Source organism: Albimonas donghaensis (assembly GCF_900106695.1).
Taxonomy (GTDB): Bacteria; Pseudomonadota; Alphaproteobacteria; order Rhodobacterales; family Rhodobacteraceae; genus Albimonas; species Albimonas donghaensis.
Genome location: NZ_FNMZ01000011.1, coordinates 1 through 114,683 on the forward strand (window position 1 = coordinate 1; position 114,683 = coordinate 114,683).

Here is a 114,683-nt window from a genome sequence, read left to right on the forward strand (position 1 = left end):
CCGCCGTCCTTGTGGTACAAGACGGACCTCAGCGGCGATGTGTCCATCCCGATTTTCTATTAACTATCAATAGCATAAGGGTGTTGGCGGAGAGACGGGGACACTCTGCCGACAGATTTTTGTTTATATTTTTCAATAGTTTAAGCGCAACGCGCAACTTGGACCGTATCAGTGAGTCGTAACAGAATCCTTCCCTGGCGTCATATATGGACTGGGCGGCACTTGCCTCGTGATGTCCTATGCCTATCGTTTCCAGTCGTGTTTACTGCTGCCAGCCCGAGCAGAGAAAACGAATCTAGGAACTCAAGAATGCTTGATGCAAGAAGCCTGCCAACAGCCATTGGGCAGCTACTTAAGAATAATAACTATGATGTGCAGTTCGGCGTAGAAATACACGGGGCCGAAGTCGACATAGTTGCAGTGCCAATTGGTGACCCATATGGTCGACGGCTATTTATTGAGGCAACGATTGAGTATGTAGATAATACGAAGTATGGAAAAGACGCGAGTAAATTTCTTCTGCTTGCAAAAAGGGAGCCTTCCGCTGCGCTAATAATCGTGTCCTCTACTGGATTTACACCCAGCGTTCGCGAGCGAGCGGAAGAAGCGGGTGTAAATATCGAAACTTACGATCAATTCTTCCGAAAATTTGAGCGATACGAAAAATATACGTCTAGCGTTGTCTCGAATGGCGAACTAGTTAATCTGTCTGGTGTATATGAAGAAGCAAATTTTGAGGACAGTCATGGTGTCGACTATGCAACCGATTGGCTAACCGTTTGGGCAAAAGACGACGATCCAGAGGCGCGGTGGCTTATAGTTCTTGGTGAGTATGGGACGGGAAAAACTTGTCTAACGCAAGTGCTTCAGTATCGGTGGACAAAAGAATACATTGAAAATCCTATTTTTCGACTGCCCTTGAGGATCACACTTCGTGACTTCTCGCGGCAATTTGATGCTCGCGCACTAATACATCATGCTCTAGATAATAATAATCTTGGTCACATCAATATCGACTTCATTTTTCAGCTAATCAGGCAGCAAAGATTGATACTGCTGCTTGATGGGTATGACGAGATGGCGCAATTTATGACGCCAAGAATGCGAAGAGACTGCCTTGCGGCACTCGCGGAGCTATCAAGAGATGGCGCAAGGGGGATTCTTACTAGTCGGCCAAATTATTTCACGGAAGACGAGGAGATACGAGTTTTTGAAGCTCTATATAATGAGCTTTCAGGTTCATCAATTTCCGTCTTGCGTCTACAGCAGGATATCGTTGATCGTGAGAAATCTGTTGATTCTCTTATTGAGTCACACCTGCTAAATCGTTTTGAGAGAACGCTGCGCGATTTGAATCCCGGCCAAACAGAGGCTTTGGTGCGGCGGAAGTTGGGAGACGATACGGGTGGCTGTGACATTGTTTTAAGCGTTCTACATCGAGTGTTTAGGGCGTCTGAGGCCGGAGAGAGGACATCGCTTTCTGGAAAGCCAGTCATTGTTTCATATCTTCTTGATGTTCTTGACCAACTTCGAGCGGATGAGGACTCATCAGGATCGGAGGGTCTAACCGAGTGGTCAATCTATGGCGTGATCGTAGATAGGCTCATGCTTAGAGACCTCATAAGATCACCCGATCTGTCGGCACAAAAGCGTCGAACCTTCCTTGAGTCACTGGCACTCGAAGTTTCCACGATCAACGGCGCTGTTATAAAGGAAGATAGGTTTCGAACATTAGTTGATGCTGAATTTCACTCAGAACTTAGGATGCTAGATTCTGATGATCGACGCCGCGCGATAGATCAATTGTTTGAAGACCTTCGTAGCTCTGCTACTCTTACTCGCACCGCGAGTGGGGACGGCTGGATATTTTCTCATAGTTCGCTCCGTGAATTTATGGCTGCACGGTCCATGTTGCGGTCCCTTGACGAAGCTCGGTCTGCGAATTCCTCAACAAAAGTAACTGCGTTGATGCAGCACCTCGTGGCTACCATGGATAGCGCTGATATCGAAACAGCACTACAAAAGCTCGTGATACTCTGGCAGTCTCGTAGTCAGTATCACGGTATCGGCCGGTTACTCTGTTTGCTTTGGGAGGCTCTCGAAATACGAGGGACTCGCTTTAATGAAAAGCACTCGTTGTCATTTTTCAATTCAACTTCAGGCGGCAGTGCGTTCGTTCCGCTAGATGACGTTAGGCTGTCGCGCTTAAATTTTAGGCTCGAGTGCTTCCCAGATATTTGCCTTTTTGACTTCACCGGAAGCGAACTGGAAGAATTGACGTTCGATAGATGTGATCTTTCAGAAAGTAAATTCAATACATCTATTATTGGTAGCACCGTATTTAATCACTGCAATCTGCGAAATGCAGATTTTGAAGGTGCGGCTTTGATTGAATGTATTTTTGATAATTGTGATCTGACCGGCGCAGACTTTAAGGGACTTGACGCAGACTCTATAATCTTCGCTCGAATTGGAATAGATCGGGAACTGCTGCGGGTGGAGGGTGATGATTTGAAGGGATTTCTCCGTTATTTTGGCGCATTCACTGATGACGTGACCAAATTTAAGACCCTTCAGTTCCATCCCAAATTCTCTGTAATTTCAAAAATTTTGGGTAGGCTTTCGCAGCAAAAGAATCACCAAGTAGTGGGCTTGACCCAAAGGGGCGAGGCTCAGCGTGACCCCCAGTTGGCTAGGCAATTCTTAAACCATTTGATCAAGAGTGGATTGGCTACGCAGCGGCAAACCATGGTGAGCTTAACTGCGGAGGGGCGGAATGTCGTCGGAACCTTTGAACGCGAAGAACTAGACATTCGGATCGCAGCGTTCCTTGAGCAACGCTAGTTCGCAATGTTCTCGCATTTCCCGACTGCGTTAATCGGTCGTTTTCGATAATCAAATCGGGTCCTGACCGACACACCAAATCACTGAGCCGAAGCAGTCTCAATATACTCTCTTAAAACCCAGCACTGATCCCCGTATATTCAGATGAGTTTCAAGAATCGAGAGGACCGGAATGCTGGTTGGGTATGCTCGTGTGTCGACCAAGGACCAGTCTCTCGATGGCCAACTTGACGCCCTCCACAGGGCGGGATGCGAGAGGGTCTTCTCGGAGGTCGCATCGGGTGCCCGCGATGATCGTCCGGTTCTCCAGGAGGCACTGGCCTATGCCCGCCCCGGGGACGTGCTGGTCTCGCTCAAGCTGGACCGGGTGGCGCGATCCCTGCAGCACCTGACCGGGCTGGTCGCCGATCTTAACCAGAGACGGGTTGGATTGAAGAGCCTGACCGAAGAGATCGACACCGGCACCCCTGGCGGGAGACTCGTGTTCCACATCTTCGGGGCCATCGCGGAGTTCGAACGGGACCTGATCCGTGAGCGAACCCGGGTCGGTCTCGACGCTGCGAGGAAGCGAGGACGGGTTGGAGGTCGTCCCGTGAAGATGACCGGAGAGAAGATCGCCGCGGCACGGAACCTGCTGGAGGATGGGCGTCCGGCCACCGAGGTCGCCACCGTCTTGGGGGTTTCCGTGGCCACCCTCTACCGTCACTGTCCCGCCCGCCGGGATGTGGCCCCGGCGGGGTGATGCTAATGTGTTGTGTGTCAGATGGCCAAGCTGATACCCACGGAGGTCCCTACATAGACGCGGGTCGGTTCGGGCACGTCCGCAGACTTGTAGGTAAGCTCCCGAGTGACGCGCCGTGGCTTCGGTCCGTGCGTGTCGTCGCTGCGGTGAACTTCGACCTTGCAGTAGCCGTGCAAGTTCTCAAGCCATCCCTCATTCAGGAACATTAACGTTTCCTTGTGAGTATACCATTCCTGAGCATACCCGGACTCGTAGGAAAACGTCAGTTTATCAAACCCGGTATCGTGGAGAAATATCGCCAACTGACGGATTGCATGATCGCGGTCTATTTCATCGGGGATGGACGACACCGGCACCTGAGGACCGAGAACGGTTGTTCTGAGATTCCGATCAAGGTTGCTTGGGTCCATTTTCACATTTCCAGAATTGAGAGCACCTATCGATGGGCTGGCCTTGGACACATATTTCACCAGCTTCAAAAGGTTTCCCAGAACAGTCTTGTTTCTATCGAATGGCCTCAAATGAACTCGCCGCCAGCCATTTGCTGGAAAGGTTTTCTTTAGAGCCGCCTTCAGTGGGGCCACATCCACGGCCCGAACAATGAGGTGGCTGCTGAGCACCCATCCACCTGCATCGTCCACCACCCAGCCGAGGTCTCCGGCAGCCTTGCTGAGTGCTTTTCGTTTTATAAAGTCCTCCCCGGAACGAAGGTCGGGCTCGAACGTGCCGAACATGACGATGCCACGTCGGCTATTGGTCATGGCCTCGCCGATCTTCTGCATCGACAGACGGGCGTCACCGATTTGCTTGGCCAGCGTTTCCAGGTCGGGGGCGAAGTCCATTACCACCGTGAGGAAATAGAGTTGGTTCCGAACCTCCGGAAAGAAATACCGGGTGGCCCCGGTCATGAGATTCAGCCCATGGACCTGCCGGGCGAGGGGGCAGAGGATACTATCGTATCCGGAGCGCCCCGGATCGCCGCTGAACATCTCGCTCAGGTCGCGGGCTCGGTTATGATGCGGGTCGCGGTTCAGTGCATTGAGGGTGTGCTTGAACATCTTCAGGTCTTTGACAAGGAACTCGCTCTGAAGAATCCCCTCGCAATCGCTTCTGATCAGGTTCTTGAACGACTCCGAGAAGGGTCCGCGGACACCCAAGGCCCTTTCGACCTTTCCGTCCGTCGCTGAAAGCCTCTGCTCGTAGATCGCCTGAAGGTTCAGGGTAACGCATAGATCACCCTTCTTCTTTTTTTCCATGATTAATCTCCTGTCTGCGGAAATGAGCGTGTCTCCCCCCGCAGATAGGTAGCTCCGGCATCGGGGGCGACGGCGGCACCCTGAATCTTTTTCTTTGGCTAGGGGTCGGATTGCCGCGCCACCTTGATGTCCAGCGAATTCGTGCTTTCCTGAAGGCTGATCAGAGGTGATGGAACTCGTCGGTCACGCCCCCGGTTACCACTGCACATAGACCCGCATGGTCTCGCCGGTATCATCGATCTCACAGGTCATGGTCCGGGTATTCCGACCTCCGAACCCGTTTCGGGCGCTGACCTCGAACATGTAGGCCCACCGGTTCGGATCGGATCGGTGCTCACGGGTCGTAGGGGGCCACGAGAATTCTCCCGAACTGGGTTCTCTCAACCCGGCACGGACCTGCGTCTGGCAGGATTCATATCCCGGATATGCCACGACGTTGATCAATCCGGTGACGATGCCCCCGAACAGCAGCCAGACCAGGACCAGCAAAGACCCTCCGGTCACCAACAGCACGATGATCGCGAAACATCCCTGCACGCAGCCCGCGGGCTGATCGTCTTCCGAAGCGTTCGTCACGCCTTCCCCCCTCGATCACGCTCACCTGACGTTAGTCCGATCCCGACAAGGTCTCCCGCGGTGACCTGCCTGTCGGTGGCCTCGATGATCGCCGCCATCAACGCCCGTCGCGGCACCACCTGACCGTTCACCACGCGGGAGATGGTGGCAGGCGTCGTGCCGACGCTTTCGGCGAAGCGCACCGCAGGGACCCCATTCATCCGCAACCAATCGCCTAGCTTCATGATTTGCGAATTGCGGTTTTCGTAAGGATTCGTCAACCCCTTCGGGTTCTTCTCGAAGCCCCGACGGGGCTGGCGGAGAATTACATTTTATGCAATCCGACTCTCATGGCTGACGCACCCTCCAGAGCCCGGATCGCCTCCACCCTTCGCAAGGCGAGGGAAGCTCGCGGCATGTCGCTGGACGAGGCGGCGCGGCATCTCGGGATTTCGACCGCATCGCTCTCCCGGATGGAAACCGCGGTCTCCGGCGTCGCCGCGGATAGGATCGAGGTGCTGGCCAGACTCTATCAGGTCAAGATTCAGGATATCTTCGAAGGACAACTCACCGGGATGCCCGGGATGGTCGATCAGGACCGGATGCATGCGGCGGTCCTGCTGGTGCTGGAGACCGCACGAACGATGCGGGTCAAACCATCTCCGGCGAAGGTCGCGGACCTGGTCGTGCAGGTATACCGACGGGAGGTCGAACGTCTCCTGGCCGATCCCGGTGCCGCGGTCAGCTTCTCCCAGGCCCAGCATGTCGACTACGTCTCTGCGGCCTTGATGCGGTAGATGGGATGCAAATTCTGCCAACGGGGCTATGAGGGCGTCCGGCCCAGAGCCCAGGAGAACGGCTTGCAATCACTCCTGCTCCGGCGGCGTATCAAATACACTTAAGCGATCCGCAGCCCTGCGTCCGAGGCGAGAGAAACCCAACCCGGCGCTCTCCCTGTGGAGAGCGCGGAGGGAGGTCATGCGGCGCGAGACCCACGCTCGCTTTTGCTGCTGCGTCCACCTGGACCAGCGGGTCTCCAGCCAATCGTGTCCGGCCAGTCCGGGGTGATTGGCCAACCTGTCGATCTCCTCTACGAACCCTCGCGGGTCCATCGTGGTGATCCGGTGCAGGCGAAGCTGGGATCGTCGGTCCCTTATCCATCCTCCCGCCCAGAGGGCCGCCAGCGGGGCGGAGGACAGGACAAGCACCGTGATGTCGGGACGATGCGGGAAGGCCTTCGGCAGCAGCGGTGCCGCGGCGGTGATCAGGCCCCCCGCGAGCATCAGGATCGACCAGGCAGCAAACGGGACGAGACATGCGATCATCCCGGAGGTGACCATCACCGACCATCGGCGTCGACCAGAAAGGCCAGTGAGGAACCCACTGACCGCAAGCAAAAAAGAAATCAGAATCATTAGCCACCTCCACCTTCGATAGACCTAAGAAAATTTTTTTATTCAAGTATTGACCCGTAGAATCGGGAAAAGTTGTATTGGAGAAGGTTACCGAAATATTCTGATAATCTAGAATTCCGATCAAAAATCGATTCATTGCTCAGATTCATGGCCTTCAGGCTGCCATGCAGCTTAACTCCGCAACGGCATTTCCGAAACGTTTTTGGAGTTGTTGGTAACAATAGGAGAAAATGAATGAAAGGGGAAAAACTTATGCTCTTCTAGGCCCGATGTCAGGATCATTAATATTCAGGTTTTTAATATGAGAAAAATCAATTTCTGGATACGCCACTTTTTTAATGGCATAATTCAAATGATCAAGGCTATATCATTTGCCATATATTTCAAACGCGTCCGTATTTCGATTTGTCCATCCGCCCAAGGCCTTCGCAATACCCGCTTCCATTTCTACTCGTCTCGTTTCATCTCGAAAGTTATGACGAAAGCTGTGGAACTTGTGTTTTTCATCGTTGACGCCAAGCTCTCTAAATTTTCGATTTATACGTTTTGAAAAATTCGTAGAGTAATAGCCATCAGACCCGCGCGTAATATCATCAAACATTTTCCCACTAGAGGCCTTTGATGCGTGAAACCGGAGAAACCCGCACTTAATCAGGAAAGGATGGATCGGTATCGCTCTTATTGAGCTTTGTGTTTTGACGAATTTGTCGCTATTTTTGGAGGTGCTGCTTGCGGAAATGTCAAAGACCCACACGTCTCCGATCAGTCTAACATCAGATACGTCGAGTTGGCAGATTTCATTTGATCGCATGCCATTCCATAAAGCGATCAACGGAACCCAGTAGGTCGATCCATCGGCATGACCCGCAGTGTATACGTCAGAATTGAATATTATCTTGAGGTGATCAGCAGTGAAAGGGAGTCGTTTTTCATGTTTCGGTATAGGGTCTACCACCCTGAAATACTCCGCATGAATAGGAATCTTTTCAATAATACCTGAACGCTCACACCAACGGAGAAATGCCAAAAAAGAATTTAGATAATTATTCATACCTTGCGGCGAGAGAGTCTTCAAATTATTTGCCTTCGCCTTATGCGTTATATCTTCATGCGAAAGTTCGTGTAGGTTGCGAAGTTTAGTGGCGTCCCTCGGCAGTGCGGTAATGATCCTACGAGCGTCAAGGCAGTCCCGACGGGTAATCGACGCAACATCTCGATCTGGCCCGACGATTGCCGCCATGGTGGAAAGGTAGCTGTGCAGAGATTTCCGCGTCTTCTCGGTTCGATGCCGGTGGTCGATGTTGACATATTCCTCGATCAACGTGCGCAAATTGTCTTTTGATCGAAGAGAGACGTTGCCTTGCCGAAGTGACACAAACGGCTTTGTCTGGCCATCGCCATCCACAAAGCGAGGATCGATCCGACTGGGGAACTCGCGACCCTCCAATCGAGAAACGATACGTCGCTGAACTTCCAAAGCAGCATCCATCACGGTTCGGCAAAGCCGCTGGTAGCTCTCGCTTTCTGTTTTTAGGCGAATGAGGTTACGTTCTAGGATTTGATCCGCGAAATTGGTTGCAAAGATATCGCGCACACCATGTCGAGAGAACGACCTTTCGATCTCAGCAAGCATTTCCTTGTGCGATTGAACATGGCGATCCCAGTCCGCATCAGAAATTGAGCCTCCGGTGCTCTCTGAAAGTAGCTCCTTTTTTTCAAAATAATTATAAACCTCTCGTCCAAGTTGGATAATTTCATCGGACGTGAGAGCATCCACATGGCGGTAATCACCACGTATTTTCTTGCGGGCTACCTCGAAATTATTGAGGTGTTTCGCGCGAACTTCGAGCCAGCGAAGCTCGGCTTCGCCGTGGTTCTCGGTCTTGAGGCTCTCGACGAACTCAATCCGACCGAAGTGATCTTGGAGATCGGAGGGAACCTGAACGCGGGCATACCACATGCGCCCACGTCGCCACAGACCTACGTTTTTTCGTCGTATTGCCATGCCGAACTGTAACAGGTTTTCGGAGCACCCAGCAACGCCAACCGCATGAGATGGCGTTGCTTTTTGGAATCTGGAACTTTTCTGGAGTATTGGCGGAGAGACAGGGATTCGAACCCTGGGTGGGGTCACCCCCACAACGGTTTTCGAGACCGCCCCGTTCGACCACTCCGGCACCTCTCCATTGATCCCGTGGTCGGGACGGGCGCACTCCTAGCGGGGGGCGCGGGCGGATGCAAGAGGCGACGCGACAGGTTCCGCAAGGTATCCGCCGGGCCCCGGCGCCCCGGCATGTTCAGGGCGCCCGGAGAGCCCGGAGAGCAGGTTCGCGCGCGGGAACCCGGCCGGCGAAGGCGGGCCGCGCGGCGAGGGGAGCGCCTGACACCGACGCCATCCTCGCCGGCTTGACATCCCAATGCGCCGACGGCATAAGCCCGGCTCCGGTCGCGTTGGGGTCTCTCTCGGCGCGATCTTGTCTGGCGCGACAGGCGCCGCACGTCCCCGACCGGGGGCGCGCCGTCCGGGGCGGAGCGGGCAGGGGGCCGAAGAGGTCCGACGTCCTCTCCATGAAGTTCGCGAAAGCGGCGCCGCAGGACGCGGAAGTTTGAAGGAAGACGCGATGTTCGCTGTCATCAAGACGGGCGGCAAGCAGTACAAGGTCGCCGCCGGCGACGAACTGGAAGTCGAGCTCCTGGCCGCCGAGGCCGGCGAGACCGTGCAGTTCAACGAGGTGCTGATGCTGGTCGGCGAGGGCGAGCCCTCGATCGGCGCGCCCTTCATCGAAGGCGCCGCCGTGCAGGCCGAGCTGCTCGAGTTCACCAAGGGTCCCAAGGTGATCTCGTTCAAGCGCCGCCGCCGGAAGCACTCCTCGGCCCGCCGCAAGGGCCATCGTCAGAATTACGCGCGGGTGAAGATCACCGAGATCCTCGCCACCGGCGGCGACGCCACCGGCGTCAAGGCCGCCGTCGGCGCCGCTTCGGCCCCCAAGGCCGTCGCGGCCGAGTAACCGTCAGCAAGGAGACATCGAGATGGCTCATAAAAAGGCAGGCGGCTCCTCCCGCAACGGCCGCGACTCCGCAGGCCGTCGCCTTGGCGTCAAGAAGTATGGCGGCGAAGCCGTCATCCCCGGCAACATCCTGATCCGTCAGCGCGGCACCACCTGGTATCCGGGTGAGAACGTCGGCATGGGCAAGGACCACACCCTGTTCGCGACCGTCGAGGGCGCCGTGAAGTTCTCCAAGGGCTTCAAGGGCCGCACCTTCGTTTCGGTGATTCCGCCGGTGGCCGAGGCCGCCGAGTAAACACCCCGACAGGGCCGAATTCACCAGAGGGCCGGCGGGGCGCAACCCCGCCGGCCCTCGACTCTTTCCGGCGTCCGGGCCCGTGCCCGCGCGCCGCGCCGGCCGAAGCCGTCCGCAAGAGACGCGCGGTCCCCGTGGGGAGACGCCTCGCCCGCCGGGCGAGCCCTGATGCAGGGAAGGAAAGCGCCATGTTCGCGGCGATGACGGACGGACTGAAACTGCCCGCCACGATCGAGTCCGATCGGCTCGTGCTGCGCGCGCCGCGACCGCGGGACGCGGGGATGATGTCGCTCTATCTCGGCGACGCGCGGGTGGCGAAATCGCTGGCCCTGATCCCGCACCCGTTCCCGCCCGGCGCCGCCGAGCAGATGATCGAACGGGCGCTGGCCGGACGCCGCTCCGGGCCGCTCTACGTCATGGACGCGAGCCGTTCGGACGGCGCGGAGATGGTGGGGCTGGTGTTCCTCAACCGCGCGGCGGAGGAGGGGACGGTTGTCTGGCGGCTGTCCTACGTGGTGGGGCCGCCATTCTGGAACACGGGCTACGCGACGGAGGCGGCCACGGCGGTCTGCGCCGCGCTGTTCGACGCTGGGGCCGAGGCGGTCACCGCCCAGGTCTACCAGGACAACGCCGCCGCTTCGGCCCATGTGCTGACCCGGGCGGGCTTCGATTATGTCGGCGACGGGGAGGCATGGAGCGCCGCCCGGGGCGCCGTCGCGCCCCTGTGGCGCTACCGGCTGGATCGGGAGAGATGGCGACGCCAGACCTCATGACGCCGCGGCTGCGCCTTCGGGCGCCGCGGCCTTCGGATATCGCCACCCTGGCGGAGCTCAGCTCCGACCCGGACGTGGCGCGCATGACCACGCGCATTCCCAACCCCAACCCGCCCGATGCGCTGCGCGACGCGCTGGTCAGCATGGCCATGGCCGACGAACTGGTCCGGGTCATCGACGACGGCGCGCCGCAGGGGATCTGCGGGATCGGGCCGCGGGGGATTGGCTACTGGCTGGGCGCCCGCGCCCGGGGCCGGGGCTATGCGCGCGAGGCCGCCGGCGCGCTCTGCGTCCACGCCTTCGGCGCGCTGCGCTGCGGCCGGATCGAGGGTTCGGTCTTCGCCGACAACCCAGCCTCGCTGCGGGTGCTGACCTCGCTGGGCTTCCGGCGCATCGGGGCCTCGCGCGCGCATTCGGTGGGCCGGGGCGGGGAGGTCGACCAGATCGACCTGGAGCTGGACCTGGAAAGCTGGGTCGCGACGCGGCGGCTGACCCTGCGCACGCCCCGTCTGATCCTCAGCCCGATGACCGCGGCCGAGGCCCCGGCGCTGGCGGCGCTGAGCGATCCGGTCTCGGCCCGCATGACCATGACCGCGGCGCATCCCATGTCCCCGGAGGCCGCCGCCGCGCGCATCGCGCGGGCCGCCTTCCGCGACCGGCCCGGCTTCGGGCTGGGCGTGCGGTTGGGCGGGCGGCTGATCGGGGAGGTCGGGCTTTCGCCCGCGCCCGAGACCGGGGCGCCGGACGTCTCGGTCCGGCTCGGCCCGCTCTGGCGCGGGCGGGGCTATGCGCGGGAGGCGATGGCCGCCTTCCTGCCCTTCGCCATGGACCGTTTCGCGCTGCCCGAACTGGCGGCCGGGGCGTTCGAGGACGACGCCGCCTCGCGCGGGTTGCTGACCTCGCTGGGATTTCGCGATATCGGGGGGACGGAGGGCGCGGCCCCCGCCCGTCCGGTCGCCGCTCCCATCCGCCGCTTCGCGCTGACCCGCGGGGCGCTCGCCGCGGCGCTGGCCGCCGAACTTGAACCGGGCAGCAGGAGCGCGGCATGAAATTTCTCGATCTCACCAAGGTTTACATCCGGTCCGGCGCCGGCGGGAACGGCTGCGTGTCGTTCCGCCGCGAGAAGTTCATCGAGATGGGCGGCCCGGACGGCGGCGACGGCGGCAGCGGCGGCGACGTGTGGGCGGAGGCGGTGGACGGGCTCAACACCCTGATCGACTTCCGCTACCAGCAGCATTTTTTCGCCGGCAACGGCCGCCCCGGCGCGGGCCGTCAGCGCACCGGCGCCGATGGCGACGACATCATCCTCAAGGTGCCCGTGGGCACCGAGATCCTCGACGAGGACGAGGAGACGGTGATCGCCGACCTCACCCAGCTCGGCGACCGCGCCCTGCTGGCCAAGGGCGGCAATGGCGGCTTCGGCAACCTGCACTTCAAGACCTCCGTGCAGCGCGCCCCGCGCCGCGCCAATCCGGGGCAGGAGGCGGTGGAGCGCACGCTCTGGCTGCGCCTGAAGCTGATCGCGGATGCGGGGCTCGCCGGGCTGCCCAACGCCGGCAAGTCCACCTTCCTCGCCGCGGTCTCCAACGCCCGGCCCAAGATCGCGGACTACCCGTTCACCACGCTTCACCCGAATCTCGGCGTGGCGGGTGTCGATGACACCGAGCTGGTGATCGCCGACATCCCCGGCCTGATCGAAGGCGCGAGCGAGGGCAGGGGGCTGGGCGACCAGTTCCTCGGCCATATCGAGCGCTGCGCGGTGCTGCTGCACCTGATCGACGCCACCGGCGAGGACGTGGTGGCCGACTGGAAAGTGATCCGGGCCGAGCTGGAGGCCTATGGCGCCGGCATCGCCGACAAGCCCTGCGTGACGGCGCTCAACAAGATCGACGCGCTGACCGAGGAGGAGCTGGAGGAGAAGCTCGCCGCCCTGGCCGAGGCCGGCGCCGAGCGGGTTCTGCCCATGTCCGGCGTGGCCGGGACCAATGTGCTGGAAGCCCTGCGCCGGTTGCGGCGCGAGGTCATGGCCAAGCGCCGCGCCGATGCCGGCGTGGATGAGGACGGCCGCATGGCGGAGGACGAGCCTTGGCGGCCCTGACCTCCGACGGTGCGGCGGGCGTTTCGGGCGCGACGGGCGGGGACGGGACCGCCGCCGCCGCCGCGGTGGCGGGCGCCTCGCGGCTGGTGATCAAGATCGGCTCGGCCCTGCTGGTGGACGCGGAAACCGGCAAGCTGCGCCGGTCGTGGCTGGAAGGCGTCGCCGCCGACATCGCCGCGCTGCGCGCGGGGGGGGCGGAGGCGTTGGTGGTGTCCTCCGGCTCCATCGCGCTGGGGCGCCGGGCGCTGGGGCTCCCCCGCGGGGCGCTGGCGCTGGAGCATGCGCAGGCGGCCGCCGCGGTGGGGCAGATCCTGCTGGCCCAGGCCTATTCGGAAGTGCTCGCGCCCCATGGCATCCCCGCGGCCCAGGTGCTGCTGACGCTGGACGACACCCGCGACCGGCGCCGTTACCTCAATGGCCGGGCGACCCTGCGCACGCTTCTGGGCTTCGGCGTCATGCCGGTGATCAACGAAAACGACACGGTCGCCACGGACGAGATCAAGTTCGGCGACAACGACCGGCTGGCCGCGCGCGTGGCGCTGATGGCCGGCGCGGACATGCTGGTGCTGCTCTCGGATGTCGACGGGCTTTATACCGGCGACCCGCGGCGCGATCCCGGCGCCCGGCGCTTCGACGCCGTCGACCGCATCTCGCCGGAGATCGAGGCGATGGGCGCGGGCGTCGGCTCGGACGCGGGCTCGGGGGGGATGCGCACCAAGCTGCTCGCCGCCAAGACCGCGATGCGCGGCGGTTGCGCCATGGTGATCTGCAAGGGCGAGACCGACCGCCCGGTCGCGGCCCTGCTGGCCGGCGCCCCCGCGACGCTGTTCCGGGCCGAGGCCAGCCCGCTGACCGCGCGCAAGCAATGGATCGCCGGCATGAAGCCGGTGGGGCGGCTGGTGGTGGACGCGGGCGCGGCCCGGGCGTTGCGCCGCGGCGCCTCGTTGCTGCCCGCAGGATTGCGCGGGGTGGAGGGCGACTTCACCCGCGGCGATCCGGTGGCCATCGTGACCGAGACCGGCGACAGCGTCGGCGCGGCGCTGGTCGGCTATCCGGCCGAGGAGGCGCTGGCCATCATCGGGCGCCAGTCGCGCGAGCTTGAGGAAGCGCTGGGCCACCCGGCCCGCGCCGAGGTCGCGCATAGCGACAACATGGTTATATGGGATGCGCAGGGGGCCGAGGCCTCCGCGGAGATCGAGGAAGGGAGCGCGCGATGACTGTGGCGACGGAGATCGACCGGGACGAGGCGCTCGACATTCCGACCCTGATGCGCGGCATCGGCGAAGCGGCGAAGGCGGCCGCGGCCGAGCTCTCCTACGCTTCGGGCGCGACCCGCGACGCGGCGCTGCTGGCGGCGGCCGAGGCGCTGGAGGACACGGTTCCCGCGATCCTCGACGCCAACGCGGCGGACATGGAATTCGGCCGCGCCAAGGGGCTGAGCGCGGCGATGATGGACCGGCTGATGCTGGACGCGGGGCGGGTCGGCGCGATTGCCGGCGGGCTGCGCGAGGTCGCGGCCCAGCCCGATCCGCTGGGGCGGGTGCTGGCGGAATGGGACCAGCCCAACGGCCTGCATTTCCGCAAGGTCGCGACGCCGCTGGGCGTGATCGGCGTGATCTACGAAAGCCGGCCCAACGTCACCGCCGACGCGGGCGGGCTGTGCCTGAAATCCGGCAACGCCGCGATCCTGCGCGGCGGCTCCGAGAGCTTTCATTCCTCGGGCGCCATCCACGCGGCCCTGGTCGCGGGACTGCGCGCCGCGGGCCTGCCCGAGACCGCGATCCAGCGCGTGCCGACCCGCGACCGCGCCGCGGTGGGCGAGATGCTGGCCATGCCGGGCCTGATCGACGTGATCGTGCCCCGCGGCGGCAAGGGACTGGTGGGGCGGGTGCAGTCGGATGCGCGGGTGCCGGTCTTCGCGCATCTGGAGGGCATCTGCCACATCTACGCCGACGCCGCCGCGGACCCCGAGAAGGCCCGCGCGGTGATCGTCAACGCCAAGACCCGGCGCACCGGCATCTGCGGCGCGGCGGAGTGCCTGCTGTTCCATCGGGACTTCCTCGCCGCTCACGGCGCCGGGGTGATCGGCGACCTTCTGGACGCGGGCGTCGAGGTGCGCGGCGACGCGGGCGTGCAGGCGCTGGACGCGCGTGTGGTCGCGGCGGGGCCGGAGGACTGGGGCCGGGAGTATCTCGACATGATCGTGGCGGCGAAGGTCGTGGCGGATGTGGACGAGGCGATCGCCCATATCCGGACCTATGGCTCGTCGCATACCGAGGCGGTGCTGACCGAGGACGACGCGGTGGCCGAGCGCTTTTTCGGGCGGCTCGACAGCGCCATCCTGCTGCGCAACGCCTCGACCCAGTTCGCCGATGGCGGCGAGTTCGGCTTCGGCGCGGAGATCGGGATCGCGACCGGCAAGATGCATGCCCGCGGTCCGGTGGGGGCGGAGCAGCTGACCTCGTTCAAGTACCTCGTCGAGGGGAACGGCACGCTGCGCCCCTGAGACGGCGCCGGATGGCGGAGGGGGGAGCCGCGCGTCGGCCGTCCCGAGGGCGGCGGCGTCGCGCCCGCGCGGCGCTTGGACGTCCGTGCCGGCGGCGCCGTTTCGGGCGGCCAGCGGCGGGACGGGAATGCCGGGCGGCGGGCGCGTTTCACGGGGCGCGGTCGCGGGTGAGACCTGTGCTCCGCCCCCGGGCGGGTCCGCCGCAGGTCTGCGGGGCATCGCCAGTTTGTGGGAATGCGGCCCGGGTTTTCGCGTCGTGAGCGTTCGGGCTCGGCAGGGCGGCGGCCTTCGCCCGGCTTGCCGGCGTTCGGATTGTCGGGACTTCGTGGGGGGGCGACGGCGGCGCAACGCGCGCTCGCCTTCCGTCGGGCGGCTGCGGTCGCGCCCCTTGGCGGTGACGCCTGGCGCCTGCCTCGCCCCGCCGCGCGGGCGAGCGGACGACATCCGCGGACGGGTCGTCGCGCGGCGTCCCGAACCTCGCCGGGCCGACCGGCATGGGAAGGCCTGGCGCGGCCTCCCCGTTGGCATGGTCGCCCCGCTCGGGACGCGGCGGGCCGCTCAGGCGCCCCAGCTGCGGACCGGGCCGCAATCCAGATGCACGAAGCCCGAGCGCGAGTAGGTACCGACCCCGCCGCCGCAAAGCGCCTTGCCCGCGCCGGCGATCTGACGGATCGAGCGGCCCTTGAGCTTCAGGTCCACCGCCATCGCGCGGGTGTGGTAGCTGTTGCGCGCCACCCCCGACCGGTTCCGACGCATCGCCGCATTGGTCTGCGGGCTGCGATAGCCCGAGACCACCTCGAACGGCTCGGCCGTGTCGAGCTTGCGATGCACCGCCGCCAGCACGTCGATGACGTTCTCGTGGTAGGGTTTGACCAGTTCGGCGCGCCAGTCACGCAGGATGGCGCTCACTTCATCGAGCGCCTCCGGGACATATTGCCCGTCGACCCAGTACACCACGTCGAGCTTCTCCTGAAGCCGCGGGTTGGTGAACCGGATTCTCCGGAACTGTCCCTTGCCGATATTGATCGCCGGGGCCGCAAGTCCGGGGCTCGCCCAAACCGCCGCCGTCACGCCGACCAACGCCGCAATCGCGCCGCGCCGGCTGAGTCGCCCGCTGCAGATTTCTGTCACTATGTCCGCCTCGTTCGTCCTTCGGCCGTTGTCCCTCGGCCATTTCAATGGACCCTTCGAGGTTAACATGATGATAGCGCGCTGCAAAGTTGCAGATAGGAGGCGCCGGACGCCGAAGCGGACCCGCGGGCGCCGGCTTGACGCCGGGTGCGAGGCGCCGCTGGGCGGATCGCCCCGCCGCGATCCGGAAGGCGCCGCCGAGAATGCGGCCATATTCCCACGGCGTTAAGCAATTCTCCGCTAGGGGAAGGTGCCGGACCTCGCCGGCGGCGCCTGTTTGCCCTACCCTTGCAGGCAATCCCCGCTCTCTGTGACCGAGGCGCCACAATGACGTTCGCTCCCCGCAAATTCGCCGCACTCGCCGCTTTTTCGGCTTTCGCCGCCATTCCGGCGACCGCGGTTTTCGCACAGACTTCCGGCGTCGCCGCGACCCAGGTCGGCGCCTATTCCTCCTTCGCATCCGCGACGCAGGCGACGGGGCGGGTCACGGGCCTTCCCGGCGCCGTGCTCGCCGCCGCCGCCGGGATGCCGGAACTCGCCGAATGGTATCGGGCGCGCGACGGCGCGCCGGTCTGGGCGCCCGCCGGCGGCGCCCAGTCTCCCGACCGGATGATCGAGCGGATGATCGATGCGGGCGACGAGGCGCTGCCGGCCGCGGTCTATGGCGGGCGCGCGCTGCGCGACCGCGTGGCCCGCGCCGGAACCCTGGACGAGGCCGGGCGCGCGGCGCTGGAGGTCGATCTCTCCCGCGCCATGCTGCGTTTCGCCGGAGACCTCGCCGCCGGGACCCTGAAGCCGAACCGCGTGGACAAGGAGATCCACATCTTCCCGCAGCGGCCTTCGACCGCCGCGCTGATGACCGCCGCCGCCGCCGCCCCGGACCTCGCGGTCTGGCTCGACGCCGTGGCCCCCCGCGATCCGGACTACGACGCGCTCAAGGCCGTCTACGCCCGGCTCAAACGCGAGGCCGCCGGCGGCGGCTGGCGGGCCGACCTGGCCGAGGGCGGGACCCTGCGCAAGGGCGATGTCGGCCCGCGCGTGGCCCAGGTCCGCGCCCGGCTGAGCGAACTGGGCGAGCACGCCCCCGCCACCGCCCGCCCCGAGCTGTTCGACGACGGGCTGGAGGCCGCGCTGAAATCCTTCCAGCGCCGCCACGGGCTCAACCCCGACGGGCTGGCCGGCCGGCGGACCTTCTCGGCGCTGGGCGCCGACGTGGGGCAGCGCCTGCATCAGGTCGCGGTGAACCTCGAGCGGCTGCGCTGGGGTCCGCGGGTCTACGCGCCGCGCCACATCATCGTGAACCAGGCCGACTACCGCGTGCGGCTCTACGACAACGGCCAGGTCCTGCGCGACGCGCGGGTGGTCATCGGCCAGCGCCGTCATCGCACGCCGGAATTCATCGACCAGATGACGCATCTGGTGGTGAACCCGACCTGGCACGTGCCGCGCTCCATCACCATGAACGAGATCCTGCCGGCGCTGAAGGAGGATCCGACCTACCTGGCGCGCAACAACATGCGCGTGGTGTCCACGGATGGCGGCCCCACGCCGGTGGACACGGCCTCGCATGACTGGACCCAGTATGCGGGCGGCTTCTTCCCCTACCGGGTCAAGCAGGGGCCGGGGAACAGCAACTCGCTGGGCCGGGTGAAGTTCATGTTCCCCAACCAGTTCAACATCTACCTGCATGACACGCCGTCCAAGCGGCTGTTCTCCCGCGATGGCCGGGCCTTCAGCCATGGTTGCGTGCGGGTGCAGGATCCGTTCGAGCTTGCCTATCTGCTGCTGGCGCCGCAGCTCGACGACCCCAAGGGGACCTTCGACGCCTGGCTGGCCCGCGGGTCGGAGCGCTATGTGAACCTGGACGAGCCGGTGCAGGTCCACCTGACCTACCGCACCGCCTGGGTGGACGAGAACGGCGTCGAGCAGTTCCGTGAGGATGTCTATGGCCGGGACGAGGCGGTCTGGGCCGCGCTGAAGGCCGAGGGGCTGGAAACCGGGCTCTGAGCCCGGCCTGACCGGCCTCCTGCCCATGAACCGAGGCGAGCGCCCGGCCTGAACCGGCCGGGCGTTTCCGCGTTTCGGCTGCGGGCGCGAGCCAGGGTTTCGTCGCGCGGGGCGGCTGGCGCGGTCCTGGCCGGGGCGGCTCCGGCGGCCCGCGCCCGAAGCGGCGTCGCCGCGTTCCCGCCCGTCGGTCCCATGCGCCGCGCCGCCTCTTTTGCGCGAGGGCCGGCGACGAAGCTCGCGGGGCATCTCGCTGCCGCGCCGCATCCGCCCGGCGGGATGTATAGTCCCACGGCCCTGGCCGCCGCGCTCACCGCAACCGGCGCCTCCCCTCTCCGCCCCGGTCCCTCGCCGCCCGCGACCGGCCTCCGCGCCGCGCGGGCGCGCCGTCGCCGCGGTCGGGCGCTCGACGCGCGGCTCGCTCCCGCGCCGCCGCCGAGACGCTGGCCCTCGGGCGCGGGAGCGGCTAGCAAGAGCCTCGTCCTACCCCTCCGCCATCGGGAGCCCGCCATGATCCGCATCGACGCCCTCGCCGCCGCGCTCGGCCTGGACCACGCCGGCGACGGCGCCCTGGCGATCGACCGCCCCCGCCACCCGGCCGAGGCCGCGGCCGGCGACCTCGCCATCGCCATGGATCCGGCCATGGTTCCGCTGCTGGAACAGGCCCCGGTCCGCGCCGCGATCCTGCCCGAGGGCGCCGACTGGCAGGGGCTCGGCCTCGCCGCCGCGATCTTCGCGCCGCGCCCGCGCTACGCCATGGCCGGCCTGACCGCGACCTTCCAGCACCCGCTGCACGCGCCCGAGGGCGTCCACCCCTCCGCCGTCGTGGACCCGAGCGCCGAGATCGGCGAGGGGGTCTCCATCGGGCCCTTCGTGGTGATCGGCCCCGGCGCGCGCATCGGGGCGCGCGCGCGCATCCTCTCCCATGCCGCGATCGGCGCGGAGGCCGTCCTGGGCGACGACGCGCTGATCCATGCCGGCGTGCGCATCGGCGCCCGCGCGACCATCGGCCATCGTTTCATCTGCCAGCCCGGCGCGGTGATCGGCGGCGACGGCTTCTCCTTCGTCACGCTCGAACCCGGCGCGGTCGAGGCCGCCAAGGCCCGCGGCGCCTCCGACGTGACCGGCGCCGCGGCCACCATTCACGTGCGCATCCACAGCCTCGGCGCGGTCCGTATCGGCGACGACGTGGAGGTCGGCGCCAACACCACCATCGACAACGGCACGCTCCGCGACACCTCCATCGGCGACGGCTCCAAGATCGACAACCAGGTCCAGCTCGGCCACAACGTCGTGGTCGGACGGCACTGCCTGATCTGCGCCCAGACCGGCGTCGCCGGCTCCACCGAGATCGGCGACCGGGTGGTGCTGGGCGGGCAGGTCGGCGTCGCGGATCACCTGTCCATCGGCCATGACAGCCTGATCGCCGCGGGCTCTGGCGTGGGGTCGCGGGTGCCGCCGCGCTCGGTGATGATGGGCGTGCCGGCGATCAAGCGCGACGAATTCTACCGCATGACCATGGCCATCCGCCGCCTGCCGCGCTTCATGGAGAAGATGCGCCGCGGCGAGGGCTGAGACGCCGCGGCGAACCGGGCGCGCGCGGCGAAATCCTCCCCCCGATCCTCCCCCCGCGGAGGCGCGCGGCCGACCCTCCGCCGGCCCCCGCGCGAGGGCCTCACGCGAAATTGTCGCTTTCGCGCGCCTCCCCGACGGGCTACCAAGCGGGACGCAGGTTCCGGGCGCGCGGTCCGCGCCGCCCCGAAAGACGCGCCAGGGCGCAAGCCGAGGAGCAGGGCATGACCGACGCCGCCACCGACGCCGCCACCAACGACGACATCGCCCGCAAGGTCATTGCGATCATCGCGGAACAGGCGATGATCGATCCCGCCGAGGTGCGACCCGAGGCGACCCCCGAACAGCTCGGCGTCGACAGCCTGGGCCTGGTCGAGGCGGTCTTCGCCATCGAGGAGGCCTTCGACATCGCCGTCCCCTTCAACGCCAACGATCCGGGCGACAGCGAGTTCGACATCACCGACGTCGCCCATATCGTGGCCGCGGTTCAGGCGCTCGTCGCCGAACAGAAGGGGTGAGCGTGGACCCCGACCCCACCGCGCCGCGCGGCCGTCGCGTCGCGATCACCGGCATGGGCGTGGTCTCGGCGCTGGGGCTCGACGCGGGCTCGCACATGGCGGCGCTGCGGGCCGGGACCTGCGGGATCGGGCCGCTCGATATCCAGGACCTCGACCGGCTGACCGTGCGCATCGGCGCCCAGGTCCGCGGTTTCGACGCCGAGGCGCGCTACGCCCGTTCCGAGCTTTCGCTCTATGACCGCACCACGCAGCTGGCGCTCGCCGCCGCGCAGGAGGCCATGGACCAGGCCGCGCCGCCGCCCGACCCGGAGCGCGACCTGCGCGCCGCCGTGGTGATCGGCGAGGCGCTGCCGGGCATGGGCAGCATCGACGACAGCTACCGCGCCGTGTTCCAGGAGGGGAAGAACCGCGTCCACCCCTTCCTCGTGCCGCGGCTGATGGCCTCCGCGCCGGCCTCCTTCATCTCCATGCGCCATGGGCTCAAGGGGCCGGGCTGGTCGGTGTCGACCGCCTGCTCCTCGGCCAATCACGCGATGGGGCAGGCGTTCCAGATGGTGCGCTCGGGCGTGTCGGATTTCGCCGTGACGGGCGGGGTCGAGGCGCCGCTGACCTTCGGCGTGATGAAGGCGTGGGAGGGGCTGCGGGTGATGACCCGCGACGTCTGCCGGCCGTTCTCCAGGGGGCGGGCCGGCATGGCGCTGGCCGAGGGCGCGGCGATCTACGTGCTGGAGCCGCTCGACGCCGCCCGCGCCCGCGGCGCCACGGTGTTGGCGGAGATCGTGGGGGCGGGCATGTCGATGGACGCCGGCGACATCGTGCAGCCCTCGGCCGACGGGGCGGCGCGGGCGATGCGCGCGGCGCTGGCCGATGCGGGGCTTGCGCCCGGGGACGTCGGCTACGTCAACGCCCATGGCACCGGCACCGCGGCCAATGACCGGACCGAGGTCGAGGCCCTGCGCGCGGTCTTCGGCGACCATGCGGAGCGGCTGCGGATCAGCTCCACCAAGTCGATGCACGGTCATGCGCTGGGCGGGGCCGGGGCGCTGGAACTGGCGGCGGTGATCATGGCGCTGCGCGACGGGGTGATCGCGCCGACCATCAACTACGCCGAGCCGGATCCCGAATGCGACCTGGACGTGACCCCGAACCTCGCGGCGCAGGCCGAGATCCGGGCGGCGATCTCCAATTCCTTCGCCTTCGGCGGGCTCAACGCGGTGATCGCGGCGCGGCGCGCCGACTGAGCCGCGCGGCCGTCCCGCCCGGACCGGAGAACACGAACCGGAGAACACCCCCGAACGAAAAAGGCGGGGCGGAGGGAAATTCCCTCCGCCCCGCCTTCTCGTTTCGTCGCCTTCTCGTCTCGTCACGCCGTCCGCCTGGCGGCGGCGACGCCGATCAGGGCTCCAGCGAGTTGAACGCGGCGGTGAAGCCGGTCAGCGAGATGGTCGCGTCGAACTTGGTGGGCTGGTTGTTCTGCGGCGCCACGAAGCCGAACTTGGCCACCGCGCCCTTCTTGAGGTTGGCGACGACGGCGTTGGGCAGGGGCTCGCGCATCAGGCAGCCGTCGCCGAGGCAGATGGAGTAGGCGGCCCGCTGGGCCTCGCCGCTGTCGATCTGCATGGACAGGCCCTCGCGCAGCAGGATGCCGAGCGGGACGCGCACGTCGAGCACCGCCTCCACCGTGCCGGCCTGGGTCTGCTGGGCGGCGATGCGGCGGATGGAGACGTCCATCACCTCGCGGCCGTCGGCGGACTTGCCGATCTGGCGCATGATGCAGGGCTTGTCGCCGTTCAGGCAGACGATGTTCCAGTCGCCATGCGTGGCGACGACGACCTGGCGCGGGGCCTCGGGCTGGGCCGGAGCGGCCTGCGCCTGGGGCTGGGCCGGGGCGGGCTCGGCCTGAGCCGGCGCGGGGGCCGGCGCCGGCGCGGGCGTCTCGGCGGGCGCCTCGGTGGCCGGCGCGTCAGTGGTCTGGGCCATGGCCGGCCCGGTCAGCGCCGCGGCGGCCGCGAGGCTCATCACGACGTTGCGGATCAGGCTGGAACGGTGGGGAATTCGATGCATGTATGCGCTTCCTGCTCGCGTTCTGGTCGGGCCCGCGAAGGGCGAGAGCCCGTGTTCGGGTCGGCGGCCCCGTCGATCAAGGCGCCTCAGGCTGAGGCCCCGTGGCTCGGGGCGTGTCGCAGAGGCCCCGCGGATCGAGGCTGGCGGGCCGAGGCCGCTCGCGTCCGTATCCTGCCGTATCCTGCGGGGGCCCGGGCGGTCGCCTAGGGTTCTCGCCGTCCCAGACGACGAAATCAAGGCGGGCGGGCCGGATTTCAAGAAGCGGTGACCGCGGCCCGACGCCTCGGCGCGTCGCCAGCCGCGTCCGGGGCGCAGGTTGGGACGCGGGTCGGGGCGGGTCACGGGGCGAGTTGCGGGGCCGGTCAGGGGCGCTGCGAAGGGGCGCGCGGACAAAAGAGAAAGGGCGCCCTCCCAAGCGCCCTTTCCTCCGCCGGTGCGGAAATTTTGTTCGCCTGGTCTCCGCTTCGCCCGGTTTCCGGGTCGTTCGCGGGCCCGGCTTTCGGTCCCTGTCGGACTGGCCTTGCCAATCGCAGAACGGACGCTAAGGCGAGTCGCACAGGGGGTCAAGCCCGCTGCGACGCTGCTGCAGGCGCGAAGAAACCGGCGCCGCGCCGCGCCATGGCGGAAGGAGGCCCCGGCCTCCGCATGAAGGGATCGCGATGGCTGAATGAACCTTGCGCGACGGACCTGCGACAAGGGGCGCGGAGGCGTGTCCGGGGCCGCCGCGTCACCGCAGCCGGTCCCCTTGCGGCCCGCCCCCTTGCGGCCCGTCGCCGCCCGCGGCGGGGACATCCGCGCCGAGGCCTCCCCGCCGCGCGGGCGGGCCGGTCCCATCCTCGCAACGGGCGTCGCGCGGCTCCCTCGCGCGGGGCCGGGCGAGAGGGGGGGAGGGGCGGCGCCGGCCGGGCCGTCAGGCGGCTTGGCGCTGGCGCCCGCGCGCGGAGTGGTGTTCCATCGCGCGAACCTCGGCCGCCTTCGCGACCCGTCCCCAACCCCGCTCCCATCCCCGCCCCCGGAGGTCCGTCATCGCCCCGTCCCGTCCTTCCTCCGCTCCTCCGCCCTGGCCGCCCCGGCACGCGGCGATCACCGGCGGGTCTTCCGGCATCGGCCTGGCGCTGGCGCGGGCGCTGGTCGCGCGCGGCGCGGCGGTGACGCTGCTGGCCCGCGACGCGTCCCGGCTCGCCGACGCGTCCGAGGTCCTGCGCGCCGAACATCCCGAGGCGCGCGTTGGCCTCGTCGCCCTCGACGTCGCCGATCCGGTCGCCGTGGCCGCGGGCTTCGCGCGGGCCGAACGCCTCGCCGGGCCCGTCGATTTCGCCGTCGCCTGCGCCGGCGCCGCGCGGGCGGGGCGGGTCGAGGACCTGTCGCCCGCGGTGTTCGAGACGCTGATGACCGTGAACTATTTCGGCGCCCTCAACCTCGCCCGCCCGGCGCTGGCCGCGATGCGCGGGCGCTCGGAGGCGGATGGCGAGGGGCCGCGGGGCGGGCGCATCCTGTTCGTGGGGTCGGCCGCGGGGTTGATGGGGTTGCCGGGCTACGCCGCCTACGCCCCGACCAAGTTCGCCCTGCGCGGGCTGGCCGAGGCGCTGCGGATCGAGGCCGCGCCGGAGGGCGTCGGCATCCATATCGCGCATCCCCCGGACACCGAGACCCCCCAGCTCGTCGCCGAGCGGCATGAGCGTCCGCCCGAGCTCGCCGCCATCGCCGGGACCGCGGGGGCCTGGCGGGCCGACAAGGTGGCCGAGGCGATGCTGCGCGGGGTGGCGCGGGGGCGGTTCGACATCCCCGTGGGGGCCACGGCCTGGGCCATGCTGCGGCTGGCTCCCGCGGTGCGGCCGCTGGTGGATGTCTGGCTGGCGCGGGTGGCGGCGAAGGCGCGGGGGTAGGGCGCGGAGCGGAGCGGGTTTGGGGCGTGGCGTGGAGCGGGGGCGCGGCGGGTTCGCACCCGCCCTACGCGCCTTGCGCCCCCGGTCCCCGCCGCCCTGAGCTCGCCGTCCGGTTCCGTGGCCCGGTCAGAGCGACCGGCCGCGGGCCGCCACGCGGATCAGCCGCTCCACCCGGCCGCGGCGCAGGCCTACGATCCAGGCGTGCAGGTTCACCGTCGGGTCGCAATGGCCCGGGATCAGCCGCACCCGGTCGCCCACATCCAGCCGGTCCTCCGGGTCCTCGATCCGCCCATGCTCGTCCGAGCAGCCGATGACCCGCGCGCCCGGCACGCCCTCGATCCGGGGCGGGCCGCTCTCCAGGCTGGTGACCTTGAGGCCGGCGTCGCAGACCGCCCGGCCGGGGCGTTTGGAGATCACCGTGGCCATCAGGAACAGGGAATTGGCGAAGGCGCCGAGCCCCTGGCCCTCCGCCGCCGCCACCCGCTGATAATCGGCGTCCATGAACAGGTAGGAGCCGCACTGCATCTCGGTCCATACGCCGGAGGCGGCCTCGAACTCCCAGCTGCCGGTGCCGGCGCCGCCGACCATCGGGCAGGGCAGGCCGCGGGCCTCCAGCGCCGTGAGGGTGAGGCGCACGGCGTCGGCGGCGGCCTCGATCGCGGCGCGTCGCTCATCCGCGTCGCGAATATGCTGGGCGGCGCCGTGATAGGCCTGCAACCCGGCGAAGCGGAGCCCCGGCGTGGCGGCGACCCTGGCCGCGAGGTCCGCCGCGGGCTCTCCCGGATCGACGCCGCAGAGATGCGTGCCGCAATCGATCTCCACCGCCATTTCCAGCGTCACGTCATGGCTGATCGCGGCCGCCGACCAGTCGGCCAGCACCCGCGCGTCGTCGCACATCACGATCACCCGCGCCTGGCGGGCCAGCCGGGCGGCGCGGGCCATCTTGCGCGGGTCCACGATCTCGTTGGTCACGAACACGTCGCGCACGCCGCCGCGGACCATGGCCTCGGCCTCGGCGATCTTCTGGCAGCACACGCCGATGGCGCCGCCGATGCGGATCTGCTCCAGCGCCAGTTCCGGCGAGCGGTGGCTCTTGGCATGGGCGCGCAGCTTGACCCCGGCGGCGGCGTTGCGCTCGGCCATGGCGCGCAGATTGGCCTCCATCGCATCGAGATCCACGACCAGGGCCGGGGTCTCGATCTCATCCTCCGAGGCGCCGGGCAGGGCGGGCACGTCGAAGCCGGGCTCGAGACCGGGTTCAAGGCCCATCTCGTAGGGCAGGAGGTCGGGATCGGCGGCGGTCATGGCGATGGTCCTCGGGGGGAGCGGGGTCGGGGCGGAAGCGCGCCGGGGCGGAGGCGCCGGGGCGGACCGCGCCAGCCTGACCCCGGCGCGGGGACCGGCGCAAGGGGTCAGCTCCGGCGTTTGGCCGCCTGCGTCGCCGTTTCCAGCCGGTTGAGGAAGTTCGAGCGGTCGGCCTTCGAGAACGGCCGCGGCCCGCCGGTGACGGCGCCGGTCTCGCGCAGGGTCTGCATCAGCTCGCGCTGGGCGAGCGCCATGCCGATGCCATGTTCGGTGAACGCCTCGCCATTGGGCTTCAGCGCCTGGGCGCCGCGTTCCAGGCAGCGGGAGGCGAGCGGGATGTCGTTGGTCACGCAGATATCCGACGGGCCGATGCGCTCGGCGATCCAGTCGTCGGCGGCGTCGGCGCCGCCGGTCACGAAAACCGTCGAGACCATCGGGTCGGTCGAGGGCCGGATGCCCCCGTCCGAGACCATGTGCGTGCGCAGACGGTGACGGGCGGCGACGCGCAGCACCTCGTCGCGCACCGGGCAGGCGTCGGCGTCCACATAGATCTCGACCATCGGCGGCTTCTCCTCCTGTGGGCGCGGATCGGCCGTCCGGGCGGGCGACTCGCATCCTGCGCCGCGGGCGCGGGGGCGGCGGGGGCGCCGGAGGGGGGGAATCGCCCCCGTCATCCGGGCTCGGGACGGCGCGCGTGAAAAAAACATGCGGCGCGGAGCCGGATTTTACGCCACCGCGCCGGCCTCCGCCAGCGGCCGCGGCTTGCGGGCGCGCCGCGATCGCGCGCGCGCCGGGGTGACGCGATGGCGCGCAGGAACATGAACAATTTCATCACTTTGCATATGTGGAGATGCGGGGCCGCGTCCTGGTAAAAATTTTTTAACGGCTTCAGGGATATCCGAGCCGCGCGATCTTGCACGCGCTCGACGGTTCCGAACCGTAAGGGCCCCATTGTTTCGCTATGGTTGTCCAATGTTCATCCCGCGCCTAACGTTACGACAGCCGCCGGAAGTCAGGGCGAACACGCTCCGATGCCGCGGGTACCAGGGGGAAAAACAGTGCCTGTTTTCAAAGGGGCGCGTGGCGCCGACGACCTGAACGGAACCCGCGGAAACGACGTGATGCGGGGGCGTGGCGGCGCCGACGAACTGGATGGCCGGGGCGGGCGCGACCGGCTGCTGGGCGGCCGCGGCGACGATGACCTGAACGGCGGGCGCGGCGCCGACCGGCTCAATGGCGGGGGCGGCGACGACGTGCTGGCCGGCGGCGGCGGACGCGACCAGCTGACCGGCGGCAGGGGCGGCGACAGCTTCGTCTTCGGCGGGCGCTGGGGCGCCGACACCATCACCGATTTCGACGCCTCGCAGGGCGACCGGATCGACCTGACCGCCACCAGCATCGACTTCACCGACCTGGTGATCACCCAGACCGATGACGGCGCGCGCATCCAGGTCGGGCGCAATTCCATCCTGCTGCGCGGTGTCGACGCGACCGAGGTCGACGCCTCGATGTTCCGTTTCGAGGGCGGCAAGAGCGGCACCGACACCACGGATTCGGGCTCCGACGACAAGGTCTCCACCAATACCGGACCGACGCAGATCGGCGTGCAGTCCAACGCCGCCGCGGATCTCGCGGGGGTCGCGGCGATGCGCGCCGACGCGCGCTTCTCGGGCATCGACGGGTCGGGCTACACGGTCGCCGTGCTCGACACCGGCATCGACCTCAACCATGCGGCCTTCGGCGCGGACGCGAATGGCGACGGGGTCTCGGACCGCATCGTCTTCGCGCAGGATTTCTCCTCGGACCGCGACGGGTCGGCGGACGACGTGCAGGGACATGGCAGCCATGTCGCCTCCATCGTCGGGTCGGAGACCGCGGCCTACAGGGGCGTCGCGCCGGGGGCGGACATCGCCGCGCTGCAGGTGCTGGACAATTCCGGCAGCGGCGGCATGGCCGGGATCGAGAGCGCCCTGCGCTGGGTCATCGACAACGCCGCCGCCTACAACATCGTGGCGGTGAACATGTCGCTGGGCGGGGGCGACAACGTCTCCGCCACGCGCACCAACGGCGCGCTCGGGGATGAATTCGCGGCGCTGAACGCGCTGGGCGTGATCACCACGGTCGCGGCGGGCAACGACTTCTTCACCCACCAGACGGCGGGCGTGTCGTCCATCGCCGCCGATCCCAACGCGCTCGCCGTGGGCGCGGTCTGGTCGGGCGATTTCGGGCGGGTGGATTTCGGCTCCGGCGCCAAGGACTTCACCACCGGCGCGGACCGGGTCACCTCCTTCTCGCAGCGCAGCGCCTCGATGGGGGAGATCTTCGCGCCCGGGGCCATGATCACCGGCGCGGCGCCTGGCGGGGGCTTCGCCAGTCAGGGCGGCACCTCGCAGGCCGCCCCGGTGATCGCCGGCATGGCGGCCCTGGCGCAGGAGATCGCGCAGAACACGCTGGGCCGCCGGCTGACCCCGGCGGAGTTCCATTCGCTGCTGCTGTCCACGGCCGACACCATCACCGATGGCGATGACGAGAACGACAACGTCGCCAACATCAACGCCCAGGTGCCGCGCGCCAACATGCTGGCCCTGGCCGAGGCGATCTCGGCGCTGGCCGTCGATACGCCGGCGCCGCCGCAGCCCGCCGACGACGATCACGGCGACGACATCGCCAATGCGTCGGGCCTGCGCAACCGCCGCCCCGCGACCGGCGAGATCGAGACCGGCTCCGACCTCGACGTCTTCGGCATGCGCCTGCGCGAAGGGCAGCAGGTGCGCGTCGACCTGCGGGGGGCGGAAACCGGGCACGGCACGCTGACCGACCCGCTGCTGACGCTCTACGGCCCCGACGGCGCGGCGATCACCACCGACGACGACGGCGGCGACGGGCTGAACGCGCGCATCGAGTTCACCGCCTCCCAGGCCGGCCGCTATTACTTCGCGGCGCAGAGCTACGGGGACAACACCGGAACCTACACGATCCAGGCGCGCAGGAGCACGCTCGCGCGCTCTCCCGACGACGACCATGCGGCCGGCGTGGACACGCGGTCCAGGGTGGCGCCGGGCGACGACGCGACCGGCCGGCTGGAAGCGGCGGGCGATCGCGACTGGCACGCGCTGCAGGTGGTCGCGGGCGGCGAATACCTGATCGACATCGTCGGCGCGGGCGGGGAAAGCGCGCTCGCCGACCCGCTGCTGCGTCTCTATTCCGCCGACCGCACGCTGCTGGCCACGGACGACGACGGCGGCGAAGGGCTGAACTCCCAGCTCATCCACACCGCCACCGCGGACGGGACCATCTATGTGGAGGCGGGCGCCTACGCCGACCGGTTCGAAGGCGACTACCGGGTTTCGGCGACGCTGCTGTCGGCGCCGGGCGACGGCGGCGGCGACGTGCCCGACGACGGCTCGACCGAGGCGACCGTCGCCCCCGGCGCGGCTTACGAGGGCGAACTCGACCCGGTCGGCGACCGCGACTGGGTGGCGGTGCGGCTCACCGGCGGGTCGGTCTACACGTTCGACATGGTCGGCGCCGGCGACGCCCCGGTTTCCGACACCTACCTGCGCCTGCTCGACTCCTCGGGCGCCGAGCTCGCCTCGGACGATGACGGGGGGGAGGGGCTGTTCTCGCGGATCGAGACCTTCGCGCCGCGCTCTTCGGGAACCTATTATCTCTCGGCCGGCTCCTACGCCGACAGCGGCTCCGGCGGCTACGTCCTGTCGATGAGCGAGCAGGGCGGCGAGAACGGCGACCTGCCCGCGGGCCGCGGCACCACGTCGGAGATCTTCGCGGGCGGCTCCGTCAGCTCCAGCCTGGACTTCGCGGGCGACCGCGACTGGCACGGGATCGAGCTGACCGCGGGCCAGGTCTACCGGATCGACCTGGAGGGGTCGGGGCCGAACGCGGTCTCCGACACCTATCTGCGGGTCTATGACGGCAACGCGAACCTGGTGGACGAGGACGATGACGGCGGCGAGGGGCTGGCCTCCTCGCTGATCTTCACCGCGTCCTCCACCGGGCTGCACTTCATCTCCGCCGCCGCCTACGCCGACCAGTACGAGGGCGGCTACACCGTGTCGGTGGAGGATCTCGGCCTGGACGACGACTTCTCCGGCGACACGTCCACCGCGGGGACGCTGGACGCCGACGGCGCGGCCATGGGCGACCTCGAGATCGCCGGAGACCGCGACTGGTTCGAGGTGTCGCTGGTCCGCGGCGGGACCTACCAGTTCGATGCGCTGGGGGCGGATACGTCGGACGGCACGCTCTCCGATCCGATCATGAACCTCTACGGTCCGAACGGCGAGCTGATCGCCACCGACGACGATGGCGGGCAGGGGCTGAACTCGCAGATCACCTGGTTCGCCACCCAGACCGGCGCCCATTACGTGGGCGTCGGCGGCTACGGGGATGGGCGTGTGGGGACTTACGAGGTGGTCTCGCAGACGCTGTCGGGGGCCGGCGACGATTTCGGCGATGACGCGAGCACCGGGGGCGTGCTGGCCATCGGCGAGGAGATCGCCGGCGAGCTGGAGAGCGCGGGCGATGCGGACTGGTTCGCGGTCGACCTCACGCGGGGCGCGGAATACCGCTTCGATCTGGTCGGAGGCACGCTGTCCGACACCACGCTGACGCTCTACGACCAGGACGGCGGCCTGCTCGCGTTCGACGATGACGGGGGCGACGGGCTGAATTCCCTGATCGAGCACGCGGCCGGCTATTCGGGCGTCCACTACCTGTCGGCGCGCAGCTATGGCGATAATGGCGAGGGGACCTATGCGCTGGCCGCCCGGCAGACCCGCGCGGGGGTCGAGGACGATTTCGGCGACACCGTGGGCGGGGCCGGCGCGGTGGCCATCGGCGGCGCGATCTCGGGCGAGCTGGAGGCGGAAGGCGATCGCGACTGGGTCGAGGTGGAATTGTTCGCCGGCGACACCTACCGCTTCGACCTGCGCGGGGCGGACTCGGGCGGGGGCGACCTTCTGGACCCCTATCTGCGGCTGCGGGACGCCATGGGCCACGAGATCGGCTACAACGACGACGGCGGGGTCGGCTACGACTCCCAGCTCCTGTTCACGGCGGAGGAGAGCGGCGCCCACTATCTCGACGTCCAGGGCTATTCGTCGAGCTACACCGGCTCGTGGCTGCTGGAAGCCGAGCTGGCATGAGCCGTTCGAGCATGACGAGCGCGCGCCGGTTCAGGGCCGGCGCGCGGGCGGTTCTCACAGGCGGGGTCATGGCGATGGCGGGATGCATGCCGGGGCAGGGCGAGGGCGCGTCGCCCTCCGCGACGGGCGAGGGCTGCGCAACGGAGGTCGCAGGGCCGCGCGGCGCGTCGGCGCGGTTTTCGCCGGGGGCGATCCGCTATGCGGTCCCGGTCATGGCGCCCGACGCCTGTCACAAGGCGGGGCCGGACAGCGCCCAGCGGCGCGAGGGGGACCGCCTGATCGTCACCCATGCCCTGGAGCGGACGCCCGGCATCTGCGCGCAGGTGATGACCCGTGTGGTGTTCGAGGGCGCGCTGCGCGGGGTCGATCCGCCGCCCCGTGCGCTGGTGGTGGAGATCCTCTCGACCTCGGGCGATGTGGTGGAGCGGGTCGACTTCGACCGTCCCGCCGACTGCCGCTGAGCCTGCCGAAGGGCGCGGGGCGCCGAGGGCGCCCTGCGCCGGGACGCGCCCGAACCGGGATCGCGGGGCCTGCGGGCGCTCCGTCTAGGGCGCGGACTCATATCTTCGCGATCCAGAAGCGGATTGCGGCGAGCTTGAGGGCGGCGAGGTAATTATCGGCGCGCCGGTCGTATCGGGTGGCAAGACCGCGGAACTGTTTGATGCGGTTGAAGAACCGCTCGACGAGATTCCGCTGACGATAGACCCACGGACTGAAGCTGAAAGCGTCCTTGCGGATCACGCGGGGCGGGATGTTGGCCCAGACGCCGCGGGAGGCGGCGCCGTCGCGGATCGGGTTGGTGTCGTAGGCTCGGTCCGCGATCAGGGTCGCGCCAGGATCGAGATCGGCGACGAACTCCGTCCCGACCGGCGCGTCGCCCGCCTGGCCGGGCGTCAGCTTGAGGCGGACGGGGCGGCCCTCGGCATCGACCAGGGCGTGGATCTTGGTGGTCAGCCCCCCGCGGGAATGTCCCATGCAGCCATGCCCGCCGTCGTCCTCGGCGGGACCCCCCTTTTTACCGCGGCCCCGTGCTGGTGGACGCGGACGCAGGAGCTGTCGATCATCACGATGTCGCCGTCATAGGCCTCTGAGATCGCCTCCAGAGTGCGATCCCAGACCCCGGCCGCACGCCATCGAGTGAAACGGTTGTAGAGCGTGGTCCGCGGGCCGTAGCGCTCGGGCACGTCCCGCCAGGGCGTTCCCGCCCGGCACCTCCAGAGGATGCCGTTGATCACACGGCGGTCGTCCACCCGCGGCACGCCGCGCGACTTCTGCGGCAGCAGCGGCTGGATGATCGCCCATTCCCGGTCGGTCAGTTCGTGACGGCGCATCGATACCTCCTCCTATAGGGAGGTTGAATCAAAGATGCGAGGTCATGGGAATCCCGTTTATGGGGACGCGTCCTAGTGCGAACCCGGTCCCGTCGCGTCATGTCCGGGCGCGGTCTTCGGCGCTTCGCAGGACGATCCCCGGCGTCGCGGGGCGAGGCTTGGCGCGCCCCTTCGCGAGCGGCGCGCCGGGCGGAGGGCGCGGTCTCGTTCGGACTATCCCCGCCACGTCCGCGCGCGGCTGATCCCGGCGTCGGGGCGCTGGACCGGATCGGCGCCGGGCGGACCGCCTGGGGCGGGTTGGAAATGGTTGCGCCGGCCAGCATGTGCGCCTCGGCGCATCGCGCCGCCGGGCGCCCGCGGCGGGATGAACGGGCCGCGCCGGAGCGGCGGCGGTCGTCATCGGCCTGTTCCGGCAGGGGCCCGCGCCTCTTGCCGCGAAAGCGCCCGGCGGCGCTGTCGGGAGAGGGAATGCGCCCGCGCCGCGCCCAGTCGCGCGGCAACCCGGTCCGCAATGGGGCCGGCTCCGGTGGTCATGCCCTGCGCGGGGCGGCGGCGCCGACGCGCCCTCCCTTCGCATCGAAAGGAAGGCGCGCAACCGGCGCCGGCGTGTCAGGAACGGTAGTCGGCGTTGATCTCGATATAGCGCTTGGTCAGGTCGCAGGTCCAAACCGTCGCCGAGCCCGTGCCGACCCCGAGATCCACCCCGATCTCCAGCTCGTCGCGCTTCATGTAGGCGGCGCCGTCGGCCTCCTGATAGCCGGGCGAGACCCAGCCCGCCTCCGCCACCGTGATGTCGCCGAAGCGGATCGAGAGCAGGTCGCGGTCGGCGACCTCGCCCGACTTGCCCACCGCCATCACGATGCGCCCCCAGTTGGGGTCCTCGCCGGCGATGGCGGTCTTGACCAGCGGCGAGTTGGCGATGGCCAGCCCGACCTTCTTCGCCGCCCGCGCCGACTTGGCGCCGGTCACGGTCACCGCCACCAGCTTGGTCGCCCCCTCGCCGTCGCGCACGATCTGCTGGGCGAGGTCGCGCAGCACCCGCTCCAGCGCCTCGGCGAAGGCCGCCGCCCGCGGGTCGCGCCTGGACGCGATCGGGTCCATCGCCGCCTTGCCGGTCGCCGCCACCAGCACGGTGTCGGAGGTCGAGGTGTCGCTGTCCACGGTGATCGCGTTGAAGCTGCGGTCCGAGGCCTCGGCCAGCATCCGGCGCAGCAGGTCGCGGTCGATGGCGGCGTCGGTGAACACGAAGCCCAGCATCGTCGCCATGTCCGGCGCGATCATGCCCGAGCCCTTGGCGAAGCCGGCGATGGTCACCTTGGCGCCGTCCAGGGCCAGCACCTCGGAGGCGCCTTTGGGGAAGGTGTCGGTGGTCATGATCGCGCGCGCCGCGGATTCGCCCGCGTCCTCGGAGAGCGCGCCGTTCAGCTCGTCCAGCCTGGCGGCGATGCGCTCATGGGGCAAGGCCTCGCCGATCACGCCGGTGGAGGCCATCCACACCCCGGATTTCGGAGCGCCCGTGGCCGCGGAGACGGCGGCGGCCAGCGCCTCCACCGCCTCGGCGCCGCTGCGGCCGGTGAAGGCGTTGGCGTTGCCGGAATTGACCAGGATCGCCTGGGCGCCCTTGACCCCGGGCGCGTCGCGCAGGGTCTCGCACCACCGCACCGGCGCGGCGCGGGTGGAGGAGCGGGTGAACACCCCCGTGACCACCGAGCCCGCCGCCAGCATCGCCAGCATCACGTCCTTGCGGCCCTTGTAGCGCACCCCGGCCTCGCCGGCGGCGAAGCGCACGCCGGCGACCGGGGGCAGGGCGGGAAAGGCGGCGGGGGCCAGCGGAGACACCTGCGGCGCCGCCTTGGCGGGTTTCGCGGTGGGAGCGGGCGGCGCGACGGGAGCCGAGGCGGCGGGTTCGGGGGCCAGCTCGCGCAGGGCGGCGTCGAGGGTCGCGACCTCGGCCTGCAGGGCGTCCAGCCGGGCGGCGAGCTCGGCGCGCTTCTTCTTGCCGCCCCCGGATTTCTTCTTCTTGCCGTCGCTGGCCATGGGGTCCCCCGGAGCTCGATCCTGGATGCGCCGGACTCGGGCGCCGGCGTTCTGGGCAACGGGATAGCGCGTGCGCGCACGCAGGTCACGCGGGGAGTTGCGATGCGCCCCCCTTGAAGCCAACGACGCAGGGCGCGGCGACGCGGTTCGCAAACCAAAAGGGCCGGGCGAGCGTCCATCGCGCTCGCCCGGCCCCGGCGGTCGGAGAGGATCGGAGATCAGTTACCGGTCAGAAGGTCGTCGCGGCGGATCGCGCCGGGGGCCGGGGCGTCCTCGGACAGCACGACCTCGGCGCCGTCGCGGATCTCGGCCACGGCGGCCTGGGCGGCCTCGGCGGCGAGACCCTGAGCCAGCTCTTCGCGGCTCTCCTCGAAGGTCGGGACCGGCTGGTCGCGATGGCCGGTGACCAGGATCAGGTGCCAGCCGAACTGGGTCTCGACCGGGCCGGTCACCACGTTCTCCTCGGCCGCGAAGGCGGCGTCGGCGAATTCGGGGACCATCTGGCCCTTCTCGAACCAGCCCAGATCGCCGCCCCGGTCCTTGGTGCCGTCGGTGCCGAATTCCTTGGCCTTCTCGGCGAAGTCGGCGCCGGCGGCGATGTCGGCCTTGATCTGCTCGGCGGTCTCCTTCTCGGGGACCAGGATATGGGAGGCGCGGATCTCCTGCGCGGGCTCGATGGAGGCGATTTGCGCCTCATAGGCGGCCTGCAGCTTCTCGTCCGTGGTGGCCTCGGCGACCATGTCGCGCATCTTCGCCTCGGCGAGGTAGGACTGCTTGTCCAGCTCGGCCCGCAGCTTGGCCAGCGGGCTGTCGCCATAGCCTTCCTCGGCGGCTTCCAGCGACAGCAGGTACTGGGTCACCGCCTGGTCGACCAGCGCCGGCAGCAGCTGCGCGTCCGGGATCTGCTGGTACTGCTGGGGCAGGTTGGCCCGCATCAGGATGATCTGGCCGAGCGTGATCTCGTGGCCGTTCACCGTGGCCAGCACGTCGGAGATCGAGGGCTCCGGCGCGGGTTCCGCGGTCGCGGCGGCGTCCGCGGGGGCCTCGGCGGGCGCCGTCGTCTGGCCCGAAGTCTGGCCCGAGGTCTGGGCGGACAGGGCGAAGGGCGCGAGCGCGAGGGCGGCGGCGATGGCGGCCGGAGCCGCGGCGCGGCGCAGGACGGGAAGGGGCATGAAGCTCTCCTGTTTGGTGATCCGGGGCGGGCTTTTTCGCGGACCCGCGGCCCGGCGGAGGATCGGGCGCCCCGAAGGGCGGGACAGGCGGGCGCGTTGACACGCGGGCGGGCGCTGCCTAACTGTCTCGCGGCCCCTGAACGGGCCGTCTCGGCGCGATCCGGCCTCCATCTAGCGCGTGCGCGCGGGTCGGGCAAGCGCCCCCCGGGCAGCGCCGCGTTCCGCGGCCTCCGGGTCGCGCGGAGTTGATCGCCGCCGTCCGGCCAGCGTCGGGCGGCGTCGCGGCGTTGATCCTTCGGGGCTGTCTCTTCGGGGCTGTCCCGGCGGGCCGCGCGGCGCGCGCACCACGCCATGAAGGCGGCGCGAGGCGGGAGACGCGGATTTCACGCGGCCGGCGGGGCGGAAACGCGCCGGGCTGGCCGCCACAGCAGGGATGCCGGCAGACATGCTTGGATTGGGCGCCGTCGCCAAGAAGGTCTTCGGGACCGCCAACGACCGCAAGGTCAAGTCGCTGATGCGCCAGGTCGGCGCCATCAACGCGCGGGAGGATGAGGTCTCGGCCCTCTCCGACGAGGCGCTGCGCGGCAAGACCGCCGAATTCCGGGACAGGCACGCGAAGGGCGAAAGCCTGGACGACATGCTCCCCGAAGCCTTCGCCGTGGCGCGGGAGGGCGCCAGGCGCGCGCTCGGCATGCGGCCCTTCGACGTGCAGCTGGTCGGCGGCATGGTGCTCCACCAGGGGCGGATCTCCGAGATGAAGACGGGCGAGGGCAAGACCCTCGTGGCCACGCTGCCCGCCTATCTCAACGCCATCGCGGGCAAGGGCGTGCATGTCGTCACCGTCAACGACTACCTCGCCCGCCGCGACGCGGAGTGGATGAGCCAGGTCTACGGCTTTCTCGGGCTGACCACCGGCGTCATCACGCCCGGCATGGACGACGCCGCCCGGCGCGAGGCCTATGCCTGCGACATCACCTACGCGACCAACAACGAGCTGGGCTTCGACTACCTGCGCGACAACATGAAGTTCCGGCTGGAGGACATGACCCAGCGCGGCCATGCCTTCGCCATCGTGGACGAGGTCGACTCGATCCTGATCGACGAGGCCCGGACCCCGCTGATCATCTCCGGTCCCGCCGAGGATTCCGCCGACACCTATCGCGCCGTCGACGCCCTGATCCCCGAACTGTCGGAGGAGCACTATGAGGTCGACGAAAAGCAGCGCTCCGCCTCGCTGACCGAAGAGGGCAACGAGTTCATCGAGCAGCGCCTGCGCGCCGCCGGCCTGCTGGACGGGGAGGGCGGGCTCTACGACGCCGAGAACGTCTCCGTCGTTCACCACGTCAACCAGGCGGTGCGGGCGCACAAGCTGTTCAGCCGCGACACGCATTACATCACCCGCGGCGGCAAGGTGATCATCATCGACGAGTTCACCGGGCGCATGATGGAGGGCCGCCGCTTCGGCGACGGGCTCCACCAGGCGCTGGAGGCCAAGGAAGGCGTGGCGATCCAGCCCGAGAACGTGACGCTGGCCTCGATCACCTTCCAGAACCTGTTCCGGCTCTATGACAAGCTGTCGGGCATGACCGGCACCGCGATGACCGAGGCCGACGAGTTCGAATCCATCTACGGGCTCGAAGTGGTGGAGATCCCCACCAACGTCCCCGTGGCCCGCGTGGACGAGGACGACCAGGTGTTCCGCTCCGGGGCCGAGAAGGGGCTGGCGCTGATCGAGGCGATCGCCGACGCCCATCGCCGCGGGCAGCCGGCGCTGGTCGGCACCACGTCCATCGAAAAATCCGAGCAGCTCTCCGCCATGCTGGGCACGCCGGCCTCGCTGTCGAAGACCGCCGAGGTGCTTCGGACCTTCGCCGCCGCCTGCAAGAAGAAGGAGCAGGAGCGGAAGGAGTATCTGGAGGCCACCGCCGCTCATCTGGAGGACCTGGCCAAGGCCGGCAAGGGCATCCCCCACGCCGTGCTCAACGCCCGCCACCATGAGCAGGAGGCCTATATCGTCGCCAAGGCCGGCAAGCCCGGCGCGGTGACCATCGCCACCAACATGGCCGGCCGCGGCACCGACATCCAGCTCGGCGGCAATGTCGACATGATGGCGCGCGAACTGGCGACCGAACGCGGCGTGACCGACGAGGCGGGCTTCCAGGCCATCGTCGCCGAGCTGACGCCGCTGGCCGAGGCCGACAAGGCCGTGGCGCGGGAGGCCGGCGGGCTCTGGGTCATCAGCACCGAGCGGCATGAGAGCCGGCGCATCGACAACCAGCTTCGCGGCCGTTCGGGCCGTCAGGGCGATCCGGGCCGCTCGTCCTTCTACCTCGCGCTCGACGACGACCTGATGCGCATCTTCGGGTCCGAGCGCATGGACAAGATGCTCAAGACCCTCGGCCTGCAGGAGGGCGAGGCCATCGTCCACCCCTGGGTCAACAAGGCGATCGAGAAGGCGCAGGGCAAGGTCGAGGCGCGCAACTTCGACATCCGCAAGAACCTGCTGAAGTTCGACGACGTGATGAACGACCAGCGCAAGGCCATCTTCGGCCAGCGCCGGGAGATCATGGAGGCCAGGGACGTCGCCGAAACCGTGCGCGACATGCGCCACGAGCTGGTCGACGACCTGGTGCAGGAGCATATCCCGCCCAAGGCCTATGCCGACCAGTGGGACGCCGAGGGGCTCTACGCCAAGGTGCTGGAGAACTTCGGCAAGGAGGCCCCGGTCATCGCCTGGGCCGCCGAGGAAGGCGTGGATGACGAGCAGATCCGCGAGCGTCTGCACAAGATGGCCGATGAGCAGATGGCCCAGAAGGCCGCCGCCTTCGGCCCCGACGTGCTGCGCCAGATCGAGAAATCGGTGCTGCTTCAGACCATCGACCACCATTGGCGCGAGCATCTGGTGACGCTGGAGCATCTGCGCTCGGTCATCGGGTTCCGCGGCTACGCGCAGCGCGATCCGCTCAACGAATACAAGTCCGAGGCCTTCGAGCTGTTCCAGGCCCTGCTGGGCCGCCTGCGCCGCGACGTGACCCGCCAGCTGTCCTATGTGCAGGTGGTCTCGCCCGAGGAGCAGGAGGCCCGCCGCGAGGCCGAGCGCCGGATGATGGAGCAGGCCGCCGCTTCCGCCGCCGCCCAGGCGCGTCCGGTGCAGCCCGCCGCCGCCCAGCCGGCGATGGCGGGTGCGGGTGTGGGGGCGGCGGCGCCGGCCGGGGCGCCGGCGCGTCCGGGGCTCGACCCCGCGGACCCGTCGACCTGGGGCCAGGTCGGGCGCAACGAGCCGTGCCCCTGCGGTTCGGGCCAGCGCTACAAGAACTGCCACGGCAAACTGACCTGATCGCGCGCCGCGCCCGGCGGGTCCGGGCGCTTCGAGCTGCATGAATTTCCCGGCCCGCGCCTTCCCGGCGCGGGCCGGTTGCGTTTCGCCCCCCTCCGCCGATGCGGGCGGGAGGCGGATTTTCACCCGCGAAGCGGGGGAGGACCGGCCCACGTCCGCGGCGCGGCTGATCGGGAGGCGCCGCGCGACGCCATTGTCGCGGCGGGTGGCCGGGGCTAGGGTCCGGACCATCTTTCGGGGCGTCGCCCTGTTCAACGGACCCCCTGCCATGTCTGACCTCTCCACCGGCGCCGAGCCGACCGCGCCGCCCCGTCCGGCGCTGGCCACGCTGGTGCTGCTGACCGCCGCCTCGGCGCTGACGCTGAACATGTTCCTGCCCTCGCTCGGCTCCATGGCCGCGGCGTTCGGGGTTGGGAACGGGCTCGCGAGCCTCGCCATCGGCGGCTATCTCGGCGTCACCGCGGCGCTTCAGCTCATCATCGGGCCGCTTTCGGATCGGCTGGGGCGGCGGCCGGTGCTGCTGGCCTGCCTCGCCATCTACGCCTGCGCCTCGGTCGGCTGCCTGCTGGCCCCGGATTTCCCGACCTTCCTCGCCTTCCGCCTGGCCCAGGGCACGATGATCGCCGGCGCCGCCCTGTCGCCGGCCATGATCCGCGACACCCACCCCGCGCGCGAGGCGGCGAGCAGGATCGGCTATGTGCTCATGGCCATGGCCATCGGCCCCATGGTCGGGCCGATGGTGGGCGGGCTGCTGGACGAGTTCTTCGGCTGGCGGGCCAGCTTCGCGGCCTACACCGCCTTCGGCGCGGGCCTGTTCGCCTGGTGCTTCGTGTCGCTGCACGAGACATTCCCCGGCCGCGCCTCCACCTTCTCCCAGCAGTTCCGCGATTATGGCGAGCTGCTGCGCAACCGCGACTTCTGGGGCTGCGCGCTGTGCCTGAGCTTTTCGGTGGGCGGCTTCTACGCGTTCCTCGCGGGGGCGCCTTTGGTGGCGGGCTCGGTGCTGGCGCTGAGCCCGGCGCAGCTGGGGTTCTGTCTGGGCACCATCACCGGCGGCTTCGCCTTCGGCAGCTTCCTGTCCGGGCGCTTCGCGAAGCGCGTCCCGCTGGGGGTGATGATGGTGATCGGGCGGACGGTGGCCTGCACGGGGCTGACGCTGGGGCTGGCGCTGGTCATCGCCACGCCGCCGAGCCTGGTGACGGTGTTCGGCGCGACGCTGTGCCTGGGGATCGGCAACGGGCTCAGCTCGCCCTCGGCCAGCGCGGGGGCGGTGTCGGCGCATCCGCGGCTGGCGGGGTCCGCCGCGGGGCTGTCGGGGGCGCTCAACGTGGGCATGGGGGCGGTGCTGAGCACGGCGTCGGGCGCGCTGATGACGCTGCACCCGCGGGCCGAGGCGCTGATCGGGCTGATGCTGGCCTGCGCGCTGGTCTCGCTCGCCGCCGCGCTATGGGTGCGCCGGCGGGAACGGGCGGTCGGCGACGACGACGCCGAGACCCGCGCCGCCGCCTGATCCCGAACGCATACCCCCGCGCGCCCTCCGAAACGCGATACGGGCCGGCCCCGCCAGGGACCGGCCCGTATCGCGTCCGCGGATCCGGCTCAGCCGTTGGCTTCGCGGATCTTGTCGGCGGCTTCCTTGTCATAGGCGACGCCCGAGGTCTCGAACAGCTGGTCGAGCTCGCCCGAAAGGGTCATCTCGGTGATGATATCGCAACCGCCCACGAATTCGCCCTTCACATAGAGCTGCGGGATCGTCGGCCAGTCGGAGAAATCCTTGATCCCCTGGCGCACGGCTTCGTCGGCGAGGACGTTCACGTCCTTGAACTCGACGCCCATGTAGTTGAGCACGCCGGCGACGCGGGAGGAGAACCCGCACTGGGGCATGGACTTGGTGCCCTTCATGAACAGCACGACGTCATTCGAGGTGATGTCGGCCTGGATCTGGGCGTGGGCGGGGTTGGTTTCGTTCGCGACCTGGGACATGGGCGTCCTCCTGGGGCTCGGGGAAACGGGGCGCGGGGCGGAAAGCGTCAGTCAGGGGCCCGGGTGGTGAGCGCCAGCGCGTGCAGCTCCCCCCCCATGCGGCCCTTGAGAGCGGCGTAGACGGCGCGCTGCTGCTGCACGCGGTTCATGCCGCGGAACGCCTCGGCGACCACGGTCGCCGCGAAATGATCGCCGTCGCCCGCGAGGTCGGTGATCTCCACCGAGGCGCCGGGGAAGGCGTCCAGGATCAGACGTTCGATTTCGGTCGATTCCATCGGCATCTGCGTCGGCTCTCCTTGGTCTCGCGCATCAGGGTATCACGTAAAACGCCCGCCCGTCCCCCGCAAGGGATGGGCGGGCGTTCCCATGCTCCGGCAGGCGGCTTTCGCTCGCCTCAGGCCTCGCCCATCATCCGGGCGAGCCCGCCGGCATGCGCCTCGCGCAGCGCGTCCAGCGTGACCGAGGAGGCGCCCAGCGTCAGGTGCTCGCCTTCCAGCGTGCCGAGCTGGCGGGCGGGCACGCCGGCTTCGGTGGCGGCCTCCAGCACGTCGAGCGCGGCGGAGGGCGGGCAGGCGATCAGGTAGCGGCCCTGATCCTCGCCGAAGAACCAGGCGGCGCGGCTGAGCCCGTCGCGCGGCGCGGCCAGCGTGGCGCCGCAGCGGGAGGCCAGCGCCATCTCCGCCGCCGCCACCGCCATGCCGCCATCCGACAGGTCATGCGCGGCGTTGAGCAACCCGCGGTTCTTGAGGCTGATGACCAGCTCGCCCGCGCGCCGTTCCGCGGCCAGGTCCACGGGCGGCGGCGGGCCTTCCTCGCGCCCGTGCAGCTCCGCCAGCCAGGCGGAGCGGTCGAGCCAGCCGACGGTCGCGCCCAGCATCACCAGCACGTCGCCCTTGCGCCCGCCCACGGGGATGCGGTCGTCGAGGCTTTCCAGCAGGCCCACGGCGGCGATGGTGGGGGTGGGCGGGATCGCGGCGCCGTCGGTTTCGTTGTAGAGGCTGACATTGCCCGACACGATCGGCATGTCGAGCGCCTCGCAGGCCTCGCCGATGCCCTGCAGGCAGCCGACGAGCTGGCCCATGATCCGGGGCTTCTCGGGGTTGCCGAAATTCAGGTTGTCGGTGGTCGCCAGCGGCTTGGCGCCGGTGGCGCAGAGGTTGCGGAAGCACTCGGCCACCGCCTGGCGGCCGCCCTCCACCGGGTCCGCGAAGCAGTAGCGCGGCGTGACGTCGGAGGCGAAGGCCAGCGCGCGATGCGTGCCATGCACCCGCACCACCGCGGCGTCGGAGCCCGGGCCCACGGCGGTGTCGGCGCCGACGGTGTGGTCGTATTGCTCCCACACCCAGGCGCGGGAGCAGAAGTTGGGATTGCCGATCAGCGCCATCAGGTCGGTGGCGGCGTCCTCGCAGGCGGGCATGTCCTCGACCTTCGGGGAGGCGGGCGTGGGCTCCCACGGGCGGTCGTATTCGGGGGCGGAGCCCGACAGCGCGGCCAGCGGCAGGTCCGCCTTCACCTCGCCCTTGTGGCGCACCAGGAAGCGGTCCTCGGCGATGGTCTCGCCGACGATGGCGAAGTCGAGATCCCACTTGTCGAAGATCGCCCGCGCCTCGGCCTCCTTCTCCGGCTTCAGCACCATGAGCATCCGCTCCTGGCTTTCGGAGAGCATCATCTCGTAGGCGATCATGCCGGTTTCGCGCTGGGGCACGGCGTCAAGCTCGAGCGCGATGCCGAGCCCCCCCTTGTCCCCCATCTCCACCGCCGAGCAGGTGAGCCCCGCGGCCCCCATGTCCTGGATGGAGATCACCGCGCCCGAGCCCATCAGCTCCAGCGTCGCTTCCATCAGGCGCTTTTCGGTGAAGGGGTCGCCGACCTGCACGGTGGGGCGTTTCTCCTCCGTGCCCTCGCCGAATTCGGCGGAGGCCATGGTGGCGCCGCCGACCCCGTCGCGGCCGGTCTTGGCGCCGAGATAGACCACCGGCATGCCGACGCCCGAGGCGGCGGAATAGAAGATGGAATCCGCTTTCGCGATGCCCGCGGCGAAGGCGTTGACCAGGCAGTTGCCGTCATAGCCCGCGTGGAAGCGCAGTTCTCCGCCCACGGTGGGCACGCCGAAGCAGTTGCCGTAGCCGCCGATCCCCTCCACCGCGCCGGCCAGCAGGCGGCGGGTGTTGGCGTTCTCGGGCCGCCCGAAGCTCAGCGCGTTCATCGCGGCCATCGGACGGGCGCCCATGGTGAAGACGTCGCGCAGGATGCCGCCCACGCCGGTCGCGGCGCCCTGGAACGGCTCGATGAAGGAGGGGTGGTTGTGGCTCTCCATCTTGAAGACCACGGCGAGCCCGTCGCCGATATCGACCACGCCCGCGTTCTCCCCCGGACCGCAGATCACCTGCGGACCCGTGGTCGGCAGGGTGCGCAGCCATTTCTTGGAGGACTTGTAGGAGCAATGCTCGTTCCACATCGCCGAGACGATGCCGAGCTCGGTATAGGTGGGCGTGCGGCCGATCAGGTCCAGCAGGCGGGAGAATTCGTCAGCGGTAAGCCCATGTTCGGCGGCGAGGGCTTGCGTGACGGCGGGTTCTGCGGACATGGTGACCCCCGAACGAGATGCGCGGACCGGCTTTCGCAGGCGCGCGGACCGTCGTCCCACGCCGCTCCCGGCACGCCCGGCGTTCTAGCCGAGGCGCGAAGCAAGGGAAAGATCGCATGACCGTCAACCTGCCGGGCCGCGCGCCCGGAGCCCGCCCGGCCGCGCCGGCCACGCCCGTATGCGCCGCGCCCGATGGCGGACGCGGCGGGGGCGGGGACGCCGCGCCGGGCGTGGGAGCGGGCGGCGCGGCGCAAGGCGGCGCGGCGGCGGGGCCCGGCGCGGCCGTATCCTCCCAAATGTCTGGAACAGAACTGAAAACCACCCCTGTCGCGGCCTGGAAGGGCTATGCGGCGGTGGTGTTCTCGGTGGTGGTCTGGGCGGGCTGGATCGTGGTCACGCGGGCCCAGGGATCGACGCTGGCGCCGGTCGATACGTCGATTTTGCGGATTATCGTCCCGGCGCTTCTGCTGTCCCCGGTCTGGCTGCGCCGCGGCATCGTGCCCAAGGGCCAGCCGCAGCTGGCGATGTGGATCATGGCCGCGGGCTGGGGCGCGCCCTTCATCCTGCTGATCTCCAAGGGGCTGGAAACCGTGCCCGCGGCGCTGTTCGGCCCGATGGTGCCCGCCACCCTGCCGCTGCTGGTGGGGCTGTGGGATTACTTCGTCGCCGGGCGGAAGGTGCGGGGCGTGCGGCTGGCCGGGCTGGGCCTCATCGCCGTTTCCATCGCGCTGGTGGTCGGGCCGGCGGCGCTGCGCGGGGACGGGGGCTTTTTCATCGGCGCGCCCTATCTGGTGGCCGCGGCCTGCGGCTGGACCGCCTTCACCATCGCCTATCGCGCCACCACCCTCACCGGGCTGGAGGCGGCGGCCTACATGTCGCTCTATTCCGCGCCCTTCCTGCTAGTGCTGGCCGCGGTCGAGGGGCTGCACCTTCAGGATCTGAGCCTCGGCGAATTCGCCTGGTACTTCGTCGCCCATGGCGTGCTGGCCGGCGTCGGCTCGATCGTCGCTTATGGCTATGCGATGCGGGTGCTGGGCGTGGCGCGCACCTCGGCCTTCGCCTCGCTGGTGCCGATGGGGGCCGCGCTGGGCGGCCTCGCCGTGCTGGGAGAGGCGCCGGCGATCTCAGGCTGGTTCTCGGTCGGCTGCGCCTGTCTCGGCGTGGCCGCGGTCAACGGCGTCTTCGGCGGGATGGAGCCCGCCCGAAACGACTGAGCCGGAGACGGCTGAGGGGGCCGACGCCGCCGGGCGGCCGGCATGGCCGTGAAATTGACCCTGGGGAAGGGGGTGTCCGCGGCCCTGAGTGTGGGGAAACGCTTGCAGCCGGTGACGACAACGCCGGGTTCCTTGGGGGGGTGAAGCGAAGCCGCCGAGGGGGTTCCGGCCACAATGGACCGCGGACCGGGTGAATATCCCTCGTTTTAAGGAATTAGGCAAGAATCCGCGTTCATGGATTTTTACGAATGCGGATCGTCGCCGGATCGGCGACCGGGGGTCATGGCGCCTTCATCCTGGGGGCGAAAGACGCGTCAGGCCAAGCGCGCCGGCCTCTGCGTCCTGAAAATCCAGAGACATTCGGATCGTGTCGCCCCGCCGCCAGACTTCGTTGAGATCGTCGTAGTGGCGCGAGAAGGGATGGCCGGACTGCCCCGTGGAAATCACAACCCGGGAGCTGTCAGGGTCCGCGAAGTCCACGACCATCCTCAGACCGGCGCCGAATCGGGCGGCGTGAGGCTCGTTGCGCCCGCCCTGGCTCTGGGACCGGCGCAGGGTGAAGTCGCCGCCGGAGGTCTCGTGCCGGATGTTGGCGATCAGCCCGAGCAGCCCGAACCGGCCGAGCACCTCGTGGTCATGGCGCGCCTCATGCGCCTCGCCCCAGCGCCAGCCGCGCGGGGCGGAGCCGTAGCGCTCCGACAGCGCCCCCAGCGCGTCGTCGAGCGCCAGCTGGGCGATCTGGGCGCAGGTCTCCTGGGCCGAGGTCTTGTCGATGTCGCACCACACCCCGGCGCCGTCCAGATTGCGGAACACCCGCTCCACGAACACCGGCTGGGGACCGTCGAAGCGGCGGGCGTCGGGGCCCAGCTCGTCCTCGATCAGCCGGGGCGTCAGACGGCGCATCCACTCGGCGAAGATCAGGGGCTCGGGGGCGTGCTCGGACATCTCGCCATTCCAGTCGCCCAGCATCTCCAACGCCTGCTGGCGGCGCGCGGCGATGGGGTCCTCGGGGGCGACGGGGCCGGTCCACCACAGGTCGGAGGCGATCAGCGGCAGGACCGCGCGGGCCATCTCGGAGACGTCGTCGTTCTGCAGGGCCGCGGCCGAGTCGCGCGAATGGTAGTCGCGCGCGGCGAGCTGCTTTTCCAGCCGTCGGATGCGGTAGGGATCGCCCCAGTGGAAGGACAGGTGCCGGGGATAGTCGCGGGCCTCGGTGCGGTTGTTGGCGTTGGCCACGGCGCCGGACTCGGGGCGCAGGATGCGGGGCAGGGTCTCGGGGTCGCGGAAGCCCTGCCAGTCATTGGCCGCGATCCAGCCGGGCGCGGGCAGGCGGCCGCGCCCGGGCGAGGCCGGATTGCGCAGGGGCGCGCGGCCGGCGACGATCATGCCCACGTCGTCGCGATCCGCGAGCATCACGTTCATCGCCGGGGCCACATGGTCGGCCATGGCCGCGGCGCCTTCGTCGATGGAGCGCGATTTCATCAACGCGAAGCCGGCGGAGAAGGAGGTGTCGCCCTCTCCCAGCGCGGTCCAGGCGAGCGCGGCCACATGGCCCTCCGGCGTCACGTCGCCGACCCCGAGCTGGTCGGGCGGGATCACCGGCCCGTGTCGGGTCCAGCGCAGCAGGACCTCGGCCTCGGCCCCGTCGGGCAGGCCGATGATCTCGCGCCGCTCGGCGAAGGGGGCGGGGCCGTCCGGGGTGAGGTAGCGGGAGGGGTCCTCGGGGTCGAGCTTCTCGATATAGATGTCGGCGTCGTCGACATAGGCGGAGGTCAGGCCCCAGGCGAAGTCCGAATTGCGCCCGACCAGCACCAGCGGCATGCCCGGCACGGTGGCCCCGATGATCCCGCCCGACGGCAGCTCCAGCCGCGCCAGATACCAGAGCGACGGGGCGGAGAGCCACAGATGCGGGTCATTGGCCAGGATCGGCGCCCCGGCGGCGGCGCGCGAGGGGCCGAGCGCCCAGCCGTTGGAGGCCCCGCCCTTGCCCGCCGGCGGCATCGCCTGCGGGCCGGTCGGCGGCCCCAAGGGCGCCGGAAAGCGGAGGCCGGCGAGCCCCGCCGCCTGCGGCGCCGCGCCTGACGCGCCGGGGGAGAGCGCGGGGAGGGCGGCGCCCGGCGTCGGACCCGACGTCGGAACGGCCGCGGGGGCGTCGCCGGTCGGGGCGCCCAGCAGGCCGGCGAAATCCACCCCGCGCGGCGCGGCGTCGGGCAGCCCGGCCTGGCGCGGCTCGATCACCGCGGCTTCGGGATAGTCGGGCAGCAGGTCGCGCAGACGCTCCGGCGGCAGGCGCAGGCTGATCGCGGCCCGGCGCACCTCGACCGCCGCCTGATCGCTCAGCCGCAGCGCCATCAGCTTGGCGATGGCGAGGCTGTCGGCCGGCGTCCAGGGCGCGATGCGGTCGGCGAAGAAATAGAACTCCGGCGCGCCGCGTCCCAGCGCCTCCTGCGACACCGCCCGGATGAAGGCGTTGACGCCGGTCGCATAGGCCTCCAGCGCCGCGCGGGCCTCCGGCGTCTGGGCGGGCAGGGCGCGCCGCGCCAGCCCGTGCAGGTCCAGCGCCCGCATGAAGCGGTCCACGGGCAGGGTCACGTCGCCGAACAGCTCCGACAGCCGCCCCTCCGCGGCCCGGCGCGAGGTCTCCATCTGCCACAGCCGGTCCTGGGCATGGGCGAAGCCGAGCCCGAAGAACACGTCCGCCTCGGACGCCCCCCGGATATGCGGCACCGCGTGGATGTCGCGCAGCAGGGTGACGGGCGCCTCGACCCCCTCCACCGTGAAATCCCGGTCATAGTCGGGCAGCGATCCGCCGAGCAGCACCCAAACCAGCGCCGCGGCCAGCGCCGCGAGCACCGCCATCGCGCCGAACAGGCGCGAGAGCCATTTGAAGATCTGAGCCAAGGTCCGTCCTGCGCCGCGTCCCCCGCCTGGGGACAGGTGTCCGGGGCGGTCCGCGCAGCCCCGGTCGGGCCGCGGGGCGGTCGATTCCCGGTGCGCTTGACCTGACCATCACCGGGGGCCAGTTTCCACCCCGTTCGGACGCGCGCGACGCCATGCGCCGCCCGACCCGGATCAGCCGGCGCCCGGCCGGCCGTCTCGAACAGGAAGGATCCCGATATGGCCAAATGCGCGTTCATCGGACTGGGGGTGATGGGCTTCCCCATGGCCGGCCACCTGCAGGCCAAGGGCCACGACGTGACGGTGTGGAACCGCACCCATGCCAAGGCCGAGAAATGGGTGGAGACGCATGGCGGCGCCATGGCCGCCTCTCCTGCCGGGGCCGCCGAGGGCGCCGAGTTCGTCTTCGCCTGCGTGGGCAATGACGACGACCTGCGCTCGGTCACCACCGGCCCCGGCGGCGCGTTCGAGGGGCTGGGCCGCGGCGCGATCTTCGTGGACAACACCACCGCCTCGGCCGGCGTGGCGCGCGAGCTGCACGCCGCGGCCGCCGAGCATGGCGCCGACTTCATCGACGCCCCGGTCTCCGGCGGCCAGGCGGGCGCCGAGAACGGCGTGCTCACCGTCATGTGCGGCGGCGACGCGGCCCCCTACGCCAAGGCCGAGCCGGTGATCGGCTGCTTCGCCCGGTCCTGCAAGCTGATGGGGCCGTCGGGCTCGGGCCAGCTCACCAAGATGGTCAACCAGATCTGCATCGCCGGGCTCGTCCAGGGCCTGTCGGAGGGGCTGGCCTTCGCCCAGAAAGCCGGGCTCGACGGCGAGGCGGTGGTGGAGGTGATCTCCAAGGGCGCGGCGGGGTCGTGGCAGATGGAGAACCGCCACAAGACCATGCTGGCCGACGCGTTCGAGCATGGCTTCGCGGTGGACTGGATGCGCAAGGATCTCGGCATCTGCCTGGAGGAGGCGCGGGCCAACGGCGCGACCCTGCCGGTGGCGGCGCTGGTCGACCAGTTCTACGCGCAGATCCAGCAGATGGGCGGCGGGCGCTGGGACACGTCGAGCCTGATCAAGCGGCTGAGCTGACCCTCGGCGGGCCGCCGGCCGGACAAGGGCCGCGGGCGCGATGCCCGCGGCCCTTCGCGTTCCGGCCCCCGATCGGCCGCGGGCGCGGCGTGGAACATGACCCCGCATGGATGTCCGATGGATGTGGGGTGGATCTGGGGGCGTCCGGCCTCCGGCGTCTCGCGCCCGCCCGGATCTTCCGCCGCCGGGGGGATCAGCGCGTTCCGGTGCGTCCCAGCGCGTCGATAACCGCGTCCACCAGTTCCGCGAGGGGGCGCGCGCCGTCGAGCCGCAGCGCCGGCGTCGGCCTCGCGGCCAGCCAGGCCTCGTGCCGGGCGCGACTGCGGCCGGCGAAGGCGGGATCGTCATAGCGCGAGGCCCAGTCGCGGAACGCCAGATGCGTCGCGTGCATGTCGCCGCCGGGCAGGATGCGGGCGCCGTGGCGGGCCCGCTCGCGGCGGTCAAGGCGCTCCATCCGCAGGGGGGCGGGGGTGGTGACGAAAACGATCAGGCCGGCGGCCTCGATCACCGCCTCGCCCCAGGTTTCGAGCGCGCCGGACAGCACCCACCCGCCTTCGCCCTGCGCCTCGCGGATCAGGCGCAGGCGGTCCGCGACCGGACGCTGTTCCGCGAAAGGCGGGTCGGTCGGGCGCCAGAAGAAGGCGTCCGCATCCAGATGCGGCACGCCCAGCCGCGCCGCCAGACCCGCGCCGAGCGTCGAGACCCCGGCGCAGGACGCGCCGGTCAGATACAGGCGGGGTGAGGCGGACATGGGCCGACTGGCGAGAAACCGCATGCGCGGCCCCGGAGGGGGCCGACCGGACCCGAAAGGGGAGGCGAACGCCTGGGCGCAGGGGGGACGCGCGCCGCCCCCCGCCCCGGCGGCGCTTATTCCTCTTTCAGCTTGGTGTATTTGGCGCCGCCCAGGGTGACGCCGGCCATCAGCCCTTCCTGCCCGAAGACCACCGAGATCACCGGCGCCTGCGAGGTGGTGGTCTTCAGCGAGGCGGCCATGCCGTCGTCGATGGTCACGACCTCGGCGTCGGCCCCCATCTCCCAGCCCGAGGAGCGGCGGAACTTCTCCAGCGCCCCGGTGGTCATGAAGAACAGGGCCTGGTCGAATTTCTGCACCCCGGCCTGGAAGCCGAAGCTGCCGGCGGCCATGGAATAGTAGCCCACCGTGGCCTCACCGATCTTCAGCGAGCCTTCGCCATAGGCCCCGCCGATCAGCAGGCCGGCCTTGGTGATTCCGGGGATGATCAGCACGCCCTTGGCGCGGGACATCAGCTCCCGCGCGCCGGAGACGTTGGCCATCATGCGCTTCTCGGCATGGGTGACGCGCAGGTCGATGACCTCGCTGTCCTCGGCCGCCGCGACATGGCCGGGCATGGCGCAGGCGCCGACGGCCATGATGGCGGCGGCGCAGAAGGCGGCCAGCGCGCCGCGACGCGTCGCCCGCGGGGCGGCGCGGCCCGGCTTCGACGCGGGGCGGGCGGGCTCGGACGATTTGGGCTTGGAAAGAATGGACACGGCTGCTGCTCCTGATCCTGCCGGGGGCCGAGCTTCGCCGACTTCCCCTGCGCGTGTAATCGCGCGGCCCGATCCCGGGCGCCTGCGCCCGGACCGGCCGTCGCGCGAAGCATACTACGCCCGGCCGGGATTGTCCCGCGACGCCGCGACCGGGCGCGGGCCCGGGCCCGGCCTCCGCCTGCGACGGGCGGTCAGAGCATGGGGGAGACCCGGTGAAGCCGTCCCTCGGCCTCGTCGGTCAGGAACCACAGCGCGCCGTCGGGACCGATGCGCACGTCGCGCACCCGGCCGAAGGCGCCTTCGAACAGCGGCTCCTGCCCCACGACCTCGCCGTCCTCGATCTCCAGCCGCATCAGCAGCTGATCCTTCAGCGCGCCGACGAAGAGGTCTCCGCGCCAGGCGGGGAACAGGGTGCCGTCATAGAAGGCCGCCCCGGAGGGCGCGATCGACGGGTCCCAGTAATGCACCGGCTCGACGAAGCCCGGCGCGGTCTCGCCCTGACCGATCTTCGCGCCGGAATAATGCGTGCCGTAGGACACTTCCGGCCAGCCGTGATTGTCCCCGGCCCTGGGGCGATTGACCTCGTCCCCGCCGCGCGCGCCATGCTCCACCGTCCACAGCTCTCCGGTGCGCGGATGCACGGCGGCGCCCTGCGGGTTGCGATGGCCCATGGACCAGATCGAGGCCAGCCCGCCGCCATTGGCGAAGGGATTGTCCGCCGGAATGCCGCCGTCGGGCGTGATCCGGTGGACCTTGCCGTTATGGCTGTCGGGATCCTGGGCCGAGGCCCGGTTCCCCCGCTCGCCCATGGTCACGAACAGCGTGCCGTCCGGCGCGAAGGCGAGCCGCGAGCCGAAATGCCGGCCGCCGGTCTCGTTCGAGGTCATGCGCAGCACGGTGCGCAGGTCGTGCAGGACCAGTTTCTCCCGGTCCAGCACGGCGCGGGTGACGACGGTGTTCGCCGCCCCGTCCGCCGTCGGGGCGGAATGGGTCAGGTAGATCAGCCCGGTGCGCGAAAAGTCGGGCGAAAGCGCCATGTCCAGCAGCCCGCCCTGTCCGCCGGCGGCGATGGGAGGCAGGCCCTCGATGTCGAACCGCTCGCCGCGCTGGATCAGCGCCAGGCGGCCGGGGCGTTCGGTGACCAGCATGGCGCCGGTCTGAGGGAAGTCGGGCAGGAAAGCGAGCGCCCAGGGATGTTCGAAAGCGGGGCCGACGATCGCGACCTGCACGAGGCCGGCGGAGCTGTTGAACACCTCGGCTTCGGCCGGCTTGGCGAGCAGAGCCGCCGCGATGATGGCCGCGAACGCTTCCGCGGCAGGACGTCGAACCATGTCTGACCTCCCTCCTTGTGGTTGCGGTCCTTCCAAACCTCGGCCGAAAGCGCGCGAAGGCAAGAAATCTCTCGCTGAAACCGCTTGTTCTGTCAGCAGGCGGGAGGTTCGGCCGCGCGCTGGAAATGCACGAGATTGCAGATATTTGTGAGATTCCGCGGGAAAGTTGACCCAGGGACCCTGCCGTCGTTCAAATTCATGGGTCGCGATTTGTCGCGCGCGGGCGGAGAGGTCGGCGGGACGCTCGGCGGGGGGGCGGCCGCCCCCCCCGCCTGAAGCGCCGTCAGATGGCGGCTTCCATCAGCTCCGCCGCCTGCGGGGCGAAATAGGTGAGGATGCCGTCGCAGCCCGCCCGCCGGAAGGCGCCGAGGCTTTCCAGGATCACCTTGTCTCCGTCCAGCCAGTCATTGCCGATGGCGCCGGCCAGCATCGCGTATTCGCCCGACACCTGGTAGGCGAAGGTGGGCACCTGGAACTCGGTCTTCACCCGGCGGCAGACGTCGAGATAGGGCATGCCCGGCTTGACCATGACCATGTCGGCGCCTTCCTCGAGATCCAGCGCCACCTCGCGCAGGGCCTCGTCGGTGTTGCCGAAGTCCATCTGGTAGGTCTTCTTGTCCCCCTTCAGCGCGCCCGACGCCCCGACCGCATCGCGGAACGGCCCGTAGAAGGCGGAGGCGTATTTGGCCGCGTAGGACATGATCAGCGCGTCCTGGTAGTCGTGCTCCTCCAGCGCGCGGCGGATGATGCCGATGCGGCCGTCCATCATGTCCGAGGGGCCGAGGATGTCGCAGCCGGCCTCGACCTGGGCGAGCGCCTGCTTCTCCAGCGCCATCAGGCTTTCGTCATTGACCACGACCCCGTCGCGCACGATCCCGTCATGGCCGTCGGAGTTGTAGGGGTCCAGCGCCACGTCCAGCAGCACGCCGATGCCGGGGACCGCGCGCTTGATGGCGCGGGTGGCGGTGTTGACCAGGTTGTCGGGGTTCCAGGCCTCTTCGGCCCCCGGGGTCTTCACCGAGGCGTCGGTATAGGGGAACAGCGCGATGCACGGGATGCCGAGATCGGCGGCCCGGCGCGCGGCCTCCACGCAGCGATCCACGGTCAGCCGCGAGACGCCGGGCATGGAGGGGATCGGCTCCTCCGCGTCCACGCCGTCCATGACGAAGATCGGCCAGATCAGGTCCTCGGGCCGCAGCCGCGTTTCGCGCACCAGGTCGCGGATCCAGCCGGCGCGGCGCAGGCGGCGCGGGCGGGAGAAGGGAAAGGGCGCGAGGCGGGCGGGGCTCATGGGTCGTCCTCCGATACGGGTCTGGAGCCGGAATGCCACGTCCGGACGCGGAATTCCATGCGGCCGGCGGCCCTGACCGCGCCGCCCGTCCGCGGAGCCGGCGCGCGCGGCGGCCCGTTCCGCCCGCGCCCCGCGTCGCTCCCCCCGTCTCCCCGCCCCGCCTCCCCCCGTCTTACCCCGTCTCCCCCCGCGGCCCCGCGGCACTGGCGAAGCCGTCGAATCGCAGACATAAACGGCGAACCGCGCCGAGCGTCGCGCGCCCCACGCCGAATGACGGGCGCCGCCGGGCGCCGCGCGATCCAGGGCGCAGGGCGCCGGCCGCGCGAACAGGGAACCAGCCCGCCGAATGAGCTTCGACGACACCGCCTTCTTCTCGATCTGGTACTGGATCCTCACGGCCGTGTTCTGGTCGCTGGCCAGCCACTTCACCCATGGCGTGCCCTATGACGTGCTGCGCCGGGCCCAGAGGCATGGCGGCGAGGACGCCGAGATCGCCGACCGCCTGATGCGCCGCATGATCGTGCTGGTCGACCACGGCGCCGCGCGCTGGGGGGTCTGGGGGGCGGCGGCCGCGGGCTTCCTGCTCGCCGCGCTCGCCGTCGCCGGAACGCTCGGCGACAGCGAGGCCGCGACCGGCCTGTTCCTGCTCTTCGCCCCGGCCGCCGCGATCTTCGGGATCCAGCTGGCGGAGGCGCGACGCATCGCCCCGCATCTGCACGAGATCCCCTACGAGGACCTGCTCGCCGGCTTCCTGCGCCGGCGCACCGCCAACCAGATCGGCGGCATGCTGGCGGTGTTCCTCGCGGTGGGGCTGCTCACCTGGCTCAACCAGGACCGGATCCTGCTGCGCGGCTACTGAGCCGCCCGCTTCCGCCACGGCCCGCGCGGTTTCGCGCCGCGACCGCTTGTTGCGTTGCGATTGACAAGCCCCGCCCCGCCCACACATGGTCCCCGACCATTGAATCCCAGGGGCAGGAGCACCGTCCGCATGGCCGTCGTCGTCGTCGAATCCCCGGCCAAGGCCAAGACGATCAACAAATATCTGGGCAAGGATTTCACCGTCCTCGCCTCCTACGGGCATGTCCGCGACCTGCCGCCCAAGGACGGATCCGTCGATACCGAGAACGGTTTCGAGATGATCTGGGAGATCGACGCCAAGGCGCAGAAACATGTCCGCGCCATCGCCGACGCGCTCGCCGACGATCCCTCCCTGATCCTCGCGACCGACCCCGACCGCGAGGGCGAGGCGATCTCGTGGCACCTGCAGGAGGCGCTGCGCAAGCGCCGGGCGATCAAGAAGGACACGCCGGTCAAGCGCGTCGCCTTCAACGCCATCACCAAGACCGCGATCGAGGCCGCCATGGCCGCGCCGCGCGAAATCGACATGGAGCTGGTGGAAGCCTATCTGGCCCGCCGCGCGCTCGACTACCTGGTGGGGTTCAACCTGTCGCCGGTGCTGTGGCGCAAGCTGCCGGGCTCGCGCTCGGCGGGGCGGGTGCAGTCGGTCGCCCTGCGCCTGATCGTCGAGCGGGAGATGGAGATCGAGGCCTTCAAGGCCCGCGAATACTGGTCCGTGCGCGCCATGCTGAAAAGCCCGCGCGGGGCCGAGTTCGAGGCCCGGCTGACCGAGCTTTCCGGCAAGAAGATCGAGCGCATGACGCTGGAGACCGCGACCCGCGCCGAGATGGCCGCGACCGCGGTCGCCTCGCGCGGCGGCGCGCTCAAGGTCGCCTCGGTCGAGGCCAAGCCGGGGACGCGCAACCCGTCTCCGCCCTTCATGACCTCGACCTTGCAGCAGGAGGCGTCGCGCAAGTTCGGCATGGGCGCGCAGCAGGCGATGCGCGCGGCCCAGCGGCTCTACGAGGCCGGCCACATCACCTATATGCGGACCGACGGCATCGACATGGCGCCGGAGGCGGTGCAGGCCGCGCGCGCCGCGATCTCGGACCGGTTCGGCGCGCGCTACGTTCCCGAAAAACCGCGCATCTACAAGAACAAGGCCAAGAACGCTCAGGAAGCGCATGAATGCATCCGCCCCACCGACATGACCCGCGACGCGGGCGGTCTGGGCGATATGGGCGCGGATGAGAAACGGCTCTACGACCTGATCTGGAAGCGCACGCTCGCCTCCCAGATGGAGGCCGCGAAGCTGGAGCGGACCACGGTCGAGATCCGCTCCGCCGACAATGAGGTGGGCCTGCGCGCCACCGGCCAGGTCATCGTCTTCGACGGCTTCATCGCCATCTACGAAGAGGGCAGGGACGAGCCGACGGACGATGAGGAAGGCCGCCTGCCGGCGCTGTCGCAGGGGGAGGCGACGCCGCTGGCCGAGGGCGCCTTCTTCGGCGCCTTCGCCAAGGCGACCGAGGGCCAGACCCCCAAGGTCGAGGGCCCGCTGACCCGCGGCGACAACGCCATGCTGTCGGGCGAGGGCGCGGTGCTGACGCAGCAGCATTTCACCCAGCCCTCCGCCCGCTACACCGAGGCCACGCTGGTCAAGCGGATGGAGGAGCTGGGCATCGGCCGTCCCTCCACCTACGCGTCGATCATCACCACGATCCAGGACCGGGAATATGTCCGCAAGGACAAGAACCGTCTTTTCCCCGAGGATAAGGGACGGCTCGTAACCATCTTCCTGGAAAGGTATTTCCAGAAATACGTCTCCTACGACTTCACCGCGAAGCTGGAGGAGAATCTCGACGTCGTCTCCGATGGCGGCATGGACTGGAAGGCGCTGCTTGCGGACTTCTGGGGCGACTTCCACGCCGCGATCGAGGATACCGCCGAGCTCCGCATCACCGAGGTGCTGGAGACGATCAACGATGTGCTCGCGCCGCATCTGTTCCCCGACAAGGGCGACGGTTCGGACCCGCGGCTGTGCCCGAATTGCGGCCAGGGTCGCCTGTCCCTGCGCACCGCGCGTTCGGGCGGCGCCTTCATCGGCTGCTCGGCCTATCCCGAGTGCCGCTACACCCGCCCGATGGGCGGCGAGGGCGAGGGCGAGGGCGGCATCGGGCCGGACGGCAAGCTGCTGGGTCATAACGACGAAGGCCAGCCGGTCACGCTGCGCACCGGGCGTTTCGGCCCCTATGTGCAGCTCGGCGAGCTGACCGAGGAAAACCCCAAGCCCAAGCGCGCCTCGCTGCCCAAGGGCCTGTCGCCCAGCGATGTGGAACTGCGCAAGGCGCTGGACCTGCTGTCGCTGCCCCGCCTGATCGGCGAGCATCCCGAGGGTGGGAAAATCGAAGCGGGCATAGGGCGTTACGGGCCGTTCGTGATGCACCAGCCGCCGACCCCGGAAGGGGAGAAGAAGGCCCCTCGGCCGATCTACGCCAACCTCAAGACCGCCGAGGAAGTCTTTGAAGTCGGGATCAACCGCGCCGTCGACCTGATCGCGCAGAAGGCCGCCGGTCGGGGTGGCCGCGGCGCCGCGGCCGAGCCGCTCAAGAAGCTGGGCGAGCATCCCGATGGCGGAGAACTCTCCGTGATGCCGGGACGTTACGGGCCTTACGTGAAGTGGGAGAAGGTCAACGCGACCCTCCCCAAGGATGTGGCGCCCGAGGACGTGACGCTGGAGCAGGCGCTGGAGCTGGTCAACGCCAAGGCCGCGAAATCCGGCAAGGGCAAAAAGGCGCCGGCCAAGAAGCCCGCCGCGAAGAAACCGGCCGCCAAGACCGCCGCCAAGAAGCCGGCGGCGAAGAAGGCCCCGGCCAGGAAGGCGGCGCCGAAAAAGGCCGCGCCCAAGACGGACTCCGCGGTCGACGACGACGACGTCGCGTTTTGATCCGGCGCGGCGGGGGCAGGGCGGTTGCGGGCGCAGCGGCGCTGACCGCCGCCGCCGCCGTCGCGTGTCTTGCGCTTTCCGGTCCCGTCTCCGCCGCCTCTCCGGATGAGGTGCAGCGCATCAGCCTGGAGAGCGGCGGCATCCAGCGACGGGCGATGGTGGCGCTTTCGCCGGTCCCCCGCGCCGCCGACGCGCCGCCGCCGCCGGCGCTCGTCGTCTTTCATGACCGCCTCTCGACCCCCGGACGGATGCGCGCGCTGGACGGTTTCGACCGCATCGGCGCGCTGCGCCAGGCCGGCTGGACGCTGGTCCACCCGCAGGGCTTCAAGCGCGAATGGAACGCCGGGCGCCGGCTGGTCGACGGACGCGAGGCGCTGATCGCCGACGACGTGACCTTCCTGCGCGACCTGGTGGCCCTGCTGGCGGCGGAGGGCGCCGCAGACCCGGCCCGCATCTTCCTGGCGGGCTTCGGAGAGGGCGGCACGTTCCTGTTCCGCGCCCTGTGCGAGGCGCCGGGGCTGGCGGCGGGGGCGGCCGTGGTCATGGCCGGCTGGCCGCCGAGCCTGACCTGCGGGGCCGGGCGGCCCACCCCGCTGGTGATCTTCAACGGCGGCCTCGACCCCGCGCATCCCTGGGCCGGCGGCCAGCGTCCGCCGCGCTGGCGGGCCGGGCTGGGGACCACCGCCTCGGTCCCGCGGACCCTGTCCTCGGCCGCCGCGCTGAACCGCTGCGGGGCGCCGCGCACCGTCCCCCGCCGCACCGGCCAGCCGGACCCGGGCGCGACCCCGCCGGCGGTGCGCCGGGAATGGCAGGGCTGCGACGCGCCGCTGGTGCATTACGGCCTGCCCGAGGCCGGCCATCGCTGGCCCGGCGCCGCCGATCAGGGGCGCAACGGAGACGGGCTCGGCCCCGCCGCCCCCGCCCCGGACGCCAGCGCCATGATCGCCGAGATGTTCCTGTGGCTGGCGGGCAGGCCGCGTCCGTGATACCGCGCGGACATGAGCCAGCTCCCCGACAAAGAACGCCTCGCCGCCTTCATCCGTGAGAACCCCGACCAGGCGGGCAAGCGCGAGCTTGCGCGCGCCTTCGGCCTGAAGGGCGCCCAGCGGATCGAGCTGAAGCGCATGCTCAACGAACTCGCCGACGAGGGCGTGATCGAGCGGCGCGCGAAGAAGTCCTTCGCGGCCCCCGGCCAGCTGCCTCCGGTCTCGGTGCTGATCGCCGGCGCGCCGGACGCCAACGGGGACCTGTTCGCCACGCCCCAGGACTGGGACCGGGACGAGCCCGCGCCCCGCATCCTGATCCTGCCCGGCAAGGGCCCCGCGCCCGGCGAGGGCGACCGGCTGCTGACCCGCGTCAACCCGGTGACCGGCGAGGATCACCAGTATCTCGGCAAGGTCATCAAGCGCATCGGCGCCGGCCCCCGCCGGATGCTGGGCATCTTCCGCCGGGCCCATGACGGGGCCGGGCGGCTGGTCCCGGTGGCCAAGGGCGACCAGCGCGAATGGGTGATCCTGCCCCGCGATGCCGGCGAGGCCGAGAACGGCGAGCTGGTGGAGGCCGAGCAGATCTCCGACGGCCCCCAGCGCCGCCGCGCCATCGGCCTGCCCAAGGCCCGCATCACCGAACGGCTGGGCGCGCCGGGCGCCGCGCGCACCTTCTCCCTGATCGCGATCCACGAGCAGGGCATCCCCGACGCCTTCCCCGAGGAGGTCGAGGCCGCCGCGGAGGCCGCCGAGCCCGTCGAGGGCCTCAAGGGCCGCGAGGATCTGCGCCATCTGCCGCTGGTCACCATCGACCCCGCCGACGCGCGCGACCATGACGACGCGGTCGCCGCCATGCCGGACCCGGACAAGGCCAACAAGGGCGGCCATATCGTCTGGGTCGCCATCGCCGACGTCGCCCATTACGTCCGCCCCGGCGGCGCGCTCGACCGGGAGGCGATCAAGCGCGGCAACTCCACCTATTTCCCCGACCGCGTGGTGCCGATGCTGCCCGAGGCGCTGTCGGCGGACCTGTGCAGCCTGGTGGAGGGCGAGGACCGACCCTGCATCGCCCTGCGCATGGTGCTGGACGAGACCGGCGAGCTGAAGACCCATGATTTCCACCGCGGGATCATGCGATCCCCGGCCTCGCTGACCTACGAGCAGGCCCAGGCCGCCGCCGACGGGCGCCCGGACCCGGCGACGGAACCGCATCTGGAAGTGCTCGCCGCGCTATTCGCCGCCTATGACTGCGCCTCGATCGCCCGCGAGCGCCGCCAGCCGCTGGAGCTGGACCTGCCCGAGCGGCGGATCAGGCTGGACGAGGCGGGGGCCGTGGCCTCGGTCGGGTTCCGCGAGCGGCTGGAAGCGCACAAGCTGATCGAGGAGTTCATGATCCTCGCCAATGTCTGCGCCGCCGAGACGCTGGAGGCCAGGCGCCGCCCGCTGCTCTACCGCGTGCACGAGGTTCCGGGCGAGGCCAAGCTCGACGCCCTGCGCGAGGTCGCCGAGGGCTGCGGGCTGACGCTCTCCCGCGGCCAGATCCCGCGCCCGGCCCTGTTCAACCGGCTGCTGCGGCAGGCGGCGGGCTCGGATTTCGCGGAACTGGTGAACCTGTCGGTGCTGCGCGCCCAGACGCAGGCCTATTACGGGCCGGACAATCTGGGCCATTTCGGGCTGAACCTGCGGGCCTACGCGCATTTCACCTCGCCGATCCGCCGCTACGCCGACCTGGTGGTGCATCGCGCGCTGATCGCCGCGCATGGCTGGGGGAATGACGGCCAGACCGGGGAGGAGATGGAGGGGCTGAAGGACATCGCCGAGCATATCTCCTTCACCGAGCGCCGCTCGATGACCGCGGAGCGGGACACCAACGACCGCTACCTCGCCGCCTATCTGGCCGAGCGGGTGGGCAATGAATTCGAGGGCCGAATCGCCGGCGTCGCCCGTTTCGGGCTGTTCGTGAAACTGGACGAGACCGGCGCCGACGGGCTGATCCCCATAGCCTCGCTGGGGCGGGAATGGTTCCGGCATGACGCCGATGCGCAGACCCTGACCGGCGAGGATTCGGGCCGGGTGATCGGGCTGGGGCAGCGGGTGCTGGTCAAGTTGCAGGAGGCGGCGCCGGTGACCGGCGGCCTGCTGCTGGAGCTGCTGGAGGTCGAGGGCGAGAGCGGCCCGCGCCCCCGCGGCCGCAACAAGGCGCCGCGCAAGAAGATCGGCGGCGCGGGAATCGCGCGGGCCAAGGCCAAACGCAAGCCGCGCCGGCACTGAGGCGCGATGCTGCGCCCGTCTGGTCACGGGAGCCGCATCGCATGAACGCCAACGGGCACGCCAACGGGGACGCCGCCGGGGACGCCGACGGGCGGGTCGACCTCATCCGCCGCTACTATGACGGCTGCACCTCGGGGGATCTGGGGTTGCTGCACGCGACCCTGCACGAGGACGTCGTGCATTACTTTCTCGCGCCCAATGTCGGCTCGGCCCCGGTGCGGGGGCGGGCCCATCTGTCGGCCTATTGGCGCAAGGTGGCGCGGATGCTGGACGCGCGCTGGGTGGTCGAGCGGACCGTGGGGCAGGGCGACGAGGTGGTGATCGAGTGGTCCATGCACTGGACCCCCTCGCCCGGCGCGCCCCGCGCCATCACCCGCGGGGCGGAGTGGTTCGTCTTCCGCGACGGGCTGATCTTCGAGATCCGCTCCTGGTATCAGCAACGCCCCGAGACCACGGAACTGGAGGGATTCCCCTACGGGCCGCGCGGCTATTCCGTCACGGGGCGGGAGGCGTCGGACCTGCATCCGGGCGCGGCGACGGTTCCGTTGGCGCGGGAGGGCGACTGAGCGTTCAGCGCCCCTGCGCTCAGTCGTCGACGGCGCGGATCAGCTTGGCGTCGAAGACCCGCAGCACCTGGGCGAGGTCATGGCCGCGCTTGAGAATGCGCCCGTCCATGCCGATCACCGAGTACTGCCCCTGCTTGGCGGCGAGCTTTGGGCGTTTCTCGACCCGATAGATCGGATGCTCGGCCGAGCGGCGGAAGATCGAGAACACCGCGACGTCGCGCAGCATGTCGATCCCGTAATCCCGCCACTCTCCCGCGGCGACGAACCGACCATATACGCCGAGGATCGCCGAAAGCTCTCGCCTCTGGAAGGCGACGCGTTCGGGGGCTTGCGGCGCCGGGCCGCCGGCGGGGGGAACCACGCGAAGCATGACGGGAGCATGACGCGGCCCCGCGCCGAGATCAAGCGCATCGCGCGCCGAAAACCGGTGGGAAAGGCAGGCCGCGCGACGACCCGCGCGCCAGGCCGCGCCGCGGCGCCCGCGCGGCCGGTCGCCGGGATCGCATGCCGGCGACCGGCGCCTGTGGCGCGCGCCGTGCCCGAAGACTTTCCATTCTGCGGGATCGCCATTGCGCAACGCGGATATCCGCCTAGGCTGCGCCGGAATTTCGTCGACATTCGACGGGATTTCGCCCGCCGCATCGCGCGCGCGCCATTGCCCGCGCGCCGACGGCGACGCAAAGTCCCGACGACCCTCTAACGGAGAACCGCCAGCGTGACCGCCCCGACGCCCCTTCCCGACGCCGACTTCCCCCGCGCCCGCGACTTCCACCTGCCGGGCCGCTCCGCCGTCTACGCGGCCAACGGGATGGCGGCGACCTCGCATCCCATCGCCTCCAAGACCGCGGTGGAGATCCTCGAGGCCGGCGGCAACGCCGTCGACGCCGCCATCGCCGCGGCCCTGGTCTGCGGCATCGGCGAGCCGGCGATGACCGGCATCGGCGGCGACATGTTCGCGCTGATCCACAAGGAGGGCGAGGCGGAGATCATCGGTCTCAACGGTTCGGGCCGCGCGCCGGCGGGGCTGTCTTCGGCGGCGCTGCGCGAAGAGGGCCTGGACCGGATGCCGGAATATTCGCCCCACGCGGTGACCGTGCCTGGGGCCATCGACGCCTTCTGCCGGCTGTCGGCGGATCACGGGCGGCTGGGGCTGGACCGGGTGCTGGCCCCGGCGATCCGCTATGCGGACGAGGGGATCGTGGTGCATCCGCGCGTCGCCCATGACTGGGAGCAGTCGGGCGAGGTGCTTCGCGGGCGGGCGCGGGATCACTACATGATCGGCGGGGCGCCGCTGCGCGCCGGGCAGATCTTCCGCGCTCCCGGTCAGGCCGAGGTGCTGCGCCGCGTCGCCGCCCAGGGCCGCGCCGGCTTCTACGAGGGCGAGGTGGCCGAGGACATGGTGGCCTCGCTCAACGCGCTGGGCGGGACCCATACGCTGGCCGATTTCGCCGCCACCGCCTGCGATTACGTGGAGCCGGTGAGCGGGAGCTATCGCGGCGTGGATCTGGTGGAGCTGCCGCCCAACGGCCAGGGCGTGACCGCGCTGCTGCTCGCCAAGATCCTCGAGCATTTCGACATCGCGTCCCTGCCGCCCTTCGGCGCCGTCCGCGCGCATATCGAGGCCGAGGCCGCCAAGCTCGCCTATGACGCCCGCGACCGCTTCGTCGCCGACCCCGAGCGGGCGGCCCTGCGCATGTCCCACATGCTCGCCGACGACACCGCGGCGAAGCTGGCGGCGCTGATCGATCCGGAGAAGGCCATGGCCTCGCCGGCCGAGGCGTCGGAGGCGGTGCACAAGGAGACGATCTACCTGACCGTCGTGGACCGGGACCTGACCAAGGTGTCGCTGATCTACTCGATCTTCCACGGCTTCGGCTCGGGGATGGCGTCGGACAGGTTCGGCGTGCTGTTCCAGAACCGCGGCGCCGGCTTCGTGCTGACCGACGGCCATGTGAACGAGGCCGCGGGCGGCAAGCGTCCGATGCACACCATCATTCCGGCGATGGTGCGCGAAGGCGGGCAGGTGACGCGCAGCTTCGGGGTGATGGGCGGGGCCTACCAGCCCAACGGCCATGTGCGGGTGCTGTCCAACCTGGTGGATTACGGGATGGAGAGCCAGGCCGCGCTGGACGCGCCGCGCGCCTTCGGCGTGGGCGCGGAGATGCAGGTGGAGCGCGGATACGGCGCCGAGGCGCGCGAGGGCCTGACGGCCCGCGGGCAGAAGCTGGTGACCCCGGCGACCCCGATCGGGGGGGCGCAGATGATCACGGTGGATCGCGAGGCCGGCGTGCTGATCGGCGCCTCGGATCACCGCAAGGACGGCGGCGCGCTGGGCTGCTGAGCCCGGGCGCCGAACCTGCGGCCGCGGCGCGCACGGGCGCCGGGGCCGCGCGTCGACCGTCCCGCCGGCGGAACGCATCCGCCCGCGCGGCGGGGCGAGCCTCGCGCCGGTGGCGGGGCGCATGTTTCGGGGCGCGCGCGGGCGCCGACCCGAAGGCCGCCTCGCGGCCGGAGAAATCGTAATGCCCCCGCAGGGGGCGCCTTCGACTTCCCGCCTCAGCCGGCCGCGGCGCCCTTCAAGGTCTCGACCCGCGGCGCGCGCAGCGTGCGCTCGGCCAGCTCGGGGCGCAGCGCCTGAAGGGCGTCGAACTGGGTCAGGAACACCCGCCCCGTCAGCTCGTCGAGGAAATGCGAGCGCTTCAGGCGGTCCATCACCGGTCCCTTCACTTCGGTCAGGTGCAGCGTCACGCCGGCATCCTTCAGGCGGCGATTGATCTCCTCCAGGCTTTCCAGCGCCGAGGCGTCGATCCCGTTCACCGCCGGGCACATCAGCACCAGGTCCTTCAGCGCCGGGGTCGCGGCCACAAGGTTCAGCACCCGGTCCTCCAGGAACCGCGCATTGGGGAACCACAGGCTCTCATCCACCCTCAGCGTCGCAAGGTCCGGCGTCGTCACCACGTTGTGCCGGTCGACATTGCGGAAATGTTCGGTGCCCGGCACCTGGCCCACCACCGCGCAATGGGGCGACGACGTCCGCCGCAGGTGCAGCGCGATCGACACCGCGACGCCGGCGACCACCCCCACCTCGACCCCCACCAGCAGGGTCAGCAGGATCGTCGCCGCCATCGCCGCGCCGTCCGAGCGCGAGTAGCTCCAGGTCCGCTTCAGCGCGCCCAGATCCACCAGGCTCAGCACCGCCACCACGATGGTGGCGGCCAGCGTCGCCTTGGGCAGGAAATGCAGCGCCGGGGTCAGGAACAGCGTGGCGGCCGCGATCCCCACCGCGGTCATCACCCCGGCCGCCGGCGTCCGCGCGCCCGCGTCGAAATTCACCACCGAGCGCGCGAAGCCGCCCGTCACCGGATACCCCCCCGAAAAGGCCGAGCCCAGATTGGCCGTCCCCAGTCCGATCAGCTCCTGATCCGGCGCGATCCGCTGGCGGCGCTTGGCGGCCAGCGTCTGGGCGACGGAGACGGACTCGACGAAGCCGATGACCGAGATCAGCAGAGCCGAGCCCGCGAGGCTCGCCCAAAGCTCCAGGTCCATCGGCGGCAGGCCGATCGGGGGCAGGCCGCCGGGCACCTCTCCGACGATGGCGACGCCGGCCTCCTGCAAACCGAATCCCCAGGTGGCGAGCGTGGTCGCGGCGACCGCGGCCACCGGACCGGCCTTGGCCAGCGCATCCGCCAGCCGCGGCCCCGCGCCCCGCGCGACCAGCAGCGCCTTCAGCGAGCGGCGCGCCCAGAACAGGAAGCCCGCCGCGCTCACCCCGATGATCAGCGTGGGGAGGTTCGCGTCCCCGGCCGCCGCCGCCAGTCCGCCCAGCATCTCGGGCAGGGTCCCGCCGGAGGCCGTCACGCCCAGGATATGCTTCAGCTGACTGGTCGCGATCAGGATGCCCGACGCGGTGATGAAGCCCGAGATCACCGGATGCGACAGGAAATTCGCCAGGAACCCCAGCCGCAGCACCCCCATCGCCACCAGCATCAGCCCCGACAGCAGCGCCAGCGCCATCGCCGCCCCGTAATATTCCGGCGTCCCCTGCGCCGCGACCTGACCCACCGCCGTCGCCGTCATCAGCGACACCACCGCCACCGGTCCCACCGCCAGCGCGCGCGAGGTGCCGAAGATCCCGTAAAGCAGCAGCGGCGCGATGGAGGCGTAGAGCCCCACTTCCGGCGGCAGTCCCGCCAGCAACGCATAGGCCAGCGATTGCGGGATCAGCATGATGGTCACGATCACCGCGGCCATCAGGTCGTCGGTCGCGGCCCCCCGGTCATAGGTCGCGCCCCAGTCGAGCACGGGAAGATAGCGTTTCAGCATCGGGGAGGGCATCGCAGGGCTTTCGCTTGGGGGTCGAAGAGAAGGGGCCGAAGGGGGGACGGACGGGGAAGGGCGGACAGGTGCGGGCGGACGGGGAAGGGCGGGAGCGGCTCAGCCGGGTCCGGCCGGGGCGTCATGGGAGGCGGGCTCGACCGGCAGGGGGCGCGGGGCGGCCAGCCATTCGCGCCCCTTCAGCATGGCGTGCCAGTAGACCGGGGGCAGCAGCTTCTCCTTCAGGAACCAGGCGGCGCGCGACGGGGTCCTGCCGTCGATCAGCCAGTCGGGGAAGGAGGGCATGAGCTTGCCGCCATAGCCGAATTCGGCCAGCACGATCCGTCCCCGCTCCACCGTCAGCGGGCAGGAGCCGTAGCCGTCATAGACCGCACGCGGCCCGGAACCATCGAGCAGGGCGAGCACGTTCTCCGCCACCACCGGGGCCTGCTTGCGCACCGCCGCCGCGGTCTTGGCGTTGGGCGTGGAGCCGCCGTCGCCCAGCCCGAAGACGTCGCCGTAGCGGGCGTGGCGCAGCGTGGCGGGGTCGAGCTCCACCCACCCGCCCGGCCCGGCGAGGGGGGACCGGGCGATGAAGTCGAGCGGCCCTTGCGGCGGCACGGCGTGGAGCATGTCGAAGGGCTCGGTCACCCGCTCCTCGACCCCGTCCCTGCGGCGCAGGAAGGTCGCGGTCTTCGCGTCCCCGTCCACCGCGACCAGCGTCTCCTCGAAGCGCAGGGAGACGCCGTATTCGGTCACGTAGTCCATCAGCGCGGGCACGTAGTCGGGCACGCCGAACAGCGCGCCGCCGGCATTGTGGAACGCGATGTCGATGTCGCGCAGCCGTCCCATCCGTTTCCAGGCCGAGCCCGCCAGATACATCGCCTTCTGCGGCGCGCCGGCGCATTTGATCGGCATCGCGGGCTGGGTGAACAGCGCCCGCCCGCCGCGCAGGGTCTGGATCAGCTCCCAGGTGTAGGGCGCCATGTCGAATTGATAGTTCGAGGTCACGCCATTGCGGCCCAGCGCGTCCTTCAGCCCCTCCACCCCGTCCCAGTTCAGCTTCAGACCGGGGGAGACGACGAGGGCGCGGTAGCCGATGCGGGCGCCGTCTTCGAGGATCACCTCCGAGGTTTCGGGCGCGAATTCCGCCGCCGCCGCCCGGATCCAGCGCGCCCCGCGGGGCATGACCGAGGCCATCGGGCGCAGCGTGTCGCGCCGGTCGAAGACGCCGCCGCCGACCAGGGTCCAGCCGGGCTGGTAGAAATGCGCGGCGCGCGGCTCGATCACCGCGACGTCGAGGTCGGGGCGCCGCTTCAGCAGGCTCGCCGCCGCCGCCAGTCCGCCCGCGCCGCCGCCCACGATCACCACGTCATGCCGGGCCGAGGGCTGGGGCGCGCGCCGGCGGGGAGAGCCTCCGGCCTCGGTCAGCGCGGCGCGGTTCTCCAGCCGGTCGCGCAGGCCTGACAGGTCGTAGCCCGCGGCGGAGGTCGCCGCCAGGATCGCGTCAGCCGAGAGCGTCGGCGCCTTGGCCAGCGCCCAGAGCGAGGCCGAGCGCGTGCCCGACCGGCAATAGGCGAGGATCGGGCCGGGCAGGGTGTCGAGCGCCTCGGCGAAGCCGCGCGCAGCCTCGTCCGACACCGCGCCGGAGGCGGTGGGGATATAGGCGAAGGCGAGCCCATGGGCCTCGGCCGCCGCCCGGATCCGCTCGGAGGCGGGCTGGTCGCCCTCGCCATCCGGCCGGTTGCACAGGATCGCGCGGATGCCCGAGGCGGCGGCGAGCCCGACATCGGCCTCCGAAATCTGGGGCGAGACGGAAAGCTCGGGCGAAATCGGTTTGCGATCCATGAGGCGTCGTCTCCCGGTGGTGTCATGGGCTGGGACGTGCGGAGATGGCGAGGAAGGCGGGGGGCGGGACGGGGCGCCGAAGGCCCGCGCCCCGCCCGCTCCCGCCCCCGCGCTCGCCGCGCGCCCCCGGCCTCGGGCGCTCAGAAGCGGTTGAGCGGGGTCTTGAGGTAGACCGTGCCGTTATCCTCGGCGGGAGGCATCTGGCCGGCGCGCATGTTCACCTGGATCGAGGGGATGATCAGCTTGGGCATGCCCAGCTGGGCGTCCCGCTCGGTGCGCATGCGGATGAAGTCGGCCTCGGTGTTGTCGCCGCCGATATGCACGTTCTTCGCCCGCTGTTCGCCGACCGTGCTTTCCCATTTGTATTCGTCGCGGCCGGGGGCCTTGTAGTCGTGGCAGGTGTAGATCCGGGTCTCGTCGGGCAGGGACAGGATCTTCTGGATCGACAGCCACAGGTCATGGGCCGAGCCGCCGGGGAAGTCGCAGCGCGCGGTGCCGAAATCCGGCTGGAACAGGGTGTCGCCCACGAAGGCCGCGTCGCCGATCACGTAGGTCAGGCAGGCGGGCGTATGGCCGGGCGTGTGCAGCACGAAGCCCTGCAGGGCGCCGATGGCGAAGCGGTCCTGCTCCTTGAACAGCCGGTCGAACTGGGAGCCGTCGCGCTCGAACTCGGTGCCGGCGTTGAAGATCTTGCCGAAGGTGTCCTGGACGACGCGGATGTTCTCGCCGATGCCGATGGCGCCGCCGAGCTCGCGCTGGAGATAGGGCGCGGCCGAGAGGTGGTCGGCGTGGACATGCGTCTCCAGCAGCCATTCGACCGTGTAGCCCTGCGCGCGCACCCAGGCGATGACCTCGTCGGCGGAGGAGGTGTCGGTGCGCCCCGAGGGCGCGTCGAAGTCGAGCACCGAGTCGACGATGGCGCAGGCGGTCGAGGACGGGTCGCGCACCACATAGGTGACGGTGTTGGTCGGCTCGTCGAAGAAGGCGGTGATTTCGGGGACCAGGGCGGTGGCCTGGGGGGCTTCGGCGGTCATGGGGCGCTCCCTCCTGCAACATGGGGTCGGGTGGATCGGCGGGGTCCGATCCGCTCCCCGAATAGATAGCGATGTATTCCAAAAATGGAATAGGTAATTCCGCAGAATCCGTGCGTGGAATATGCGGGGGCGCATTCGTCGCGGTCAAGCGGGGGATGCCGCGCAGGCGGAGCGGCGGGACGGAGCGGGGGGTTGGGCGGCGGCGGAGGGCGACCCGGCGGCGCCCGCCATGGGCGGGCAAGATCCTTCTCTCGGGACCGCGCAAGGGCGCGGCCCTCTCGGCGCCGCCGATGGCGCGGGCGGCGCGGGGAGAGGTGGCGGAAAGGACAGCGTCCCCGGTCGCGGCCGGGCCCCGTGGCAACCCGCGGGCCATCGCGGCGCCGCGCGGGCGCCCCGTGGCCAGCCGCGCAACGGCCGCCGCGCGGCTCCGCCGGAACGGCGGAACCGGGCGGTCTCAGGCCGACGGCGCGGGACGGATCAGAGCGGGAAGCCGGATCAGAGCGAGAAGGAGGTGCCGCAGCCGCAGGAGGACGCGGCGTTGGGGTTCTCGATGGCGAATTTCGCCCCGATCAGCTCCTCGGTGAAGTCGATCACCGCGCCCGACAGGAAGGGCAGGGAGACCGGGTCCACCAGCACCTTCTGCCCGTCCTTCTCCAGCACCAGGTCGTCGTCGGCCTGCGCCTCCTCCAGCCGGATATCGTACTGGAAGCCCGAGCACCCGCCGCCTTCCACCGCGACGCGCAGCATCGACGGGGCGCCGGCGTCCCCGGAGATCTCGGCGAGGCGCGCGAAGGCGCGGTCGGTGACCCGCGGCGGCAGGGCGGCGAGGTCGAGGTTCGGCATTTCGAAACCGGACATGGCGGCGGTTTTCCCGTGGTTCGGAATGGCGTATGAGGCCCCTCTAATGTAAGCGCGCGGACGGGACGCGCAAGCCGGTCCGGCGCCGCGCCCTCCCGCGCCCCGTTCCCGACGCGCGCCGATGCGCCTCACACGCCCCCTGGAGGAGACCTCCGATGCCCCTCGCGCCCTATGCCTGCGACCCCGCGGCCTCGCGCGGGCGCCTCCATGCGGAGCCCGAAAGCGCCCATCGCACGCCGTTCCAGCGTGATCGCGACCGGATCATCCATTCCTCGGCCTTCCGGCGGCTCAAGCACAAGACCCAGGTCTTCGTGGAGCATGAGGGCGACTATTACCGCACCCGCCTGACCCATTCGATCGAGGTCGCCCAGGTGGCCCGCACGCTGGCCCGCGATCTCGGCCTGACCGAGGAGCTGGCCGAGGCGGTGGCGCTGGCCCATGACCTCGGCCACACGCCCTTCGGGCATACGGGGGAGGACGCGCTGCACGCCTGCATGACCCCCTATGGCGGCTTTGACCACAACGCCCAGGCCCTGCGCATCGTCACCGAGATCGAGACCCGCTACGCCGAGTGGGACGGCCTGAACCTGACCTGGGAGACGCTGGAAGGCATCGCCAAGCATAACGGCCCGCTGACCTCCGGCCCCGATGCGGAGGCGGCGGACCTCCATTACGCGCTGGCGGAATACGTGGCCCGCCATGACCTTGAGCTGCACACCCATGCGAGCGCCGAGGCGCAGGCGGCGGCGGTTTCGGACGACATCGCCTACAACACCCATGACCTCGACGACGGGTTGCGGGCGGGGCTGTTCGAGATCGAGGAGCTGTTGGACCTGCCCATCGTCGGGGACTGCTTCCGCGAAGTGGACCGCAAATGGCCGGCGCTGGACGCGGGGCGGCGGCAGCATGAGGCCCTGCGGCGGGTGTTCGGGGCGTTGGTGGAGGACGTGCTGGACACATCGCGGCTGCGGCTCGGGGCGCTGGGGGCGGCGGATGCGGCCGGAGTCCGGGCGGCCGGAAGCCCTGTGGTGGGGTTCTCGGACGGGATGATCGCGGACCTTCGGCTTGTGCGCGGGTTCCTGTTCGAACGGATGTACCGCCACTGGAAGGTCGCCCGGATGCGCCGCAAGGCCGCCGGCGTGGTGGCGGAGCTGTTCGCCATCTACATGGAAACGCCCGGCGTTCTGCCCGACGAGTGGCGCGAGAGCGCCCGTCATGCGGTGTCCGAGACCGGGCGGGCGCGGGTGGTGGCCGACTATATCGCCGGCATGACCGACCGTTTCGCCCTGCAGGAGCACCGCGAACTGACCGACCCGATGAGCCGGGTCTGAGGTCGGCGCCGCGCCCCTGCGGGGGGCGGCCTCGGGGGGGTGAGAAGCGTGCGCCGCGCGGGCGAGGCCGGAGCGGTCAGCCCGCGGCGGCGGCTTCGACCTCCTCCGGCTCGGCATGCTCGGTCAGGGCGGCGGCGTGCGGGGGGGCGCGGCGCTGGAGGTTCGGGCGGGGGACGCCCTCGGGCCAGCGGCAGCCTATCAGCCGGGCCTTGGGAAACCGCTCCACCGCGATCCGGTCGCGCTGATTGCCGCCGAGCACGTGGAAATGGTCGTCGTCCTCGCCCCAGCAGAAGCCGACATGCCCGAAGGGGCCGCCCTTCCACCGCAGCCAGAACACCAGCAAGGCGCCGAGCTGGGGTTGCGCGGGCGCCCCCCAGCGCAGCCAGGGACGGGCGCGCATGTAGAACCACGGGCGCCGGGTTCCGGGCAGGCCGGCGCGCAGGCAATGGGCGGCGAAGGCGCCGCACCAGGGCAGGTCGAAGGGCAGGGCGCGGTCGATCCGGGAGACAAGGCTGAGCCGCGCCGTCCCCTCGGCGAGACCGGGATCATGGGAGGCGTCGAGCATCCGCGCCGCCTCCGCCAGCCAGGGCAGGCCGGGAGGGACCTGCGGACCCGCGCCGCCGGGTTGGCGGATGACGTCGAACGCGTCGGTCTTTCCTCGCGACATGGGATCCCCCTCCTCTCTTTCACTCTCTCTTGCGGTCTCCTGGGCGGCGCGACCGTCCGGGCCGCGGGCGACGCGGCGGCGGCTGAGTTCAGTTAGAGCTGTTCGACGACGCGGCCACCCGGCGCCGGAGTTGCGGCGAGGTCGCCGACCTGCGCGGCGATCCGGGGCGGGCGGCCGGGTCCGGGACGCGGGCGGGCCGAAGGGGCGCATGAGAAGGGCGGCGCGCCGGGCTGGCCGCGTCGCTCGCCCAGGGGCCGGCGGGACGGGTCGGAGGGTCGCGGGGCCGGAGGGGCGGGGGCCGGTCCGTTTCCCTGTCCCGCGCCGGTTTCCGCGCCCATCGCGTTGACCCGCGCGGCGGTAGTGGTAGATGTGCCCACGCCCGGGCCGGCCGGGCCCACGAACCGCGCCCGCGCCAGGCGGGCGACGACCTGCGCCGCGGAGCCGCCCGATGAACCTGTTCGCCGATATCAAGATCCTCGTGACCGAGAGCCTCGACGCGCTCGCCGCCGAGGGCGCGATCCCCGCCGGGCTTTCGGCCGACAACGTGACCGTGGAGCCGCCCCGCGACCCCGCCCATGGCGACATGGCCACCAACGCCGCCATGGTGCTGGCCAAGCCCGCCCGCATGAAGCCCCGCGACATCGCCGAGGCGCTGGCCGCGAAGCTGGCGGCCGATCCGCGCGTGACCTCGGCCGAAGTGGCCGGGCCCGGGTTCCTCAACCTGCGGCTGGCGCCCGAGACCTGGCGGACCGCGCTCGCCGCCGCGCTCGCCTCGGGGACCGATTACGGCAGGGCGCCGCGGCTGGGGCGCAAGGTGAACGTGGAATACGTCTCGGCCAACCCGACCGGGCCGCTGCATGTGGGCCATACCCGCGGCGCGGTGTTCGGGGACGCGCTGGCCTCGATGCTGGATTTCGCCGGCTGGGACGTGACCCGCGAATATTACATCAACGACGGCGGCGCGCAGGTGGATGTGCTGGCGCGCTCGGCCTATGAGCGCTACCGCGAGGCCAACGGGCTGGAGCCGGCGATCGCCGAGGGGCTCTATCCCGGCGATTACCTGGTGCCGGTGGGGCAGGCGCTGAAGGACCGCTTCGGGACCAGCCTGCTGGACAAGCCGGAATCCGAATGGCTGGTCGAGATCCGCGACATCGCCACCGAACTGATGATGGATCTGATCCGCGCCGACCTGGCGGCGCTGGGCGTGCGGATGGACGTGTTCTTCTCGGAGAAGTCGCTCTATTCCGGCGGCCGGATCGAGGCGGCGCTGGAGGCGCTGGAGGCCAAGGGCCTGATCTACACCGGCGCCCTGCCGCCGCCCAAGGGCAAGGCCGACGACGACTGGGAGCCGCGGCCCCAGACCCTGTTCCGGTCCACCGATTTCGGGGACGACGTGGACCGGCCGCTGAAGAAGTCGGACGGGGGCTGGACCTATTTCGCCCCCGACATCGCCTACCATTTCGACAAGGTGGAGCGCGGCTTCGACGAGCTGATCAACGTCTTCGGCGCGGATCACGGGGGCTATGTGAAGCGCCTGAAGGCGGCGACGGCGGCGCTGTCGGACAACCGGGTGCCGCTCGACATCAAGCTGACGCAGCTGGTGAAACTGTTCAAGAACGGCGAGCCGTTCAAGATGTCCAAGCGGGCCGGCACCTTCGTGACCCTGCGCGACGTGGTGGACGAGGTCGGGCGCGACGTGACCCGTTTCGTGATGCTGACCCGCAAGAACGACGCGCCGCTGGATTTCGACTTCGCCAAGGCGCTGGAGCAGTCCAAGGACAACCCGGTCTTCTACGTGCAATACGCCCATGCCCGCGCGCATTCCATCTTCCGCACGGCGCAGGCCGCGGGGATGGGGGAGGCCGCGACGGGCGTCGAGGCGTTGGCCCCGCTGGATCATCCGGCCGAGCTGGCGCTGGCCGCCAAGGTCGCCGAATGGCCCCGTCTGGTGGAGACCGCGGCGCGTCACCACGAGCCGCACCGGATCGCCTTCTACCTCTATGAGCTGGCGTCGGATTTCCACGGCATGTGGAACCGCGGCAAGGACGAGCCGCGGCTGCGCTATGTGCAGGAGGCCGATCCCGAGGGCACGGCGGCCCGATTGGCCCTTGTGCGCGCCGTTTCGGTTGTCATTGCGGCGGGATTGGGTATCCTAGGCGTGACCCCCCTGGACGAGATGCGCTGAAGCGCACGGGACGCCGGGCGGGGGGCGAGCAGAACTCCGCCCGCGCCACCCGGAACACCGGGGGTTCGGGCCTGAACACAGGCGCGGAACACCATGGCCGACCTCGCGGGCGATCCGTATGGCTACGACTCCCCCTCCCGTCGCGGATGGGCGCGGCAGGCGGCGTTGGCCGCCGGCGCCGTCGCCGCGATCGGGCTGGCCGTGGGGCTGGTGAACTGGGGGCACGGGCTGCTGACCCGCGACGCGGGCCTGGTGCCGTTCCTGCGCGCCGAGGACGGGCCGATGAAGATCGTCCCCGAGGATCCCGGCGGCATCAAGCTGGCGCGCACCGACCAGGCCGTCACCTCCATCATCGCCGGCCCGCGTGAGGCCGATCCCGCCTACGCCCCCGCGCCCGAGCTGCCGGAGGACGAGGACCTCGCCCAGCCCTATCTGAAGCCGCCGGCCTCGCCCGGCGTGGACGGGCGAGTGGTCGCCGGGGCGCCGGCATCCGCGCCCGGAGCCGCCGCCTCCGCGGCGCCGCCGGCTCCGGTGGTCGAAGGCGGGGATGACGCGATCCAGGCCGCGCTGGCCCGCGCGGCGGCCGAAGCGACCGCCGCCGCCGACGCCGACGGCGAAGCGCAGGGCGCCGATGTCGGCAGCCCGCGGGCGCCGTCCGCCATGGCCGTGGCGCCTGCGCGTCCGAAGCCGCCCGCGCCGGGAAGCCGCGTCGCCTCGGCCGCGGCGACGGCCCCCGCTACGGCGACGACGGCGACCGCGACGCCGGCGGCGGCCCCCGCCGCGACCTCGGCCCCCGCCGCTTCGGGCGCCGGGATCGCCGCGGGCGACGTGGTCATCCAGCTCGGCGCCTTCAATTCGCACGAGATCGCCGAGAGCCAGTGGCGCCGCGCCACCCGCCGCAACGGCGATCTGCTCGCGCCCTACGGCCATATCGTCACCACCGTGGAATCCGGCGGCCGCACGCTGTTCCGCCTGCGCGTCGGCCCGATGCCCGAGCGCCAGCGCGCCCAGGACATCTGCGCCGCCCTCAAGGCCCGCGGCGACGCCTGCATCGTCGCGACGGTGCGCTGAGGTGGCCGCGCCTCATGCCATCATCCTGGGGCTGGACGGATTGCGGCTGACCGAGGCGGAACGCGCCTTCTTCGCCGAGGCCGATCCCTGGGGCTTCATCCTCTTCGCCCGCAACATCGCGGACCCGGCGCAGGTCTCGGCGCTGACCGCGGAGCTGCGGGCGGCGGTGGGGCGCGAGGCCCCGATCTTCATCGACCAGGAGGGCGGCCGCGTCGCGCGGATGCGCGCCCCGCACTGGCGCGAATGGCCCTGGCCTCCGCGGCTGGAGGCGGCGCTGAGCCCGGAGGCGATGGACGAGGCGCTGGCCCTGCGCTTCCGCCTGATCGCGCATGAGCTGCGCGCGGTCGGCGTGGACGGGAACTGCATGCCCATCGCCGACGTGGCCTTCGCGCAGACCGACGCGATCATCGCCGACCGGGCGCTGGGCCATGACGCCGCCACCGTGGCGCGCCGGGCCGGCCTGATCGCGGACGCGCTGCTGGCCGGGGGCGTGCTGCCCGTCATCAAGCATCTGCCCGGACATGGGCGCGCCGACATGGACAGCCACCTGGCGCTGCCGGTGGTGGAGGCGAGCCTCGACGACCTGCGCGCCACGGATTTCGCCGCCTTCCGGCCGCTGGCCGGGCAGGCGCTGGGGATGACGGCGCATGTGGTCTACACTGCGCTGGACGCCGAGGCGCCGGCGACGCTGTCGCCCGCCGGGATCGCCGCGATCCGCGAGGATATCGGCTTTGACGGCTGCCTGATGACCGACGACCTGTCCATGGGCGCCCTGTCGGGAACCATGCGCGGGCGGGCCGAGGCCGCGATCGCCGCGGGTTGCGACCTGATCCTGCACTGCAACGGCGACCGGGCCGAGATGGAAGGCGCGCTGGAGGGAACCCCCCGGCTGGCCGGCGCCGCGGAGGCGCGCGCCGCCGCCGCGCTGGCCGCCCGCCGCGCGCCCGCCCCCTTCGACGTGATCGCGGCCGACGCGCGCCACGCCGCGCTGATCGCGCCGCTGGGGCAGGCCGCCGATGGCTAGGCCCAGCGCCTCCGTCCGCGCCTTCGCGGAGGCGCAGCGCCGGCGGGAGCTGACCTCCCCCACCCCGCTGGGCACGGAGGAACGCCGCGCGACCGAGGCGCTGGTGGTGGATGTGGACGGGTTCGAGGGCCCGCTAGACCTGCTGCTTACGCTGGCGCGGACCCAGAAGGTCGACCTGCGCCACGTCTCGATCCTGCAACTGGCCGAGCAATACCTGGTCTTCGTCGAGGCGGCGAAGCGCCTGCGCATCGAGCTGGCGGCGGATTACCTGGTGATGGCCGCATGGCTCGCCTATCTGAAGTCGCGCCTGCTGCTGCCCGCCGAGCCGACCGCCGAGGGCCCCTCGGCCGAGGATCTCGCCGCCCGGCTCGCCTGGCGGCTGGAGCGGCTGGAGGCGATGCGCGAGGCCGGCGCGCGGCTGATGGGGCGCGACCAGCTGGGCCGCGATTTCCACGCCCGCGGCGCGCCCGAGCATATCGCGACCGTGCGCCGGGTGGTCTATGACGCGAGCCTGATCGACCTGCTGCGCGCCTATGCCCGCATCAAGACCCGCGACGACTACCAGCCCCTGCACCTGCGCCGTCAGCCGATGCTGACCCCGGAGATCGCGCTGGAGCGGCTGCGCGGCCTGATCGGGGAGGTCATGGACTGGCGGACCCTTCAGGCCTTTCTGCCCCCTGAATGGCGGGACGATCCCAAGCGCCGCCGCTCCGCCACCGCGGCGACCTTCGTGGCGATGCTGGAACTGGTGCGCCGGGGCGAGGCCGACATGAGGCAGGAGAGCCTGTTCGGCGAAATCACCATCCGGTCCCGGCGCGTGGCGCATGACGGACCGTCCTGAGCCGCCGGCCAGCGATCCGCTTTTCCCCTCCCCGCCCCTGGGGGAGCAGGAGCGGATGGTGGAGGCGATCCTGTTCGCCTCCGACGCGCCGCTGACCCTCGCCGAGATCACTGAGCGTCTGCCCCATGGCTGCGACGTGCCGGGCGTGATGGGGCTGTTGAAGAAGCGCTACGAAGGGCGCGGCGTGGCGCTGGTGCAGGCGGGCGGGACTTGGGCGTTCCGCACGGCGCCGGATCTGGGCTGGCTGCTGGCGCGGGAGGTCGTGGAGACCCGGCCCCTGTCGCGCGCGGCCATCGAGACGCTGGCCATCATCGCCTATCACCAGCCCGCGACGCGGGCGGAGATCGAGGATATCCGCGGCGTGGCGGTGTCGCGGGGCACGCTGGATCTGCTGATCGAGCGCGGCTGGGTGCGGCTGGGCCGGCGCCGGATGACTCCGGGGCGGCCGGCGACCTTCGTGGTGACGGAGAATTTCCTGGACCATTTCGGGCTGGCCAACGCCCGCGACCTGCCGGGGTTGCGGGAGCTGCGCGAAGCGGGGCTGCTGGACAACGTCCCCCCCGGCGAGGCGCGGCCCGACGATCCCGACGAGGACCCCAACCAGACGCGGCTGTTCGACCCCGACGACTAGGCGCGGGGATCAGGCGGCGCGCAGCTTCGCGCCGTCGCGCCCGGTGATCCGGGTCTCGACCAGGGCGCCGGGCTCGCGGGGGGAGGCGAGTTCGACTTCCGCGAAGCTTTCGCCGCGGCCGCGGGTCTCGGTCTCCATCACCAGGCGTTCCGTCGCGCCGATGCGGCTGTCGAGCCAGGCGGTCTGGGCGGCGTCGCCCACCGCGCGCAGGCGGGCGGCGCGGGCCTTGATCTCGGCCTTGGGAAGCTGGGGCATGCGGGCCGCCGGGGTGCCCTTGCGGGGCGAATAGGGGAAGACGTGCAGCCAGGTGAGGCCGCAATCCTCGACCAGTTTCAGGGAGTTCTCGAACATCGCTTCGGTCTCGGTGGGGAAGCCGGCGATGAGGTCGGCGCCGTAGACGATGTCGGGGCGCGCCTTGCGGATGTCCTCGCAGAAGCGGATGGCGTCGTCGCGCAGGTGGCGGCGCTTCATGCGCTTGAGGATCATGTCGTCGCCGGCCTGAAGCGACAGGTGCAGATGGGGCATCAGCCGGCGGTCGGAGGCCACGGCGTCGATCAGGGCGGGGTCGGCCTCCACCGAGTCGATCGACGAGATCCGCAGGCGCGGCAGGTCGGGGACCAGCTTGAGGATGCGCTGCACCAGATCGCCCAGCGGCGGATGGCCGGGCAGGTCGGCGCCCCAGGACGTGAGATCGACGCCGGTCAGCACGACCTCGTTGTAGCCGCGCCCGACGAGCCGGCGGATCTGCTCCACCACCACCCCCGCGGGGACCGAGCGCGAGTTTCCGCGGCCATAGGGGATGATGCAGAAGGTGCAGCGGTGGTCGCAGCCGTTCTGCACCTGCACATAGGCGCGGGCGCGGGTGCCGAAGCCGTCGATCAGGTGCCCGGCGGTCTCGGTGGCCGACATGATGTCGTCGACGCGGATCGGCTCCGAGGCCACGCCGAAACCGGGAGCGCCGGAGGCGTCGGCGGCGCGGGCCTCGGCGGCGAGCCGAGCCCAGGCGGGGGCCTGCATCTTTTCCAGGTTGCCGAGGACGAGATCGACCTCGGGCATGTTCGAAAAGGTCTCGGGCTCGGTCTGGGCGGCGCAGCCGGTGACGATCACGCGGGCGCCGGGATTGTCCCGGCGCAGCTTGCGGATGCGCTGGCGGGCCTGGCGGACGGCCTCGGCGGTCACGGCGCAGGTGTTGACGACAACGGCGTCGCCCAGCCCCTCGGCGGCGGCCAGTTCCTTCATCGCCTCGGTCTCATAGGCGTTGAGACGGCAGCCGAAGGTCTCGAAGACCGGCGCGGCGGGGGGCTGCGAGGGGGGCTTGGCGGGGGCGTTCATTCGGCGGCCTCGCGGGCGCTTTCGGACCCGGTTTCCACCAGGGCGAGGAAGGCGGGCGACAGCGCGGCCTCGAACACCTCGGCGACGGGGCCGGCCATGCGGACCCCGTCCTCGCGCCAGTCGATGAACAGCGAGCCGCCGTCGAGGACCACCTCCGCGCGCCGACCGGTCAGCCCGCGGCGGGCGGCGGCGACGACGGTGGCGCAGGCGCCCGAGCCGCAGGCCAGCGTCACGCCGGCCCCGCGTTCCCACACCCGCAGGCGGATGCGGTCGACGCCGTCGCCTGGCGCGAGGATCTCGGCGAATTCGACATTGGTCCGCTCGGGGAACATCGGGTGATGTTCGTAATGGGGGCCGTCGGTCAGCAGGGGCGCGTCCTCGGCGTCGGGCACGAAGAACACGCAATGCGGATTGCCCATGGAGACCGCGCCGGGGGCGCCGGGCAGGGGCAGGGCGGCGGTGTCGGCGGGCTCGGCCAGGGGGATCCGGGTCCAGTCCAGCGCGGGGACGCCCATGTTGACCTCGATCAGCCCGTCGGCGCGGCGCGCGGCGGGCAGGAGGCCGAATTCGGTGCGCAGGATCAGCGCGTCCGCCCCGGTCTCGGCCATCGCCAGGCTGGCGACGCAGCGGGTGGCGTTGCCGCAGGCCCCGGCGGTGGAGCCGTCGGCGTTCCAGAAGCGGATGCGCAGGGCGGCCGCGTCGCCTTCGGGGACGGGCAGAAGCTCCGCCAACTGGTCGAAGCCCACGCCGCGATGCCGGTCGCCCAGCGCGCGGGCGAGCGCCGGGGTCACGCGGGCGTCGCCCGCGCGCGCATCGATCACCACGAAGTCGTTGCCGAGCCCGTGCATCTTGCGAAAGCGCAGCGGCGGCGGAGGGGTCTGGTCCATCCCGCGCATATACGCGCGCGAGGCCGCCCGGGGAAGGGGGGAGCCGCGTCGCGGGGGCCGGAGCCGGGTTGCGCGGCGCGCAAGTCACGGGGAGCGGGCGCGGACGCGGGCGGGGGTCAGTGCGCGTAGATCATCTTCCGGGTCATGCCGCCGTCGATGACGATCGTCTGGCCGGTCACGAAGCCCGCTTCCTCGCCGGCCAGCCACAGCAGGGCGGCGGCGATGTCGTCCTCCGTCCCCACGCGCCCGGCGGGGTGCTGGTCCCGGTCGACGGGGCGGTGCGCGGGCGGGGTCGGGTCGGCTCCGGCCTGGAGATGGCCGGTCTCGATCCAGCCGGGCGCGAGCGCGTTCACCCGGATCTCGGGGCCGAGGCTGACGGCGAGCGCGTGGGTCAGCGCCACGATCCCGCCCTTGGCGGCGGCGTAGGCCTCCGAATTCGGCTCGGACTGGAAGGCGCGGGTGGAGGCCATGTTGACCATCGCGCCGCGACGCGCGCGCAGCAGGGGGATGCCGGCGCGGGCGCAGAGGAAGGTGGCGGTGAGGCTCGAATCCATCCGCCGACGCCATTCGGCGAGGCTCAGCTTCTCCACCGGCCCCGCATCCGGCCCGGCGATGGCGGCGTTGTTGAACAGCAGGTCCAGACCCTCGGGCGCCCAGGCGGCGATGCGGGCGAAGGCGGCGGCCACGGCGGCCTCATCGCCTGCGTCGGTGCGCAGCGGAAGCAGCTCCGGGTCCCCCTCCAGCGCCGCCAGCGCGGGCGCGGACAGGTCGAGCACGGCGACCCGCCAGCCCTCCGCCCGCAGGCGACGGGCGCAGCCCAGCCCGATGCCCTGCGCGCCTCCGGTGATCACGGCGGTTTTCATGTCGGCGCCTCCTCAGTCCTTGCCGCGCAGGCGGCCGACCACGCCGGTCGGGAAGAAATATACCGACAGCACGAAGATCACCCCAAGCCAGAGCAGCCAGCGGTCGGGGTTGAACAGGTCGGGCAGAAGGGGCGCGCCCTCGGTCGCGTCGGACAGCGCGCCCATGACCTCGCGCAGATAGGATTGCGCGATGACGAAAAGCGTCGCGCCGATCACCGCTCCCCACATGGTGCCCATGCCGCCGATGACGACCATCAGCAGGACGTCGACCATGATCTCGAAGCTCAGCACCGCGTCGGGGCCCGCATAGCGCAGCCACACCGCGAAGAGCGAGCCCGCCAGCGCCGCCGCCACCGCCGACAGGCAGGTCGCCGCGATCCGGTAGCGCACGACGCGGAAGCCGATCGCCTCGGCCCGGAAGTCGTTCTCGCGGATCGCCTGAAGAACCCGGCCGAAGGGGGAGTTCACCACCCGCAGCAGGGCGAGGAACAGGACCAGGCAGCCGGTGAAGACGAAATAGTAGAGCAGCAGCTTGCCGTTGAGCGACACGCCGAAAAGCTTGCCGTCGGCGATCTTGAAAGCTGGCGTCAGCTCTCGCGGGACCTTGAAGGAGAAGCCGTCCTCGCCCCCGGTGATGTCGGAGAACTGCGAGACCATGACCGCGAAGGCGGAGGCGACGGCCAGCGTGATCATGGCGAAGAAGATCGCCCGGACCCGCAGGGAGAACAGGCCGATGACGAAGGCCAGCGCCGCCGCCGCCACCGCGCCTCCCGCCGCCCCGATGGCGATGGACCCGAAGCCGCGGCCCAGCCCGTCCAGCCCCAGCGCCGCCCCGTAGGCGCCGATGCCGAAGAACATCACATGGGCGAAGCTGACGATGCCGGTATAGCCCAGCAGCAGGTCGTAGGAGGCCGCGAGCGCGATGAAGATGCAGATCCGCGCCGCGGTATCCAGCGACCGCGTGCCCGGAAACAGGAAGGGCGCGAAGGCCAGCCCGAGCAGGATGGCGATCAGCACGATGGCCAGGATGGGGGAGCCGGGACGATCCCCGGAGATCAGTCGTCCGAAGAACATCGGTCTCACTTCGCCTTGACCACGGGGAACATGCCCTGCGGGCGCCACATCAGGATCGCGACCATCAGGCCGATATTGGAGACCAGCGCCGCCTTGGGGGCGAGGAAGGCCACATAGTTGTAGAGCAGCCCGATCAGCAGGGCGCCGATGAAGCAGCCCTCGACCGAGCCGAGGCCGCCGATGATGACCACGATGAACACCATGACCATGATGTCGCCGCCCATATGCGCGGTGATGACCTCCTGGTAGAGCCCCCACATCACGCCGCCGAGGCCGGCGAGCGCGGAGCCCGCCATGAAGACGGCGATGAACAGGCGGCGGATGTCGTAGCCGAGCGCCTCGACCATCTCGCCGTTCTCGACCCCGGCGCGGACCAGCAGGCCCACCTTGGTGCCCCGCATCAGCCAGCGCAGGCCGAGGAAGAGGGCGAGGCCGAGGCCGACGGCCATGACCCGGTATTTCTCGACCGCGGCGCCGGCGAAGGTCCAGGCGCCCTTGAGCGACTCGGGCCGCGCGACGTGGATCTCGTCCGGGCCCCAGACCACGAAGATCAGCTGCTGGACGATGATCAGCCCGCCCATGGTGACGAGGATCTGCTTGAGATGGGCGCCGTAGACGGGGCGGACGATCACCCGCTCGAAGGCCAGCCCCATCAGCGCGGTGGCGGCCATGGCGGCGATGGCGGCGAGGGCGAGCGTGGTGAGGTCCGAGAGCGCCGAGGGGTCGGCGTCGGGCGCGCCGCCGCCAAGCGCGGCGAGCGCGGAGACCCCGACGAAGGCGCCGACGGAGATGAAGGCGCCGTGCCCGAAATTGATCACGTCGAGCAGGCCGAAGACCAGGGTCATGCCCGACGCGATGGTGAAGATCATCATCCCCATGGCGAGCCCGGCGACGGTGAGCGTGATCCAGGACGACAGCGCCGGGATCAGCGCGAGCCCGGCCAGCGCCAGCGCCGCGATGAGCAGGGCGGGGGCGTGGGGCTCCAGCCGTTGCAGGAGGCTCTGCCGGGCCATGGTGGGGGCGTGTTCGGGGGCGAGGCTCATCGGCCGGTCTCCTGGATGCGCGTGCGCGCCGCCCGCCCGCCCGCGAGCTTCGCATCGGCGGGGCGGAAGGACGGTGAGACGACCGTCTCGCAGGGGCGTCGCGGGCGGAGGGCCGGGCGCGCCGCCCCCCTTCGCGACGGGGAGGGCGGGTGGGCGGCGCGAAGGGGGGCGGCGGAACGGGGGCGTCGGGCGGTCATCAATGGGCCTCCAGGCTCAGGCCCATCAGGCGTTCCTGCATCTCGCGGTTCTCGGCCAGTTCGGCCATCGGCCCCGCATGGATCACCCGGCCCTCATCCATCACCGCCACGCTGTCGCCCAGCGCGCGGGCGACGGAGAAATTCTGCTCGACCATCAGGATCGTCGCCCCGGTGTCCTTCAGCGCCCGCAGCGCCTCCACCAGGCTGCGCACGATGGCGGGCGCCAGCCCCTTGGAGGGCTCGTCGATCAGGATCAGCCGCCGCGGCTCGATCATCGCGCGGGCCACCGACAGCATCTGCTTCTGCCCGCCCGAGAGGTTCCCCGCCGGGTTCTTCCAGAAGGTCCGCAGCGGCGGGAAGGCCTTGAACACCGCGTCGAGGCGCGGCCCCTCGGGTTTGCCGGCGCGGGCGGCGAGCACCATGTTCTCCTCCACCGTCAGGTCGGTGAAGATCCCCATGCTTTCGGGCACGTCGGCGATGCCGGCGCGGGCGCGGCGCGGGGTGGGCCAGGCGGTGATGTCCTCGCCGGCGAAACGCACGGTCCCTTGCGAGGTCCGCCAATGCCCGATGACTGTGCGCAGGGTGGTGGTCTTGCCCGCCCCGTTGCGGCCCAGCAGCATGGTGACGCCGCCTTCGGGGACGGAGAGGTCGACGCCGTGCAGGATGTGGTAGCGGCCGATATGGGTGTGAACGCCGGCGAGGCGCAGGAGCGGCTCAGACATGGGGCGTCTCCCCGGTCGATTCGGGGGTCGGTTCGGGGGCCGGTTCTGGGGCGGGTTCGGTGAGATCGCGGCCCAGATAGGCCTCCTGCACCACGTCCGAGGCGATGACCTCCGCCGGCTCCCCATCCGCGGCCAGCGCGCCGTTATGCAGGACGATGATGCGGTCGGCGAGTTTGCCGATGACGTCCATCTTGTGTTCGACCAGCAGGATCGCGCGGCCGGCGTCGGCCTTCAGCTCCGCGATCAGGTCGAGCACCACGGGCGCCTCGTCGGCGGACATGCCGGCGGTGGGCTCGTCGAACATGTAGACCAGCGGGTCGAGCGCGATGAGGATCGCCACCTCCAGCTTGCGCTGGTCGCCATGCGACAGCGCGGCGACGGTCTGCCCGGCCAGGGACGCGAGGCGGACGCGGGCGAGGATGGCCTCGGCCTCCGCTGTCAGCTCGCGGTCGTCGGAGGCGAGCGAGAACAGGCGGAACCCCCGGCCCAGGCGCGCCTGGCAGGCGAGGCGGACGTTCTCGCGCACGGTCAGGTTGGGAAACAGGTTGGTGAGCTGGAAGGCGCGGCCGAGGCCGGCGCGGGTGCGCGAGGAGGCCGAAGCGCGGGTGATGTCGCGGCCCGCCAGCATGACCGTCCCGGCGCTGGCCGGGATCTGGCCGGAGATCAGGTTGAAATAGGTGGTCTTGCCGGCCCCGTTGGGCCCGACGATGGCCACCAGCTCGCCCGGCGCGAAGGCGCAGGTGACGGCGTCCACGGCCACATGGCCGCCGAAGCGCACGGTCAGGCCGTGGGTTTCCAGCACGGGAGCAGGGGGCATGGGCGCGCCTTGTTCGGGGGAGAGGGGAGGGGGGGAGCGGCGCGGCCGACCCCGGAAGGGGCCGGCCGCGCCGGGGGCATGCGCCCCGGTCAGTTCCGCACGGGGATCGGCAGATCCTCGATGGTCAGCTCGCGGACCAGCTCGGGGATGCCGTAGTCCACCCCGTCCTCAACCTTCGTCCGGAAATGGTACATGGACTGCAGGGCCTGGTGATCCTCGGCGCGGAACATCATCTTGCCCTTGGGGGTCTCCCACTCCATGCCCTCCATGGCGGCGATCAGGTCGTCGGTGTCGGTGGAGCCGGCCTTTTTCAGCGCCTCGACCACCGCGATGCCGGCGGCCATGCCGCCCGCGGTGAAGAAGTCGGGCGGGCCGTCGAAGCGGGCCATGTGCTCCTTCACCAGCCAGTCGTTGACCGGGTTCTGCGGGATGGCGTGGTAGTAATAGGTCGCCCCCTCCATGCCCGGCAGGTCGCGATAGGCCTTGAGAGCCGCGAGGATGTTGCCGCCCGTCGCGATCTCCACCCCGAAGCGGGACGGGTCCATGGCGTTGATCTTGCCCATCGGATTGCCGCCGCCGGCCCAGATGATGAAGAGCTTCTTGGACTCGGCCTCCACCCCGTCCATGGCCTGGAAGATGCGCTCGGCCGCGGCGGTGAAGTCGGTGGTGTCGGTGGGGACGTATTCCTCATGCGCGAGCGTCGCCCCGGTGCCCTCCAGCGCCTCCTTGAACGCCGCCACGCCGTCGCGGCCGAAGGCGTAGTCCTGGGCCAGCGTGGCGATGGCCACGCCCTCGGCCCCGATGGCGATGGCGTTGGCGACCGCGTCCTGGGAGGAATTGCGCCCGGTGCGGAAGATGTAGCGGTTCCAGTTCTCGCCGGTGATCGAGTCCGCCACCGCCGGCTCCACGATCAGGATCTTCTCGTATTCTTCGGCGACGGGGAGCATGGCCAGCGCCACGCCCGAGGACACGGGGCCCACGGCCAGCGTCACCTCGTCGTCGCCATAGGCCTCGGCCAGCAGGGCCTTGCCGATGTCGGGCTTGAGCTGGGTGTCCTTCTCGATGACCTCGATCTTCTCGCCGTTGACCTCCATGGTCCCGTCGGTGGCGTATTCGAGGCCCATCATCAGGCCGTTATGCGACTGGGCGGCATAGGCCTCGAACGGGCCGGTCTTGCCGTAGACATGGGCGATCTTGATCTGCGCCTGGGCGGCGGTTCCGGCGATCAGGCCGGCCGCGACCACGGTCGCGGCGCGCGCGAGTGCGTGCATGGCGTTCCCTCCCTGTTGCGTCGGGCGCTGAGCGCTGCTCCAGAAGGGAACATCGCGCCCGCTCCGTCGAGGGAGCGTAGAGGGCGGCCGTCTCCGCTGGCAAATGAAGAATCGAAGGATGATACGCTGGCGACCGGATCGACGCCGCGTCACCCGGGGCGCGGGGCCCGGAACGGCCGCCGCGGGCCCCTTGCGCTCGACGCACGCGCCCTGCGCTGGCATAGACGAAGGCGACAGTCTGACGGAGCGCCCCCCATGTCCGAGCCCACCTCGCCCGAGTCCAATCCGCATCTCACCCTGGTCGACCACCCGCTGGTCCAGCACAAGCTGACCCTGATGCGGGCGAAGGCGACCTCGACCGCCACCTTCCGCCAGCTTCTGCGCGAGATCAGCCTGCTGCTGGGCTATGAGGCGCTGCGGACCCTGCCGCTGACCGACACCGTCATCGAAACTCCGATGCAGGAGATGAAGGCGCCGGTTCTGGCGGGCAAGAAGCTGGCCGTGGTCTCCATCCTGCGGGCGGGGAACGGGCTGCTGGACGGGATCCTGGAGCTGGCGCCCTCGGCGCGGGTGGGGTTCGTGGGGCTTTACCGGGACGAGGAGACGCTGAAGCCGGTGCAGTATTACTGCAAGGTGCCGAGCGATCTGGCGGATCGGCCGGTGCTGGCGCTGGACCCGATGCTGGCGACGGGCAATTCCTCGGTCGCCGCGGTGGACCTGCTGAAGGAGAAGGGGGCGCAGGACATCCGCTTTCTGTGCCTGCTGGCGGCGCCCGAAGGCGTGGCCCGGATGAAGGAGGCGCATCCCGACGTGAAGATCGTGACCGCCTCGCTGGACGAGAAGCTCAACGAAAAGGGCTATATCGTGCCGGGTCTGGGCGATGCCGGGGACCGGATGTTCGGCACCAAGTGAGCGGCTTCCGGCGGATCGTTTCCAGGCGGGAACCGATCCGTCGCGCCGCCGCCGGCTGTCGCGGGCGGGCGCGACCCCCTATCTGGTGGCGCATCCCGCAGCGAGGAGCCGCCGCCATGTCGATCCGCCCCGTGAAACGCGAAGCCGCCGCCCAGCCGACCATGGAGGGGGCGGGGGTGCATCTGCACCGCGCCTTCGGGTTCTCCGACCCCCGCGAGGTCGACCCGTTCCTGCTGTTCGACGATTTCCGCAACGACATTCCCGATCTCTACCGCGAGGGATTCCCCTGGCATCCGCATCGGGGGATCGAGACGATCACCTATGTGCTGGCCGGGCAGGTGGAGCACGCCGACAGCCTCGGCAATCGGGGCGTGCTGGGGGCGGGGGACGTGCAGTGGATGACCGCCGGGTCGGGCATCATGCACCAGGAGATGCCCAGGGGCGACCGCCAGGGGCGGATGCACGGCTTCCAGCTCTGGGCCAACCTGCCGAGCCGGCTGAAGATGACCACGCCCAATTACCAGGACGTGCCGGGGACCGAGATCCCGGTGCGAACCGAGGATGACGGCACGGTGATCCGCGTCGTCACCGGCGACTGGCGCGGCATCCGCGGGCCGGTGGACGGGATCGCGGCGGACCCGCGCTACCTGGATATCTCCGTGCCGCCCAACACCGCCAGGCGCATCAAGGTCGAGGTCGAGCGGAAGGCCTTCGCCTACATCTTCGCCGGCGCGGGGACGTTCAAGGGCGCCTCCGACCCCTTCGGCGTGCTGCTGGAGAAGGAATACCAGGGCGAGGAGCTCAACATCCGCGACCTGTCGGGCGACCGCACGCTGGTGGTGTTCGACCGGGGCGACGAGGTGGAGATCCGCTCGGGCCCCGAGGGGGTGCGCTTCCTGCTGGTGTCGGGCAAGCCGATCAGGGAGCCGGTGGCCTGGCACGGGCCGATCGTGATGAACACGCGGGCGGAGCTGGAGCAGGCGATGAAGGACCTGCGCAACCGCAGGTTCATCCGCGAAAGCGCAAAGGGGATCTGATCAGGGGATCGGGCCGGGCGCGTTCAGGCCCGCCCCGCGCCGCCCTGCCTCGCGACGCCCCGACCTGCAACGCGCCGAAGCGCGCCCGCGGCCCCCAGGGCGGCCGCGAGCAGCGCGGCGGTCCCCGGCAGCGGCGTTTCGGTGGGAGGCGTCGGGGGCGTGACGCCGTAGACGGAGAGCGTGCTGCCGGAGCCCGAGCGCCAGTTGTAGTAATAGAGCCGGTCGTCGGCATAGGTCAGCCCGGCGTCGAGACCGTCGAGGCCAAGCGCGAAGGTCTCCTGCAAGCTTCCCGTCAGCAGGTCGAACACCCGGATCGAAGCCGTCGCGCTGTAGTCCAGCACCCAGACCGCGTTGCGGCCGGTGTCGATCGCCAGGTCGCCGATGCCGGCGGTGGTCGCGAGCGCGGTGGTCCGCAGGATGACGTCCGGCGCCGCGATGGACGAGACGCGCAGCGTGTCGAGATCGCCCCAGCCGTAGCTGGTGGACGGTTCGGTCCGGTAGAGCGTCCCGTCGCGCGCATCGATCGGATAGCCGCCATAGGCCGCGACCTCGCTCGACAGGACCGAGGCCGAGCTGGTCGCCTTGTCATAGGCGTAGAGGTCGAGCCCGAGGACGTTGCCGGAATAGTCGCTGAAATAGTAGTCGCCGCCATCGCCGGCGACCGAGGTGGTGTTCTGGAAGCCGATCGCCTGCGTGCTCTCGATCGCGCCGGTCAGGCTGGTGGCGAAGATCGTCTGGCTGGACTGCTGCATGAACAGCAGCTGATCGGTATCGGTGTCGTAGCCCAGCCCCTGCGGATGGAAGTTCGCCGCGGGATCCGCGAGGCGATTGTCGAGCGCGTGGATGTCGATCAGGTCGAGGCTCAGGGCCCGCCCCTGGGACGCGGCCAGAACGGTCGCGAGCGCGCAAAATGCCAGCAGCTTCACTTGCTGTTCCTTCTGGATCGGGTCGACGATACGGTCGAACGGCGCCGGTTGCCGGATCGTTAACACCCGATTCATTAAGATATCATTGACCATGGCCTCCCCGACGGTCCCGCGCCGGTCCCCCGCCGACCCCTGCCGGCCCCCTGCCGCGCGCCGGTTCGCTAACGATTTGTTCACCCTCTCGCGCAAGGCTCGTTTCGTTCGGATTTTCACTTTGTTCCTGTTAAGTTCTCGTGTTAAGCATGGTGGAACACATCAGGAACGATCCCGCGCGTTGGACATCCTCCGATGGCTGTGGGAAACAAGGATGACAGGCAATGGCGCAGAGCATTCTCGAACTCACGGGCAAGGGCGGCATGGACAAGCAGAAGGCCCTGGAAAGCGCGCTCTCTCAGATCGAGCGCAATTTCGGCAAGGGCTCCATCATGAAGCTGGGCGAACGCTCGGTGATGGATATCGAAGCGATTTCAACGGGCTCCATCGGGCTGGACATCGCGCTGGGTGTCGGCGGACTGCCCAAGGGCCGGATCATCGAGATCTACGGCCCCGAGTCGTCGGGCAAGACCACGCTGGCCCTGCATGTGGTGGCCGAGGAGCAGAAGAAGGGCGGCATCTGCGCCTTCGTGGACGCGGAGCACGCGCTCGACCCCGCCTACGCCCGCAAGCTGGGCGTGGACGTGGACGAACTGCTGATCTCGCAGCCCGACGCCGGCGAGCAGGCGCTGGAGATCACCGACACGCTGGTGCGCTCGGGCGCGGTCTCGGTGGTGGTGGTCGATTCGGTCGCCGCCCTGACGCCGAAGTCCGAGCTTGAAGGCGACATGGGCGACTCCTCCGTGGGCGTGCAGGCGAGGCTGATGAGCCAGGCCATGCGCAAGCTGACCGGCTCGATCTCGCGCTCCAAGTGCATGGTCATCTTCATCAACCAGATCCGCATGAAGATCGGCGTCATGTTCGGCTCGCCCGAGACCACGACGGGCGGCAACGCGCTGAAGTTCTACTCCTCCGTCCGGCTCGACATCCGCCGCATCGGGGCGCTGAAGGACCGCGACGAGGTGGTGGGCAACCATACCCGCGTGAAGATCGTGAAGAACAAGGTGGCGCCGCCGTTCAAGCAGGTCGAATTCGACATCATGTATGGCGAGGGCATCTCCAAGATGGGCGAGCTCATCGACCTCGGGGTCAAGGCCGGGGTGGTGGAGAAATCCGGCTCCTGGTTCTCCTTCGCCGATCAGCGGATCGGGCAGGGGCGTGAGAACGCCAAGAACTTCCTGAAGGAGAACAAGGACGTGGCGCTGGAGATCGAAGACAAGATCCGCGCGGCCCACGGGCTCGACTTCGAGGTCGCGCCGAGCGCCGGCGACGACGGGGACGTGCTGGAGGCCTGAGCCCCCCGCCCGACCCCCGGCCGGCTGCTCCGCGGCCAGACCCGGGTCCTTTCGAAACCCCGCGCGCCCGCCGGCGCGCGGGGTTTTCGCGTCGTCGGGGCGCCGCAGGGGAAGGCGCGCGGCGGTCGTGTGCGTCGCCGCACTTGTCAGACGGCTGAACTGGGGGTCTTGTCGGTCAGGTTTCGATGACCCTGAATCCGCTGCGCGCCGCGCCGGGAGATTGCGCCATGACCAATCCGCTGTCGGACGCGACGTCCTGGCTCTACCATCTGGGCGACGTGAACATGGCCCGCGCCGCCGAGATCGCGGGGCGCGACCCGGATCTGGTGGTGACCGAATGGGCCTCCTACGCGCGGGAGGAGGCGCCCTACGGGGACCGCATCCTCAACGCCCTGCGCGACGGGGATCCGGACCGGATGGTGGTCTCCTACATCTCCATCGGCGAGGCGGAGCCCTACCGCTATTACTGGCGTCAGGCGTGGGAGCGGACCCCTCCGGCCTGGCTCGATGAGGTCAATCCGGAATGGGTGGACAACATCCGGGTGAAATACTGGATGTCGGACTGGCAGGACATCGTCTTCGACTATGCAGACCGGATCTTCGAGGCGGGGTTCGACGGGCTCTACCTCGACATCGTTTCGGCCTACGAGCGGTTCGAGGACATCGCCCCCGGCGCCCGCGACTACCGCGCCGACATGGTGGATTTCGTCGCCGCCCTGCGCGCGCAGGCGGATGAATGGACGCAGCGGACGGGGCGGGAGCGGGTGGTCATCGCTCAGAACGCCGAGGAGCTGATCGAGGAGACGGGCTATGCCGACATCGTCCACGGCATCGGGCGCGAGGATCTGCAATTCTACTACGAATACGGCCGGTCCGGTCAGTTCGAGGCCCTGCCGCGCAGCGAATACCGCTACGCGCTGAACCTGTTGAAGGAGGCCGAGGCGCAGGGGGTGGAGACTTTCGCGGTCGAATACATCCCCGCCCGCAAGGCCGACGACGCGGCGGTCCGGCTGGCGGCGGAGGCCGAGGATCTGGAGGCGGCGGGCATCCCGCTCTACATCGCCGGCGGGCGGGATCTGGACGCAGTCTACGCGCAGCCGGACGACGCGACGCGGCCCGATTCCCAACCCGGGCCCCAACCCGAGCCGGAAGGCGGCGACTGGCGGGACGGCGGCCGGCGCGGAGACGACATCGACGGCACCCAACGCGCCGACCGCATCCGGGGGCTGGGCGGGGCCGACGAGATCGACGGCCGCAAGGGCGCGGACCTGCTGCTGGGGGGCAAGGGCGCGGACGCGCTCTACGGCGCGGGCGGCGAGGACCGGCTCAAGGGCGGCGCCCAGGATGACGAGCTGCATGGCGGGCGCGGCGCCGACATGCTGCGCGGCGGCGGCGGGGACGACTGGCTGGATGGCGGCGCGGGGCGCGACCGGCTGATCGGCGGCGCGGGGGCGGACGTGTTCGTGCTGAGCCAGGGCCGCGACCGGGCGCGGGATTTCGACGTCGGGGCGGACGAGATCGCCATGGTCTCGGATGACGGGCGGGGGGCCGGGTTCCGCCTGCGCGAAGTGGCGTCCGGCGTCATGGTGCGCGGCGACGATGGCGAGCGGATGCTGCTGGAGGGGGTGAGCCGGAGCGATCTGGACGCCGACCACTTCTTCTTCGACCTTTGACCGGGGAGGGCGTCTGAACCGGCGGGGCGTCGACGCCCCTTGCATCCCGGGAGGCTGAGTTTAGAATGATTCCAAACGCAGCCTCCCGGAGGTTCCCATGTTCGGTTTCTCAACGGCCCGCCGCCGCCTCTCGGATCTGACCGAGGCGGAGGTTCTCGCGCTCGCCATCTCGTCCGAGGAGGACGACGCCCGCATTTACGCCACCTATGCCGCCCGGATGCGGGACGAGCACCCGGCCTCGGCCGCGGTGTTCGACGGCATGGCGAAGGAGGAGGACGCGCATCGCGCCCGCCTGATCGAGGCGTTCAAGGCGCGCTTCGACGGCCCCATTCCGCTGGTGCGGCGCGAGCATGTGGCGGGCTGGCTGGCCCGCCGCCCGGTGTGGCTGGCCAGGACCCTGAGCCTGGATACCCTGCGCGGCGAGGCGGCGCGGATGGAGCAGGCGGCGGCGGCCTTCTACGACCGGGCCGCGGCGGCGAGCACCGACCCGGACACCCGCAGGCTTCTGGGCGATCTCGCCGCCGCCGAGCGGGGGCACGAACGCGCCGCCGGGGCGCTGGCCGAGGCGCATCTCGACCCCGAGACCCGCGAGGCCGAGGACCAGGCCGACCGCCGCCGCTTCATCCTGACCTGGGTGCAGCCGGGGCTGGCGGGGCTGATGGACGGCTCGGTCTCGACGCTGGCCCCGATCTTCGCCACGGCCTTCGCCACGCAGGACCCCTGGGTGACGTTCCAGGTGGGGCTGGCGGCCTCGGTCGGGGCGGGGATCTCGATGGGGTTCACGGAGGCCGCGTCGGATGACGGGGTGATCTCGGGCCGCGGCTCGCCGATCAAGCGGGGGATCGCGGCGGGGGTGATGACGGCGGTGGGCGGGCTGGGGCATGCGCTGCCCTACCTGATCCCGGATTTCGTCACGGCGACGGTGATCGCGCTGGCGGTGGTGTTCGTGGAGCTCTGGGCCATCGCCTGGATCCAGAACCGCTGGATGGAGACGCCGTTCCTGCGCGCCGCCCTGCAGGTGGTGGTGGGCGGCGCGCTGGTGCTGGCGGCGGGCGTTCTGATCGGGGAGATCTAGGGGCGCCGCGCCCGCGCGGACGCGGGCTGGACCCGGGCGCCCGCGGCGCGGGGAAGCGGTGTCGCCCGCGGCGGGGGGCGATGGGGGCGCGGGGCGTCGCCTTGCCGCCGCCGCCCGCCGGGCCGCGTCAGGCCCGCCCCCCCTGCGCAGGCCGCGTCAGGCGGTGAAGCCGAAGCCGTCGGGGTCGCGAACCGGGCGGTTGTCCAGCAGGGCCAGAAGGCCGGTGATGAACCGCACCAGCGCCCAGATCACCCACAGCGCCAGCACCGCGTAGCCGATCAGCACGATGGCCAGCAGCCCGCCGATCACGCAGGCCGCGAGGCCGATCCAGAACGAGCGGATCTGGAACTCGAAATGCCCGGCGGCGAGCGGGTCGGCCTCGCCGCGCTTCACATAGGCCAGGATCAGCCCGGCCAGCGCGCAGAGCGGCAGAAAGAAGCCGACGAAGTAGAGGATGTAGACCAGCTTGGCCGCGTCTCTGCCCGAGAGGCGGCCGGACCCGGCGTCGGGCGCCGCGGAGGGCTGGGGGGCGTGGGGAGAAGGGTCGTGGGTCATGATCGCGCTCCGTTCCGTTTCGACCCGAGAGGTTGGGGCGGAATGGGGCTTGAGCAAGGCCGCTTCGCGGGAATGAGGCCGCAAACCGGGTCCGGGCAGGCCCGCGGGGCGGACGGCGCGGGCAGGGCGCGCGGCCGGAGCGCCCGGGGTTGCGCGCGCTCCGGCCTCCGTCGGCGGGCGGGTCAGGCCCTGCGGCGCGCGAGGCCCAGCGCGCCGAGCCCGGCGATCAGCAGCCAGCCGGCGGCGGGCAGGGGCACGCCCGTGACCGGGGCCTCCGCGTCCACCCAGGTGACGAAACTGGCGTCGCGGTCGGCGCCGAGCGGCTCCAGCGTGCCGTTGTCGTTATAGTAGCGGTACGGGTTTCCCGCGTCGTAGGGCGCGCCGTTATAATTGGCGACCCAGGTGAGCGGCACGCTGCCGCCCGTGCGCTGAAGCTCGATGGCGTAGGTGGAGCCGCTGGTGAGGCTGACCGCCGTGGCGAGATCGAATGTGAGCAGGATGGGCGAGAAGACGGGAAAGCCGGCCGTGGGCACGAACTCGGTCTGGACCGAGAGGTAGTCCGCGTCGAAGTCGGGCGCGCCGTCGACGCCGACCTCCCGGATGCCGAGCCGGAACTGGAAGGAGTAGCTGCCCGTCACCAGCGCGATGAACTGCATCCCCACCCGCGTGAGGCTGCCGGTCGTCCCCGCGGTGAAGGTCTGGGCCACGACGCCGTCGCGCCCGTCCGCCTCGACCGAATAGGTGTAGGTCATCGACGGCAGATACGACTGATCGATCATGGGCGCCGCGGAGGCGGCGGCGGCGCTCAGCAGCGCCATCGCGCCGACGCCGATGCCGCCGCCGAGAAATCTTGAGAAACGCACTCGTTCGTCCCCTGCAACACATAGGCGGCGCGGATGACATGCTCCCGGAGCGATCCGGGAACGCCTTCGCCGCACATACCCGGGGGGCGCCCCCTTGCGCCCGCCGCCTGGTCTGGGCCGCGCAGGTTTCGCGGCCGGGCGCCGCTAAACGCGAGAATTACGCAGCGCTACGCCATTCACGGGCAAATGGATGACATGGCGGTGAATTCCGGGGGTGGAGCGATGGGTGCGGACGACTTGACGCAGACATAAGTTGATGGCCGCAACTGTCGGGCGATCTCTCCGGCGACGGAGCCCGTTCCGGCGCAGCGCATCGCCCCTTGGGGGCGGGAGGGACCGCGCGGGTCCGGATGCGCGAAGGGCCCGCGCGATGATCGCGCGGGCCCCCCGAAGCGGTCTCGGCGCCGAAGCGCGAAGGCGGGTCGGCTCAGCCGGCCAGCGCCTTGTTGAGGTTCTCGTCCACCTTCTCGAGGAAGCCCATGGTGGTCAGCCACTTCTGGTCGGGGCCGACCAGCAGGGCGAGATCCTTGGTCATGGAGCCGCTCTCGACCGTGTCGACCACGACCTTCTCCATGGTGGTGGCGAAGTTCAGCAGCGCGTCGTTGCCGTCCAGCTTGGCGCGGTGCTTCAGGCCGCCGGTCCAGGCGAAGATCGAGGCGATGGAGTTGGTCGAGGTCTCCTTGCCCGCCTGGTGCTGACGGTAGTGCCGGGTGACGGTGCCGTGGGCGGCCTCGGCCTCCACGATCTTGCCGTCCGGCGTCATCAGCTGCGAGGTCATCAGGCCGAGCGAGCCGAAGCCCTGGGCCACGGTGTCGGACTGCACGTCGCCGTCGTAGTTCTTGCAGGCCCAGACGTAGCCGCCGGACCACTTCATGGCGCAGGCGACCATGTCGTCGATCAGGCGGTGCTCGTAGGTGATGCCGGCCTTCTTGAACTTGTCCTCGAACTCCTGCTCGAAGACCTCCTGGAACAGATCCTTGAAGCGGCCGTCATAGGCCTTGAGGATGGTGTTCTTGGTCGACAGGTAGACCGGCCAGCCGCGGGCCAGGCCGTAGTTCATCGAGGCGCGGGCGAAGTCGCGGATCGAGTCGTCGAGGTTGTACATCGCCATGGTGACGCCGGCGCCGGGGGCCTGGAAGACCTCGCGCTCGATCACCTCGCCGTCGTCGCCGACGAACTTGATGGTCAGCTTGCCCTTGCCGGGGAAGCGGAAATCGGTGGCGCGGTACTGGTCGCCGAAGGCGTGACGGCCGACCACGATGGGCTGGGTCCAGCCGGGCACGAGCCGGGGCACGTTCTTGCAGATGATCGGCTCGCGGAAGATGACGCCGCCGAGGATGTTGCGGATGGTGCCGTTGGGCGAGCGATACATCGCCTTCAGCCCGAACTCCTCCACCCGGTCCTCGTCGGGGGTGATGGTGGCGCATTTCACGCCGACGCCGACTTCCTTGATCTTCTCGGCCGCGTCGATGGTGATCTGGTCGTCGGTGCGGTCACGCTCCTCGATGCCGAGGTCGTAATACAGCAGGTCGACGTCGAGATAGGGCAGGATCAGCTTCTTCTTGATGAAGTCCCAGATGATCCGGGTCATCTCGTCGCCATCGAGCTCGACGACGGGGTTTTCGACCTTGATCTTGCTCATGCGGCTCTCCTTGAGGCGCGGGGGGTGTCGCGTGGGCGCGCCTGCGGCGCTGGGAGGCCTCGCCGGGGATTCCGGGTTCGGCCAAGTTGGGGCCAACCTACGACGACCGACATGCAGCGTCCACATTTCGGACAGGGCAAATCGACCCGTTCGCGGCTAATGCATGCGGCTGCATACAATGAAGGGGCCCGCATGGCAAGTCTGCGGATGAGACGGTTGAGGATGGGGCTGGGGACGCTGCTGGGCGGGCGGCGGCAGGGGTTCTTCATTCCCTATCGCTACGCGGACGGGGTGGTTCCGCCCGCGGGCTATCCGGCGGTGGAGGCGCTGTTCGCGGCGGCCGAACCCGCCTTCGCCGCGGTGCTGGACGCCATCGACGGGCTGGCGGAGGAGCTGGCGGCGCTCGGCGGCCCGGCGCCTGCGCCGCGCTGGGAGCAGGACTGGTTCCCGCGGCTGGACGGGGCGGCGGCCTATGCGCTGGCCCGGACCGCGCCGCCGGGCCGGATCGTGGAGGTCGGTTCGGGCCATTCCACCCGCTTTCTGGCCCGCGCCGTGGCGGCGGCGGGGGCCGAGACCCGCCAGACCTGCATCGACCCGGCCCCCCGCGCGGCGCTGCTGGACCTGCCCGTCGACTGGCGGGGGGAGCTGCTCTCGGAGGCGCATCTGCCGCTGTTCGAGGCGCTGGAGCCCGGAGACATGGCGGTCTTCGACAGCTCGCATCTGCTGCAGCCGGGGACGGATGTGGACCTGATCCTCAACGCCATCCTGCCGGCGCTGGCGCGGGGCGTTCTGGTCCATGTCCATGACGTGTTCCTGCCCGACGGCTACCCGGCGGACTGGGAATGGCGGGGTTACGCCGAGCAGAACGGGCTTGCGCCCTGGCTGCTGTCGGGGGCCTTCGCGCCGGTCTTCGCCTCGCATTACGCCGCGAGGCGGATGGGGGCGGGGGCGCGGCCAGGCGTGGCGGGGCTGCCCTGGGCGGGGGCGCCGGAATCGAGCCTGTGGATGCGCCGGGTCTGAGGGCGCGCGCCCCGCCGACCGGCGCCGATTTGCGTTTCCCCGCCGCCGGGCGCAGAACGTCGGCGCAAGATCAGGAGCCCGCCGATGACCGCGCCAGACCCCTCCGCAGCCTTCACGCCCACGCCCATCGCCTTCGACCCCGCCGACCCGACCGAGCGGCGGCTCGCCTTCCTGATGGAGGCCGACCGTCTCAAGGAGATCGAGCGCGCGGGCCGCGTCGCCGGCGGGCGGCGCGAGAACTCGGCGGAGCATTCCTGGCACCTCGCGCTCTACGCCCTGGCCCTGGGGTCGGAGGCGGCGGAGGGGGCGAGCGTGGATCGGGTGATCCGGATGCTGCTGATCCACGACCTGGTGGAGATCGACGCCGGCGACACGCCGTTCCATGGGGAGAAGCGGGCGGATCTCGACGCCATCGAGGACGCCGCCGCCGCGCGCATCTTCGGCCTGCTGCCCGCGGCGGAGGCGGGGGAGATGCTGGCGCTGTGGCGGGAATTCGAGGCGGCCGAGACCCCCGACGCCCGCTTCGCCAAGGCGCTGGACCGGATGCAGCCGGTGATGCTGAACCTCGCCACCGGCGGCGGCACCTGGCCGGATTTCCGCGTGTCCGAACAGCAGGTGCTGGACCGCTGCGGCCCGCCGATCGCGCGCGGGGCGCCGGGGCTGTGGCCGCGCATCCGCGACCGGATCAGGGCGTATTTCGCGGCGCGGGGCGCCTGAGCGGCAGGGTCACTTCGCCGGCAACCGCCCCACGAAGTCCAGCGCCATCCCGATCAGCGCGCCGGCATGGGCGGGGTCGAGCGCCGTTTCCCGCGGGACATGGACGAAATCCGCCGTGGGGCGGCCGCGCATGACCATCGGCGCGGCGCCGGGCAGGGCGAGCGCGCGGGGCATGGCCTGCGCGCCCACCCGGGCGAAGGCCCCGTGGCCGCCGCGATCGCCCCGCGCCACGGCCAGCATATGCCCGCGCCACATCAGGCAGCAGCCGCCGAACATGCGCTTTTCCATGACCTCCAGGTCGGCCTCCCCCAGGGCGGCGCGCAGGGCGGCCAGCACCGCCGGATCATGGGCCATCGCGGCTCTCCCTATCCCGTCCTCGCCCGCGATCCTGCCCGCCCGCGCGCGCGGGGAAAACCCCTTGGCTCTTGCCCTGCGCGCCTGCGCGGCGTAACCGCGCCCCGATACGCAGGAGACCACCCCAATGAGCGGCACCGACAGCGCCAAGACCCCCGTGACCGAGACCCATCAGCCGGTATTCGTGCTGGTGCGCCCGCAATTGGGCGAGAACATCGGGGCCGCGGCCCGCGCCATGTGGAATTTCGGGCTCGACCAGATGCGCATCGTCGACCCGCGCGACGGCTGGCCCAATCCCCGCGCCATCGCGCTCAGCTCGGGCGCGAGCCGGGTGCTGGACCGCATGAAGCTGACCGAGACCGTGCCCGGCGCGCTGGAGGATCTCGAATACGTCTACGCCACAACCGCCCGCCCGCGGGAGCTGACGCGCACCGTCTTCACCCCCGAAGGCGCCATGCGCGACGCCTATGAGCGGATCCGCGCGGGCCAGAAGGTCGGCGTCATGTTCGGGCCCGAGCGCACGGGGCTGGAGACCGAGGACGTGGTCCGCGCGCAGGCCACGATCTCGGTGCCCGCCAACCCGGCCTTCGCGTCGCTGAACCTTGCGCAATGCGTGCTGCTGACCGGCTACGAATGGCGCCGGCAGGCGAGCGAGCTGGAGCATGCGGTGTTCGAGACCCAGCGCGGGGAGATCGCCACGCGGGTCATGGTCGACCGGATGATCGAGCATCTGGAGAATGAGCTGGAGGGCGCGAACTTCTTCTACCCGGAGGAGAAATCGCGCTCGATCCGCCAGAACATCCGCAACCTCTTCTCCCGCGCGCCGCTGACCGATCAGGACGTGCGCACGATGCGCGGCGTGATCCGGGCGCTGGCGGAGGGCCCCAAGCGCCTGCGCGCCCGGGCGCTGCGCGAGGCGGAGACGGCCCCCGGCGGCGCGCAACGGCCCGAGGCGGGGCCGGGCGAGGACTGAGAGCGCGTCCCGCTGCGCGGATCGGCGCCGATCCGCCCGATTGTCGCCTTGCGGCGTCCGCTTTCGGGGGCGACTCAGGCACGATGAGCGCCCGAGCGCCGCGCGCCGCCGAAGGCCCCGATTCCGGGAGGAGGAGACCGCCATGCACCGCGCCATCGCCGCCTGCGTCGCGCTGGCCCTGACCGCCGCCTGCGCGCCGGTCGTGACCGGACCCGTCGCCGGCGGGGCCGTCTACAGCGACCCCGCGGGCTATTACCGGCGCGAAGCCGTCCATGTTCCCAACTGGCGGGTGTTCTGGATGCGCGACCGCTACCGCGCCCCCTATCACGGCCACCGCCACGCTTCGCAGGCGCCGCGCTACCGGGACCATGGCCATGGCTATCGCGACGACCACGGAGGCGGAGGCCCCCGCCGCGACGCGCATCGCGACCGGGACGAGGACCGCGGGTCCGGTCGCGGCGGCGGACGGCAGGCGGGCCGTGATCGCGACAGGGACCGTGATCGCGACCGCGACCGCGATGGGGCCGGCAAGGGCGACCGCGGACGCGACGACGCCCGCGCCCCGCGCCGCGACGACCAGCCCGACCGGCGCCGCCAGCAGAACAATCGCCGCGCCAGCGCCGATGACGGCCCCTGGTTCCGCCGCGACACCTTCAACGGAACCGGCTCGCCCCCGCGCTGAACCGGCGCGAGGGCCGGACCCGACCCCTTGCCGTGACGCCTTGCCGCCAGGCGGGCAGGCGTTTCGCGGCCGGGGCGCATCGCCCTGAAATCGCCCGGAAACAGCCTGCGACTCCGCCGCATTCCGCGCCATCCTTGTCGGAACAGGCGGTCGCGACGGGGCGACCTGCGATCGACGCCCCCGCCGACCGCCGCCCGATCCGCACGCCGTTCCTCCGGCGCCCGCCCGTGTTCCACGGGCTTCATGACGCCGCCCCCTCCGGGCTCGCCCGCGCGATGCCGGGCTGACGTTCGGGGGGCGCGCGCTACGCAGGAGACGACCATGAAACGCATGTTCGACACCTCGATCCTCGCCGGCCTCGCGCTCGCCATCGCCGGCGCCGCCGCCGCGCCGGCGCTCGCCGGCCCTCCGGGCGGCGTTCCGCCGGGGCTCGCCAAGAAGGGCGTCAGCGCCAAGGAATGGCAGCGGTCCAAGGGCAGGGACGACCATGACGACCGCGCCTATTACGATGACCGGGACCGGGACAGGGACCGCGTGATCGTCATCGGAGAGCCGATGCCGCGGCGCGCGGATTACGTGATCATCCGCGACTATGACCGTTATCGCCTGTCGCCCCCGCCGCGCGGCTACACCTATTATCGCGCCGACGGCCGGATCTGGCAGGTGGCGGACGCCACCAACAAGGTGGCCCAGGCGCTGGGCGCGGTGTCGGCGCTTCTGCGCTGACCGCGACGCGGCGAGGTCGGGCGCGACGGCGCCGCGCCGCCGCCCGCATATCCCCCGAGACCCCGCCCGGAGCCGCTCCGGGCGGGTTTTTCGTCGGGTTTTCCGCCCAGCGGCGCCCCGTCGCTCTTGCCTCAGCGGGGCGTTCGGGGTGATCTGCGCGCGCCGGCGGGGCAGGGCTCCGCCGCGCCCCACGGCTCCGCCCCATGCGAGGGGAGGGAGCGGCGCGCAAGTCGGCCAGGAGGCGCCTCGCCATGTCCAAGCCCCGTTCGATCTTCGAGGACGTCTCCGACAAGGGACCGGACGTCGCCGCCGCGCGCGCGCCCGCCCCCCGGCCGGGAGAGGCCGACGCCCGCCGCCGCGCCGCGCGCCGGTCCATCGCGATCTGGCTGTTCGTGCTGGCGGGGTTGGTCGCGGGAATGGTCTTCGTCGGCGGGCTCACCCGGTTGACCGACAGCGGGCTTTCGATCACCGAGTGGAAGCCGATCACCGGCGCCCTGCCGCCCCTGAGCGCGCAGGACTGGCAGGCCGAGTTCGACCTCTACCGCGCCAGCCCCGAATACAAGCTGGTCAATTCCGGCATGACGCTGGCGGAATTCGAATTCATCTACTGGTGGGAATGGGGCCACCGGCAGCTGGGCCGGCTGGTCGGGCTGGTCTGGGCGGCGGGGTTCTTCTGGTTCCTCGCGCGGGGGATGATCCCCGCGGGCTGGACCTGGAAGCTGATCCTGCCCGGCGCGCTGGGCGGTGTGCAGGGCGCGATCGGGTGGTGGATGGTCGCCTCGGGGCTGGAGGGGACCATGGTCGACGTCGCCTCCTACCGGCTGGCGACGCATCTGGGGCTGGCGGTGGCGATCTTCGGCCTGCTGCTGCACCTGGCCTGGACGGTGCGCCTGTCCGGCGCCGACCTGCTTCAGGCCCGGCGACGGCGGATGCCGGGGCCGATGCGCTTCGCCTCGATCCTCGCGGGGGCGATCTTCGCGCAGATCCTGCTGGGCGCGCTGGTGGCGGGCATCGACGCCGGACGGGGCTATATCGACTGGCCGCTGATGGGGGGCGAGTTCCTGCCCTCCGAGTCCTTCGGCTATGTCCCCCTGTGGACCAATTTCTTCGAGAACCCGGCCCTGGTGCAGTTCAATCACCGGATGCTGGGCTACGCGGTCTTCGTGCTGGGCGCGGCCTTCTGGTGGCGGATGCGCCGGGCCGGGCATGCCGGGCTGAAGCGCCGGGCGGACTGGGTGATGGGGATGATGGTCGCGCAGATGGTTCTGGGCGTCGCCACGGTGATGCACGCGGCGCCGCTGGGCCTGTCGCTGATCCATCAGGTCGGGGCGCTGACGCTGTTCGCGCTGGCCCTGCGCGCCCGTCACGAGGCCGGCTGGCCGGGCGAAGAGCGTATCGCCCGCAGCTGACCCGGCGTTGGACCGGACGGCCGGCCGGGGGCGCCGCGCCCGCCGGCTTCCGGCGCCGCATCCCACCCTGCGACAGACCGTTTCCGTGTTGGCGACGGTCGCGGTTTCGTGAGCGGCTTGCCGCGCGCGCAGGCCCGAAGGTCGCTTTGCTGACGCAATCTCCATGCTAGGTTTTCGCAACGCCCCGAAAGACGTGGCGGACCTCTACAGGGAGATACCCAAGCTCATGCCCAGGAAGCTTTCTCTGACCGCCGCCGCCTTCGGCGCGGCCTGCGTCGCCGCGATCGGCGTCGCCTCCGCCACGGAAGTGGAGCCGAAGCTCGACGACAAGGTGTCGCTTCGCAAGGAGATGATGCACCTCACCGGCGCCTCGATGGGCGTCATGGCCAGGATCGCCAAGGGCGAGGCGGAGTTCGACGCCGGCGCCGTGCAGGGCGCGCTGCGCACCATGCACGCGGTGTCGCTGGGCTTCGCGGACCAGTTCCCCGAGGGCTCGGAGACCGCGGAGTCCGAGGCCGGCCCCAAGATCTGGTCCGACGCCGCGGGCTTCGAGGCCGCCGTCGCCAAGTTCATCGCCGATACCGGCGCGGCGGTGAAGCTGGCCCCGGCCGACGCCGAGGGCATGAAGCAGGCGATGGGCATGGTCGGCGCCAACTGCAAGGCCTGCCACACCGACTACCGCGTCAAGAAAGACTGAGCGTGCTTCGACGCGCGCTCCTGGTCGCCGCGGGGATCGCGGCGGCCGGTCTCGGCGGGGGGCTGTGGCTGACCGCGCCCCGCCCGATCGAGGCGGCGGCGATCCCCGCCGGCTGGTCGCCGGACGCCGAGGCCCGCGCCCGCGGCGCCCGCCTGTTCGCGCTGGGCTCCTGCGCCTCGTGCCACGCGGACCCGGAGGCGAGCGGCGAGGAGCGGCTGGTTCTCAAGGGCGGCCGGCGGTTCGAGACCGGGTTCGGGACCTTCGTCGCCCCCAACATCTCGCAGGACGTCGCGGCGGGCATCGGCGCCTGGGGACCGGCGGAGTTCGCCTCCGCCTTCCTGCGCGGCGTGGGCGCGGAGGGCGAGCATCTCTACCCGGCCTTCCCCTGGGCCTCCTACGGGCGGCTGGAGCTTGCGGACGCGCTGGATCTCTTCGCCTATCTGCGCACGCTGCCGGCCGATCCGACGCCCTCCCGGCCGCATGAGCTTGGGTTCCCGTTCTCGGTCCGGGCCGGGCTGGGGGCGTGGAAGCTGCTCTATTTCGACCCGGACTGGGTGGTGACGGAGGGGCTGTCGGCCTCGGCCGAGCGCGGCCGGCGGCTGGTCGAGGGCATCGGCCATTGCGGCGAGTGTCACACGCCGCGCAACGCGCTCGGCGGCCCGGAGCCGGCGAAATGGATGGGCGGCGGGCCGAACCCGGACGGGCCCGGCACGATCCCGGACATCAGCCCTTCGGGCCTCGGCGGCTGGTCCGAGGCCGACATCGCCTATTTCCTCGAAAGCGGCTTCACCCCGGACTATGACAGCGTCGGCGGCTCGATGACCGCGGTGGTCGAGGAAACGGCGAAGCTGGATCCGCAGGACCGCGAGGACATCGCCGCCTATCTCAAGGCCATCCCCCCGGCGAACTGAGCTGGGGGGCGGCGGGCCGGGGGGCGAATTCTCCGCGGCATTAGAGCTATCGGGCCGAAATCGGCCGATTTCGGCCCGTTCGCGGGCGTTTCAGGACGCCCGCGGCAACCATGGCGATTGACGGCGCGCCCCTGGGCGGTCTACCTCCGCCCCACGGCCCCAACCGCGGCAATCTCGGGAGGCTCCCATGGCGCAGCTGCTTCACCTGGTGTTCGGAGGCGAGCTTGTCAGCCCGTCCTCGAACGAGTTCACGGACGTCGACAAGATCGACATCGTCGGAATCTTCCCCAATTACGCAAGCGCCTTCACCGCCTGGAAGGCCGCGGCGCAGCGCAGCGTCGACGATGCGCACAGCCGCTACTTCATCGCCCACCTGCACCGCCTGCAGGATGAGGCCAAGAAGGACTCGCCCACCGAAAAGCTGGGCTGAGCGGGAGGTCCGCGCGCACCCATGCTTCGCCAGGTCCGGGCCAGTCCGCTGCTGCGCAGTCTCGTGGCCCGCCTCGGCGCGGGCTACATCCGGCTGGTCGACGTCACCTGTCGCTGGGAGGTCGAGGGCGCCGCGTCCCGCGCCCTGATCCGCGGCGCCTCGGGCCGGTGGATCGTGCCGGTCTGGCACGGGCGCCTGCTGATCGTGCCGGCGGAGAAGACGCGGGCGATGAACGTGCTCGCCCTGATTTCGGCCAATCGCGACGGCGAGATCATCGCCCAATGCGTGGAACGGTTCGGCGCGGCGGTGCTGCGCGGGTCGTCCCGCGACAAGCGCAAGCCGGACAAGGACAAGGGCGGCGCCGCCATGGCCGCGGAGGCGATCGAGCGGCTCTCGGTCGCCGAGGACATGGTGCTGGTGCTGACCCCCGACGGGCCCCGCGGGCCGCGGATGCGCGCCAAGCCCGGCGTGGCGGGGCTCGCCATCGCCACCGGCGTGCCGGTGATCCCCTTCGCCTACGCGGTCGCGGGGGGGCGCGTGCTCGGCTCCTGGGACCAGTTCGTGCTGCCCTTTCCCTTCGGGCGCGGGGCGAAGGTGTTCGGGGAGCCGATCGAGCCGCCGTCCGAACCCGGCCACGCGGCGCAGGAGGCGTTCCGGGCCGAGATCGAGGCCGCGCTGAACGGCGTCGCCGCACGGGCGGACAGCTTGGTCGGCCGCACGCCGATCCCCCCGGACCCCGCGCCGGCGATCGAACCCGGCCCCGACATGCCGGCGTCCCCCGACGCGCCCCCCGACGCCCCGCTGCGCGAGGCATGAGCGCGCCCGGCAGTCCCGGCCGCGCCCGCCCGCCGCGTTCCCTCGCGCTGGGGCTCTATCTGGCGCTGTCGCGCGTGGCGGAGCCGGCGCTGCGCGCGCTCCTCGCCCGCCGCGCCCGCCGCGGCAAGGAGGATCCCGAGCGGATGGGGGAACGTCTGGGCCATGCCTCGCGCCCCCGGCCGCCCGGTCCGCTGGTCTGGCTGCATGGGGCGAGCGTGGGGGAAAGCCTCGCGGCGCTGCCCCTGATCGAGGCCCTGCGCGCGGCGCGGCCCGGCCTGACCATCCTGATGACCACCGGCACCGTCACCTCCGCCGCCCTGATGGCGGAGCGGTTGCCCGAAGGCGTCCTCCACCAGTTCGTCCCGGTGGATGCGGGGCCCGCCATCGACCGTTTCCTGGACCATTGGCGCCCCGACGCGGGTCTGTGGGTGGAGAGCGAGCTTTGGCCCGGTCTCGTCCACGGGGCCTGGGCGCGGGGCGTGCGCATGGCGCTGGTCAACGCCCGGATCTCGGAGAAATCGGCCAGGGGATGGCGCTGGGCGCCGCGGATGATCGCCGGGCTTCTGGGCCGCTTCGACGTCCTGCTGGCGCAGGACGGGGGGGTGGCGCGCCGGCTCGCCGCGTTGGGCGCGCCCGAGGCGGGGCTGCGCGTGGCGGGGTCGCTCAAGGCTGGGGCCGCGCCGCCGGATCGGGCGGAGGCCCGCGCGGCGCTGGCCGGGGCGCTGGCCGGGCGGCCCTGCTGGCTGGCCGCCTCCACCCATCCGGGGGAGGAGGAGGCCATGGCCCAGGCCCAGATCCGCGCCGCCGCGCGCCTGCCCGGACTGATCGCCCTGATCGCCCCGCGCCATCCCGAACGGGGGGCCGAGATCGCCGAGACCCTGCGCGCCGGGGGCCTGCGCGTGTCCCGCCGCGGGGCGGGGGAGGCGCCGGGGCCGCGGGATGACGTGCATCTGCTCGATACGCTGGGGGAGATGGGGGCCTGGTTCCGGCTGGCCCCGGTGAGCTTCGTCGGCGGGTCTTTCGCGCCGGTGGGCGGGCACAACCCGCATGAGCCCGCGGCGCTCGGCTCCGCCATCCTGCACGGGCCGCGGGTCGCCAATTTCGCCGAGGACTACGCCGCCCTGCGCGCCGCCGGGGGCGCGGCGGAGGTGACGGGCGCCGCCGCGCTGGCCGAGGCGCTGGTCCGCCTTGTCCCCGACGCCGCCGCCTGCGCCGAGCTGACCGAGGCCGCCCGCGCCGCCCTGGGCGACGGCCGCGGGGCGCTGGAGATCACGCGGGACGCGGTGCTGAGCCTGCTGCCCCCCGAACCGGAGCCCCGCCCATGACCCTCGCCGCCCCCGCCTTCTGGTCCAACCCGCCGGAGCGTCCGGGCTGGCTGGCGCGACTGCTGAGGCCGCTGGGCGCGGTCTACGCCGCCGCCACCGCGCGCCGGGTGGCGAAGGCGGGCTGGCGGGCGCCGGTCCCGGTGATCTGTCTCGGCAACCTGACCGCGGGGGGGGCGGGCAAGACGCCCTCGGCCATCGCGGTGCTGCAGGCGCTGGCGGATCTGGGGGTGGAGGCGCACGCGATCTCCCGCGGGCATGGCGGGTCAGCGGGGCAGGGCGCGCCGCATCGGGTGGACCTCGCCCGCGATCCGGCGGAGCGGGTGGGGGATGAGCCGCTTCTGCTCGCCGCCTTCGCGCCGACCTGGGTGTGCCGCGACCGCGCCGCCGCCGCCCGCGCCGCGACGGAGGCCGGGGCGCAGGCGCTGGTGATGGATGACGGCTTCCAGAATCCGGGGCTGGTCAAGGACCTGTCCATCCTGGTGGTCGATGCCGAGGCCGGGTTCGGCAACGGCTTCTGCATTCCTGCGGGGCCGTTGCGGGAGCCGGTGGCGGCCGGCCTCGCCCGCGCCGATCTGGTGCTTGCGGTGGGCCCCGCGCCCGCCCGCGCCCGGTTGCGGGCGCGCTGGCCCGCGCTCGACGCCCTTCCCGTGATCGAGGGCGAGGTCGCGGCCCGCGACATCGGCATCGACTGGAGCCGGGAGCGGGTCTTGGCCTTCGCCGGCATCGCGCGGCCCGAGAAGTTCTTCGCCACCCTGCGCGGGCTGGGGGCCGAGATCGTCGCCGCCCACGCCTTTCCCGACCACGCCCCGTTTGCGCCGCGCGCCCTGCGGAGACTGGAGGCCGAGGCCGCGCAGGCCGGCGCCCGCATGGTCACCACCGAAAAGGACGCCGTGCGCCTGCCGCCCGCCTTTCGGGGCAAGGCCATGCCGCTTCCGGTTGAGTTGAGGCTGGTCGCTCAGGCTGAGTTCAGGCGGCGCCTTGAAAAGGCGGTCCTGCCGCGTAATGGCCGCAATTCGGCCTGACCTCGGCCTTGACCGTTGAGATAGGTTTAACAGTCCCTCGGTCGTGATCCTGTCCGTCACGACATATTCGGGGCGCGCTCGTGGCCGATCTGATCGGCCCCGGGCGCGCCCCGCTTTTTTTGGGCCGCCGTTTTGAGGGGAAACGGCATGCGGCCATGCATTCCAGGTCGCCGCGCGAGGGGGAAGCGCGCCGGCCCGGCTCCTGCCTTTCCAATACGCGGCCCGGCGCGGGCTCCGTCGCGCCCCGTCGAAAGATTTTTCCACCGGGCGCCCGGAACGCAACCGGCCCCGGCGAGGGGTCGCCGGGGCCGGTCAGGGCAGGGGGCGCGACCCCCGGATCAGGCGCGGCGGATCAGGACGCGGCGACGGCTCGCCTGGTCATCACGCCCACCAGATGCGCGCGGTATTCGGGCGAAGCGTGGATGTCGCCCATCATGCCCTCGGCCGGGACCGACAGGCTCTCCAGCGCCGCGGGCGAGAAGTCGGCGGTGAGCGCCGTCTCGGCCTCGGTCCAGCGGAACACGCCTTCCTCGGAGGCCCCGGTGACCGCCACCCGCACGCCGTCGGCGTATTTGGCCACGAACACGCCGACCATGGCGAAGCGCGAGGCCGGCTGCACGAACTTCTGGTAGTTCGACGCCTCGGGGATCGGGAAGCGGATTTCGGTGACGATCTCGCCCTCGCCCAGATCCGTGGCGAACATGCCCTGGAAATAGTCGTCGGCGACGATCTCGCGGGCGCCCTCGGGGCCGGTCAGCACCAGCGTCGCGCCGCAGGCCAGCGCCGCGGCCGGGTAGCAGGCGGCCGGGTCGTTGTTGGCGAGGCTGCCGCCGATGGTGCCGCGATGGCGCACGGCCGGGTCGCCGATATTGTCGGCCATGGCCGCCAGCGCCGGGAAGGCCGAGGCGGTCAGTTCAGCCACGCGGGCATGGGGCGTGGCGCCCTTGATGTTGACCACCTTGCCCTTGACCTCGACGCCCACCAGTTCGGGGATGCCGGCGAGGCTGACCAGCGAGCCCGGCTGCGCGAGCCGCTGCTTGAGGGTCGGGATCAGGGTCTGGCCGCCGCCGAGAGGCTGGGCCTCCTCGGCCTTGAGCGCCTCGATCGCCTCGGCCAGCGAGGCGGGTTTGACGAGCTCGAATTCGTACATGCTGGGTCTCCTGCCTGGCGCTGTCGGTTACTCGGCGGCCATGCGGCCGGCCGCATCCTGGATCGCCTTGACGATGTTCTGGTAGCCGGTGCAGCGGCAGAGATTGCCCTCGAGATATTCGCGGATCTCGGCCTCGGTCGGGCTGGCGTTGCGCTTCAGCAGGTCGGCGGCGGTCATCACCATGCCCGGGGTGCAGAAGCCGCACTGCAGGCCGTGATTGTCGCGGAACGCTTCCTGAATCGGGTGCAGCTCGCCCTCGCCGGGGGCCAGGCCCTCGATGGTGGTGACGTCCGCGCCCTCGGCTTCGCCGGCGAACATGGTGCAGGCCTTCACCGACTGGCCGTCCACATGCACCACGCAGGCGCCGCACTGGGACGTGTCGCAGCCCACATGGGTGCCGGTCAGGCCCAGCGTCTCGCGCAGGAACTGCACCAGCAGGGTGCGGCCCTCGGCCTCGGCGCTGACGGGCTTGCCGTTCACGGTCATCGAAATCGTCGGCATCGCCGATCCCTCCCCTTTAATGTCGTGTCGCGCGGTGACGCGCGTGTCCTGAAGTTCGCGCGGCGACGCGCGGATCAGCCGGTGATGCGCTTCAGCCAGCTCTTCTTCTCTTCGGGCGGCTTTTCCAGCGTCGCTTCGGCGCCGGCCTCGTCGACGCCTTCGACGACCTTCTGGAAGCGGTCGAAGAACTTGTCGGCGGTGGACTTGGCGAAGCCGCCGATCACCCGGCTGCCGAGCTGGGCGAGCTTGCCGCCCACCTTGGCCTCGGCATCGTAGTCGAGCTGGGTGCCTTCATCCACATCGGTGAGCTTGACGGCCGCGCCGCCCTTGGCGAAGCCCGCGGCCCCGCCCTTGCCTTCGCCGACGAGCTTGTAGCTCTCGCCCTCGACCACGTCCTCGAGCGTGACCTGGCCCTTGAAGGTGGCCTTCACCGGGCCGACCTTCTGCGTGACCGTGGCGGCGAACCCCTCTTCAGGGCTGCCTTCAAGGCTCTCGCAGCCCGGAATGCAGGCCTTGAGGACGTCCGGATCGTTCAGCGCCGCCCAGACGGCGGCGCGGGGGGCTGCGATGACACGCGTTCCCTTGAGCTCCACTTCGCTCTCCCATGGCTTCGGGGACAGGTGCCGCGGACATGGCGCGCGGCCCGCGCCAGATAAGCGCCTCGGGCGGGTCGGGCGCAACCCCCTAGGTCGCCCTATCGGTCGATGGAGCGGAGCGAGGGGGCAAATTCGCGGTCCCGAATCGAAACGGCCCGCCATGAGGCGGGCCGAAGCGTCCGTCTGCGGGCGAGCTTCGCTCAGGCGTCGCGGCGCCGGCGACGCCGCGCGAGCAGGCCCAGCCCGCCCAGCGCCGCGCCCAGCATGGGAAGGGCGGCGGGCAGGGGAACGGCCGCCGCGCTGGCGTAGCTCACCGTGAACTCCTGGTAGCCGGACTTGAGTTCGCTGAACTCGACGGTCAGGTAGGAGACGCTGTCGGCGGGCGCGAGCAGCGAGACGGCGGGCGAAAAGTAGCTGCCGCCGTTGATCCCGGTGTCATAATCGCCCCGCGCGAAGATGGTCTTCGAGCCGGCGGAGCCGAAGCCGATTTCCGGCCCGACGCTGGCGCTGTAGTCGGTGGCGATGAACTCAGCGGCGCCGTCGCCTTCGAACAGGGTGCCGGTCACGGTGATGTCGTAGTCATACCCCGACTCGGCGACCAGCTCCCAATAGAAGCCGAAATAATCGATTCCCCCGAAATCGTCGGCGACCGGCAGCAAGGACTGGACATCGTATTCAATGGTGAACGACCCGCTGGCGCCGGTCAGATCGTAGCTTCCCACCGGGCTGCCGATATATTGCGTCGTGGCGGACGCGACGGCCGGCATCATGGCCAGTCCTGCGATCGCTCCGATAATCCTGGTAAAGTTCATGTTCACCCCCTGAGGCCGATGGCCTCCTCCACACAGTATAAACGCTACCTGAGCCGCTGATTCATTTCAAGCGATCCACAGGGTTACTGATGAACAACTGGAACCGGACGCGCCGGATTGTCGTTCATCGCGTTCATGATCCCTCCCCCGAGGAAAAGCGTCGCGGCCTCAGTAGCAGAGGCAGTCCTGAAGGTCGTAGCCGACCACGAAGATCTGGCCGTTGGCGTCGTAGCCGCCCGAGCCGTTGTCCGACACCGGCTGGAAGATCAGGCCCAGCACGTCGCCGTCGGCGCCCGTCGGCGCGAAGCCGTCGCCGTTGGCCATCGCGGCGTCGTACATGGTCTGCGCCGCCGCGGTGAGCTGGACGCCCGGTGTGGAGCGGGAGGTGTCGATGCCGCCCACGTCGTCCATGAGCTGCCAGATGGCGCTCTGGATGTCGGTGTAGCCGTAGCCCTGGTCCTCGTAGCGCTGGCTCAGGAGCCAGTTGAGGTTGTCCAGGTTCTCCTCCTTGTCGATCACGTCGCCGCCGTCGAAGTTGACGTCCGGAATGTCGCCGGTCGAGGTGTAGACCAGCGCGTCGGTGGCGTCGTAGTTGGCGGGGCGGGTGCGATCCACGCAGTAGGCCGGGCCGAACAGGCCGTCGATGCCATGATCGGTGAGCCCGAGCGCGCCGAGATCGAGCAGCGCCTCGGCCGCGGTCTCGTCGAAATCGACCGCGGCGTTGACCGTCTCCACCAGCCAGCTGACCGGATCCAGCACCTGGCCCAGGTCCATGGAGGCGAGCAGCGGGTTGTCGTTGTCGATCAGCTCGACCGCGTTGACGCCGCCGCAGATGTCGATGACGACCTCGCCGATATCGGTCGCGCCCTCATCGTCGCCGATGACGTATTCGAACGAATCCGCGCCCTTCTGGCCGACCAGCAGCGTGTCGAAGTCGTCGCCGGTCCCGCTGAGATCGTATTCGAAGGCGTCGCCGACCCGGGTCACCACCGCGCCGCTGTCCAGCGTGAAGCTGTCGCCGTCGGTCATGAACTCGATGCCGGCGTCGGTCTTGATGCCGAGCAGGCCCCAGACCTCGTCCGGATCGGCGTCCGAGTCGTTGGCCAGCACGTCGATCAGGGTCGCGTCGGTGGAGCAGAGCCCGCCTTCGTCGTCCACGGCGATCGGGGCGGAGTTGGCGTTGGCGCCGCCGCAGTCGAGCTCGCCGGCATTGCCGCCGATCTTCTCCGAGTCGCCGCGCCAGCCGCCCTCATAGCCGACCGAGGTCGCGCGGATCGCGAAGTCCTGGTTGCGGAAGTCGTCCAGGCTCATCCCGTCGGGATGCGAGATCACCAGCGTGGTGGAGCGGATGTCGTCCTTGCCGATGCCGGAGGTCCCGAGCTTCACGCCGGCGTCGAAGCGGCCGAGACCCGAGACGTTGGCGCCCCAGCCGAGATCCTTTACCCGGTCCTCGCAGTACTGGGTTCCGGTGACGTCGTCGCCGGTGATCCGCAGGCCGCCGATCTTGCTCTCGTCCGCGACGTGGAAGAACAGGCCGCGCAGGTCGCCGACCTTGGCGCTGTCATCGGCCACGGCGAGCTCGATCTGAACCGAGCCGTCGGGCAGCTCGGTGAGGTGGACCTCGATGTCGAGCCCGTCCTGCGACAGGGTGAACTGGCAGGCGCCGCCGCCCGACGGGGGCGGGGTGTCGTCGACGTCCTCGACCTCGACCTTCACGCAGGCCTCGTCGGAGCCGCCCTCGCCGTCGGTCACCTTGACCTTGACGTCGTAGACATTGTCGCCGTCGGCATCGAGCGGCGCTTCGAAGTCGGGCGCGTCGATGAAGGTCAGCTCGCCGGTGGCGGGGTCGACCGTGAACAGCGCCGCGTCGTCGCCGCCCGAGATCTCATAGGTCAGCGTGTCGCCGTCGGCGTCGGTGGCGTCGAGGTCGATGACGGCGAGCGTGTTCTCGTCGATCGTGACTTCGATGCAGGCGTTGCAGTCGTCTTCGAACACCGGCTCGGCGTTGACGTCGCAACCCCAGCCGCCGCCCCAGCCGCCGCCGCCCCAGCCGCCGCCGTGCCCGCCGCCGCCGTGACCGCCGCCGCCGTGCCCGCCGCCGTGACCGCCGCCCGAATGACCGCCGCCCCAGCCGCAATCATCCCAGGACGAGCCGCCCCAGCCGCCCTTCGAGCCGCCCCAGCCGTCATCGCACCAGCTTTTGGAGTCGTGCTTCTTCGAGCCGCCCCCGCCGCCCTTGGAGCCGTAGCCCCAGTCGCAGTCGTTGGATTTGTTGTGGCCGCCCCATCCCTTGGAACCGTGCGAAGAGCCTTTGCTCGATCCGCCCCAGCTCGACGAGGAATAGCCCCAGTCGCATTTGCCGGACGAAGAATAGCCGCCCTTGCTGCTCGACCAGCCGCCGAACGAGAAATATCCGTAAGTCACCGCGAAAGTCCCCATAGAACACGCGGGCGCACGCTCCTACCCAGGAGCGGACCACGTGAGTCCCCAGAACGCAGCCGGGACCCCCCCGACAGCGCACGCAATTTGTATTTGAGACGCAGAAACGCTTTTACGACTGACCCTGACCACCCGCCGTGTCTGCCCCAGTCACGGTTGGGTCGGGTCATTCTTGTCACCGGCCTACAGGGCCGGCTCATCACCGGCCTACATGGCCAGCGGACGCTACGGGCCGTTGTATAGCCCCGATTAACGGCAAATGAAATGCCCTTGAGGTTAATAACCTTGCGTCCTTTCACGACAAGGGGACGGCGCGCGATCGGTCGCGCCGGCATGTCTCGGGCCCTGGCGAGGCGCGCGGAGTTTCGCCATCGCATTGGGTCGCAAAGTGAAATTCGATCCCATTCGGGGCCCGCGAGGGTCGTCCGACCGGCCGGTCGCCCCGGTTTTTCCGGCGCCGGGCTTCCATAAAATCTGCATTAACAGCGCGGCGACTTTTGCGGGTTCCAGGGGTGGTAAGGTTAAAACCTGCGGATTCGCGCGGCGCCGGCGACGGGAGCGAGTCGTTTTCGGCGCCGGAGTGTTGATCCGTCGACAGCTGATTCCGCTTGCCGCGCCGTCCGGGGGCGGGTCAGATGACGGCCGCGCCGACCTGCGCCGCGCCGCGCGAACCGATCCTCGTCATCGTCCTGCGAACGGACTTTCGCGGGCGGTCGCGACGGCGCGCGCGTAGGCGCGTGTCAGTCCCGCATTCGCCGTCCCGTTTTCCCGGTCCCGCATCCCCCGTCCCGCATCCTCCGTCTCGTTTCAAGGAAGCTCATGGCCTCTCTTCTTCGCCAGATCGTCGTGCTGGCCGCGCTCGCCGGCGGCGCCGGATGGGCGATCCAGACGCAGTTCCCGCAGGAGGCCGCCGGCGATGGCGAGGCCCGCAAGCGCCCGCCCGTCTCCGTGGCGGTGGCCGAGGCGCGGGCCGGCGAGGTGGAGCGCGTGGTCTCGGCCATCGGCACCGGACGCGCGCTGCGCTCGGTCGAGCTGCGCTTCACCGATACCGGCCGGGTCTCCGAGATCCTGTTCGACGACGGCGACGCCGTGGAGGCGGGCGCGGTCCTGGCCCGGCTCGACGATGCGGCGGAGCAGGCGGCGCTGGCCGAGGCCTCCGCCGCGCTGGAGGAGGCGCAGGCCGCCTTCGAACGCGCCGAGGCGCTGCGCGAACAGGGCCGGGTGACCACGGCGGCCTTCGACGTGGCCGCGGGGCTGCTGAAACGCGCCCGCGCCCGCAAGGCGGCGGCGGAGGCCGATCTCGACGGGCGCTACCTGCGCGCGCCCTTCGACGGGGTGGTGGGCTTCGCGGCCATCGATCCCGGCGCGGTGGTGTCCTCGGGCGCCAATATCGCGACGCTGGACGACATCTCCGAGCTTGAGGTGCAGTTCGCCGTGCCCGAGCGGCATTTCGGCGAGGTGGCGGTGGGGCGCGCGGTGCGGGCCACGACCTCGATCTTCCCCGACGAGTCCTTCCTGGGCGAGGTCCGCTCCATCGACCGGCGGGTGGACGAGCTGTCCCGCGCCTTCCGGGTGCGGGCGCGGTTTCCCAATAACGGCCTGCGGCTGCCGGCGGGCGCCTTCATGCAGGTGGAGCTGGTGCTCGACGCCCGTCAGGGCGTGATCGCGCCGGAGGAGGCGCTGGTGGTCGAGGCGGGCGCCGTGCATGTTTTCGTGCTGAACGCCGACGACCGGATCGAGCGGCGCGAGGTCGTCGTGGGCGGCCGCCGGGCCGGGGAGGCGGAGATCATCTCGGGCCTAGAGGCCGGAGAGCGGGTGGTGACCCGCGGCGTGCAGAAGGTGCGCGACGGGGTGCCCGCCAGGGCGTTGCAGACGGAGGGCGCCCTGCGCCCCGAGGCCCGCGCCGACGAACCCGCGCCGAGCGAGCGCGCGGACGCGGCGCCGCCCTCGGGGCCGTCCCGGGCCGGACGCCCCGCGACGCCCGCCGCGACGCCCGCCGCATCGGGGGCGGCTCCGATCCGCTCCGCCGGCTGACGGGGACCGCGCGCCATGTCCTTTCCCGGCTTCTTCATCCGCCGCCCGGTCTTCGCGGCGGTCCTGTCCCTGCTGATCGTGGTCATCGGCCTGGTGTCGCTGACCCGCCTTCCGGTGCGCGAGCTGCCCGACGTGGACGCGGCCACCGTCACCATCTCCACCTCCTGGCGCGGCGCCGCGCCTTCGGTGGTGGACACCCAGATCACCGAGGTGGTGGAAAGCGCCGTCGCCGGCGTGGCGGGGGTGGAGCGCATCGCCTCGTCGTCCGAGCGCGGCGACAGCCGGGTGGTGGTCACCTTCGTCACCTCGCGCGATGTGGACGATGCGGCCAACGACATCCGCGGCGCGGTGGCGCGCATCGTCAACCGCCTGCCGGAAGAGGCCGACGACCCCCGCGTCTACAAGAACGACTCCGATTCCGATCCGGTGATGCGGCTGGCCATCGTCTCCGACCGCCATGACCCGCCCCGGATCACCGACTACGCGGAACGCTATATCGTGGACCGGCTGGCGACGCTGGACGGGGTCGCGGCGGTCACCATCAACGGCCAGCGCCGCTACGCCATCCGCATCGCGCTCGACCCCGCCGCCATGGCCGCGCGGGGGCTGACCGCGACCGAGATCGCCGCGGCCCTGCGCGCCAACAACCTGGAGCTGCCGGCCGGCGACGTGATTTCCCTCTGGCGCCGGTTCCAGGTGCGCGCGGCCACCCGGCTCGACGATCCGGAGGATTTCCGGCGGCTGGTGGTCTCGGTGGTCGACGGCGCACCGGTCCGGCTGGGCGAGATCGCCGAAGTCACCGTGGGCTCGGAGAATGACGAGACCATCGTGCGCTCCGAGGGCCGCAACGCGGTCGGGCTGTCGGTGCAGCGGCAGAGCCAGGCCAACACCATCGCCATCTCAGAGGCGGTGCGCGCCGAGCTGGAGAACATCCGCGCCTCGATGCCCGCGGGCATGGAGATCTTCGTAAGCTCCGACGACGCGGTGTTCATCCAGTCCTCGATCGAGGAGGTGCTGAAGACGCTGGCCATCGCGGTCGGGCTGGTGGTGCTGGTGATCTTCGTGTTCCTCGGATCCCCGCGCGCCACGCTGGCGCCGGCGGTGGTGATCCCGGTGGCGCTGATCGGCGCGGTGGCGGGGATCTACGCCTTCGGCTTCTCGATCAACATCCTCACGCTTTTCGCGCTGATCCTGGCCATCGGCATCGTGGTCGACGACGCCATCGTGGTGCTGGAGAACATCCAGCGCCGGGTGGAGCGCGGAGAACCCCCCGCCGCCGCCGCCCTTCGGGGCTCCGACCAGGTGGTGTTCGCGGTGCTGGCGACCTCGATCACGCTGGTCTCGGTCTTCGTGCCGATCTCGTTCCTCGACGGGCAAGTGGGGCGGCTGTTCACCGAATTCGGCATCGTTATGGCGGTGGCCGTGGCGTTCTCCACCTTCGTCGCGCTGACCCTGACGCCGGTCCTGTGCC

The 114,683-nt window shown here is 70.4% G+C and carries 94 protein-coding genes, 1 tRNA gene and 2 pseudogenes (1 of these 97 running past the window's edge); 52 read left to right on the forward strand and 45 right to left on the reverse strand.

The features are described from left to right. Positions 1–309: 309 nt before the first annotated feature. Together BLV24_RS19165 and BLV24_RS19170 are read left to right on the forward strand one after the other, a co-directional pair. A complete protein-coding gene (locus BLV24_RS19165) occupies positions 310–2,844 on the forward strand; it encodes an NACHT domain-containing protein (protein WP_143040367.1) in 2,535 nt (844 codons plus the stop codon). A gap of 172 nt (positions 2,845–3,016) precedes the next feature. Then, the gene (locus BLV24_RS19170) at positions 3,017–3,586 is read left to right on the forward strand and encodes a recombinase family protein (RefSeq protein WP_092684866.1); all 570 of its coding nucleotides are present in this window, start codon (positions 3,017–3,019) and stop codon (positions 3,584–3,586) included. 17 nt (positions 3,587–3,603) lie between these two features. Here the strand turns inward: BLV24_RS19170 and BLV24_RS19175 are convergent, their stop codons facing one another. The 3 genes from BLV24_RS19175 to BLV24_RS19185 form a co-directional block, all read right to left on the reverse strand. Then, positions 3,604–4,842 carry a hypothetical protein gene (locus BLV24_RS19175; RefSeq protein ID WP_092684868.1) on the reverse strand — a complete coding sequence of 413 codons (1,239 nt, stop codon included), beginning with the start codon at positions 4,840–4,842 and terminating at the stop codon, positions 3,604–3,606. 195 nt (positions 4,843–5,037) lie between these two features. Then, the gene (locus BLV24_RS19180; RefSeq protein WP_092684870.1) at positions 5,038–5,418 is read right to left on the reverse strand and encodes a hypothetical protein; all 381 of its coding nucleotides are present in this window, start codon (positions 5,416–5,418) and stop codon (positions 5,038–5,040) included. Further along, positions 5,415–5,678: a helix-turn-helix domain-containing protein gene (locus tag BLV24_RS19185; protein ID WP_143040368.1), complete on the reverse strand. Its 264-nt coding sequence runs from the start codon at positions 5,676–5,678 to the stop codon at positions 5,415–5,417. The genes BLV24_RS19180 and BLV24_RS19185 overlap by 4 nt, the downstream gene beginning before the upstream one ends. 69 nt (positions 5,679–5,747) lie before the next feature. Here BLV24_RS19185 and BLV24_RS19190 point away from each other — a divergent pair, with 69 nt between their 5' ends. Beyond that, complete coding sequence (locus tag BLV24_RS19190) at positions 5,748–6,194, forward strand: helix-turn-helix domain-containing protein (RefSeq protein ID WP_092684874.1); 447 nt, start codon at positions 5,748–5,750, stop codon at positions 6,192–6,194. Positions 6,195–6,263: 69 nt separating this feature from the next. Here BLV24_RS19190 and BLV24_RS19195 read toward each other — a convergent pair whose 3' ends face one another. From BLV24_RS19195 to BLV24_RS19205, 3 genes are all read right to left on the reverse strand, one after another. Then, positions 6,264–6,812: a hypothetical protein gene (locus BLV24_RS19195; protein ID WP_143040369.1), complete on the reverse strand. Its 549-nt coding sequence runs from the start codon at positions 6,810–6,812 to the stop codon at positions 6,264–6,266. A gap of 367 nt (positions 6,813–7,179) precedes the next feature. Beyond that, positions 7,180–8,817 carry a DUF6538 domain-containing protein gene (locus BLV24_RS19200; protein WP_092685077.1) on the reverse strand — a complete coding sequence of 546 codons (1,638 nt, stop codon included), beginning with the start codon at positions 8,815–8,817 and terminating at the stop codon, positions 7,180–7,182. 90 nt (positions 8,818–8,907) lie between these two features. Further along, positions 8,908–8,997, reverse strand: a tRNA-Ser gene (locus BLV24_RS19205). Between the two features lie 436 nt (positions 8,998–9,433). On the opposite strand from BLV24_RS19205, the pseudogene rplU reads away from it, so the two are divergent. From rplU to BLV24_RS19240, 7 genes and pseudogenes are all read left to right on the forward strand, one after another. Then, positions 9,434–9,814 (forward strand): annotated as a pseudogene (gene rplU / locus BLV24_RS19210) (50S ribosomal protein L21); the annotation flags it as partial. Between the two features lie 28 nt (positions 9,815–9,842). Beyond that, positions 9,843–10,115, forward strand: a complete 273-nt coding sequence (rpmA, locus tag BLV24_RS19215; protein ID WP_092684880.1) for a 50S ribosomal protein L27 — start codon at positions 9,843–9,845, stop codon at positions 10,113–10,115. Between the two features lie 188 nt (positions 10,116–10,303). After that, positions 10,304–10,888, forward strand: a complete 585-nt coding sequence (locus tag BLV24_RS19220) for a GNAT family N-acetyltransferase (RefSeq protein ID WP_092684882.1) — start codon at positions 10,304–10,306, stop codon at positions 10,886–10,888. Further along, positions 10,867–11,937, forward strand: coding sequence for a GNAT family N-acetyltransferase (locus BLV24_RS19225; protein WP_176954840.1), 1,071 nt, complete (start codon positions 10,867–10,869; stop codon positions 11,935–11,937). The genes BLV24_RS19220 and BLV24_RS19225 overlap by 22 nt, the downstream gene beginning before the upstream one ends. Next, entirely contained in the window at positions 11,934–12,986 is a 1,053-nt protein-coding gene (gene obgE, locus BLV24_RS19230; protein ID WP_092684886.1) for a GTPase ObgE, read from the forward strand. Before BLV24_RS19225 ends, obgE begins: the two co-directional genes overlap by 4 nt. Before the next feature lie 65 nt (positions 12,987–13,051). After that, positions 13,052–14,203, forward strand: coding sequence for a glutamate 5-kinase (proB, locus tag BLV24_RS19235; RefSeq protein WP_218133482.1), 1,152 nt, complete (start codon positions 13,052–13,054; stop codon positions 14,201–14,203). Next, positions 14,200–15,492, forward strand: coding sequence for a glutamate-5-semialdehyde dehydrogenase (locus BLV24_RS19240; RefSeq protein ID WP_092684888.1), 1,293 nt, complete (start codon positions 14,200–14,202; stop codon positions 15,490–15,492). Before proB ends, BLV24_RS19240 begins: the two co-directional genes overlap by 4 nt. A gap of 558 nt (positions 15,493–16,050) precedes the next feature. Here the strand turns inward: BLV24_RS19240 and BLV24_RS22935 are convergent. Further along, positions 16,051–16,836, reverse strand: a complete 786-nt coding sequence (locus BLV24_RS22935; RefSeq protein ID WP_342708005.1) for a YcbK family protein — start codon at positions 16,834–16,836, stop codon at positions 16,051–16,053. A gap of 114 nt (positions 16,837–16,950) precedes the next feature. On the opposite strand from BLV24_RS22935, the gene BLV24_RS19250 reads away from it, so the two are divergent. From BLV24_RS19250 to BLV24_RS19265, 4 genes are all read left to right on the forward strand, one after another. Next, entirely contained in the window at positions 16,951–18,630 is a 1,680-nt protein-coding gene (locus BLV24_RS19250; protein WP_092684892.1) for a L,D-transpeptidase family protein, read from the forward strand. Between the two features lie 507 nt (positions 18,631–19,137). Next, positions 19,138–20,202: a UDP-3-O-(3-hydroxymyristoyl)glucosamine N-acyltransferase gene (lpxD, locus tag BLV24_RS19255; protein ID WP_092684894.1), complete on the forward strand. Its 1,065-nt coding sequence runs from the start codon at positions 19,138–19,140 to the stop codon at positions 20,200–20,202. Between the two features lie 221 nt (positions 20,203–20,423). Beyond that, on the forward strand, positions 20,424–20,717 hold the full coding sequence (locus tag BLV24_RS19260) for an acyl carrier protein (protein WP_092684896.1): 294 nt from the start codon (positions 20,424–20,426) through the stop codon (positions 20,715–20,717). Between the two features lie 2 nt (positions 20,718–20,719). Further along, entirely contained in the window at positions 20,720–21,958 is a 1,239-nt protein-coding gene (locus tag BLV24_RS19265; RefSeq protein ID WP_281242948.1) for a beta-ketoacyl-[acyl-carrier-protein] synthase family protein, read from the forward strand. Positions 21,959–22,112: 154 nt separating this feature from the next. On the opposite strand, the gene BLV24_RS19270 is transcribed toward BLV24_RS19265, so the two are convergent. Further along, positions 22,113–22,781 (reverse strand): invasion associated locus B family protein, encoded by a 669-nt coding sequence (locus BLV24_RS19270; RefSeq protein WP_092684898.1) that lies wholly within the window; start codon positions 22,779–22,781, stop codon positions 22,113–22,115. Positions 22,782–23,455: 674 nt separating this feature from the next. On the opposite strand from BLV24_RS19270, the gene BLV24_RS19275 reads away from it, so the two are divergent. After that, on the forward strand, positions 23,456–24,667 hold the full coding sequence (locus BLV24_RS19275) for an SDR family NAD(P)-dependent oxidoreductase (protein WP_092684900.1): 1,212 nt from the start codon (positions 23,456–23,458) through the stop codon (positions 24,665–24,667). Positions 24,668–24,793: 126 nt separating this feature from the next. Here the strand turns inward: BLV24_RS19275 and BLV24_RS19280 are convergent, their stop codons facing one another. Together BLV24_RS19280 and BLV24_RS19285 are read right to left on the reverse strand one after the other, a co-directional pair. Then, positions 24,794–25,972 carry a DSD1 family PLP-dependent enzyme gene (locus BLV24_RS19280; RefSeq protein ID WP_245710670.1) on the reverse strand — a complete coding sequence of 393 codons (1,179 nt, stop codon included), beginning with the start codon at positions 25,970–25,972 and terminating at the stop codon, positions 24,794–24,796. Between the two features lie 107 nt (positions 25,973–26,079). Then, complete coding sequence (locus BLV24_RS19285; RefSeq protein WP_092684902.1) at positions 26,080–26,532, reverse strand: YaiI/YqxD family protein; 453 nt, start codon at positions 26,530–26,532, stop codon at positions 26,080–26,082. A gap of 498 nt (positions 26,533–27,030) precedes the next feature. Between BLV24_RS19285 and BLV24_RS19290 the strand changes: the two genes are divergently transcribed. Both BLV24_RS19290 and BLV24_RS19295 read left to right on the forward strand, forming a co-directional pair. Next, positions 27,031–31,137: a pre-peptidase C-terminal domain-containing protein gene (locus BLV24_RS19290; protein WP_143040370.1), complete on the forward strand. Its 4,107-nt coding sequence runs from the start codon at positions 27,031–27,033 to the stop codon at positions 31,135–31,137. Positions 31,138–31,205: 68 nt separating this feature from the next. Continuing rightward, entirely contained in the window at positions 31,206–31,598 is a 393-nt protein-coding gene (locus tag BLV24_RS19295; protein WP_092684906.1) for a hypothetical protein, read from the forward strand. Positions 31,599–31,695: 97 nt separating this feature from the next. Here BLV24_RS19295 and BLV24_RS19300 read toward each other — a convergent pair. The 3 genes and pseudogenes from BLV24_RS19300 to BLV24_RS19310 form a co-directional block, all read right to left on the reverse strand. After that, positions 31,696–32,468: pseudogene (locus BLV24_RS19300) on the reverse strand (IS5 family transposase). Positions 32,469–33,077: 609 nt separating this feature from the next. Continuing rightward, on the reverse strand, positions 33,078–34,505 hold the full coding sequence (gene argJ / locus BLV24_RS19305) for a bifunctional glutamate N-acetyltransferase/amino-acid acetyltransferase ArgJ (RefSeq protein WP_092684908.1): 1,428 nt from the start codon (positions 34,503–34,505) through the stop codon (positions 33,078–33,080). A 218-nt stretch (positions 34,506–34,723) separates the two neighbouring features. Beyond that, positions 34,724–35,677 carry a peptidylprolyl isomerase gene (locus tag BLV24_RS19310; protein ID WP_143040371.1) on the reverse strand — a complete coding sequence of 318 codons (954 nt, stop codon included), beginning with the start codon at positions 35,675–35,677 and terminating at the stop codon, positions 34,724–34,726. Positions 35,678–36,122: 445 nt separating this feature from the next. Between BLV24_RS19310 and secA the strand changes: the two genes are divergently transcribed. Together secA and BLV24_RS19320 are read left to right on the forward strand one after the other, a co-directional pair. After that, positions 36,123–39,014 (forward strand): preprotein translocase subunit SecA, encoded by a 2,892-nt coding sequence (gene secA / locus BLV24_RS19315; protein ID WP_092684912.1) that lies wholly within the window; start codon positions 36,123–36,125, stop codon positions 39,012–39,014. 268 nt (positions 39,015–39,282) lie between these two features. After that, positions 39,283–40,524 (forward strand): multidrug effflux MFS transporter, encoded by a 1,242-nt coding sequence (locus BLV24_RS19320; RefSeq protein WP_092684914.1) that lies wholly within the window; start codon positions 39,283–39,285, stop codon positions 40,522–40,524. 89 nt (positions 40,525–40,613) lie between these two features. On the opposite strand, the gene grxD is transcribed toward BLV24_RS19320, so the two are convergent. The 3 genes from grxD to purL all read right to left on the reverse strand — a co-directional run bounded on the left by grxD (position 40,614) and on the right by purL (position 43,584). After that, positions 40,614–40,997, reverse strand: a complete 384-nt coding sequence (gene grxD / locus BLV24_RS19325; protein WP_092684916.1) for a Grx4 family monothiol glutaredoxin — start codon at positions 40,995–40,997, stop codon at positions 40,614–40,616. Positions 40,998–41,044: 47 nt separating this feature from the next. After that, positions 41,045–41,278, reverse strand: coding sequence for a BolA family protein (locus BLV24_RS19330; RefSeq protein WP_092684918.1), 234 nt, complete (start codon positions 41,276–41,278; stop codon positions 41,045–41,047). Between the two features lie 113 nt (positions 41,279–41,391). Next, positions 41,392–43,584, reverse strand: a complete 2,193-nt coding sequence (gene purL / locus BLV24_RS19335; protein WP_092684920.1) for a phosphoribosylformylglycinamidine synthase subunit PurL — start codon at positions 43,582–43,584, stop codon at positions 41,392–41,394. 296 nt (positions 43,585–43,880) lie between these two features. Between purL and BLV24_RS19340 the strand changes: the two genes are divergently transcribed. Next, positions 43,881–44,798, forward strand: a complete 918-nt coding sequence (locus BLV24_RS19340) for a DMT family transporter (protein WP_143040372.1) — start codon at positions 43,881–43,883, stop codon at positions 44,796–44,798. Between the two features lie 291 nt (positions 44,799–45,089). Here BLV24_RS19340 and BLV24_RS19345 read toward each other — a convergent pair whose 3' ends face one another. Next, on the reverse strand, positions 45,090–47,699 hold the full coding sequence (locus tag BLV24_RS19345) for a penicillin acylase family protein (protein WP_092684924.1): 2,610 nt from the start codon (positions 47,697–47,699) through the stop codon (positions 45,090–45,092). A 216-nt stretch (positions 47,700–47,915) separates the two neighbouring features. On the opposite strand from BLV24_RS19345, the gene BLV24_RS19350 reads away from it, so the two are divergent. After that, complete coding sequence (locus BLV24_RS19350; protein ID WP_092684926.1) at positions 47,916–48,779, forward strand: NAD(P)-dependent oxidoreductase; 864 nt, start codon at positions 47,916–47,918, stop codon at positions 48,777–48,779. 193 nt (positions 48,780–48,972) lie between these two features. Here the strand turns inward: BLV24_RS19350 and BLV24_RS19355 are convergent, their stop codons facing one another. The 4 genes from BLV24_RS19355 to hemB form a co-directional block, all read right to left on the reverse strand. Beyond that, the gene (locus tag BLV24_RS19355) at positions 48,973–49,530 is read right to left on the reverse strand and encodes a P-loop NTPase family protein (protein ID WP_092684928.1); all 558 of its coding nucleotides are present in this window, start codon (positions 49,528–49,530) and stop codon (positions 48,973–48,975) included. Positions 49,531–49,646: 116 nt separating this feature from the next. Further along, a complete protein-coding gene (locus tag BLV24_RS19360; RefSeq protein WP_092684930.1) occupies positions 49,647–50,288 on the reverse strand; it encodes a lipid-binding SYLF domain-containing protein in 642 nt (213 codons plus the stop codon). 191 nt (positions 50,289–50,479) lie between these two features. Then, a complete protein-coding gene (locus BLV24_RS19365; protein ID WP_092684932.1) occupies positions 50,480–51,619 on the reverse strand; it encodes a PQQ-dependent sugar dehydrogenase in 1,140 nt (379 codons plus the stop codon). 283 nt (positions 51,620–51,902) lie between these two features. Further along, positions 51,903–52,910, reverse strand: a complete 1,008-nt coding sequence (hemB, locus tag BLV24_RS19370; RefSeq protein WP_092684934.1) for a porphobilinogen synthase — start codon at positions 52,908–52,910, stop codon at positions 51,903–51,905. 346 nt (positions 52,911–53,256) lie between these two features. On the opposite strand from hemB, the gene BLV24_RS19375 reads away from it, so the two are divergent. From BLV24_RS19375 to BLV24_RS19395, 5 genes are all read left to right on the forward strand, one after another. Then, complete coding sequence (locus BLV24_RS19375) at positions 53,257–53,769, forward strand: hypothetical protein (RefSeq protein ID WP_092684936.1); 513 nt, start codon at positions 53,257–53,259, stop codon at positions 53,767–53,769. A gap of 129 nt (positions 53,770–53,898) precedes the next feature. Next, positions 53,899–56,694: a type I DNA topoisomerase gene (topA, locus tag BLV24_RS19380; protein ID WP_092684938.1), complete on the forward strand. Its 2,796-nt coding sequence runs from the start codon at positions 53,899–53,901 to the stop codon at positions 56,692–56,694. Between the two features lie 110 nt (positions 56,695–56,804). Continuing rightward, complete coding sequence (locus BLV24_RS19385) at positions 56,805–57,680, forward strand: CE1 family esterase (protein ID WP_143040373.1); 876 nt, start codon at positions 56,805–56,807, stop codon at positions 57,678–57,680. A 12-nt stretch (positions 57,681–57,692) separates the two neighbouring features. Next, on the forward strand, positions 57,693–59,951 hold the full coding sequence (gene rnr, locus BLV24_RS19390; protein WP_092684942.1) for a ribonuclease R: 2,259 nt from the start codon (positions 57,693–57,695) through the stop codon (positions 59,949–59,951). A 41-nt stretch (positions 59,952–59,992) separates the two neighbouring features. Beyond that, a complete protein-coding gene (locus BLV24_RS19395) occupies positions 59,993–60,517 on the forward strand; it encodes a nuclear transport factor 2 family protein (protein WP_092684944.1) in 525 nt (174 codons plus the stop codon). Positions 60,518–60,536: 19 nt separating this feature from the next. Here the strand turns inward: BLV24_RS19395 and BLV24_RS19400 are convergent, their stop codons facing one another. Beyond that, positions 60,537–60,887, reverse strand: a complete 351-nt coding sequence (locus BLV24_RS19400; protein ID WP_092684946.1) for a DUF2794 domain-containing protein — start codon at positions 60,885–60,887, stop codon at positions 60,537–60,539. 438 nt (positions 60,888–61,325) lie between these two features. On the opposite strand from BLV24_RS19400, the gene BLV24_RS19405 reads away from it, so the two are divergent. Continuing rightward, a complete protein-coding gene (locus BLV24_RS19405) occupies positions 61,326–62,858 on the forward strand; it encodes a gamma-glutamyltransferase family protein (RefSeq protein WP_092685085.1) in 1,533 nt (510 codons plus the stop codon). A 215-nt stretch (positions 62,859–63,073) separates the two neighbouring features. Here the strand turns inward: BLV24_RS19405 and BLV24_RS19410 are convergent, their stop codons facing one another. The 4 genes from BLV24_RS19410 to erpA form a co-directional block, all read right to left on the reverse strand. Further along, on the reverse strand, positions 63,074–64,852 hold the full coding sequence (locus tag BLV24_RS19410) for a SulP family inorganic anion transporter (RefSeq protein WP_218133479.1): 1,779 nt from the start codon (positions 64,850–64,852) through the stop codon (positions 63,074–63,076). A 99-nt stretch (positions 64,853–64,951) separates the two neighbouring features. Next, on the reverse strand, positions 64,952–66,679 hold the full coding sequence (locus BLV24_RS19415) for a bifunctional protein tyrosine phosphatase family protein/NAD(P)/FAD-dependent oxidoreductase (RefSeq protein ID WP_092684948.1): 1,728 nt from the start codon (positions 66,677–66,679) through the stop codon (positions 64,952–64,954). A 140-nt stretch (positions 66,680–66,819) separates the two neighbouring features. Beyond that, a complete protein-coding gene (locus BLV24_RS19420; protein WP_425426113.1) occupies positions 66,820–67,713 on the reverse strand; it encodes an MBL fold metallo-hydrolase in 894 nt (297 codons plus the stop codon). A 495-nt stretch (positions 67,714–68,208) separates the two neighbouring features. After that, positions 68,209–68,571, reverse strand: coding sequence for an iron-sulfur cluster insertion protein ErpA (gene erpA / locus BLV24_RS19425; protein ID WP_245710672.1), 363 nt, complete (start codon positions 68,569–68,571; stop codon positions 68,209–68,211). Between the two features lie 155 nt (positions 68,572–68,726). Between erpA and BLV24_RS19430 the strand changes: the two genes are divergently transcribed. Further along, on the forward strand, positions 68,727–69,902 hold the full coding sequence (locus BLV24_RS19430; protein WP_092684950.1) for a deoxyguanosinetriphosphate triphosphohydrolase: 1,176 nt from the start codon (positions 68,727–68,729) through the stop codon (positions 69,900–69,902). A 76-nt stretch (positions 69,903–69,978) separates the two neighbouring features. Here BLV24_RS19430 and BLV24_RS19435 read toward each other — a convergent pair whose 3' ends face one another. Further along, a complete protein-coding gene (locus BLV24_RS19435; RefSeq protein WP_092684952.1) occupies positions 69,979–70,569 on the reverse strand; it encodes a CHAP domain-containing protein in 591 nt (196 codons plus the stop codon). 448 nt (positions 70,570–71,017) lie between these two features. Between BLV24_RS19435 and argS the strand changes: the two genes are divergently transcribed. The 5 genes from argS to scpB all read left to right on the forward strand — a co-directional run bounded on the left by argS (position 71,018) and on the right by scpB (position 76,321). After that, positions 71,018–72,754, forward strand: a complete 1,737-nt coding sequence (gene argS / locus BLV24_RS19440; RefSeq protein ID WP_092684954.1) for an arginine--tRNA ligase — start codon at positions 71,018–71,020, stop codon at positions 72,752–72,754. A gap of 93 nt (positions 72,755–72,847) precedes the next feature. Next, entirely contained in the window at positions 72,848–73,825 is a 978-nt protein-coding gene (locus BLV24_RS19445) for an SPOR domain-containing protein (RefSeq protein ID WP_092684956.1), read from the forward strand. A gap of 1 nt (position 73,826) precedes the next feature. After that, positions 73,827–74,849 carry a beta-N-acetylhexosaminidase gene (gene nagZ / locus BLV24_RS19450; RefSeq protein ID WP_092684958.1) on the forward strand — a complete coding sequence of 341 codons (1,023 nt, stop codon included), beginning with the start codon at positions 73,827–73,829 and terminating at the stop codon, positions 74,847–74,849. Beyond that, positions 74,842–75,690 carry a segregation and condensation protein A gene (locus tag BLV24_RS19455; RefSeq protein ID WP_092684960.1) on the forward strand — a complete coding sequence of 283 codons (849 nt, stop codon included), beginning with the start codon at positions 74,842–74,844 and terminating at the stop codon, positions 75,688–75,690. The genes nagZ and BLV24_RS19455 overlap by 8 nt, the downstream gene beginning before the upstream one ends. Continuing rightward, the gene (gene scpB, locus BLV24_RS19460; protein WP_092684962.1) at positions 75,674–76,321 is read left to right on the forward strand and encodes an SMC-Scp complex subunit ScpB; all 648 of its coding nucleotides are present in this window, start codon (positions 75,674–75,676) and stop codon (positions 76,319–76,321) included. Before BLV24_RS19455 ends, scpB begins: the two co-directional genes overlap by 17 nt. Positions 76,322–76,330: 9 nt before the next feature. Here scpB and mtaB read toward each other — a convergent pair whose 3' ends face one another. The 8 genes from mtaB to BLV24_RS19500 form a co-directional block, all read right to left on the reverse strand. After that, positions 76,331–77,653 carry a tRNA (N(6)-L-threonylcarbamoyladenosine(37)-C(2))-methylthiotransferase MtaB gene (gene mtaB / locus BLV24_RS19465; RefSeq protein ID WP_092684964.1) on the reverse strand — a complete coding sequence of 441 codons (1,323 nt, stop codon included), beginning with the start codon at positions 77,651–77,653 and terminating at the stop codon, positions 76,331–76,333. Then, complete coding sequence (dapF, locus tag BLV24_RS19470) at positions 77,650–78,540, reverse strand: diaminopimelate epimerase (protein WP_245710673.1); 891 nt, start codon at positions 78,538–78,540, stop codon at positions 77,650–77,652. The genes mtaB and dapF overlap by 4 nt, the downstream gene beginning before the upstream one ends. Positions 78,541–78,656: 116 nt before the next feature. After that, positions 78,657–79,403, reverse strand: a complete 747-nt coding sequence (locus tag BLV24_RS19475) for an SDR family oxidoreductase (protein WP_092684968.1) — start codon at positions 79,401–79,403, stop codon at positions 78,657–78,659. A gap of 12 nt (positions 79,404–79,415) precedes the next feature. Further along, positions 79,416–80,477: a branched-chain amino acid ABC transporter permease gene (locus BLV24_RS19480; RefSeq protein ID WP_092684970.1), complete on the reverse strand. Its 1,062-nt coding sequence runs from the start codon at positions 80,475–80,477 to the stop codon at positions 79,416–79,418. A 5-nt stretch (positions 80,478–80,482) separates the two neighbouring features. After that, positions 80,483–81,520 carry a branched-chain amino acid ABC transporter permease gene (locus BLV24_RS19485; RefSeq protein ID WP_092684972.1) on the reverse strand — a complete coding sequence of 346 codons (1,038 nt, stop codon included), beginning with the start codon at positions 81,518–81,520 and terminating at the stop codon, positions 80,483–80,485. A gap of 196 nt (positions 81,521–81,716) precedes the next feature. Beyond that, positions 81,717–82,439, reverse strand: coding sequence for an ABC transporter ATP-binding protein (locus BLV24_RS19490; protein WP_092684974.1), 723 nt, complete (start codon positions 82,437–82,439; stop codon positions 81,717–81,719). Continuing rightward, the gene (locus BLV24_RS19495; protein ID WP_092684976.1) at positions 82,432–83,256 is read right to left on the reverse strand and encodes an ABC transporter ATP-binding protein; all 825 of its coding nucleotides are present in this window, start codon (positions 83,254–83,256) and stop codon (positions 82,432–82,434) included. Before BLV24_RS19495 ends, BLV24_RS19490 begins: the two co-directional genes overlap by 8 nt. Before the next feature lie 89 nt (positions 83,257–83,345). Further along, positions 83,346–84,527 carry a substrate-binding domain-containing protein gene (locus BLV24_RS19500; RefSeq protein ID WP_092684978.1) on the reverse strand — a complete coding sequence of 394 codons (1,182 nt, stop codon included), beginning with the start codon at positions 84,525–84,527 and terminating at the stop codon, positions 83,346–83,348. Positions 84,528–84,782: 255 nt separating this feature from the next. On the opposite strand from BLV24_RS19500, the gene upp reads away from it, so the two are divergent. Further along, positions 84,783–85,439: a uracil phosphoribosyltransferase gene (gene upp, locus BLV24_RS19505; RefSeq protein WP_092684980.1), complete on the forward strand. Its 657-nt coding sequence runs from the start codon at positions 84,783–84,785 to the stop codon at positions 85,437–85,439. A gap of 116 nt (positions 85,440–85,555) precedes the next feature. After that, entirely contained in the window at positions 85,556–86,476 is a 921-nt protein-coding gene (locus BLV24_RS19510) for a pirin family protein (protein ID WP_092684982.1), read from the forward strand. A 23-nt stretch (positions 86,477–86,499) separates the two neighbouring features. Here the strand turns inward: BLV24_RS19510 and BLV24_RS19515 are convergent, their stop codons facing one another. Continuing rightward, the gene (locus BLV24_RS19515; protein WP_143040374.1) at positions 86,500–87,477 is read right to left on the reverse strand and encodes a hypothetical protein; all 978 of its coding nucleotides are present in this window, start codon (positions 87,475–87,477) and stop codon (positions 86,500–86,502) included. 242 nt (positions 87,478–87,719) lie between these two features. Here BLV24_RS19515 and recA point away from each other — a divergent pair, with 242 nt between their 5' ends. The 3 genes from recA (at position 87,720) to mbfA (ending at position 91,538) form a co-directional block, all read left to right on the forward strand. Next, on the forward strand, positions 87,720–88,790 hold the full coding sequence (gene recA / locus BLV24_RS19520) for a recombinase RecA (RefSeq protein ID WP_092684986.1): 1,071 nt from the start codon (positions 87,720–87,722) through the stop codon (positions 88,788–88,790). Between the two features lie 227 nt (positions 88,791–89,017). Further along, on the forward strand, positions 89,018–90,463 hold the full coding sequence (locus BLV24_RS19525; RefSeq protein ID WP_176954842.1) for an endo alpha-1,4 polygalactosaminidase: 1,446 nt from the start codon (positions 89,018–89,020) through the stop codon (positions 90,461–90,463). A gap of 97 nt (positions 90,464–90,560) precedes the next feature. Continuing rightward, entirely contained in the window at positions 90,561–91,538 is a 978-nt protein-coding gene (mbfA, locus tag BLV24_RS19530) for an iron exporter MbfA (protein ID WP_092684990.1), read from the forward strand. 156 nt (positions 91,539–91,694) lie between these two features. Here the strand turns inward: mbfA and BLV24_RS19535 are convergent, their stop codons facing one another. The 3 genes from BLV24_RS19535 to BLV24_RS19545 form a co-directional block, all read right to left on the reverse strand. Further along, the gene (locus BLV24_RS19535) at positions 91,695–92,093 is read right to left on the reverse strand and encodes a DUF4870 family protein (RefSeq protein WP_218133480.1); all 399 of its coding nucleotides are present in this window, start codon (positions 92,091–92,093) and stop codon (positions 91,695–91,697) included. A 182-nt stretch (positions 92,094–92,275) separates the two neighbouring features. Then, positions 92,276–92,956, reverse strand: coding sequence for a VPLPA-CTERM sorting domain-containing protein (locus BLV24_RS19540; protein ID WP_092684992.1), 681 nt, complete (start codon positions 92,954–92,956; stop codon positions 92,276–92,278). A gap of 427 nt (positions 92,957–93,383) precedes the next feature. Beyond that, on the reverse strand, positions 93,384–94,598 hold the full coding sequence (locus BLV24_RS19545; protein ID WP_092684994.1) for an NADP-dependent isocitrate dehydrogenase: 1,215 nt from the start codon (positions 94,596–94,598) through the stop codon (positions 93,384–93,386). 222 nt (positions 94,599–94,820) lie between these two features. Between BLV24_RS19545 and BLV24_RS19550 the strand changes: the two genes are divergently transcribed. Next, positions 94,821–95,618 (forward strand): class I SAM-dependent methyltransferase, encoded by a 798-nt coding sequence (locus tag BLV24_RS19550; protein WP_218133481.1) that lies wholly within the window; start codon positions 94,821–94,823, stop codon positions 95,616–95,618. 84 nt (positions 95,619–95,702) lie between these two features. Continuing rightward, a complete protein-coding gene (locus BLV24_RS19555; protein WP_092684998.1) occupies positions 95,703–96,335 on the forward strand; it encodes an HD domain-containing protein in 633 nt (210 codons plus the stop codon). A gap of 9 nt (positions 96,336–96,344) precedes the next feature. Here the strand turns inward: BLV24_RS19555 and BLV24_RS19560 are convergent, their stop codons facing one another. Beyond that, positions 96,345–96,689 (reverse strand): TfoX/Sxy family protein, encoded by a 345-nt coding sequence (locus BLV24_RS19560; RefSeq protein WP_092685000.1) that lies wholly within the window; start codon positions 96,687–96,689, stop codon positions 96,345–96,347. A 127-nt stretch (positions 96,690–96,816) separates the two neighbouring features. Here BLV24_RS19560 and BLV24_RS19565 point away from each other — a divergent pair, with 127 nt between their 5' ends. From BLV24_RS19565 to lpxK, 10 genes are all read left to right on the forward strand, one after another. Beyond that, positions 96,817–97,662, forward strand: a complete 846-nt coding sequence (locus BLV24_RS19565; RefSeq protein ID WP_092685002.1) for an RNA methyltransferase — start codon at positions 96,817–96,819, stop codon at positions 97,660–97,662. A gap of 142 nt (positions 97,663–97,804) precedes the next feature. Further along, the gene (locus BLV24_RS19570) at positions 97,805–98,344 is read left to right on the forward strand and encodes a hypothetical protein (protein WP_092685004.1); all 540 of its coding nucleotides are present in this window, start codon (positions 97,805–97,807) and stop codon (positions 98,342–98,344) included. Between the two features lie 321 nt (positions 98,345–98,665). Continuing rightward, a complete protein-coding gene (locus tag BLV24_RS19575) occupies positions 98,666–99,070 on the forward strand; it encodes an RcnB family protein (protein WP_176954843.1) in 405 nt (134 codons plus the stop codon). Between the two features lie 251 nt (positions 99,071–99,321). Beyond that, entirely contained in the window at positions 99,322–100,479 is a 1,158-nt protein-coding gene (ctaA, locus tag BLV24_RS19580) for a heme A synthase (RefSeq protein ID WP_092685008.1), read from the forward strand. Between the two features lie 226 nt (positions 100,480–100,705). Next, a complete protein-coding gene (locus BLV24_RS19585) occupies positions 100,706–101,176 on the forward strand; it encodes a c-type cytochrome (RefSeq protein WP_176954844.1) in 471 nt (156 codons plus the stop codon). Between the two features lie 2 nt (positions 101,177–101,178). Then, positions 101,179–102,087, forward strand: a complete 909-nt coding sequence (locus tag BLV24_RS19590; RefSeq protein ID WP_092685012.1) for a c-type cytochrome — start codon at positions 101,179–101,181, stop codon at positions 102,085–102,087. A 187-nt stretch (positions 102,088–102,274) separates the two neighbouring features. Further along, positions 102,275–102,517: a DUF4170 domain-containing protein gene (locus BLV24_RS19595; protein ID WP_092685014.1), complete on the forward strand. Its 243-nt coding sequence runs from the start codon at positions 102,275–102,277 to the stop codon at positions 102,515–102,517. Positions 102,518–102,538: 21 nt separating this feature from the next. Beyond that, on the forward strand, positions 102,539–103,333 hold the full coding sequence (locus BLV24_RS19600; protein ID WP_092685016.1) for a lysophospholipid acyltransferase family protein: 795 nt from the start codon (positions 102,539–102,541) through the stop codon (positions 103,331–103,333). After that, the gene (locus BLV24_RS19605; protein WP_092685018.1) at positions 103,330–104,658 is read left to right on the forward strand and encodes a 3-deoxy-D-manno-octulosonic acid transferase; all 1,329 of its coding nucleotides are present in this window, start codon (positions 103,330–103,332) and stop codon (positions 104,656–104,658) included. Before BLV24_RS19600 ends, BLV24_RS19605 begins: the two co-directional genes overlap by 4 nt. Continuing rightward, positions 104,655–105,680 (forward strand): tetraacyldisaccharide 4'-kinase, encoded by a 1,026-nt coding sequence (lpxK, locus tag BLV24_RS19610; RefSeq protein WP_092685020.1) that lies wholly within the window; start codon positions 104,655–104,657, stop codon positions 105,678–105,680. The genes BLV24_RS19605 and lpxK overlap by 4 nt, the downstream gene beginning before the upstream one ends. A 352-nt stretch (positions 105,681–106,032) precedes the next feature. Here lpxK and BLV24_RS19615 read toward each other — a convergent pair whose 3' ends face one another. The 5 genes from BLV24_RS19615 to BLV24_RS21770 form a co-directional block, all read right to left on the reverse strand. Next, positions 106,033–106,830: an FAD binding domain-containing protein gene (locus BLV24_RS19615; RefSeq protein WP_092685022.1), complete on the reverse strand. Its 798-nt coding sequence runs from the start codon at positions 106,828–106,830 to the stop codon at positions 106,033–106,035. 27 nt (positions 106,831–106,857) lie between these two features. Further along, positions 106,858–107,331 (reverse strand): (2Fe-2S)-binding protein, encoded by a 474-nt coding sequence (locus BLV24_RS19620; RefSeq protein ID WP_092685024.1) that lies wholly within the window; start codon positions 107,329–107,331, stop codon positions 106,858–106,860. A 74-nt stretch (positions 107,332–107,405) separates the two neighbouring features. Further along, on the reverse strand, positions 107,406–107,924 hold the full coding sequence (locus BLV24_RS19625; RefSeq protein WP_092685026.1) for an SRPBCC family protein: 519 nt from the start codon (positions 107,922–107,924) through the stop codon (positions 107,406–107,408). Positions 107,925–108,127: 203 nt separating this feature from the next. After that, entirely contained in the window at positions 108,128–108,739 is a 612-nt protein-coding gene (locus tag BLV24_RS19630; RefSeq protein WP_092685028.1) for a VPLPA-CTERM sorting domain-containing protein, read from the reverse strand. A gap of 168 nt (positions 108,740–108,907) precedes the next feature. Further along, on the reverse strand, positions 108,908–111,163 hold the full coding sequence (locus tag BLV24_RS21770) for a cadherin repeat domain-containing protein (protein WP_176954845.1): 2,256 nt from the start codon (positions 111,161–111,163) through the stop codon (positions 108,908–108,910). 834 nt (positions 111,164–111,997) lie between these two features. Here BLV24_RS21770 and BLV24_RS19640 point away from each other — a divergent pair. Further along, positions 111,998–113,212: an efflux RND transporter periplasmic adaptor subunit gene (locus BLV24_RS19640; RefSeq protein ID WP_092685030.1), complete on the forward strand. Its 1,215-nt coding sequence runs from the start codon at positions 111,998–112,000 to the stop codon at positions 113,210–113,212. A 15-nt stretch (positions 113,213–113,227) separates the two neighbouring features. After that, on the forward strand, positions 113,228–114,683 hold the 5' end (the start) of the coding sequence (locus BLV24_RS19645) for an efflux RND transporter permease subunit (RefSeq protein WP_092685032.1). The gene runs 1,667 nt beyond the window's last position; 1,456 of the gene's 3,123 nt are visible here — the first part of the coding sequence; it begins with the start codon at positions 113,228–113,230; its stop codon lies beyond the right edge, outside the window.

Excerpts from the sequence above, each read along its gene's own strand:
- BLV24_RS19405 (WP_092685085.1), top strand. The coding sequence starts at position 61,326 with ATGGCGGCGACCTCGCATCCCATCGCCTCCAAGACCGCGGTGGAGATC.
- ctaA (WP_092685008.1), top strand. The coding sequence starts at position 99,322 with ATGTCCAAGCCCCGTTCGATCTTCGAGGACGTCTCCGACAAGGGACCG.
- BLV24_RS19320 (WP_092684914.1), top strand. The coding sequence starts at position 39,283 with ATGTCTGACCTCTCCACCGGCGCCGAGCCGACCGCGCCGCCCCGTCCG.
- BLV24_RS19395 (WP_092684944.1), top strand. The coding sequence starts at position 59,993 with ATGAACGCCAACGGGCACGCCAACGGGGACGCCGCCGGGGACGCCGAC.
- BLV24_RS19260 (WP_092684896.1), top strand. The coding sequence starts at position 20,424 with ATGACCGACGCCGCCACCGACGCCGCCACCAACGACGACATCGCCCGC.
- BLV24_RS19225 (WP_176954840.1), top strand. The coding sequence starts at position 10,867 with ATGGCGACGCCAGACCTCATGACGCCGCGGCTGCGCCTTCGGGCGCCG.
- BLV24_RS19400 (WP_092684946.1), bottom strand. The coding sequence starts at position 60,887 with ATGCTTCGCGTGGTTCCCCCCGCCGGCGGCCCGGCGCCGCAAGCCCCC.
- BLV24_RS19430 (WP_092684950.1), top strand. The coding sequence starts at position 68,727 with ATGCCCCTCGCGCCCTATGCCTGCGACCCCGCGGCCTCGCGCGGGCGC.
- BLV24_RS19340 (WP_143040372.1), top strand. The coding sequence starts at position 43,881 with ATGTCTGGAACAGAACTGAAAACCACCCCTGTCGCGGCCTGGAAGGGC.
- lpxK (WP_092685020.1), top strand. The coding sequence starts at position 104,655 with ATGACCCTCGCCGCCCCCGCCTTCTGGTCCAACCCGCCGGAGCGTCCG.
- lpxD (WP_092684894.1), top strand. The coding sequence starts at position 19,138 with ATGATCCGCATCGACGCCCTCGCCGCCGCGCTCGGCCTGGACCACGCC.
- BLV24_RS19220 (WP_092684882.1), top strand. The coding sequence starts at position 10,304 with ATGTTCGCGGCGATGACGGACGGACTGAAACTGCCCGCCACGATCGAG.
- BLV24_RS19630 (WP_092685028.1), bottom strand. The coding sequence starts at position 108,739 with ATGAACTTTACCAGGATTATCGGAGCGATCGCAGGACTGGCCATGATG.
- BLV24_RS19355 (WP_092684928.1), bottom strand. The coding sequence starts at position 49,530 with ATGTCCGCCTCACCCCGCCTGTATCTGACCGGCGCGTCCTGCGCCGGG.
- BLV24_RS19515 (WP_143040374.1), bottom strand. The coding sequence starts at position 87,477 with ATGAATCGGGTGTTAACGATCCGGCAACCGGCGCCGTTCGACCGTATC.
- mbfA (WP_092684990.1), top strand. The coding sequence starts at position 90,561 with ATGTTCGGTTTCTCAACGGCCCGCCGCCGCCTCTCGGATCTGACCGAG.
- hemB (WP_092684934.1), bottom strand. The coding sequence starts at position 52,910 with ATGAGCCCCGCCCGCCTCGCGCCCTTTCCCTTCTCCCGCCCGCGCCGC.
- BLV24_RS19595 (WP_092685014.1), top strand. The coding sequence starts at position 102,275 with ATGGCGCAGCTGCTTCACCTGGTGTTCGGAGGCGAGCTTGTCAGCCCG.
- BLV24_RS19165 (WP_143040367.1), top strand. The coding sequence starts at position 310 with ATGCTTGATGCAAGAAGCCTGCCAACAGCCATTGGGCAGCTACTTAAG.
- BLV24_RS19500 (WP_092684978.1), bottom strand. The coding sequence starts at position 84,527 with ATGCACGCACTCGCGCGCGCCGCGACCGTGGTCGCGGCCGGCCTGATC.
- BLV24_RS19350 (WP_092684926.1), top strand. The coding sequence starts at position 47,916 with ATGGCCAAATGCGCGTTCATCGGACTGGGGGTGATGGGCTTCCCCATG.
- BLV24_RS19330 (WP_092684918.1), bottom strand. The coding sequence starts at position 41,278 with ATGCCGATGGAATCGACCGAAATCGAACGTCTGATCCTGGACGCCTTC.
- BLV24_RS19170 (WP_092684866.1), top strand. The coding sequence starts at position 3,017 with ATGCTGGTTGGGTATGCTCGTGTGTCGACCAAGGACCAGTCTCTCGAT.
- BLV24_RS19575 (WP_176954843.1), top strand. The coding sequence starts at position 98,666 with ATGAAACGCATGTTCGACACCTCGATCCTCGCCGGCCTCGCGCTCGCC.
- BLV24_RS19365 (WP_092684932.1), bottom strand. The coding sequence starts at position 51,619 with ATGGTTCGACGTCCTGCCGCGGAAGCGTTCGCGGCCATCATCGCGGCG.
- obgE (WP_092684886.1), top strand. The coding sequence starts at position 11,934 with ATGAAATTTCTCGATCTCACCAAGGTTTACATCCGGTCCGGCGCCGGC.
- BLV24_RS19175 (WP_092684868.1), bottom strand. The coding sequence starts at position 4,842 with ATGGAAAAAAAGAAGAAGGGTGATCTATGCGTTACCCTGAACCTTCAG.
- BLV24_RS19285 (WP_092684902.1), bottom strand. The coding sequence starts at position 26,532 with ATGGTCGAGATCTATGTGGACGCCGACGCCTGCCCGGTGCGCGACGAG.
- BLV24_RS19600 (WP_092685016.1), top strand. The coding sequence starts at position 102,539 with ATGCTTCGCCAGGTCCGGGCCAGTCCGCTGCTGCGCAGTCTCGTGGCC.
- BLV24_RS19375 (WP_092684936.1), top strand. The coding sequence starts at position 53,257 with ATGAGCTTCGACGACACCGCCTTCTTCTCGATCTGGTACTGGATCCTC.
- mtaB (WP_092684964.1), bottom strand. The coding sequence starts at position 77,653 with ATGAACGCCCCCGCCAAGCCCCCCTCGCAGCCCCCCGCCGCGCCGGTC.
- BLV24_RS19620 (WP_092685024.1), bottom strand. The coding sequence starts at position 107,331 with ATGCCGACGATTTCGATGACCGTGAACGGCAAGCCCGTCAGCGCCGAG.
- topA (WP_092684938.1), top strand. The coding sequence starts at position 53,899 with ATGGCCGTCGTCGTCGTCGAATCCCCGGCCAAGGCCAAGACGATCAAC.
- BLV24_RS19640 (WP_092685030.1), top strand. The coding sequence starts at position 111,998 with ATGGCCTCTCTTCTTCGCCAGATCGTCGTGCTGGCCGCGCTCGCCGGC.
- recA (WP_092684986.1), top strand. The coding sequence starts at position 87,720 with ATGGCGCAGAGCATTCTCGAACTCACGGGCAAGGGCGGCATGGACAAG.
- rnr (WP_092684942.1), top strand. The coding sequence starts at position 57,693 with ATGAGCCAGCTCCCCGACAAAGAACGCCTCGCCGCCTTCATCCGTGAG.
- BLV24_RS19295 (WP_092684906.1), top strand. The coding sequence starts at position 31,206 with ATGGCGATGGCGGGATGCATGCCGGGGCAGGGCGAGGGCGCGTCGCCC.
- BLV24_RS19445 (WP_092684956.1), top strand. The coding sequence starts at position 72,848 with ATGGCCGACCTCGCGGGCGATCCGTATGGCTACGACTCCCCCTCCCGT.
- BLV24_RS19510 (WP_092684982.1), top strand. The coding sequence starts at position 85,556 with ATGTCGATCCGCCCCGTGAAACGCGAAGCCGCCGCCCAGCCGACCATG.
- BLV24_RS19555 (WP_092684998.1), top strand. The coding sequence starts at position 95,703 with ATGACCGCGCCAGACCCCTCCGCAGCCTTCACGCCCACGCCCATCGCC.
- erpA (WP_245710672.1), bottom strand. The coding sequence starts at position 68,571 with ATGTCCGGTTTCGAAATGCCGAACCTCGACCTCGCCGCCCTGCCGCCG.
- BLV24_RS19545 (WP_092684994.1), bottom strand. The coding sequence starts at position 94,598 with ATGAGCAAGATCAAGGTCGAAAACCCCGTCGTCGAGCTCGATGGCGAC.
- BLV24_RS19560 (WP_092685000.1), bottom strand. The coding sequence starts at position 96,689 with ATGGCCCATGATCCGGCGGTGCTGGCCGCCCTGCGCGCCGCCCTGGGG.
- BLV24_RS19455 (WP_092684960.1), top strand. The coding sequence starts at position 74,842 with ATGGCTAGGCCCAGCGCCTCCGTCCGCGCCTTCGCGGAGGCGCAGCGC.
- BLV24_RS19605 (WP_092685018.1), top strand. The coding sequence starts at position 103,330 with ATGAGCGCGCCCGGCAGTCCCGGCCGCGCCCGCCCGCCGCGTTCCCTC.
- BLV24_RS19615 (WP_092685022.1), bottom strand. The coding sequence starts at position 106,830 with ATGTACGAATTCGAGCTCGTCAAACCCGCCTCGCTGGCCGAGGCGATC.
- BLV24_RS19550 (WP_218133481.1), top strand. The coding sequence starts at position 94,821 with ATGGGGCTGGGGACGCTGCTGGGCGGGCGGCGGCAGGGGTTCTTCATT.
- BLV24_RS19535 (WP_218133480.1), bottom strand. The coding sequence starts at position 92,093 with ATGACCCACGACCCTTCTCCCCACGCCCCCCAGCCCTCCGCGGCGCCC.
- BLV24_RS19480 (WP_092684970.1), bottom strand. The coding sequence starts at position 80,477 with ATGTTCTTCGGACGACTGATCTCCGGGGATCGTCCCGGCTCCCCCATC.
- BLV24_RS19525 (WP_176954842.1), top strand. The coding sequence starts at position 89,018 with ATGACCAATCCGCTGTCGGACGCGACGTCCTGGCTCTACCATCTGGGC.
- BLV24_RS19435 (WP_092684952.1), bottom strand. The coding sequence starts at position 70,569 with ATGTCGCGAGGAAAGACCGACGCGTTCGACGTCATCCGCCAACCCGGC.
- dapF (WP_245710673.1), bottom strand. The coding sequence starts at position 78,540 with ATGGACCAGACCCCTCCGCCGCCGCTGCGCTTTCGCAAGATGCACGGG.
- secA (WP_092684912.1), top strand. The coding sequence starts at position 36,123 with ATGCTTGGATTGGGCGCCGTCGCCAAGAAGGTCTTCGGGACCGCCAAC.
- BLV24_RS19190 (WP_092684874.1), top strand. The coding sequence starts at position 5,748 with ATGGCTGACGCACCCTCCAGAGCCCGGATCGCCTCCACCCTTCGCAAG.
- BLV24_RS19475 (WP_092684968.1), bottom strand. The coding sequence starts at position 79,403 with ATGAAAACCGCCGTGATCACCGGAGGCGCGCAGGGCATCGGGCTGGGC.
- BLV24_RS19240 (WP_092684888.1), top strand. The coding sequence starts at position 14,200 with ATGACTGTGGCGACGGAGATCGACCGGGACGAGGCGCTCGACATTCCG.
- BLV24_RS19250 (WP_092684892.1), top strand. The coding sequence starts at position 16,951 with ATGACGTTCGCTCCCCGCAAATTCGCCGCACTCGCCGCTTTTTCGGCT.
- BLV24_RS19415 (WP_092684948.1), bottom strand. The coding sequence starts at position 66,679 with ATGGATCGCAAACCGATTTCGCCCGAGCTTTCCGTCTCGCCCCAGATT.
- BLV24_RS19485 (WP_092684972.1), bottom strand. The coding sequence starts at position 81,520 with ATGAGCCTCGCCCCCGAACACGCCCCCACCATGGCCCGGCAGAGCCTC.
- BLV24_RS22935 (WP_342708005.1), bottom strand. The coding sequence starts at position 16,836 with ATGGCCGCATTCTCGGCGGCGCCTTCCGGATCGCGGCGGGGCGATCCG.
- BLV24_RS19495 (WP_092684976.1), bottom strand. The coding sequence starts at position 83,256 with ATGCCCCCTGCTCCCGTGCTGGAAACCCACGGCCTGACCGTGCGCTTC.
- purL (WP_092684920.1), bottom strand. The coding sequence starts at position 43,584 with ATGTCCGCAGAACCCGCCGTCACGCAAGCCCTCGCCGCCGAACATGGG.
- BLV24_RS19195 (WP_143040369.1), bottom strand. The coding sequence starts at position 6,812 with ATGATTCTGATTTCTTTTTTGCTTGCGGTCAGTGGGTTCCTCACTGGC.
- BLV24_RS19280 (WP_245710670.1), bottom strand. The coding sequence starts at position 25,972 with ATGACCGCCGCCGATCCCGACCTCCTGCCCTACGAGATGGGCCTTGAA.
- argJ (WP_092684908.1), bottom strand. The coding sequence starts at position 34,505 with ATGGCCAGCGACGGCAAGAAGAAGAAATCCGGGGGCGGCAAGAAGAAG.
- upp (WP_092684980.1), top strand. The coding sequence starts at position 84,783 with ATGTCCGAGCCCACCTCGCCCGAGTCCAATCCGCATCTCACCCTGGTC.
- grxD (WP_092684916.1), bottom strand. The coding sequence starts at position 40,997 with ATGTCCCAGGTCGCGAACGAAACCAACCCCGCCCACGCCCAGATCCAG.
- BLV24_RS19410 (WP_218133479.1), bottom strand. The coding sequence starts at position 64,852 with ATGCCCTCCCCGATGCTGAAACGCTATCTTCCCGTGCTCGACTGGGGC.
- BLV24_RS19585 (WP_176954844.1), top strand. The coding sequence starts at position 100,706 with ATGCCCAGGAAGCTTTCTCTGACCGCCGCCGCCTTCGGCGCGGCCTGC.
- BLV24_RS19420 (WP_425426113.1), bottom strand. The coding sequence starts at position 67,713 with ATGACCGCCGAAGCCCCCCAGGCCACCGCCCTGGTCCCCGAAATCACC.
- BLV24_RS19200 (WP_092685077.1), bottom strand. The coding sequence starts at position 8,817 with ATGGCAATACGACGAAAAAACGTAGGTCTGTGGCGACGTGGGCGCATG.
- BLV24_RS19570 (WP_092685004.1), top strand. The coding sequence starts at position 97,805 with ATGCACCGCGCCATCGCCGCCTGCGTCGCGCTGGCCCTGACCGCCGCC.
- BLV24_RS19490 (WP_092684974.1), bottom strand. The coding sequence starts at position 82,439 with ATGTCTGAGCCGCTCCTGCGCCTCGCCGGCGTTCACACCCATATCGGC.
- BLV24_RS19270 (WP_092684898.1), bottom strand. The coding sequence starts at position 22,781 with ATGCATCGAATTCCCCACCGTTCCAGCCTGATCCGCAACGTCGTGATG.
- BLV24_RS19310 (WP_143040371.1), bottom strand. The coding sequence starts at position 35,677 with ATGCCCCTTCCCGTCCTGCGCCGCGCCGCGGCTCCGGCCGCCATCGCC.
- rpmA (WP_092684880.1), top strand. The coding sequence starts at position 9,843 with ATGGCTCATAAAAAGGCAGGCGGCTCCTCCCGCAACGGCCGCGACTCC.
- argS (WP_092684954.1), top strand. The coding sequence starts at position 71,018 with ATGAACCTGTTCGCCGATATCAAGATCCTCGTGACCGAGAGCCTCGAC.
- scpB (WP_092684962.1), top strand. The coding sequence starts at position 75,674 with ATGACGGACCGTCCTGAGCCGCCGGCCAGCGATCCGCTTTTCCCCTCC.
- BLV24_RS19565 (WP_092685002.1), top strand. The coding sequence starts at position 96,817 with ATGAGCGGCACCGACAGCGCCAAGACCCCCGTGACCGAGACCCATCAG.